Genomic DNA, 110011 nt, shown 5'->3' on the forward strand with positions numbered 1-110011 from the left:
ATGCGCGTGCTTCCCGGCTTCTGGCAGATAGAGCCGCTCGCTCTCCATCTGCCAGCGCGCATCGGCGATAACGGCATCGGAGAAGACCGGCAGGACCTGGGTCGTGATGCGGGAATGGACGCGGCCGAACTTGGCCGCCCAGTCGCTCGCCGGGAGGCTCGGTCGCTGCTCTTCGACGAACGCGAGGAAGGCGAGGATCGCGGGAAGCTTGCGCGCGGTGATGACGGCGTTGGGGCAATCGAGGCAGCCCCAGAAGGGCTGCGCGCAGGGTGAGCCGGCCTCGGAGAAGGGGCTGCTATGGAAGCCCGAGCAGGCGGCGAGCCAGACATCCTGTTCGCCGTCGAGCAACGGCCCCACCGTATCGGCCGACATCAACGGCGCCGCCTGCTCGGGCGCTTCGCGCAGCGCCTGCTCGGCCGTGGGCGCGAGGACGGTCGGCATCGCGGCGGCGACCGCCTCGCGAAAGGCATCGGCGACGGCCGCCTCGTGCAGGGGCCGGAGCGACGGCAGGTCGGCATAATGGCGCGCCGCGACCTCGCGCGTGTGACCGACCGCGAAGCGGGCCATGTGCCCCTCGGTCTTGGTGTACCACAGCGCCTTGTGGGTCTTGCGCAGCCGGGAAAGCAGCAGATGCAGCGGCTTGCCGTTATCGTCGACAATGCCACAGCGGCGAGCCCAGGCGGGGAGCGGATACTTGAGGTCGACTATGCCGGCGCGAAGGCCGCCGACGTTGTGATAGGCCCACAGGCAATCGCCGGGCAGGTGCTCGCGGGCAGCCGCCGTGGCGTCGATCAGGCGGCGGATCAGCCCGCCCGGCGTGCCGCCACCGCCGTCGCGGATGCGCATGCTCTTGTGCTCGGCGCCGCGAGCCCGGCGCTTCAGATAGCGCAGCTCCACCGTGCCGGCATGGGCATTGGCGAGACAGTCCACGGTCAGCGTCTTCAGGCACTCGGGCTCAAGGCCCGTCTCAAGCGTGAGCAGCACGAGCAGCGCCGGCAGGTCGCGCGCGAGCAGATGATGCCGGCCATGCAGGTCGTCGATGAGCGTCGCGGTTGGCAGGTTGCGGCGCATGCGCATGAAATAAAGGCTCTTCAGCTCGGGCTGGTCTGCGACGATAAAGCCCTGCCGCGCGATGATCGCTTCGACATCGGCGCGGGCGGCGGTGATGGCCGGATCACCCTCGTCGGTCCGATCGTCGGCGCCGAGACGGCGGAACATCGCTTCGACATCGGCTCGCGCCGCGTCGCGCAGCGCGCGGGCGACGAAGGGGCTGTAGGCATCGCGCGGGGTCGAGCGGCCCGCCGAAGTGGCCAGCGTGTAGCGCAGCCGCTCATGCAGCTCGGGTGCGATCCGATCGGGCCGGTCTGCTTCGATCGCGCGCAGTGTGTTGATGATCTTGCTGACCGTCATGTGACGGTGGATCGCGCCCATCCCACGCCGTTCGAGCGCGGATGCGAAACCATCGATATGGACCGCGCGCAGGTCGCTGACGCCAACCACCTTCAGTCCTTCGTCGGCAAGCCAGGCGAAGAAGTGACGATAGACCTGGACATACTGCTTGATGACGCTGGCCGCACCGATCGGTCCCCCGAGCGCGGCCGACCGACGCAGCGCACCGGCAAAGGCGATGGCGAGCGGGCGAGGATCGAGCGCGGTCATATCGACCAGGACCGTCCCGCCATGCCGCGCCTCGATGGTGAACTTGAGGCCGAACACCGGATCGGGCTGCGGTCGCTCCGGCGTGATGGGCGCGAAGGCGACAGGCCGGCCCTTGCGGGGACGCTCGCTCATGCGCCCTGCGGTCCCGGCAACAGCGCCAGCAGCTCCTCGACGGCCGCATCCACCGTATCGGCGCGGGTCGCGATATGGTCGAGATAGACATAGGTGGTGGCGAGGCTCGCGTGGCCGAGCAGGCGTTGCACCTGTTGCAGCGGGTCGCCCAGGATCAGCCGATAGGTCTCCACCGGCCCCACCGGCAGTGCGGCCTCGCGCAGTCGCTGCTGGATCAGCAGAGCGAGCATATGGACTGCGAAGGTGTGGCGAAGCTGGTGCGGGCTGATCGACAGCGGGAAGCCGTTCTCCTCGCACCGCTTGCAGGCCCGGGTGAAGATCACCTCCCACGAGTTGGGGCGGACAGGCTGCCCGACCTCGGTCAGCCATAGCGCCACCGGCTCGCGGGGCGTTCCATCCTCGTCGCACAGGATCAGGCGGCATCGTTCCTCCGGGGTGCAGACATCGCGCATGCGGTCGAGACCGGCGCGGGTGACGTGGATCGGTCGCTCGAACCTGGCCGCACCGTCGCGCGCGGCGAACTTGGTCACGCCCGCGGCGCGCTCGACGGCGACATAGGCGGTGATCTGACGAAGGAGCCGGCGCGGGACCAGGACGCTGCGTCCGCGGTCGCCCTTGGTGAGCGGCGGCGGCAGGCGCAGCCAAAGCTGCTGAGCCTGATCGTGGTCGTGATCGATGGCCGCAAGCTCATCGGCGAGCAGGCCCGACGCCTCTTCGAGACGCAGGCCGGTTGTGACGAGAAGATCGGCGAACAGCGCGTTGCGCAGCCCGTTGCGATCGCGAGCGCCGGGGCGTTCCGTACCGTCAAGGGCGAGGCCGCGCAGACCGACGTCGCGGAAAATGCGGTAGTCGTCCATCGTGACGAACCGCACATCCGATCGCTTGGCAGTGCGTTCATAGGCGTCGTTGCGCGCGGCGATCATGCCCCGACGCCCCCCATGCGCCGGTCGCCATATAGCGCGCCGACTGAACGGCGCTTCGGCAATCAGCCCTTGGCTCTTACCCCAGCGGTAGAGGCGATCGAGGCTGGCGACTGCCCGGTTCCAGCTTGCCGCGCTGATCCGCTGGGCGGCGTCGCCGCGCCGCCGCGCGCGGTGATAGGCGGTCACATCGTCGCGGGCCGCGTCCCATATCGTCGTGCCGCAGGCATCGAGGAAGCGAAGCCACACCGCAACGTCATAGGCGTAGGCGCGCAGCGAATGGCGCGAGCGGATCCCCGCTAGCGGCAGGTCGACAAAGAAGCGGTCGAGATCGGGATCATAGAGAGCGTCTCCCCGCAGGATCAGCGGCACATGCGCGTCGAGCCCCCTGGCGTCGCGGCGCTCGCAAACGGTAATGATCGACACCGGCACGAAACCCTCCCCCCCGGACCCCCCACCCGGAAGCTGACCTCACACCGATGCGCCCTATGGCCCGGCAGTTATCAGGCTGGCCTCCGCCAGCTCTTGGGTCAGCGCTACGGCCAGCCTGATAACTGCCTACCGTGGGCGTCCATCGCCGACCTTACTGCAATGTTGCGGGCGGCGCAGACTGTCCAGATAAGGCCACCATTTCTTCCATCGCGTAGGCATCGTCGCCAAAGCGTTCGCCGAACTGACGGTTGAGACGGGCCTCGTGACCGCTCCAGTGAGTCAGCTCATGGAGGAGAATTGCATACCATCCTTGGGTTGCCGTGCTGGTGTCAGTGCCGATGAAACGGCTCTTGTCGGGCATAGCGATATAGTCGGCCTTTGGGGCGAAATAGGCTTCCTCGCCGCCGATGCGGATATTCGCACCCGTGGCAGCGATCAGCTTCTCGGCAGAATCCACAGGATCAATCTGCTCGACCGGAGTGGCGATTTCGGGAGCAACATAGCCATCCACCTGCGCGACGTTGAACACATAGGATGCTCGCGCCATGAAGCGACGCTGATTTTCGTCGGAAGCATTGCCCTCGCTGGTAGTATCGTCGCTCTCGAATTCCTTGTAGAAGATGATGAGCGAGGATTTTTCGCCCTTGCGGACCTGTGCGCCACGGTCTTGCCATTGGCGATAGGTTCCCCAGATGCCGTGTTGATAGCCAAGAGCATCGGCTGCGGCCCAGAGGGCGACGGTATTGACGCCGCGATACGCATTGCCGCTGGCGATATTGGTGGGACGCATGATCGACGCGCCTTGCCGATGCCAGGGAAGTTGGACCTTGCCTGCGCCCGCTTCGATAGCTGCAACGATCTGGTTGGTGATGGCTTCGTAAACGTCGAAGCGTGAAGTGGATTTGGAAGTCATGTCCTGTCTCCTTTCGCTGTATCCTGAGGACGCGAAGGAGAAGGCTCGGGGGGATAGACGGCTGGTCAGCCGCTAAAGGAACGACGCGGCGAAACGGGGGAACACGGGAGCGGAAATGCAATTGTAGCGAATGGAGCGGGCCACCCGTTGACCGGACGGCGCACCGAGACACATTCGCGGGATTATCTCAGGAGATAGCGGAAGGGATCATGACGGTATCGCCACTACACGAAATCGTGAACGTCAGGCGTTCCGGCCTTCCAGTTCGTTGATCCAGTCTTCGCGGGCGTGACGGATACCAAGGATCAAAACACCCTGATCGTCGAAAACATATACGATGAGATGAGATTTGTAAGGATGCGCTCTTACAGGCGGATTGATTTCAGTCCGCTCGCGGGCCATCATGGGAAACTCAGCCAGAAACTCGAAAGTGCGGATGAGGCCATCGCGGTATATAACGGCCTGTTCGACACCGAACTGGTTGATGGTGTATTCCGCAATCGAAGCAATATCGTTCCGCGCTTCAACAGTGAGCCGATAAGATGGCATCAGTTGCCCTTGTGACGCAGAATGGCTTCATCGAAGATTTCTTCGACGCTTTGGGTGCTGATGCCGCTTGCTAGAGATGCGTCCACCACCCTCTGCATGGCTGAAATTTTGTCGGCCCGATCCTGATCACGCCGGATCAGGTCGCGCACATAGTCGCTTGCATTGCTGTAACGCCCTGTCTGGGCTTGCCCTTCGACCCAATCCTTCATCGCATCGGGCAGGGAAACGTTCATCGTTGCCATAGATCACCTCTGATTCAAATCATGGCATTTTTGGCAAAGATTGTCAATTTTGGATGATGCGTTGCAGAAAGTTTCGAAAAATCAGTCATGTTGCCATACCCTTTGGCCGCTGTGGGCGTTTTCCAAGGCTAAGGGATATTCGATTGAGAACATTAGGCAAACATTCTATCCTCCCCCGCGTATGAATCTTATTAAGTCCAAAAAGCGTGTCGCTGATCACGGCGAGGTTTTCACACCTCCTTGGTTAGTGGAGAAAATGCTCGACCTCGTGCAGGGCGAGACAGAACGAATTGATGCGCGCTTTATGGAGCCAGCGTGCGGTAGTGGCAATTTCCTTGTGCCGATCTTGCAGCGCAAGCTCGCCGCAGTGGAGGTCAAATTCGGCAAGTCCGATTTCGAGAAGCAGCACTATGCCCTCCTCGCAGTCATGTGTGCCTATGGCATTGAGCTACTAGACGATAACATTGCCGAGTGTCGGGCCAACATGCTTGAAGTCTTTTCTGACTATCTCGGTCTGTCCGAAACGGACGAGCTATATCGCGCCGCCTTTTATGTATTGTCGCTTAACCTCGTGCATGGGGACGCTATGAAGATGTGTGACATAGATGGCGCACCGATCAATGTCGTCGAATGGGGCTACATCGGCAAAGGTAAATTCCAACGCCGAGATTTCCGGCTCGATGTGCTGACAGGCATGGCTGGTTTGACAGCGGAGGGTTCGCTTTTTGCCGGGCATAAAGCGCATGATATTTTTACAGCGACCAGATCATACGAGCCGATGACAGTGCGCGACTTGGCGGGCTTCGCGAGCGACAAAACGGAGGAGTCCGCATGATCGAGAAGGCCGTATTCACGTTACGGGGACGCAATCCTGATGTTTTGACCTGTATCGCGAACCTATCGAACGACGAAGTCTTCACGCCTCCGGAATTCTCGAACCGAATGCTCGACACGTTGGCTAACGCTTGGGCAGCGAGCAACTATGGAGCCAACATCTGGGCTGACAAGACTGTCAGATTCCTCGACCCCTTCACTAAATCCGGGGTTTTCCTCCGTGAGATTACGACCCGACTGATCGCTGGTCTGGCGGATGAGATTCCTGATCTTCAAAGCCGCGTTGACCATATTTTGACACAGCAGGTATTTGGCATTGGCATCACAACGCTCACTTCGCTTTTGGCGAGGCGAAGCCTGTATTGCTCAAAGCACGCAAATGGCGAACACTCGGTAGCAGCAAGTTTCGACACTGACAGCGGAAATGTTTGGTTCGAGCGCATCGAGCATTCGTGGCAGGGTGCAAAATGCGAATTCTGTGGCGCACCTCGTGCGCTATTTGAACGCGGCCCGGAGCTTGAAAACCACGCTTATGCTTTCATTCACACTAACAATATCAAAGCTCGACTAAGCGAGCTGTTTGGAGCCGACATGCAATTCGACGTCATCATTGGAAATCCCCCCTACCAAATGACTGGGGGAGCTGGTGGCACGAGCGACTCTTCCATTTATCATTTGTTTGTGGAGCAGGCGATCAAGCTCGAACCGCACTTTGTCAGCATGGTCGTCCCATCGCGCTGGATGGCGGGTGGGCGAGGCATGGATGAGTTCCGTGCAGATATGCTGTCATCTGAAAAACTTGCGGAGATTGTCGATTTTCCGGTGTCAAAGGACGTATTCCCTGGCGTCGAAGTGAAAGGGGGTATTTGCTATTTCCTATGGGAAAACGGTCATACCGGGCGGACGAATGTTACTACCATTCGCGGTGATGAGGTGATCGGCCCTGTTGCCCGCGATCTTGGAGAATTCGATGTTTTTGTCCGCGATCCTCGCGCTGTTGACATTCTTCATAAGGTCCAAGCGAAAGCCGAGCCTACAATGATCGACATACTTACCGGCGATACACCTTTTGGCATCGCCACAAATTTCGATGGATACAGCGAAAAGGAAAGGAAGGACAATGTAGCGCTGCATCTCGTGCGGAAAGGAAGACGGCAGGTCGGCTACATGCCGCGAGAAGACATCAAGAAAAATACTCACCTCATCGATTCTTGGAAGGTTTTGACTCCGAAGGCCGGTTCAGATGGAGGGCAAAAGATTCCAGATGTTGTATTAGGTAAGACGCTGATCGTCGCTCCGGGTTCGGTTTGCACGCAAACATTCATAGCGTTTTGGGTATCTAGCGAAGCAGAAGCGAAAAGTCTTCAATCATATTATTGCACCAAGTTTTTTCGATTGCTCGTTTCTTTACGGAAGATTACGCAGGATGCACTTCGAGGAACATACACTTGGGTTCCACAGCAGGAATGGAATCGGACTTGGACCGATGCCTTGCTCTATGAAAAGTATGGATTAACTCAATCAGAAATTGACTATGTTGAAAGCGTCATAAAGCCGATGAGGGTGGGCAATGAATAAGCCTACCATTGAGCAAATTCTCACCCCAAAGCCGGAAGCTCGCCCGCGCATATATGCTTACGCTATTGCGGACGATGCTCACGCTGGAATGCTCAAGGTCGGACAGACCACGCGCGACGTCAAGCAGCGCATTGCCGAGCAGCTCAAGACCGCTGCCATCACAAACTACACCATTGAGCTGGACGAATGCGCAGAACGTGATGACGGGAGTATCATCACCGATCATGCTGTGCGTGACGCGCTAAAGCGCAAAGGGTTTGCAAATCCTCAGCTCGAATGGATGCAATGCACGGTTGCAAACGTGAAAACCGTGCTCGCAGAGCTTCGCACCGGGCAGATTTTCAGCGGCACGCACCACGAGGATTTCCCTCCGCGTGACGAACAGGCGCGTGCCGTTCAGCAGACCTACGACTATTATCAATCCCGCTGGCAGGAAGACGATAAGGCTGTTCCGCGCTTTCTGTGGAACGCTAAAATGCGCTTCGGGAAGACCTTCACCAGCTACCAACTTGCAAAGAAGCTGGATGCAAAGCGGGTCTTGGTCCTGACCTTCAAGCCCGCTGTTGAAGATGCGTGGCAGACCGACCTTGAAAGCCACGTCGATTTTGACGGCTGGCGCTACCTGTCGCGGAACGCTGGGGGCGACCCACGCGACGTTTCCGCCGATACGCCGCTGGTGTATTTCGGTTCATTCCAAGACCTTTTAGGCCGCGACAAGGCTGGCAATATCAAGCCGCGCAATGAGTGGATTCACACGATCAACTGGGATTTGGTTGTGTTTGACGAATACCATTTCGGCGCATGGCGCGACACGGCGAAGGAGCTTTTTGAGGGGGAAGATGCGGCAGTCGCCAAAAAGGAAGAAAGCCTCGAATATGCTTCCGATCTTGAGGATGTGAACGAGGATTTGGGGGTTCTTTCGGAGAACGAAACCGAGTTTCTCCCGATCACGACGCAAGCCTATCTTTACCTCTCAGGCACACCTTTCAAGGCTCTCGCCACGGGCGAGTTCATTGAAGAGCAGATTTTCAACTGGACTTACACTGACGAGCAGAAGGCGAAGGCCGACTTCGCATCAAAACACCCGAACAAGCGCAACCCCTATGGTGCGCTACCACAAATGCGCCTGCTTACTTACCAGATGCCTGATGAGCTTCTGGCAATCGCCAGCGCGGGGGAATTTGATGAGTTCGATCTCAACGCGTTTTTTGCGGCGACTGGCACCGAAGATATGGCAGAGTTCAAGCACAAGACTGATGTGCAAAAATGGCTCGACATTATCCGAGGCGGATATGCACCGCAGGCCGTTGAAAGCCTTAAAACCGGCACGCGCCCGCCGTTCCCTTATTCCGATGTGCGGTTACTACCCTATCTCCAACACTCGTTTTGGTTCTTGCCGAATGTCGCGGCCTGCCACGCGATGGCGAACCTGCTTGCTGAAAAGCACAATGTTTTTTGGCATGACTACAAGTTAATTGTCTCGGCTGGTGCCACGGCAGGTATCGGTTTGGATGCCTTGCCGCCCGTTCGCAAGGCGGTTGGCAGCGGGTTTGATACAAAGTCCATCACCCTGTCTTGCGGCAAACTGACCACGGGCGTCACGGTGGCGCAGTGGTCGTCTATTCTGATGCTACGCAACCTGAAATCCCCCGAAACATACTTTCAGGCGGCGTTCCGGGTGCAATCGCCGTGGTCGATTAAAAATCCGAACGGCGACAATCCCAATGAGGAAGAAATCCTCAAGCCCGTGTGTTTCGTATTCGATTTTGCACCGACGCGGGCGCTCCGCCAGTTGTCGGAATATGGGATTGGCCTCTCACCCGGAGAACCGAACCCTGAAAATGCGGTGAGCGAGCTAGTCTCGTTCCTCCCCGTTCTCGCTTACGACGGCGCGAACATGACGCAGATCGACGCTGGCGGCATTCTCGACATTGCGATGGCGGGAACGTCCGCGACGCTCCTCGCCCGCAAATGGGAGTCCGCATTGCTCGTCAATGTAGACAACGACACGTTGCGTCGCGTCCTTGATAATGAGGAAGCAATGGCGGCAGTCGAGCGCATTGAGGGATGGCGTTCTCTCGGTGACAACGTAATTGAAACGATCATCAACAAGAGTGAGACGGTCAAAGACCTTAAAAACAAGGCCAAGGAGAAAGGCGGGGAGCTGACTGCAAAGGAAAAGAAGGAGCTAACTGAGGAGGAGAAGGAATACAAATCCAAGCGGAAGCTCGTTCAGGAAAAGCTGATAAAGTTTGCCACCCGCATCCCCGCCTTCATGTATCTGACCGATTTCCGCGAGAATACCTTGCAGGACGTGATCACGAAATTGGAGCCGGACCTTTTCCATACCGTGACGGGTCTGACCGTAGCTGACTTCCACCTTCTCGTGCGGCTCAAGGTTTTCAACACGGAGCGGATGAACGAGGCGGTATTTGCTTTCCGCCGCTACGAGGACGCATCGCTTCGATATACCGGCATAGAAAGCCATGATGGCCTAACCCATTACGGCCTCTACGATACAGTTGTGGCGAAGGAATAAAAATTTAAAAGCGAAAGCCTAAAAGACTGCCTGAAGGGTCGGTATCTGTCAGAACAAGGCGCACAAGGGCGTTATGATCAAAGCCCTGCGTGAAATCAGCGGTCGGAAGCATGTCCGTATTCAGCGTCAGAATGTATTGAAAACCGTGCTTTTGAGCCATTTGCTCGGCAAGCTCGATCGCGTGTGCGCGCTGGCGAGGGTCAACCCCGTCGAACATGGTGCTATCGTGGATCAGAAAGTCGATACCTAGCCCGCGTATCCGCGCAAAGCAAATCGCCATGAGGTCATAACAGAAGATTTTCATCTTGCTGATGCCCTCGCTCTGATTGCCATCGATCTCTACATCAAACCGATAGCCAGTTTCATCTATATCAATGACAAGGCGGCCCGGCGATTTATAGAGATGCTCGGAAAAATCGGAAAAAAGAGTGAGTGCCTGCGTCCATATCTCTCTGCGATCTTCGTAATCTAGCTCCGTTGACCGCTTTAACTCGACAGTTTCGACCTTTATCTGATCCACCTTCGTGGTCATTTGCCGAACTTGGTTGATCCGGGTTGTCAGGCTGTCCACGCGCAGGCGCGTTGCCGCATGAAGGTCTTGCAGGCGGGTAAATTCCTCGAGCGCGCCATGTCCTTGCAGGGTCATCAAGAGTCCCGCGCGGCGATTGGTAAGGTCCTCGATCCGCCCTTCGTTTTTCGCGGTTATGGCAGTCAGTTCTGCGATCTCTTTTGCGATGAACTGCTGTCGGTTTTTGATGATGGCCTGGTTGAACTCGCGCGCTTCGTCGAGGGTCCGCTTAACAGCGTTCGGGAGCGCCACACCGGCTTCTTGATATAGAGCTTCCAGCTTGTCGCCAGCGGGCGCGGCCTCTTCCGCAGTCAGCGCACGATAGCGGTCGGCACGGCGCTGGTCGGTGATGTTGGCATTGACGAGCTGGTGGATTTCCTCGGTGAGCTTGTTCGCCTCGCGTTCGATCTCTCTGTATTGTGGAAGAACCTGAAAGGTTTTGAGAGCTTCGGCCTCTTTTACGAGTTGGCCTTCCAACCGCACGCGCTGCGCTTCCAGCTCGCCGAGCGAGCTAAGCTCCCCATCAATCGCGCCGGTCTTGATTGCTTTTTTCAGCGCATCTAGGGCGTTCTTCTGATCTTTGAGCTGCTGCCAACGCGCTGCTTTTTCCCAGTTCAGTCCCAGTAAGAAAGCATTGTGGACCTGTATGTCCCAAACTTTCTGATTGCCGAAATGGGTGAACGGCGAGTCATATGCGCCGTGCACGTTCCGGGTGAAATACGACAAAAGCGAGCGAGCGGATGGATGATAATTCTCGCTGTTGGCTGCGCTGGGTAAGCCAAAAAGCGCCCAGGCGAGTACGGATCTCCATTTTTTGAGATCAAGAACAGGTACGTCGTCCTTGTTCTTTTCCGGCACGATGAGCCAGCCGGTAGTGTCCCCGGTGATCTCGAAGGTGCCGGGAACGGCGGTCGAGCGCGTGACCGAAACCTCTTTTCCCTTGAGGGTAAGGTCCAGCGTGAACGACCATTCTGCGAGGGATTCGACGCGAAGGCCCTTGTCGGGGCTGGTGTTTGATCCGAGGCAGAAATCAATGATCTCAAGGAGGGTCGATTTCCCGAGACCGTTCGTGGTGTCCTTATCGCCTGCGGCTTTCGAGCGATCTGCAAGGATCAGGTTGACCCCTGCCTCGAAGGTAACGGTGCGGAAGCCACGCTTATTGGCTCTAACGGCGCGGATCATGGGTTCGCTCGCACGAGAAGGCCGTCACGAAGGTCGATTGCGCCAATCAGAAACAAGAGATTGGATGCCAATGCGAAGCGCTCGAACGTGCCGACATTGGGCTCGTTCCGCACGCGATCCCATAGGTTGGAAACGGTCGTTGGCTGACCGAGAAAGCGCAAGAGTGTAGCGCCCACGCCGATCAGCGCATTGTCTTCGGGAATATGTTTGGTCGGCAATATCATTTTTCGAACACGTCGCAAATTTCGAACAGATAAACCAGCACAGCGAGTCCCGCCGTGCGGTCGCCCTGCTTCTTGAGGCCCCGGACAGCGAATGCGCACATCAGCTCAAACAGCTCATCGCCCTTATGACCCTTGTGTTTGAGGGCATAATACTCAGCGAGAAAACCCGATTTCAGCTTGTCTGGAAAATCGGAATCAAGCTGTGTCTCCGCTTCGACATAACCCGCCACTGTCGCTTGCGAAACAAGACCGGCAGCTATGATGTGCCTAGAAGCATTCGTTAGATCGTTTTTCCTAATCTTTTCATCGGGCGGAACAACCTCGAATGACGTAGCCCCACCAGATGGCGGCTGTGTGGCTACCCAAGCGACGGCAGATGCCAACTCGGGGAACGCAACATCCGCAAACGCTTCGATCATCGTTTCGCGGACTTTAGTTTCGTGCTCGGTCTTGATCTTGACCAATCTCTCCACCGGCCAATCCGCTTCCACTTTGTCAATGATGGTGTGATCGTGGGTGCAAAAGTAGATCAGATTGGCGATTCCGTTCCGATCCACGTCGGACATTGACGCGTCGTAACGTGGAGCGATGGATTTCTCGCCTTTGATATGGGCAGCCTCAGCCACATAGGTATCGGTCCCGACCGTTGCGTCGTAAGTCAGATGCTTCCCACAGCCGGGCATTGCGCATATGCCGCCGCTGCGCATGGCAAGTAAAATTTTAGTCGCCGAACTTACACTCACACTCACGTCTTGGCTGGCCAGCCCCTCCCATTAGGTTTTGCGGACAACCGGACGCATCGAACCGAACTCTTACCCAAGTCTCGGGTATAACTCGTCAAATGAATGCACGAGTTGCTTGCCCCTCAGTCGATGCGCCGCGCTTATCACGCGATTCATGGATCATATCAGGACAACAGGGCGGGCGGTAGGCCCTTTGGAGAGGCTTGACTCCAAGCGGCAGGCACGCCCCTTTGATCGTCTCGATGGGCGAAACCATTGTGCGGGTCCAAGGGCGGCATACGCCTTGGTCTCGATGAAATCGTCATGGGGTCAAGGGGAGCAGGAACGCTCCCCTGCCGCGCTGGAAGCAGCTGGGTTCAAAGGGGTCAGGCACGCCCCTTGTCGATGGGGTTTGGGGAGCGCCGAAGGCTCCCCATCGGTGCGGGATAGGCTCGATGCCGATTTCCGCGCCACGGCGAGAGGGATGCAACGGGAGAGTGCTGCGAAGCTCAGCGTCTCCCTTGCCAAGATATGCGACAGGGGCACTTCCGTGACACGTCGCACATCTTGCGGTCAGCGTAAGCGACGTTTTTTTAGATACCTGAGCCTGTATCATATAGATATAGAGTGACGGGAACTGGCGCTCCCATGGCCCACAAAATGGCATCGTTGAGCGAAATGCCACTTTTCTCGTCATAGACCAGTTCATCGTCTCCGGGAGGCTGCGTATCAGAATCAGCGACGTTGTTATCGTGCCAAGTAGCTTCGATAACGGCGTTGATTTTCTTCCATCGGAATGGTCGGGTTCTGCTGTCGATAATATTATATATCATTCTCGATATTACCCCTGATGTTTGTCGTTCACAATATTGGCGTCGAGACTGAGGCTCAGGCTCTTCCGCTGAATTAGCTCTATCCCCCCGCCGTTGAAACTGGCGTCGCTAGTCAGGCTCCATCCGCAATTTCACGAGATGGAGATTTACCATGAACCAGCCCGAACTTCCCAGCCTTCCCCCGATGCCGTCTGCTACGCCTTCACAGCAGGCGGAGATGCCACAGCCGCTTTCCGGCAATGCGCGTTCTCAGTCCAATACCGTAGCCCCGATGGGAGGGAAGCGGTTGCGGCAAATGCTGACGGTGTTCGCCACCGGCAGCATCGGTCTGGTGGCACTTCTGGGCGTAGGTCAGCTTGTGCTGCGCCCCGGTCTGCGCCCGACCGATCTCATCGCAATATTCGAGGCGCAGACGGAGATTTCCATCTTCAACCAGCGGCTCGGTGTCGAACCCGGCAAGGTCGAGTTCACCGAGGACCAGTACCGCGCGAAGATCGCGGAAGCAGAACGTGCCGGACAGGCCAAAGCCGAGGTCGCATTCCAGAAGGAGCTTGCCGTGGTGCAGGCCGACAAGGAGCGTGTGGTTGGCGCATATCAGACGCTTTATCAGCGCACCAATATCATTGCGCAGGCCGCCGTGCAGATGGAGAGCATCGCGCTACAATTTCGTCAACGTCTGATCGAGCAGACGAACGGCGGTCGGGTCATAACCATCACCGTTTACGATGCGGCCTGCGGCTTCGGTTTTCCGGACGCGTGCGAGAAGGCACGGCAAATCCGCGAGGGAATGATTGCAGAATCGTCCGCACTGACGGAGGGCAATGTCGCCCGTAAGGTCAACAGCTTGATGGCGGACATTCCCGATCCGGCATCATTTGTGGTGCAGGAAGATCGCCGCCGTCACGGCGCACCGCATATCGAGCGGTAACAAGACGTATTCCCCCGATCCTGACCCGCCGCGTCTTTATGATGCGGCGGGTCTTTCCTTGTCTGGAATCTGCCTATGTCCCTGTTCGATGATTTTCCGCGTGGTCGTCCGAACTATCCTTCGCGCCATGACCAGCTCGGCACCGCAAGCTGGCGCACCGATCTCCCCGTATGGCGCGAGGGCGCGATATGGCTCGGCCATGACGATGGCGGACGCGATATCGGCTATGCCGATGACAGGCATATTGTCACGATAGCAGGAAGCCGGGCCGGGAAAGGCAGGTCGGTTCTTATACCCAATGCCCTGCGCTGGCCGGGCAGCGCCTTCTTCCTCGATCCCAAGGGCGAGAATGCGACACTCACCGCAACCAAACGCGCAGAGCGTAGGGGGCATATCGTTGCCGTGCTTGACCCCAAGCGAGTTGCGAATGTTCCTGATGAATGTCGCGTCTCGTTCAACCCGCTCACCCTCATTGACGGCGATGATGACGATGCGCTCGATTATGCTGCCGCCATCGGTGATGCTCTGATGATTTCCGGTAGCGACAAGGATGTCCACTGGACCGAAAGCGCACGGGGCATCATCGAAGCCCTGATCCTTCATGTCGCCACAACAGAAATCGGCACGGCACGCTCCCTTGTCAGAGTGCGCCAGCTCCTCACTATCGGCGATCCTGATTATGCCGATATGCTGAATGCGGAAGAAGCGACGAAAGGCGACAAAGCCAGAAAGTTCAGTCCGTTCGATGCGCTGTGGCGGTCGATGTCGTCCAGCATCGCAAGGAACGATGCCGTGCGCGATGTAATCCGGGGTGCGGCTCACTCGATCCTCGACATGGGCGAGAATGAGCGCGGCAGCGTTTTGTCCACCGCGCGGCGCAATACAGCTTTCCTGTCATCATCATGGATGCGGCGCTGCCTCGAAGGTGACGGCGATAACGTGCTTGACATCGATCTCCTCAAAACCGCGCCAAAGGGTATGTCGCTTTATGTCTGCCTGCCTGCGCGGTTCCTGCCGACCCATGCGCGGCTGCTTCGTCTGATGCTTGGATTGTCTCTGTATAAAATGGAGGAGCAGGGATTGGAAAAGCCCGCCTGTGGGCATCCGGTGTTGTTCTTCCTCGATGAGTTCGCGGCATTGGGCCGCATGGAGAGTATCGAGAAGGCTGCGGGCCTGATGGCGGGGTTCGGCGTGAAGCTCTGGGCCGTGCTTCAGGATTTGGGCCAGTTGCAGCAGCACTTCCGCTTTTCATGGCAGACGTTCCTCGCCAACGCTGGTATTCTGCAATTCTTCGCCAATTCGGACATGACGACGCTGGAATGGATTTCCAAGCGGCTGGGGCAGATTGAGCTTATCCGCGAGACGAAGGGGCAATCATCCTCGTCATCGACGCAGGTAAGCAAGAGCCAGGGCAAAACGGAAACTTCCGGCTGGTCGCGCTCGACAGGCAAGAGCGAAGGCTATTCCGAAATGCCGGACCTGTCGCAGATCGCCGCGAGGGACGCAGGGAGCGGCCTGATTCCGTACATGGCACGCTCGAACGCCAGCGGCACGGGGCAGAATGTTTCGGCATCAATTCAGGATGGGCAATCCGGCGGCGAGAGCATCCAGCGTGGCGATAGCGCATCATCCGGCAACAGTGAAAGCCAGACGAAAACAGAATCCATCCACCGCACGCCGCTGCTGAACCCCGATGAAATCGCGCGTCTGCTGGACAGATCAACCTCCCGTCAACTCGTCTTCCTCGACAATCAGGCTGCAATCCTCAAGCGAGTGAATTGGGATGAGATGGATTAAAATGGTCGGCGCCTACGGAAGCGATTAGGCGCGATCTCTTGGGGCTGATTCATTCCAATCATGAGTGCTTTTCCTTGGCAATACGATTGTAATTTTACGGGATGATTTTCAGCCAGCCATAGCAGAGACCCGCGAATAAATTGTATGCTAGACCTATTTACAGATAGTTCCGACTGATTTGATTTTTTCTTTAGCCAACGGTTTGGCTTGCCCCATAGAGAATTCTGCGAGCGAACTTTCAGCCCGCCAAATCCGCCCCTGCGCAAACTTGAATCAATTTCTTTAACAAGATCGTCACGACTCATTCCTGAATCTCGTGCTATGGCGTTGACTACATTTAGCAAATCTCGAACATAAGCCTTATTACCAATAATAACATCCGAATCTCTGGAAATTTTTAAATCTCTATTGTTCTTTTCGTTAGATTTTAATTTAGATATTTCGTTGCTTATTTTTACTTTTTTTGCAAATTGCCTAGCGCCATTTCTCTCCAACTGTTCCAGCTTTCGCTCTCTGGCTCGCTCCCCCGGATTACCGACATATGCCCGATAATCGGCAATCAGAGTATCTGCTAATCCACACTCTTTATAAAAAGCAGCCGCTTCATTTGAATGATATACAGACAACCAAGCCAAAAAAGGAGCTATTGGCCATTTTGTGTCTTTGTGCTGCAAATCTCTGATGATCTCTGAAAGCAGCTCATTCCCTTTTTTGTATGGGTCACGATCATGATTGATGTAAAAGTCATCAATGAATGGTTCAATTTCAGAGAAAGCCCTTTCTCTTTTCCGCCCACGGCCCGCTAGGGCTCGCATCTTGTCGGCGAGAAGTTTGCGCCTGCTTTCGTCTTCAAACACGAAATTCGCGTCATCCAAAAAATGGTCGTTTTCGTCATAGTCCAAATCGGCCATGCTCCGCGCATAGTCACAAATGGTCCGCTGTGGAAGAGGTTGCTATTCAAGCGCCGCCAAGGGTCAGCGGCCGTTGACGTGTCGCCGGTTGTCCTAACTCAAAGAATTGCGCCATGACAATTTTCCCTGTATCATGATCTCTCGTTATAATGGCGGGACCTGTGTATCTATGACGCTTGCCGTCTTTGAAATATTCCTCTTGTATAGGACGATTAGTAATAGGATGGAAAATAGTTACCGCTGGCCCATGTTGGCGATGGATTATCCCATTTAGCCGCCAAGTTTCTCTGACATAGCTTCCTCTTCCATATTTATCTTCAAACCGTAGATTTGGATCGGCTTCCACCGTTACGACATACTCATTTATCATGTGTGCTCTTATGTTTTGTTTATTTGGCAATGAGATGTTGTATCATAACTATTTTTGATTATGCAAACTTTTTGCAGCCTCACAGGACTCACAGTCCGCCTCCACCAAACCTCACAGAAATAATTGATACTTCGAAAAGGCTGGCCCCGGAGGAGACCAGTCGGTCAATGGGCCTAATCTGACCGTTCTGCTGCGTAGCTTTCCTTCATCGCAAAGGTTAATGCGATGGACGATATTATACTGTTGCCTGCGTCGGTGTTGCTTTCTCCGGCGTTCAAGCAGGCTCTTGCCAAGCGTTTCGTTGAGGATTGCATGACCCGGATGGGCGGGTTCATTTTTCAGGACAGTCGCATTCAGAATTTCAAGGATGATGGTGGAAGGATACTGAATGAAAAGCGAGTGGCGATCTACATTCATGACGATGTCGTCGAGGAGGCCTATGGCTATGAACTGAGCTTCTCATGGACGACAGACATCCGGGTCTTTGCTGATCGGATGCCGGAACGTAATAGTCCTGGGTCGCACTTGCTGCGTTTGCAGCTCTGGGACGCCGCCTACAAGATTGATGACAGGCCCATCATTGTTGGGTGACCGCGATTAAAGTTAGTCAAGTGAGCCGCCGGAGAATTCCGGCGGCTCATTATATCTGCGAACGTTGCTTCATCTATTCTTTGAAATATAGCGCGCCGTTTTGACGACCATCACAGCTTTATGCTGTGCATAGATGCGCCCGAAATTGCGGCGGGCGGCATGGCTGGGTATGCATGCCATTAGCTCCGTAAATGCCCGCCGCAACTCGACGCGCTGCACAGCCCATTCCTCCGGGGCTCCGCGCTTGATGTAGGCGATGAGAGTGCGCTGTATGCGCGGTTGGTGCATGGCCATAATAATACTCCTTTCGGAGCATTCATGCGGTCACCGCTTGGGGCATCAGGGGGGATAGGCCTTTCTATTGATCCATTGGCGTTTCCGCTGCCGATTTCAGCCGCCATACATGGGTATGTTCGATAGCATAAACCGCGCAATTTCGCCATTTTCAGCTCTTATTAACCATAATCTTGGATAATAGGGGCATGACGGGTCCAGAGGACGACATCAACACTACAATCGACTTGCGACGAGACACCAAACCTGACGCCGAGGCGCAAGTCGATCCGAGCGTGCATACGCTCGGCGCCATTTTCGGACATGCTTCTTTTCCACCTGATATGCCGGAAGAAGTGAAGGCTGCGATCCTTGAGCGCGCCGAACAGGAGCGCCTGCTTGCGGGCGATATGATCCTCGCGCCTGCTGTCAATGCAATGTCACCACAGGCGCGATCCGAAAAAGACGAGAAAGAGCGCGAAGAATTTATCGCCGACATAAGGCAGGCAATGGCTCAACAGGAGCTTGAACGCCAGCATGAAGCGGAATGGCTGGCATCCTCTCATACCTACGCAGGGCAGACGCTTTCCGGTGAAGACTGGAAGAAGATGATGCACTGGTTCGCCGACGATGCGAATATCGCGGCGTGGGAAGAGGCGATGATGGCCGAAACAGGCCAGAGCCGCGAGGAAGTGCGGCGCACGGGCGGCAAGATGCAACGCTTCTATGAACTGATGGATAGGCAAGCCAAAGGCACATTGACCAAAGAAGAGCGAGCCGAGTTCGACCGTCTGAACAACGACCGCGAAGTGAAACGCGGGACTGAAGTTCAGGCAGAGATTCAGGGGTTGCGACACTCGCAATCCGCCGAGCTGTCTGGTCGGAATGACGCAACTTGGGATGGCGGGCAGCGTGAGAACGCCACATCCTTTGCATCCACACTCGCTGACGATCCGAGTGTTGGTATTGCTCCGCCAATGTCCGATTCCTATCGCTTAGCCGCTAACGGCGTACCGAAACCGGCCCCACAGCCTTCGGTATCGCCATCTCTCCCGCCAGCCCAGGTCGTGCAGGTCAGTGCCGATAATATGTTCGGCTAATTCGGTGACATTATGAATTGCGCGGCAAACTGCGTGTAGTGCACATCTTCCAGACCACCAACGCTTTCGCTTGCACCGACACTGTTTGTGGCGGTGATGTCGGCAATTTTCCGAACGGGTTTGGTCAATATGGTGAGCCAGCGTCCAAGCCGCATAGAGCCATCCGGCTGCGCGATTTCTGATCGCGCCATCAGCATGACGCGCATTCCGCCCGCTGTTGCGCGCTTCACATAGTCGTCATAACTCTCGCACAGACCAGCGTGCGTTGCCTTGCAATTATCATTCGCTGCCTTGGTATCGTTGCCGATCAATGCCCATGCAGGCACTTGCGCTGAATTGATGTCGTTCAATCTCAAACCGGAATAGCGCGCCTTGACGCATACGGTTGTTGATTTCTGGCCCTGTGGCGCATCGCCTTCGAGGCTATAGCCAATGCCGCTGCTGTTCGCGGTAAAGATGTTGACGGGACGATCCTTGCGCGTCGTTACACGGTTGCCGATCACAACCGGAACCTGACCTTCGGCCTTGAGTGCCGCCTGTATTGCGGCGGCTGGGCCGCAGTGCCCCGGCTCAAGTGCGAAAGCTGACAGAGGGAATAAAATCAGCGCAGAAACAGCAAGACCGACAAACCGCAGAACCATGTATTCGTGTCCCGTTAACGGTCGTCATCGGGACTCTCGTCAGCTTCCGTTCATCGTGGTTCGGTGATAGGGTGTTTCTCAACTATCCGGCCTTTTTCGTGCGTCTCGTCGCGTGGATAGGGTTCGGTCCCTTAAACCACCGATTTTGATACAGCCGCCGAAAGTCGCATCGGTGGCGGAATGGAAACCGTGCGTATCGGCTATGCGCGTGTGTCAACCGATGACCAGTCATTGAACCTACAACTCGATGCGCTCCGTCATGCCGGATGCGCGAAAATCTTTACCGACAAGCTCAGTGGAAAGTCACGCAGGCGCGCGGGGCTTGACGATGCGCTTGCCTCACTGAACGCAAACGATCAACTCGTCGTCTGGCGACTGGATCGCTTGGGCCGCAACTTCCGGCATCTGGTCGATATTGCCGATGAGCTGCGCGAGCGCGGCGTCAATCTGATTTCCATCAGCGAAGGCATCGACACATCATCGAACGTGGGTGAAATCATCTTCCGCCTCATGTCCGTGTTCTCGGATTTTGAGCGCAATGTGATTGTAGAACGCACCCGCGCAGGGCTAGCGGCAGCAAAAGCGCGCGGTGTGAAGCTCGGGCGAAAGCCGGGCTTGTCCGCATCGCAAGTGGCGCAAGCACGTCAACTTCTACAATCCGATATGAAGATGAACGCCATCGCGCGGCAACTCGCTGTCGGCAGATCGACGCTTTACCGCTACCTCCACCGTGAGACGTAACCACATGAATTTGCACAACCATCACGTGTAATGCTAGACTTAAGATAGTGGGCCGTGCCGTACGCGGCAGGCAAAAAATAAAATGAACGGGATGCAGCGGGGCGTGCTCAATCCCCCCGTGGATCGATGACGATCCGGTTAGGTCAAAATCCTATCGCGCAATTTCGTGCACCGCTTGAGGCGGTGGGGATGGATTTTGATGACAGGCTTGCCACCTGACTTGGTAGAAAAATATCGTGCGGCTGTGCCGCATATCCAGCTCTCGGAAGAAACCCTCGCGGTTATCTGCAAGATCATGCGGGCGGGCGTCGCCATCGCCTGGGGGCTGGATTCTACCCAGCTTGCCCTGAAACAGCAGTTTTCAAATGCTTCCCTTTCGGATTCTGATTGTGCTAGTCTCGGTTTTCACGAAAAAATCGAGACTGTTGACCCCGTTGACGGGGGCGCGAAGAATAAGATTGGACCCAAGGATTATGCGCCATGACCCGCCATACGCACACAAAAGCCGTCATCTATTGCCGAGTATCTGACCCCAAGCAAAAAGTCCGTGGTGACGGGCTTGGCAGTCAGGAAACTCGCTGCCGTGAATATGCGAAATACCGCCAGCTTGATGTCGTTACGGTCATAAAGGAAGACTATACCGGAGCTACTTCGCAGCGGCCCGGCTTCAAGTCCCTGCTTGCTTTCCTGCGCAAAAATCGCTCGGACCCGCATATCGTCATCATCGACGATCTGTCTCGGCTTGCCCGTGATGTTGTAGCCTTCCGCAAGTGCCGTAGCGAAATTTCCGCTGCAAGCGGAATTTTAGAATCTCCATCCATTGTGTTCGGCGAGAACTCGGACAGCTATTTCGTCGAGAATGTTCTGGCGAGTGCGGCCCAGCATCAACGCGAGAAGAACGCCGAGCAGACCAAGAACCGTATGCACGCTCGCGCCCAGAACGGATTTTGGATATATGGCGAGCCTAAGGGCTATCGCTACGACAAGGCTCCTGCTGGCGGCAAGATGATGTATCGCCATGAGCCGGTCGCCACTATCGTTGCAGAGGCTCTTGAAGGGTTCGCCAGCGGTCGCTTTGAATCGCAGGCGGAAGTGAAACGCTTTCTCGAAGCGCAACCCCTGTTCCCCAAAAACAAGAAAGGGCAGCTCACTATCGAACGGATCAGGATCATGCTGACCCAGCCACTCTATGCGGGCTATCTTGAAGTTCCAAAATGGGGTATCTCCTTGCGGAAAGCTCAGCATGAACCACTTATCAGTTTCGAGACATACACGCGCATTCAGGAGCGCCTGTACGGAAAGCCTCGTGCGCCCACGCGCGTCGATATAAACGAAGCCTTTGCGCTGCGTGGTTTCCTGTGCTGTTCGGACTGCTCCCATCCCTATACCGCGAATTACTCGCGCGGATCGAAGGGGAAACTCTATCCCTATTATCTGTGCAGGCAGCCAGGCTGTCCGAGCAATTCCAAGTCGATTGCCCGCGATAAGGTAGAAACGGCTTTTGAGGAGTTGCTGAAATCTCTCGCCCCCGCGCAGGAACTGTTCGATATTGCAGCCTTCGTTTTCCGTGAAATGTGGGACGAGCAGGCCAGCAACGCCAAGGCGCGCAAGAAAGAGATGGCAAAGGAAATCGCCGAGATCGAGCGCAAGATCAGTCAGGTTGTCGATCGCATCGTCGATGCCGAAAACAAGACTGTCATGAAGGCGCTGGAACAGCGGCTTGATGAACTCGAACGGCGCAAGCTCCTGCTGGGGGAAAATGTCGCAAAATGCGGCACGCCCATTCGAGGCTATGACGAGAGTTTTCGAACCTCAATGGAATTTCTCGCAAGCCCTTGGATTCTCTGGAATTCTGATCGTCTGGAAGACAAGCGCGCAGCGGTCAGATTAGCGTTCAACGACAATCTGAAATATGACCGCAATGAAGGCTTTCGAACCCCTGAAATATCCATGCCATTCAAGGCATTACAGGGCATTTCGGAGGAGAAAGAACTAATGGCGCGCCCGGCAGGATTCGAACCTGCGACCACCCGCTTAGAAGGCGGGTGCTCTATCCAGCTGAGCTACGGGCGCGGATGAGACAGGCGCATAGCGTGGTTTGACGGCGGCGCAAAGGGCGATATGCAGATGCCATGAGCGAGACATCCCTTCCCCACGTCGCGGCGAACAGCCTGCACGGCAGGCCGCTGCGCTATTATGATTTCGCCCTGGCGGCGTTCGTCACGATATTGCTGTTGTCCAACCTCATCGGCGCGGCAAAGCTGAGCGTGGTGGATGGGTTCGTCTTCGGCTCGGGCATATTGTTCTTCCCGATCGGCTATGTGTTGGGCGACGTGCTGACCGAAGTCTATGGCTATGCGCGGGCGCGGCGGTGCGTGTGGGTGGGCTTCTGCGCCATGCTGTTCATGGCGGTGATGAGCGCGATCGTGGTGGCGATGCCGCCCTTTGCGGGCTGGAGCTGCGCGGCGAGCGACAATGAGTTGTTTGCCGATGTGTTCAAGGCCAGCGATGCAGGCACCATCTGTCAGGCGACCTATGACTCGGTGTTCGGCAGCACATGGCGCATTGTCGCGGCGTCCATCATCGCCTTCTGGGCCGGGGAGTTCGTCAACAGCTATGTGCTCGCAAAGATGAAGGTGTGGACCAAGGGCAAGCATCTCTGGACGCGTACCATCGGCTCGACGATCTTCGGGCAGGGGGTGGACAGCCTGATATTCTATCCGCTCGCCTTTCTCGGCGTGTGGCCAGCGGAGCAGGTGGGCGCGGTGCTCGTCACCAACTGGGCGCTGAAAGTGGGCTGGGAAGTGGTGCTCACGCCCGTCACCTATGCGGTGGTGGGCTTCATCAAGCGCCGCGAGGGGCTGGATATCTATGATGAAGGGACGGACTTCACGCCGTTCAAAGCGGGGGTATAGGCCGGACGATCAGGCGCTCGCCATCATCCCCTCGACCAGCCCGGCGAACAGACGCGCGCCGTCTGTATTGCCGTGCGCGCTCTCGCAGGCGCGCTCCGGGTGGGGCATCATCCCCAGCACATTGCCGCCTTCGTTGAGGATGCCCGCGATATTGCGCGCGGAACCATTGACGCTCTCCGCATAGCGGAAGGCGACGCGACCTTCGCCCTCGAGCCTGTCCAGCGTGGCGGCGTCGGCGAAATAATTGCCGTCATGATGCGCGACCGGAATACTGATCTGCTCGCCCGCCTGATAGCGCGATGTGAAGGCGCTCTGGCTGTTGTCGACCGTGAGCGCGACATCGCGGCAGACGAAATGAATGCCCGCGTTGCGCATCAGCGCGCCCGGCAGCAGACCCGATTCGGTCAGAACCTGGAAGCCGTTGCACACGCCCAGCACCATCACGCCCCTGTCCGCCGCCGCCTTTACCGCCGCCATGACCGGCGAGCGCGAGGCCATCGCGCCGGAGCGCAGATAGTCGCCATAGGAAAAGCCCCCCGGCACGGCGATCAGGTCCACGCCCGCCGGGATTTCCGTTTCGCGGTGCCAGAGCATGACCGGCTTGACGCCACTGGCCTGTTCGATGGCAACGGCCATGTCGCGGTCGCAGTTGGAACCGGGAAAGACGATGACGGCGCTTTTCATGGGCTTACCCCAGCTTTTCGATGCGGTAGTTCTCGATAACGGTGTTGGCGAGCAGCTTGGCGCACATTGCATCGATATCGGCGTCAGACGTGCCATCCGCCAGATCCAGCTCGATCATTTTCCCTGCGCGCACATCGTTGACGCCGCCAAAGCCCAGCCCTTCGAGCGCGTGGTGGATCGCCTTGCCCTGCGGATCGAGCACGCCGTTCTTGAGGGTGACGAAAACGCGGGCTTTCATGGGGCAAGACTCCGTAGCTGTGGCGCGATGATATGCGACAAGCCCCTATGCCCGCGCGCGCGGAAGGGCAAGCCCGCAACGCCCAAAAATCAGCTGCCCTTCTTCTTCCGGTGCTTGTCGAGATCGAGCACTGTCGTCACCTCAGCGCCTTCTTCCATTAGCAGGCCGAGGCGGCGCGCGACTTCCTGATAGGCCTCCACCTCGCCGCCGAGGTCGCGGCGGAAGCGATCTTTGTCCAGCTTCTCGCCGGTCACCATGTCCCACAGGCGGCAGCCGTCCGGGCTGATTTCGTCGGCAAGGATGATGCGGCTATAGTCGCCATCCCACAGGCGGCCGAACTCGAGCTTGAAATCGACGAGGCGGATGCCGATGCCGGCGAACAGGCCGCTCATGAAATCGTTCACGCGGATCGCCATGTCGGCAATGTCGTGCATCTCTTCCTGGCTCGCCCAGCCGAAGCAGGCGATATGCTCCTCAGTGATCATCGGATCGCCGAGCGCGTCATCCTTGTAATAATATTCGATAAGTGTGCGCGGAAGCTGGGTGCCTTCCTCGATCCCAAGGCGCTGAGAGAGCGAGCCGGCCGCGACATTACGCACCACCACCTCGATCGGCACGATCTCCACCTGCCGCACCAGCTGTTCGCGCATGTTCAGGCGGCGGATGAAGTGCGTAGGCACGCCGATGTTGGAGAGCAAAGTGAAAACATGCTCCGAAATGCGGTTGTTGAGCACGCCCTTGCCATTGATCGTGCCCTTTTTCTGGGCGTTGAAGGCGGTGGCGTCATCCTTGAAATACTGGATGATCGTGCCCGGCTCCGGGCCTTCGTACAGGATTTTGGCCTTGCCTTCGTAGATCTGGCGGCGACGAACCATCTTTGGGGTGCCTACTCGTATTAAGTGATTTCGAGGCAGATGTCTCATCTGTCGACTCGGAAATCACGGAAAAACTAACCAATGAATGCGCCCCGGAAACGCGAATCGTGGGTAAGATCGGCGGCTCCGGGGCTGGTGCATCGGCCCATAGCGCAAAGGGGGGCGGGGTGCAAATATTGCCCGCCCCCCTCGCCAAGGCGCTCAGGCATTGCTAATCCCGCACGCCATGACCACAGATTTCCGCGATCCGTTCGACAGCATCGTCAACCACCCGTTCGATGAAGCCCTCTCCCAGCGGTATCTTGTCTATGCGCTCTCGACGATCACGGCGCGATCGCTGCCTGACCTGCGCGACGGGCTGAAGCCGGTGCACCGCCGCCTGCTGTGGGCGATGCGGCTGTTGCGGATGGAACCTGCGGGCGCCGCGCCCGATGTGCTGATCGCCAATCCTGCCCGCAACACCACGCCCTACAAGAAATGCGCGCGCGTGGTGGGCGATGTGATCGGCAAATATCACCCGCATGGCGATGCATCCGTTTACGATGCGATGGTGCGGTTGGCGCAGGATTTCTCGCTCCGCACGCCGCTCGTCGATGGACAGGGGAATTTCGGCAATATCGATGGCGATAACGCGGCGGCAATGCGCTATACTGAGGCGCGGCTGACGCAGGCTGCGGCCGATCTGATGGCCGGGCTCGATGAGGGCACGGTCGAGTTCCGCCCGACCTACAATGGCGAGGAGGAAGAGCCGGAGGTGTTCCCCGGCCTGTTTCCCAACCTGCTCGCAAACGGCGCGAGCGGCATCGCGGTCGGTATGGCGACGAGCATTCCACCACATAACGTGACCGAGATTATCGACGCCGCCAGCCTGCTCATCGACGAGCCTCAGGCCGAGCATGCGCGGCTGATGGAGATCGTGCGAGGGCCGGACATGCCGACCGGCGGCGTGCTGGTGGACAGTGCGGCCGTCATCTCGGAAGCATATGCCACCGGGCGCGGCAGCATGCGGGTACGTGCGAAATGGCATCAGGAGGACGAGGGGCGCGGCCAGTGGGCCGCCGTGATCACCGAGATCCCCTATCAGGTGCAGAAATCGAAGCTGATTGAGCAGATCGCCGCACTGATCACTGACAAGAAGCTGCCCATTCTCGCCGACGTAAGGGACGAGAGCGACGAGGCGATCCGCATCGTGCTGGAGCCGCGTGCCCGGACGGTCGAGGTCGATGTGTTGATGGACAGCCTGTTCCGCCTCACCGATCTTGAAACGCGCTTTCCGCTCAATATGAACGTGCTCGACTCCAGCCGCACCCCGCGCGTGCTCGGCCTGCGCGATGTGCTGACCCAGTGGCTGGCGCATCAGATCGACGTGCTCGTGCGCCGGGCAAAGCATCGGCTGGACAAGATCGCCGCCCGGGTCGAGCTGCTGGACGGCTATATCATCGCCTACCTCAACCTCGACCGCGTGATCGAAATCATCCGCACCGAGGATGAACCGAAAGAGGTGATGATGGCCGAGTTCAGCCTCACCGATCGACAGGCCGAAGCGATCCTCAACATGCGGCTGCGTAGCTTGCGCAAGCTGGAGGAGATGGAGCTGCGGCGCGAGCATACGGAGCTGCTTAAGGAGCGGGAGGAGCTGGAAAAGCTGGTCGAAAGCCCTGCGCGCCAGCGCACCCGCCTGAAGTGCGACCTCGCCGAGCTGCGCAAGCGCTATGGGCCAGAGACGCCTTTGGGCCGCCGCAGGACGCAGGTGGAGGAGGCCGCTCCCGCGCGCGAAATCCCGCTGGAAGCCATGATCGAGCGCGAACCGATCACCGTCATTCTTTCACAGCGCGGCTGGATAAGGGCGATGAAGGGGCATGTCGATCTTGCCTCGGCAGAAACCGCTAAGTTCAAGGAAGGCGATGGCCCGGCGTTCGCTTTCCACGCGCAGACGACCGACAAGCTGCTGCTCGCCTGTGCCAATGGGCGGTTCTACACATTGGGGGCGGACAAGCTGCCCGGCGGGCGCGGCTTTGGCGAGCCGGTGCGGCTGATGGTCGACCTCGATGGCGATACGGAGATTGTCGCGCTGCTGCCCGCAAAGGCGGGGGCAAAGATGCTGCTAGCGGCGTCAGACGGGCGCGGATTCGTGGCGGTGATGGACGAGCTGATCGCCGAAACCCGCAAGGGCAAGCAGGTGGTGAACCTGAAAACCGGCGCGCGGGTCGCGGTGGTTCACGTTATCCCGCCAGAGGCCGACACCGTTGCCGTGATCGGTGAGAACCGCAAGCTACTGGTGTTCCCCTTGTCCGAATTGCCGGAAATGACGCGGGGGCAGGGGGTCCAGCTCCAGCGCTATCGCGATGGCGGCCTGTCGGATGCGGTTGCTTTCCGGCTGGCTGATGGCCTCAGCTGGCAGATGGGGGGCGACACGGGGCGTACCCGCACCGAGACGGACCTCGCGATGTGGCGCGTGGCGCGCGGGGCCGCCGGGCGGATGCCGCCAACAGGCTTTCCGAGAAATAATCGTTTCAGCTGAGATAGTAATGCAAGAATATTGCGCATGGTTAGCGCACTCTTAACCGCATGAAAAGAATTGCCGTTATAGAATACCGGATAGGGCATGTGTTTGGCGCGTTCCCTGTGCCGGGAAAAATTCGTGCCGCAGACGCAAGCAGGCACGGGATAGGTCGTTTAAGTCGTTATGGAAGGTTTGTCGCCACGAGTCTGGAAGGGTGCAGGTTTTGCTCAGCCCTCGCGCCTTGCACCTGCCGAGCACGGCGTGGGCGGCGTGGACCCGAACATCGCCTTCCTGAAGGCATTGCCCCATGGCGCAGCCCTCATCGCCTGCCATGAAGGTGCCCCCCATTTCGAGCAGTGGAACGAGGAATTTGAACGAAAATTCCCGGCGCTGATCGAGCCTGGGAAAGCCTCTGCCCAAGATGATCAGGCATGGATACTCAATCTGCATGCGGAAATCATGGACTTTGCGGTGTCCGGCCGGGCACTGCGCCGCTTCGAAGTCGAGCGGCTCTGCCCGATAGGCGTAGAGGCGTTTTACTGCTCGCTCGGCTGGGTAGAGGGCGACGGGGCGGACGAACCGCGCATGCTGCTCAATATGGTCGACCGCACAGCCGATCGCAGGGTAGAGGAAAGTCTCCGGCGCGAGCTGGTATCCGACAGCCTCACCGCCCTGCCCAATCGCATCGGCTTTGGCGAACTGATCGAGGAGATGATCGAAACCGGCGCGTCCTCCGATGCGCAGGCGCAACTCGGTGTGCTCATCATCGATCTCGTGCGCTTCGGCCGGGTGAACCAGGCACTCGGCTCGATGGCGGGAGATGAACTGATCCTGTCCGTTGCCGCGCGCCTCAAATCATGTGTTGCGGACGACGCAGCGATAGCGCGCATCGGCGGCAATGACTTCGGCCTCTGCCTTGTGGCGCAGAACGGCATCTCTGATGTGATCGCGTTGGCAGAGCGGGTGAATGCGGCGCTGTCTGGGCCGATCCGCCTCTCCAACCTGACGATCTCGGTAAACTGTGCAATCGGTTGCTCGCTGGCACCCATCGGCCACGCCGACCCCGACGAGCTCGTGCGTCAGGCGCAAGCCGCCTCGCGCACCGCCAAGAAAAGCGGGCGCCTCGAAGTCTATCGCGCAGGCGAGTTGGGCGCGGCGCGGCAGCGCTTCTTCCTGGAAAGCCGCTTGCGTGACGCGCTGACACGTGACGGCCTCACCCTCAATTATCAGCCGATGGTCGATCTCGCGAGCGGGAGCGTTGTCGGCTTTGAGGCACTGGCGCGCTGGAACGATCCCGATCTTGGGCCGGTCTCCCCCAACGACTTCATTCCGGTGGCGGAGGAATCCGGGCTTATTGTCCAGCTTGGCCGCTGGGCGGTGAACGAAGCGCTGAGGCAGCTTGCGGACTGGGATTTCATGGCGGGCGAAATCGTGCCGCTGAAGGTGAGCGTCAACCTCTCCTCGATCCAGATTGCGCGGGACGACATTGCGGCGATGATTGCCGACGCGCTGGCGCTGAACGGAATCGAAGGGAACCGCCTGACCATCGAGCTTACCGAAAGCGCGCTGGTCGACGATCCGGTCAAAAGTCGGGAACTGCTGGAGACCCTGAAGCGCGCCAATATTGCGGTGGCGATGGACGACTTCGGCACCGGCTTCTCGAACCTCGCCAGCCTCCAGAGCCTGCCGATCGACGTGCTGAAAATGGACCGCAGCTTTGTCACCGACATGTTGATGGACAAGGACAAGCTCGCGATCGTTCGCACGATCCTCTCGCTATCGCAGACGCTGGGGATGAAGACGACGGCGGAGGGGATCGAGGATTCAGCCGCCGCGAAGACGTTGCGGGATCTGGGGTGCACTTACGGGCAGGGCTATTATTTCGCGCGGCCTCTGGGTGCCGAGGAGGCCTATGAATTCTGGCGCGAGCGCAGGAACTCCGCCACCTGAGCCTGCGCGATGGCGCGGGCGCGGTTCGCATCCGGGAATCCCTCTGCAATCCATTGCTCTTTCGACGTGGAAAGCAGTTTTGCGACATCGGGGCCGGCGGAGATGCCGAGTGCGATAATGTCTCTCCCCGAGAGAGGAAAAACCGGGGGATTCCAGTGTGATAGTGGGCCTATATTCCTTGATGCCTCAGCGCGATCCAACAGCATGAGGTCCAGCGCCGCCTCTGTGCCGACGCGATAGACCAGCTCTTGCGCGCTGGCATGGGCGGGCGGGGGCGTGAGGGCGGTGACGATGCGCTTCCTCGCCTTGTTGGAGAGCTTCAGCCGTGCGGCGATCTGCTCGCCCACATCAGCATCAGGGGGAAGCAGTGCGCAGAGCCGGAGCACTGCCGCCGGGGGCATATCCAGCCCCGCCTGCTGCTGTCGCGCGATCAATGCTTCCAGCCGCGCCAGACCGGCCGCCTCGATCTCCGGCAACACAGGCAAGAGCACCCCGCCCTCTATCATCAGGCGCAGCACAGCCGATGGATCGGGCAGTGCGAGCAGCTTCAGCAGCTCGTCGGCAATCCGCTCTCGCGAGAGCGCCATCAGGCTGTTGGCATTATCCCGGCAGGCAGCATAAGCCGCCGCATCGGGGGGCAGCGCGCCGAACCGGGCGAGAAAGCGGAAATAGCGCAATATGCGGAGATGATCCTCAGCAATGCGCTGGGCGGGATCGCCGATGAAGCGTACGCGCCGCGCCTCCAGATCCTTCAGCCCGCCGAAATAGTCACTGACATCGCCGGTGGCGGGATCGGCGTAGAGCGCATTGATCGTGAAATCCCGCCGCGCCGCGTCTTCCTGCCAATCGTCGGTATAGACGATGGTCGCGCGGCGGCCGTCTGTGCTCACGTCCGAGCGCAGCGTGGTGATCTCGACCGGGCGATGATCGAGCACCGCCGTCACCGTGCCGTGGGTGATGCCGGTGGGCACGACCTTGATGCCTGCCCCGGTAAGGCGCTGCGTCACCTCGTCTGGCCGCAGGCGTGTAGCGAGGTCGATGTCCGCGACGTCCAGCCCCAGCAACCCGTCACGCACCGCGCCGCCGACCAGCCGGGTCTCCCCCTCCGCCGCGCCCAGCCGCGCGCAGAGGTCATCGAAGCCGGGGCGGTGACGCCAGGGCGCGTCAGGCAGCCGTGCCGTCGTCATAGCCCAGCCGTATTGCCAGATTGGCGACAATGGCTGCGGTCACGCCCCATATGCGATGCTCCCCCCAGAAAATTTCGTAATAATGATGTGCTGCTCCCTGAAACTCTATCTCCTTTCGCACGCGATTGGCAGGGGCGAGCAAAAAATCGAGCGGCACCTCGAACAGCGCCTCTACCTCGCCCGCATGCGGGGCGAACGGAAGATCCGGCGGGATGACGCCGAGCACCGGGTGAATATCGAACCCGGTGAACGTGTGATAGCGGTCTGACACGCCGACAATCTCGACGTGAGCGGGGTCGAGCGCGATTTCTTCCTGCGCCTCGCGCAGTGCGGCGGCAATGGCGTCCGCGTCTCCTTCATCGAGCCGCCCGCCGGGAAACGCGACCTGCCCGGCATGTTTGCGCAGGTGTGAGGCGCGGCGGGTGAGGATGACGCCCGGGTCCGGCCGGTCGGTGATGGCGATGAGCACGGCGGCGGGGGCGAGCGAGACGGGCTGCGTTATGCGCGCATCGGCAGTGGGCAGCGTTATTTCGCGCGCATGGCCCAGCTCAAGATCGGCTTTCAACCGGTGTGCCAGCCTCATGCAGGCTCCAGCGGGAAAAAAGCGCCTCCGCTCCACAGGCCGATGGGGGAGTCTGCGCTGGCCTGCTCATCAAGCGCGATGGCGGCGAGTTCATAGAAGACCGGGCGCGCGACCAGCGCCTCCAGCCCGCTCCGCACCTGGAGATAGGGGCGGGGTTCTTCGGCCGTGCCGCGAATTTCCAGACGATGCTCTCCGTCTGCCACCACAAGATCACCGGTGCTGAGGCGGAAGGCCAGACGGCGCGCTTCCCCCGCACCTTCGCTCGAAAGCTCCACCGCGATGAAGGGCGCATCCTCGACCTCGATCGAGAGTTTTTCGACCGGAGTGACGAGCACATAGCTGCCATCCGCCTCGCGCCGTAGAATCGTGGAGAACAGGCGCACCATCTCCTTGCGACCGATGGGCGAGCCCTGGTGAAACCATGTGCCGTCGCTGGCGATGCGCATCTCGCTGTCGCCGCAATGATCGGGGTTCCAGCGTTCGACCGGGGGCAGTTTGCGCTCCGCCACGAGGCGCGCGACTTCGGCGAGCGAGAGGGAGGAAAGGTCGGGCGGTGGGTCCATGGGCATGGAGGGTGAGATAGGGACGTGGGAGGAGAATGGCAAATGGTCGATTAGGATCGAGGCGTTTGACCGTCACCTGCAGGGTGCAGTAAGCAAGCGGGATCCCGGATCAAGCATTGCCGCGAAAAGCCTGTCAGCTTTTCGGCCAACGCTAGAGCGCGCTGCGTTAAATCTGGATCGGTCAGCGCGCTCTAAGTTTTTGTTTTACCGCATCGTTTTGGCGCAAAACCCGTTCCCACCCTTCGACAAGCTCAGGACAGGCTTTTGCGCACGATGCTCTATGTCCGGGATGACGGGGAAGGCTAATGCTATCGCTTCAGTCTCAGCTCGTTCCAGTAGGCGATACGTTCGGCGATGCGCTTTTCGAGGCCGCGATTGGTGGGGGTGTAGAAGGTCGCAGGTTGCATCTCCTCCGGCCAGTAATTGTCGCCCGAGAAGCCCTCTGGCGCGTCATGATCATAAGCGTAGTTGGCGCCATAACCGATGTCCTTCATCAGCCTGGTCGGCGCGTTGAGGATATTGGCGGGGGGCATCAGCGAGCCGGTGTTTTTCGCGGATTTCCATGCCGCTTTCTGCGCCTTGTAGGCGGCGTTGGATTTGGGGGCGGTGGCGAGATAGAGGCATGCCTGCACGATCGCCAGCTCACCCTCGGGCGACCCGAGAAAATCATAGGCATCCTTGGCGGCGAGGCACTGGACCAGCGCCTGCGGATCGGCAAGGCCGACATCCTCGCTTGCGAAGCGCACCAGCCGCCGCAGGACATAGAGCGGTTCCTCGCCCGCCACGAGCATCCGCGCGAGATAATAGAGCGCGGCCTGCGGGTCTGACCCGCGCAGGGATTTGTGCAGGGCTGAGATGAGATTGTAATGCCCCTCGCGGTCCTTGTCATAGACGGCGACACGCCGATGCAGCAGGGCGGAGAGGGCGGGGGGATCGAGCGGCTCAGCCAGTTCCACCGCGAACAATGTCTCCGCCTGATTGAGCAGGAAGCGGCCATCGCCATCCGCCGACGCGATCAACGCCTCGCGCGCATCGGACGTGAGCGGGAGGGCGCGCTCCATCAGGGCTTCGGCGCGGCCGAGCAGCTTTTCCAGCGCCGCGCTGTCCAGCCGCCGCAGGATCAGCACCTGCGCGCGGGAAAGGAGGGCGGCGTTCAGTTCGAAGCTCGGGTTCTCGGTCGTCGCGCCGACGAGCGTGATCGTCCCGTCCTCGACATAGGGCAGGAAGCCATCCTGCTGGCTGCGGTTGAAGCGGTGAATCTCGTCCACGAACAGCAATGTGCGTTGGCCGATCTTCGCGTGGTCGCGCGCGGCGGCGAAGATTTTCTTGAGGTCCGCAACGCCGGTGAACACGGCCGAGACCGGCTCGAACCGCATGCCGACCGCGTCGGCGAGCAGGCGCGAGATGGTGGTCTTGCCGGTGCCGGGCGGCCCCCAGAAGATGATGGACGACAGCCTGCCCGCCGCCACCATCCGCCCGATCGCGCCCTCGGGGCCGGTCAGATGCTCCTGCCCGACGACATCCTCCAGCCGGGCGGGGCGCAGCCTGTCCGCCAGCGGGCCGGTATCCGAAGGAGCGGGGACGCGGCCGGTTTCGGTTTCAGGGAACAGATCAGGCATCGGCGTGCCTGAGACCATGCGGGAGTTCACGATAATAATATGTCATCCCGGAAGCCGATTTTCTCCAAATCCGTCAGGATTTGGGCAGGAAATCGCGCTATCCGGGATCCAGAAGGCCGGGCGCAGAAAGTGGAAGCGGGATCCCGGATCAAGCATTGCCACGCAAAAGCTCTCGCTTTTCCGGGCAAAGCTAAGTCCGGGATGACGGGGGAAATCCTGTATGATGGGAGAAACACGAATGCCTAAAACTCCCGCATTAAAGTTCTTACTCGCCAAAGCCTCGCGGGGCGGCGTCGATCACGGAAAAGCCGGACGCGTCCACCTGTTGCACCTCCAGCGCGCGCTGGGCCACGCCATCGGAGCCGAAGCGAAAGGCGCCGTCGATCCCGGCGAACCCGCCCTTGTCCGTCAGGCGCGAGATGGGAAAGGCGCTGCCCGGCCGCCAATCCTGAGCGATGCGGACGGTGAGCAGCACCGCGTCATAACCCATGGCCGCCAGCCGGTATGGCGCGGCGTTGAAGCGCGCGCGATATTTGGTGGCGAGCTGGCGGTAATAGGCGTCTGACACTGAGGCGAACCATGCGCCGCGCAGGGCCGGGCTGGTGGCGAGCGCGTTTTCCGTGTTCCACAGCTCCGTGCCGAGGATGCGCGCGGTGGCAGCGCCGCTCTTGCGCAGGATCGGCGCGGCCTGCATCGCGACGCGGCCGCCATCGGCGATCAGCACCGCCTCATAGTTTGCCGGTGGGCCGAGCTTCCTGATCGCGGCGGTGATGGCGCCGGGCGATCGGTCATAGTTTTGCATCGCGACGACGGTGCCGCCGCCCTGACGCACGGTGGCGAGCAGCGCGTTGCCGGTGCGCTCGCCATAAGCGCCGCCAGGCACCAGCGCCGCGAACTTGGTGATGCCTTTGCCGCGCGCATAATCGACGACCCGCTCGACCGACTGCGCCGGGGTATAGCCCATGATGAAAACGCCGTTGCCGGCAACGCCCGTGTCGTTGGAGAAGCTGACGATCGGCACGCCCGCACGGCGCGCAGGGGCGGCGGCGGCGTTCGCGTCTTCGGCGGTCAGCGGCCCGAGGATCAGCTTGTTGCCGTCGTTGATCGCGCTCGTCACCGCATTGGCGATGCCGCGCCCGGTGTCATAGGTGGTGATGCGCACGTTGGTCGCGTTCGTATCCAGCAACGCCAGCGTGGTGGCATTGGCGATCGACTGGCCGACGCCGGAGTTTGACCCGGTGAGCGGCACGAGCAAGGCGACGCGATGGCGTTCGCTGTCGGACGGCAGGCCGGGCTGCACCACCGGAGGCCTGGCCGGGCCGGTCACTTCCGGCCCCTTGCCGCGCGGGATCATCGTCTGGCACGCCGAGAGCAGAACCGCGCCCGCCACCACCATGAGTCGGGCCATGCCCCGCGCCCCGTTCCACAACTTCGCTTGCCGAAGGGCACCCGTCTCTGCCATTGCACATCCTTATATGGTCGAACCACTTTCTCCGGGCCTTTATATCGTGGCGGGGCCAATCGGCAACTTGTCTGATCTGACGCCCAGGGCGGCTCATATCCTCTGCAACGCCGATGTGGTGGCGGTGGAGGACAGCCGGGTGAGCGCGCGCCTGCTGCGCCATGCCGGGTCCGACCGGCCGATGCTGCCCTATCATGACCATAGCGACGAGGCGGTGCGGGCGAAGCTGGTGGCGCGGATGGGGCAGGAAGCGGTGGCGCTGTTGTCTGACGCGGGCACGCCGCTGATCTCCGACCCCGGCTATAAGCTGGTGCGCGATGCGCGCGCGGCGGGGCGCAGCGTGACGACCATTCCCGGCCCTTGCGCGGCGATAGCGGCGTTGACTTTATCCGGCCTGCCGACGGACCGTTTCCTGTTCATGGGCTTCCTGCCAGCCAAGGCGAAGGCGCGGGCCGATGCTCTCTCTGAGGTGGCGGGGCTGAGGGCGAGTCTGGTCTTCTATGAGAGCGGGCCGCGCCTTGCTGCTGCGCTGTCCGACATGGCGCTGGCTTTGGGGGAGGGGCGCGAGGCGTGTGTCGCGCGCGAGATCACAAAGCTGCATGAGGAAGCGCGCACCGGCACGCTGGCCGAGCTGGCGCGCGCTTATGCCGCCGCCGATGCGCCGCCCAAGGGCGAGATCGTGGTGGTGGTCGGCCCGCCGGGGGAGGCTCCGGCGGCCAGTGCGGATGATGCGGATGCGTTGTTGCGGGAGGCGCTGGAGCGCTTGCCCGTGGGCAGGGCGGCGAGCGAGGTGGCGAAGGCGACCGGGCTGGATCGGCGGGCGCTGTATGCCCGCGCGCTCGATCTGAAGGCGGAATGAAGTCTCCCGCCCGCCTCGCCGCCGAAAAGCGCGGGCGGCAGGGCGAGCGCATCGCCGCCTGGTGGCTGCGGCTCAAGGGCTGGCAGATATTGGCGCGGCGGGTGAAAACGCGGGCAGGGGAGATCGACATCATCGCCCGGCGCGGCGGCCTCGTCATCTTCGTCGAGGTGAAGGCGCGCGCTACCCCGGCGGAGCTGGACCTCGCGATCGACGAGCGGCGTCTGTCGCGCGTGGCCGCGGCGGCGGAAAGCGTGGCGCATGAGTATATGAAGGCGGGGGATGATATGCAGATCGACGTGATCCTGCTTGCGCCCGGCCATAGGCCGCGCCATGTGACGAACGCTTATTTTGGAGGTTAGCCCGATGCCCTTGAATGTCGCCGTGCAGATGGACCCGATGGAAGGGATCAAGATCGGCGGGGATTCGACCTTCGCCATCATGCTCAGCGCGCAGGCGCGCGGGCACAGGCTGTGGCATTATGAGGCACCGGCGCTGACGCTGCGCGACGGGCGGCTGATCGCGAAGGCGCGCCCTGTAACGGTGCGCCCGCAAGAGGGCGACCATTTCAGCTTTGGCGACTGGCAGAGCCTTGATCTTGGCCGCGATGTCGATGTGGTGCTGATGCGGCAGGACCCGCCGTTCGACTTGAGCTATATTACCGCGACGCATTTGCTGGAGCGGATCGAGGGCGAGACTTTGGTGGTGAACAACCCGGCGTCCGTCCGCAATGCGCCGGAAAAGCTGTTCGTGCTCGATTATGCGCGCTTCATGCCGCCGACGATGATCACGCGGGATTTGGCCGAAGTGAAAAGCTTCCTCGCCGAGCATGGAGAGATCGTCGTCAAGCCGCTCTATGGCAATGCGGGCAATGCGGTGTTTCGCGTCGGGGCGGATGGCGCGAACCTTTCCGCGCTGGTCGAGCTGTTCAATGCGAGCTGGGTCGAGCCGTTCATGGTGCAGGCGTTCATCCCGGCTGTAGCCAAGGGCGACAAGCGCATCGTGCTGGTCGATGGCGAGGTGGCGGGCGCGATCAACCGAATACCGGGGCAGGGCGAAATCCGCTCCAACCTCGCGGTCGGCGGGTCAGCCGCCAAGACCGAGCTGACCGAGCGGGAGCGCGAAATCTGCGCGGCGCTAGGCCCGGAGCTGAAAAAGCGCGGGCTGCTGTTCGTCGGCATCGACGTGATCGGCGGCGAGTGGCTGACGGAGATCAACGTCACGTCTCCTACGGGGATCGTCTCCATCGACGCGTTCAACGGCACCGACACCGGCGCGATGATATGGGACGCGATCGAGGCGAAGATCGTTTGAGGGCTACGGCTCCAAAAGGCCGCATGTGCGTTGTGTGATGCATGAAAATCTTCCTCGAAGCCTGGCTGGACTATTATTTTGCCGAGCCGACCGAAATTCTCCTGCAAATCGAAGCCGCCGCAATCCCTGAGCAGATGCTGACGAACAACTTCCTCGCCACTTCGGAAACGCCGCATTTCGCCCGCGTGCCCGCGCACAATGCGATCGGCGAGCGTATATGGCTGCGGCATCAGGGCCAGCTCACAGTCGATTATCGTGCCACGGTGGATATCCGTCGCATCGTCGCCGACATCGCCACGCTCGACAAGGTCGAGGTGCACCGACTTCCCGGCGAGACGGTGGAGTATATGCTGCCCTCGCTCTATTGCCCCGCGCTCAAATTCAGCAATTTCGTAGAAGCGGAGTTCGCCGGTCTCGATGGTGGGCACAAGGTCGCCGCCATGCGGGACTGGATATATCGCCATATCCGGTATGAGCCGGGGGCGAGCGACAGCGAAACCACCGCGCTCGATACGTTCGTCACCCGACAGGGCATTTGCCGCGACTTTGCCCATCTGATGATAACGCTGGTGCGTGCGGCGGGTATTCCCGCGCGTATCGCCAGCGTTTATGCGCTGGGCGTAACGCCGCAGGACTTCCACGCCGTGGCGGAGGTTTTTCTCGGTGGGGAGTGGCACCTTGTCGACCCTACCGGGATGGCAGATGAGGGCGCGATGGCGAAAATCGGCGTGGGGCGCGACGCGGCGGACGTCGCATTTCTCACGGCTTACGGTTTCGCGCAGATGAACCAGCAGCGCGTACAGGTGACGGCGGCCTGACCTTATGGCATCCATGACCGACTGGGTAATCCATCTGATCGACGGCGGCGGCTATTGGGGCATCGCGCTGCTGATGGTGCTGGAAAATGTCTTTCCGCCGATCCCGTCCGAACTCATCATGGGTATTGGCGGCATCCGCGTGGGGCAGGGGCGGATGGAGATGATCCCGCTGTTGATCGCGGGGACGGTGGGCACCACGATCGGCAATATTCCGTGGTACCTGCTGGGCTACACCCTTGGAATGGAACGGCTGCGTCCCTTTGTGAAACGGTTCGGCCGTTTCATGACGCTTGATTGGCACACGATCACGCATCTCAACCGGCTGTTCGCCAGCCATGGCGAGAAAATCGTGTTCGTAATCCGCTTTATGCCCGCCTTCCGCACGATCGTTTCGCTGCCCGCAGGGATATTTCGCATGCACCCGATGCGCTTCCTGATCTGGACGGCGGCGGGCTCGACGATCTGGAACATCATTCTCGCGAGCGCGGGCTATTTTATGGGCGCGCACTTCAAGCGGATCGACGATTATCTCGGGCCGCTGGCGACGGCGACGCTGGCGTTCGGGTTGCTGTGGTTCGTGTGGCGGCTGATCCGCTGGAAGCCGAAGGAGGAGTGAGCGGGGAGCTAAGCCCTCATCTTAAACAGCTATTAGCCGGTGATGATTTTTTCGCTGGCGCTTTTTCTGCGACGCCAGTTGCATCGTTCTAAGCAATGGATAAGTGCTTGGAACGGCACTTTTATCAGGTGATAAAAGGCTCAAGCGATCCATAATATCGGAAACAAGATCACACACCCATATCAGTCTTCCGCCCCCGATTTCAGACTTCTGTCCCCCACCGAACTGGAGCAACACGATTTGATCAAGTTCTGCGTCTGAATGTAGTCCATAGAAAAGTTCCGGAACGTATTTTCTGCCCTGTTCCAGTTTTCGTGTGAACCGCGCTTCACGCTTTTCCCAAGTGAGGGCATCAAGCGAGCATTCTATATGTATGAGGTGGTTGCGGTTGGGATGAAAGCCAACCACGTCGAGTTCACCGTCATACCCTCCGTTGGAACGGCGACCAACGAGAACGGACTTTCTGACGAAATATCCATTATATTCAAGCCATTCCGCAACTAGATCTTCCAAATGATTGCTCATAGTTCCCCCGTTTACGCCCTTGGATGGGCGTTGCGATAGACGTCTAGCAGGTGGGCGGCGTCGACATGGGTGTAGATTTGTGTGGAGCTGAGGCTCGCGTGGCCGAGCAGTTCCTGTAGCGCGCGCAGGTCCGCGCCGCGCCCGAGGAGATGCGTGGCGAAGCTGTGGCGCAGGGCGTGGGGGCTGGTGCGCTCCGGCAGTTGCAGCCGCCGCCGCGCCTCCCGCACTGCCTTGCGGATGATCGCGGGGTCGAGCGGCCCGCCGCGCGCGCCACGGAACAGCGGCTCGGCCTTGCCGGTGCCATAAGGGCAGAGCGCGGCATATTCGGCCAAGGCTTCGCGCACTTGAGGGAGCAGCGGCACGATCCGCGTCTTGCCGCGCTTGCCGGTGATGCGGATGGTCTCGCCCGCCGGAACATCGCCCCCGGTGAGCGAAAGCGCCTCTGAGATGCGCAGGCCCGCGCCATAGAGCAGCAGCAGCACCGCCCAGTTGCGCGCGGCAATCCACGGCTCGGCGGCATTTTCGGCCACATCCTCGCCGAGCGCGATGACATCGTCCGGGCTGACCGGGCGGGGCACGCCTTTCTTGACGCGCGGGCCGCGTATCGGCGGCACGGCGGCGTCCTCTCCGCCTGCGAAGGCGAGGAAGGCGCGGATGGCGGACAATTCCCGCGCGGTCGAGGCATTGCCGAGGCCTTCAGCGCGCCGCTGGGCGAGGAAAGCGCGCAGGTCTGTTGCGGGCAGGGCGGCGAGGGTTTTGGAGGAAGGAACTGCGCCCTGATGGCGGGCGAGAAAGCCCAGCAGCCGCTCCGCACTCGCGATATAGGCGCGCACCGTGTGGGCGGAGCGGCGACGCTCTGTCGAGAGATGCCGGTGCCATGCGGCGAGCAGGGGGTTAAGGCCGTTCATGACCCAAGTTATACCACAATCTGCGGCAGGATGGCATCGAGTAGCAACATGCCTGCAGGCGTGACAGCGAGGCGGGGGCCGTCGGCGTGCAGCAGGCCGTGACCGGTCAGGCGCGCCACTGCCGCGTTATCGATCATCGCGTTGGCATCGAGGCCGAGGCGGGCGGAGAGGGCGGCGATGTCTATCCCCTCCGCCAGCCGCAGCCCCATCATCAGCGCCTCGCGCGCCTGATCCTCAGGCGCGAGTGGCGTTTCGGCTTGCGCGCCGTGCCCGTTGCGCGCGACAGCGGCGAGCCAGTTTTCCGGCTTTTTGTGGCGCTGGGTCGCGCTGGTTCTGGTTGGTGATCGGTTCCAGCCCGCTCCCCCTCCCAACCCCCCGATATGGTATCCTATGGGAGGTTGGAAGGGGGAGTGGGCTGGTGAGGCATCCAGACGAAAAGGCCGCCGCCCGTGCGCGCCGGGGCCGATGCCGACATAATCCTGATAGCGCCAATAGGCGAGGTTATGGCGGCTCTCCTCACCCGCGCGGGCGTGGTTGCTCACCTCATAGGCGGGGATGCCCGCCTGCGCCGCCAGTTCCTGCGTTGCTTCATAGAGATCGGCGGCATGATCGGCGTCCAGCGGCGTGAAATCGCCTTGACGGACCAGGGTTTCGAAGCGGGTGCCCGGCTCTATCGTGAGCTGATAGAGCGAGAGGTGCGAGGTCTGGCGGGCGAGCGCGGCCTTGAGCTGTGCCTGCCATTGCGTGAGGCTCTGACCGGGCAGGGCGTAGATCAGGTCGAAGCTAACCCTTGCGAACGTGCTTTGCGCGACATCGAGCGCGGTATGCGCCTCGCTTGCATCATGGGCGCGACCGAGGAAGCGCAAGGCATCCGCCTCGAACGACTGGATGCCCAATGACACGCGGTTGACGCCAGCCGCCGCGAGGTCGGCAAAGCGGGCGACCTCTACGCTGTTGGGGTTCGCCTCCAGCGTGATCTCTATATCGTCCGCGAACGTCCAGTGCCGCCCCGCCGCCGCGATGAGATCCGCGACGAGAGCGGGCGGCATCAGGCTGGGCGTGCCGCCGCCGAAGAAGATCGAGCCGAGGACGCGCGGGCCGGTCTGCGCTGCTTCATAGGCCATGTCCGCCAGCAGCGCCGCGCGCCATGCGCCCACGTCCACGCTCTCACGCACATGGCTGTTGAAATCGCAATAGGGGCATTTGGAAGCGCAGAACGGCCAGTGGATGTAGAGGGCCAGGGGAGCTGGGCGCATTTTATGGGTCATTCTTACAGAATGACCATTCGCGGTTCCAGCCCTCTCCCCCTCCCAACCTCCCGATATGGTATCCTATGGGAGGTTGGGAGGGGGAGAGGGCTGGTGCGGTAATCCATGAAAACTCTCAGAAAACCGCCTCCACCAATTGCCGGAAGGCGTCGGCGCGGTGGCTCATCGCGTGCTTGGCGGCGGGGTCCATCTCCGCGAAGGTGATGGCGTGGCCTTGCGGAACGAAGATCGGGTCGTAGCCGAAGCCTTTCTCCCCGCGCGGCGGCCAGACGAGGCTGCCATCCACGCGGCCCTCGAAGCTTTCCACATGACCGTCCGGCCAGGCGAGGCTCAATGCGCAGATGAAATGCGCGTCACGCGGGGCGTCCGGGCCTACTGCTTCGAGCGCTTGGTGGATCTTGGCCATGGCGAGCGAGAAGTCTTTGGTCTCCCCCGCCCAGCGCGCGGAATAGATGCCGGGGTCGCCGCCCAGGGCCGAAACGCAGAGGCCGCTGTCGTCCGCCAGAGCGGGCAGGCCGGATGCTGTCGCCGAGGCCAGAGCCTTGAGCTCGGCATTCGCGATGAAGGTGGTGCCTGTTTCCTCCGGCTCGGGCAGGCCGAGCGCGCCTGCGGACACCGGCTCCATGCCGTGCGGGCCGAGCAGCTCTGCAATCTCGCGCACCTTGCCCGCATTGTGGCTGGCGATCACCAGCCTGCCGGGGGAGAGCTTTCTGCTCAACGGCCGGTCGCCTTTCTCTGCGCCGCGAAAATCTCTGCGCAGCCGATGCGCGCGAGGCGCAGCAGGCGCAACAGCTCCTCCTCGTCGAACGTCGCGCCTTCGGCGGTTGCCTGCACCTCGGCGAGCTTGCCGTCACCGGTCAGCACGAAATTGGCGTCGGCTTCTGCCGAGCTGTCCTCGACATAATCGAGATCGAGCACGGGCGTGCCGCCATGGATGCCGCAGCTCACCGCCGCGACCTGCGTGATGATGGGGTCGCTCTTGAGCGCGCCGGACGCCAGCAGCTTGTCTACCGCGATGCGCAGCGCCACCCATGCGCCGGAGATGGAGGCGGTGCGCGTGCCGCCGTCGGCCTGAATCACGTCGCAGTCGAGCGTGATCTGCCGCTCGCCCAGTGCTTTCAAGTCCACGATCGAGCGGAGCGACCGGCCGATGAGGCGCTGGATTTCCTGCGTCCGGCCAGACTGTTTGCCCTTCGCGGCCTCGCGGCTGCCGCGCGTGTGCGTGGCGCGGGGGAGCATGCCATATTCGGCCGTGATCCACCCCTCGCCCTTGCCGCGCATGAAGGGGGGAACCTTCTCCTCGATGCTGGCGGTGCAGAGCACGCGGGTGTCGCCGAAGCTGACCAGGCAGCTGCCCTCGGCATGGCGGGTGAACCCCGGCTCGATGGCTATGCCACGCATTTGATCGGGGGAGCGGCCTGAAGGGCGCATGCTGGAACCTTTCTCTCAAGTGCTATTGGTCGGGCTGTCGCTTATGCAGCAAGCGCGGCGGGCACAAGCGGATTCAGCCCAACGCGCGCCAGCTTCAGCTCAACCAAACGCGTTTCGGCTCACCGATCTGGCGTTTCTGTCCGTCGCGCCACGACAGGCCGGGCATGAACAATTCCGGATTTGCGCGTGTTAACTCCATCATGAAACAGCATTTTTCCCCCGCTCGCCCCGCCATAGCAGCGATTGCCGCTGTTATCGCGATCCCTTCCACCGCCGCGCTGGCTCAGACGGTTGATGCCGCGCCGCCGGTCATCATTGCGCCGACAGCCGAGCCTGCCGCGCCAGCGCCTGCGCAAACGGCGCCTGCTCCTGCAGCCACGCCTCAGGTCATATTCCAGCCCAGCTCGCCTGTCGTTCAGCCGACGCCGCCTGCGCCGACGGTGGCAGCGGACACGGCTGAGGAAGCAGCGCCAGCCGAGCGCCCGGCTGCACGGAGTGCGACCAAGGTAGCGCCCGCACGCGTGACCCCTGCCGAGCGACAGGCAGCCACCCCGCCTGCACCGTCGACAGCCCGGTCGGTAACGGAAGCTCCGGTTTCGCCGGTTCAATCGTCGCCACCTCCTATTCAGACCACGGCTCCGCAGCCTGAACCGGCTGCGTCCTCCACCCCGACGCCCGCCCTCCCGGAGGACGGCAGTTCGGATACGGCGCTGTGGCTATTGGGCCTGGGCGCTCTGGGTGTGGTGGCTGCGGGTTCAGCGCTGGCGGCCCGTCGCAATCGTCGTGACGTCGTCGAGCCGGTGCGCAGTGGCGACACGGTGAACGCCAGAGAGGAGTTCGTCGAGGTCGATCCGGCGCAGCGGTTTGCGATGCCGGGCGAGGCGATTGCCGAAGAGCGTCTGGCGCCCGCGCCCTATGTTGAGCCGGTCATATCGTCGAGGCCGACCCCAGAGCCTACGCGGGCCGGTATGCCTGCCCGGGCACTTGCGCGGGAGGTGGACGGCAGTGCTGCCTCGAGAGACCAGCGCGAGGCGATGGCGGCAGCTGCCCCGTCGGCGGAGAACCCCTTCCTCACCCGGAAGAACCGACTGCGCCGGGCGGATTTTCTGCTCAGTCGCAGCAATATGGACCGGCCGCAGGCTGATGCCGCCATCGAGGCAAATGCAGAGGCGTGGGACGACGAGCGTCAAAAGGGTGAGGTCGCGAGCCCGCAGCAGGTCAGCTACAGCTTTGGCAATAGCGGGGCGCTGAAGCCGCCGGTGCTGAAGCCCCGATATAATTAAGGTCGCGAAAGCGACAAGGGCGGCGGAATTGGTTTCCGCCGCCCTCTATATGTATGAGTGATTGAGCCTGCTGGCGAGCGATCATACATAGGAGGCATGCGAGTCACCCCGATCTCAGAATTGAACGATCGCGCGCGCGACATTTTCCGCCTGGTGGTCGAGAATTATCTGGGCAATGGCGCACCCGTTGGCTCGCGCACCATCAGCCAGTTGCCGGGCCTGAACCTCTCCTCCGCCTCCATTCGCAACGTGATGCAGGATCTGGAGGAAATGGGGCTTCTGGCTGCCCCCCACGTCTCCGCCGGACGCGTGCCTACCGAGAGCGGGCTGCGCCTGTTTGTCGACGGCATGATGCAGATGGCCGAGCCGTCACCTGAAGAGCGCCGCGTTATCGAGCAGGGGCTGGGCGAAGGCGGCGGGCCGATCGAAAACGCGCTGGCCTCGGCGAGCGCGGTGCTCTCCGGCCTGTCTGCCTGCGCGGGAATGGTGTTGGTGCCACGGCGTGAGACAGTGCTGCGCCAGTTCAGCTTCGTGCCGTTGGAGCAGGGTGGGCCGGGCAGGGGCGAGCAGGCGCTGGCGGTGCTGGTAGGCGCGGACGGCAGTGTCGAAAACCGGATCGTCGATCTGCCGCCGGGCACCAATAGTTCCGCGCTGATCGAAGCGGGAAATTTTATCTCAGCGCGCCTTTCCGGCCTCACGCTGGCGCAGGCACGCGAGAAGCTGGGCGAGGAACTGGCGCAGGACCGGGCTGCGCTCGATGAAGCCGCGCGTGGGCTGGTCGAGCGCGGGCTGGCGAGCTGGAGCAGCGATGCGGCGGAGCGCCCGGTGCTGATCGTTCGCGGGCAGGCGAACCTGATCGACGAACATGCCTCCGCCGACCTTGAGCGCGTGCGGCAGCTGCTGGAAGAGCTGGAGGGCAAGCAGGAGATTTCGCGGCTGATGGAGGGCGCGATGCAGGCCGCCGCCACCAAAATCTTCATCGGATCGGAGAACAAACTCTTTTCCTTGTCCGGTTCTTCGGTCATAGCCGCGCCCTACCGCGATGGGGAAGGGCGGGTCGTCGGCGTGGTCGGCGTGATCGGCCCAACCCGCTTGAACTATGCGCGCGTGATCCCCATGGTGGATTTCACCGCACAGACATTATCGAGATTGATGAGATGAACGACGAGAATATGGAACTGGACCAGAACGAAAAGGCCGAGGCGCAGGCTGCCGTGGAAGATGGCGCAAGCGAGGCACTGGATGATCTCGACGCCAAGCTCGCCGCGCTGGAGCAGGAGTTGGAAACGACCAAGCAGGACGTGCTCTATGCCCATGCCGAGACGCAGAATGTGCGCCGCCGCATGGAGAAGGAGCTGGCCGATGCCCGCGCCTATGCCGCAACCGCCTTTGCGCGCGACATCCTCTCTGTAGCGGACAATCTGGGCCGCGCGCTTGACTCCATACCGGCGGAGCTGCGCGAGGACGACAAGTTCAAGGCACTGGTCGTGGGGCTTGAAGCCACGGGCCGCGAGGTCGAAAGCGTGTTCGCGCGCCACGGCATCGAGAAGGTGAAGGCGCTCGGCGAAGCGCTCGATCCCAATCTGCATCAGGCAATGGTAGAGCTGCCGAGCGATGAGGCCCCCGGCACGATCATTCAGGAGATGCAGGCGGGGTACAAAATCAAGGATCGCCTGTTGCGCCCGGCGCTGGTGGGCGTGGCCAAAAAGCCGGACTGACCTCTGTGATTTTTCCGTAAGATATATCTTTTGTTCTTGCATATTCCAAAATAAGATATATCTTAAGTGCATCTGGAATAGTTTTGAAGGTAATGGAATATGCAGATCATGCATTCTTGCGGCCGCTCCGGCGGCCATCATCACAGGTCGCGGGTGCCAATTGCGGGCGCTGATTTGCACGCCTCGGGCCGGGGTTACGGCAGGGGAGCAGGTGGTGGACCCGGCCCTTATGGCGGCTTCGGCGATGAGTTTGACGGCGACGGCTTCCGTGGCCGCGGACACGGCGGCATGCGCAGGCGGCTGTTCGATAATGCGGAGCTGCGCCTGCTCATGCTGCACCTGATCGCGATCGAGCCGCGCCATGGTTATGACCTGATCCGCGAGATCGAGACGCTGTCCGGCGGTGCCTATGCGCCGAGTCCGGGCGTGGTCTATCCGGCGCTGACGATGATGACCGAGATGGAACAGATCAGCGAGCAACCGACGGCCGGAACGCGCAAGCAATTCGCCATTACTCCGGCAGGAGAGGCGCATCTGGCTGAACATCGCAAGCAGTGCGACGAGGTGCTCATGCGGATCGGCCGGCTTTCGGAGCAGGCGGCGCCTTCGCCGGATATCGCGCCGGTTCGGCGGGCGATGGGTAATCTGAAGGCCGCGCTCGCCATACGGCTGCGCAAGGAAGGGGCCGACAACGATACCATCCTGGATGTGGCGGCGCTGATCGATGAGACCGCCGCGAAGATCGAAAGGTTGAAATGATGGCTGACACATCAGGAAGAGCGACGGCGACGGTCGCGACGGCCCATGCCAGCCGCTATCTTCAGCAGCTGTGCAAGCACTGGTCCCACAAGTTCAAAGTCGAGTGTGATGCCGAGCAGGGCATGGTTGAGCTTGGCGCGGGGGTTCTTCGCATGAGGGCCAAGCCGGATATGCTTGAAGTGGACCTGGAGGTGACGGATGCCGAGGCATTGCCTCGCGTGAAGCAGGTGGTGGCCGAGCATCTAGACCGCTTCGCCTTTCGCGAGGCGCCGCTGCCCTTCGTCTGGAGCTGATCAGCGGCGCTGGAACGGCACCAGCGCCTCCAGCTCCGCCTGCGGCGGCGCGCCCTTAGGGCATATGCTGCGCCGATAGAGGAAGAGATGGCGGACGATCTCCGCCTGCTGCTCTATGCCATAGCGGTCGAACGGCTTGCCTGGCTCCAGTGCATAATCATAGCGACACCACGGATGGCGCATGAGGAGGAGATACCAGCGCCCTCTGGTCTGCGCCTGCCATACATGCGTCATCTCGTGGATGAAATGGCCCTGCATCGAGAGGCTTTCGCAGCCGAAATCGGCGCAATACAGATCGCCATGCGGATGGAACCACAAGTGCCCATCCGGCGCCATCGTGTATGTGCGCGGCTGGAACGGCCAGAATTTGCGAATGTGGACGCACACACGATCATAATCGATCGCCGGCCCGAAGATCGATGCCGCGAGCGCACGTTCGCCGTTCGTCAGTGCGCGGCTCGTCACGTGCGGAACTGGCTCAGTGTGCGTGGTCCATTGCGTTCATCGGCGCGGCGTCGCCTCCCGCCGTCTTGATCGTGGCGTCCACCGGCAGGCGATCCCCGTTGGAGAAGAGGAACATCAGGCTGATCGTGCCTTCCTTCACCACTGCCGGGTTGATGCCGAAAATCATCAGATGCTTGCCGCCTGGCGCGAACGCGACCTTGGTTTGCGCGGGGACATCGACCGCAGCGAGCGGCGTCATCGTCATCTTGCCGTCTTTCATCGCATTGTCGTGCATCTCGATCCGGAGCGCGCCCTCGGTCCGCACATCGCGCAGCTGCACCGCCTCCGGCCCGCCGTGGATCGTGAAATATCCGGAAGACGGCGCTTGCGGGTTGGCGTTCAGCTGTACCCAGGCCTGATCGACATAGAGCGGCGCGGGGTCCGCGCAGGAGGAGAGGGCCAAAGGTACGGCGATCAGGGCGGCAAGGCGGGCGAGACGCATCATGATAATCCCTCGGAACTGTCCCAAAATTCGACTCGTCGGCAGTGCTAGGCGTTCGTGTGTCTTGTGCCAAGAAAAAGCGCCCCTATATCGCATCTCGAACGGGTGGCGGCACCGGCTCCTCTGTGGCGATGCCGCTCCCTCAACCGCTGAAACTTTGGGGTTAAAGAGGACATAGATGGCAAAAGTTATCGGTATCGATCTGGGCACGACCAACAGCTGCGTCGCGGTGATGGACGGGGGTAAGCCCAAGGTTATTGAAAATGCGGAAGGCGCGCGCACCACGCCCTCGATCGTCGCGTTCACCAAGGATGGCGAGCGCCTGATCGGCCAGCCGGCGAAGCGCCAGGCCGTGACCAACCCGGAGAACACGATCTTCGCGGTGAAGCGCCTGATCGGCCGCCGCTTCGACGATCCCATGACCTCGAAGGACATGGAGCTGGTGCCGTACACCATTGCCAAGGGCGGCAACGGCGACGCATGGGTGAAGGCGGGCGGCGAGGATTATTCCCCGTCGCAGATTTCGGCCTTCACGCTGCAGAAGATGAAGGAGACCGCCGAGAGCTATCTGGGCGAGACCGTGACGCAGGCCGTCATCACCGTGCCCGCCTACTTCAACGACGCCCAGCGCCAGGCGACCAAGGATGCCGGCAAGATCGCGGGGCTTGAGGTGCTGCGCATCATCAACGAGCCGACGGCGGCCGCGCTCGCCTATGGCCTCGAAAAGCAGGACGGCAAGACCATCGCGGTCTATGACCTTGGCGGCGGCACCTTCGACATCTCGATCCTCGAGATCGGCGATGGCGTGTTCGAGGTGAAGTCCACCAACGGCGATACCTTCCTCGGCGGCGAGGACTTCGACTCCAAGGTGGTCGAATATCTGGCCGAGAGCTTCAAGAAGGACGAGGGCATCGACCTCACCAAGGACAAGCTGGCTCTCCAGCGCCTGAAGGAAGCCGCCGAAAAGGCGAAGATCGAGCTGTCTTCCGCGCAGACCACCGAAGTCAACCTGCCGTTCATCACGGCGGATCAGAACGGGCCGAAGCACCTCGTCAAGACGATCACCCGCGCCGATCTTGAGCGTCTGGTGGCGGACCTGATCAAGCGCACGATGGAGCCGTGCCGCAAGGCGCTGGCCGATGCGGACGTCTCGGCAAACGAGATCAGCGAAGTGGTGCTGGTCGGCGGCATGACCCGCATGCCCAAGGTGCGCGAGGCGGTGAAGGACTTCTTCGGCAAGGAGCCGCACACCGGCGTGAACCCGGATGAGGTCGTCGCGATGGGTGCGGCCATTCAGGCGGGCGTGCTGCAAGGCGACGTCAAGGATGTGCTGCTGCTCGACGTGACCCCGCTGTCGCTCGGCATCGAGACGCTGGGTGGCGTGTTCACCCGCATGATCGACCGCAACACCACGATCCCGGCCAAGAAATCCCAGGTCTATTCGACCGCGGACGACAACCAGCAGGCGGTGACGATCCGCGTGTTCCAGGGCGAGCGCGAAATGGCGGCGGACAACAAGCTGCTCGGCCAGTTCGACCTGGTGGGCATCCCGCCCGCGCCGCGCGGCGTGCCCCAGATCGAGGTGACGTTCGACATCGACGCCAACGGCATCGTCAACGTTTCCGCCAAGGACAAGGGCACCGGCAAGGAGCAGCAGATCAAGATCCAGGCATCTGGCGGTCTGTCTGACGCCGACATCGACAAGATGGTCAAGGAAGCGGAGCAGTTTGCCGACGAGGACAAGAAGCGCCGCGAGGCCGCCGAGGCGAAGAACAACGCCGAGAGCCTCATCCACACCACCGAGCGTCAGCTGGAAGAGCATGGCGACAAGGTCGACGCATCGCTGAAGGCCGAGATCGAAACCGCGATTGCCGCCGCCAAGACCGCGGTGGAAGGCAATGAGCCGGAAGCGATGAAGGAAAAGGCGCAGGAGCTTGCCACCGTGGCGATGAAGCTCGGCCAGGCGATCTACGAGAAGGAGCAGGCCGCCGCTGCCTCTCCCGATGCCGACGCCGGCGCGAAGAAGGACGACGACGTCGTCGACGCCGAATTCTCCGAAGTGGACGACAACGGCAAGGCGTAACGGCCAGTGATCTCCGGCTGCCTCGATCTGGGGAGAGGCAGCCGGACGTTCTCCCGGGGGAATGAATGAGCGCGCAAGTTGATTTCTATGAGCTGTTGGGTGTGGAGCGCACCGCCGATGGCGCGACGCTCAAGTCCGCCTATCGCAAGCTCGCCATGCAATATCACCCGGATCGCAACCCCGGCTGCAAGGACAGCGAGGCGAAGTTCAAGGCGATCAATCAGGCCTATGACTGCCTGAAGGACGACCAGAAACGCGCGGCCTATGACCGCTATGGCCATGCCGCGTTCGAGAATGGCGGGCCGGGCGGCTTTAACGGCGGCGGCGCGGGCTTCTCTGACCTTGGCGACATCTTCGAGACGATTTTCGGCGGCAGTGGCTTTGGTGGCGGGCGCGGGCGGCAGCAACAGCGGCGCGGCGCGGACCTGCGCTATGACCTTGAGGTCAGCCTCGAAGAAGCCTTCACCGGCAAGACGCAGGAAATCTCGATCGAGGTCTCCGCCTCATGCGGCGAATGCGACGGATCGGGCGCGACACCGGGCACCGGCACCCGCGCCTGCACCACCTGCGGCGGGCATGGTCAGGTGCGCGCGCAGCAGGGCTTTTTCGTGGTCGAGCGCACATGCCCGGCCTGCCACGGCGCGGGCAAGGTGATCGAAAGCCCCTGCCGCGCCTGCCGAGGCGAGGGGCGGGTGGACAAGCCGAAGACGCTTTCCGTCAACATTCCGGCGGGCGTGGATGAGGGCACCCGCATCCGCCTGACCGGCGAGGGCGAGGCGGGCGCGCGCGGTGCGCCTCCGGGTGATCTCTATATTTTCGTGCACCTAAAGCGCCACCGCGTGTTCGAGCGCGACGGCACGACCCTGTTCTGCCGCGCGCCGGTGAGCTTCACCACGGCGGCGCTGGGCGGCGAGATCGAGGTGCCGGGGCTGGACCGCGAGGCGGTTAAGATCAGGATCCCGGCGGGCATCCAGTCCGGCAAGCAGTTGCGCCAGCGCGGCGCGGGCATGCCGGCGCTCAACTCACGCGGCGCGCGCGGCGACATGGTGGTGCAGATCGACGTCGAGACGCCGACGCGGCTGAGCGCCAAACAGAAGGAACTGCTGGAGCAATTCCGCGCGACGGAGACGGGCGACGAATGCCCGGCATCCAGCGGCTTTTTCAGCAAGCTGAAAGAGATGTGGGACGATTTGGGGTAGGGATTGGCGGTCCCTCCTGATGTCGTCACCCCGGGCTTGACCCGGGGTCCCGCTTTTATAATTCTCGGGACATGCGCGGTGGGAGACAGGGCGGCTGGGTCTACATCATGGCGGACCGCTATCGCGGGACCATGTATGTGGGTGTTACAGCTGATTTGGCTGCTCGCATCCTTCAGCACAGATCAGGATCAGGCTCCGACTTTTGCGCGAGATATCGGCTTGATCGGCTCGTATGGGCCGAAGCTGGGGAGAGCATGACCGGTTGTATCGAGCAGGAGAAGCGCATCAAACGCTGGCGGCGCCAGTGGAAATTCGATCTGATAGAATACGGCAATCCGGAGTGGCAGGACTTATACGAGATGCTCGTCTGAAAGAGCAGCGGGACCCCGGGTCAAGCCCGGGGTGACGAGCAACAACAGAGGAATTCCCTTCAGGGCCTATTTTCCTTCGTTGTTCGCCCCCACAACCCCCTTCAGCTCAGCGATCAAATCCGCGACGTGGCGTAAATGCGGTTCCTCCTCCGCCAAAATCGCCGTGAAGGCCTTGAACTTGGCGGTGCGGGCAAGTTCCGCCGCGCCTGCCAGATCGCCTTCCTTCACCGTCGATAGCAATATGTCGATCATCCGCTCCGCGCCGTGGAGGCGGCCCCAGAGATAGTCGTTCTCGCGATAGACGCGGCTGAAGAACGCGCCGAAATTGTTGAACTCTATGCCTTTCAGCATCGCCGCAGCGCCGCCTGCGCGCAGCGAGGAGCAGTCGTCGGGAGAGATGCGGTCGACCTTGATCGGGTCGAACTCGTCCAGCCCCTCGCCCTGAAGCAGCGGCAGCGTCGCGATGTCGTAGAACGGGAAGCCGAGATAGGTGAGCAGCATCGCCCGCCGCTCCGCCTTGGGCAGGCCGGAGAGCGCGCCGGCCAGCATCTCCTCCACCGCCACGTCCTTCGCCTTCAGATTGCGCGCCTCGGCCAGTTCGGACAGCGCATGGGCAGGGTCGATCGCGGTCGCCTCGGCGGACTGGATCATCACCTCGGAATAGGAGTCGCTCGCCTCGCTCTCCTGATAGATGGCGAGCGCGGAATAGATCGAGTTGCGCATGATGCCGACCGCCTCGACCAGCTCCGGTGCCGGGCTGTCTGCCACATCCGTCAGGCGCCGGGCCATGAAGCGCAGGCGGCGGATGCGGAAGCCGAGGTCATGATCGCGGAAGAAGGCGATGATCTCCGGCCGCGCGCCGCCCTTGCGCTCCTCGCGCATCTGGTCCAGCCCGTGCTCGCGGATGTGCGCCCAGACCGACTGGCGGAACGTCTCGCGCAGGGCGGGGCTGCCGTCTCCGCCTAGGCGAAACAGCATCGCCACCACTTCCTCTACAATGGAGGAGAGTTTCACCAGCGCATAAGCGGGGTAGGCAAAGCCTGAGTTGATGGCGGCGCGCGTCTGCGCCTTGGCGCGCCAGTTGGCGAGCCGCTCTGGCGTTGGCTGATCCAGGAACCAGGTGTGGCCGAAGGTGTCCTCGATCTCGCGCTCAATCTCCTCACGCAGCGACTCGGTGATGCGGCGCATCCGCCGGATGGTGCGGGAACGGGTTTCGATCGCCTCCAGATTGTCGCGGATCGGCTGTTCGCGCGGGATGTCGCTCAAGGAGCCGAAGATGGTACGCAGAAAGCCGGGCAGGGGCTTCTCGTCCGGTTCCTCCCCGCCATTATTCGCCTTCCTGTTCCGGTTGAAGGCGAAGGCGCGTCCCGATGTCGGCTTGGGGTCGATATAGACGAAGCGGCGGTCGATCTCGCGCCGCGCCGGGCGGTCTTTCAGTGCGCTGATGGCGGGGGCGAAGGGGGCGTTGGTCAGCACCGATCCGTCGATCAGCACGGCATTCTCCGCCTGGCCCAGCGCGCTGTGCTGGGGCAGCACGCGGTTGAGGAAGCGTTCGCGCCCCGGCCAGTGGCGCTTTGCCTTGTCCAGCACCTTGTCCAGCTCTCGCACGGTGAAGGGCGGGAAGGCGCCGGGAAAGCTGGCGGTGGCGCGGGCGGCGAACACCAGCTCCGCTGCATCGGCGAGCGCGCCCTGCCGCAGCTTGGTGCGGAAGTTGATGGTGAGACGGTGCTCCATCTCCTGCACCTCCGGCGGGCTGTTCAGTCGCAGCATTTCGGGATAGCCCTCGAAATCCGTCACCGTCACCATCAGGTCGAGCGGGTAGGAAAAGGGCAGCAGTGGGCGCTCCTTGTGTGAGCGCGCCATGCTGTCAAACGCGTTCAGTAACAGGCGCGTGAACGTCTGGCCGCCGAAGGGGGGCTGGAACCAGCGCGAGCGCACGAAGCTGGAGAGCTTGCGACGCACCTCCTCGCGCGTGTCGGGCGAGACCGTGCGCTCGACCGTGTCCCCCCGGCGGCGCGCGGCAAGCCAGACCAGCGGCTGTGCCCAGAATTTTGTGAAGCGCGCGGCGGGCCGGGCGTCTGGGTCAAGCAGTTGCTCGACATCGGCATTGTCTAGCCAAAGGTCGGTCAGCGGCTCAAGCGACTGGCCGGTCTCGATCGCCTGCGCGAGAAAGATGCCGTTGATGCCGCCCGCCGACGCGCCTGCGATGATATCTATCACCACGCGGACCCGGAGCTTCGCCTGCTTGTCTATGCTGCGCAGCAAATCCCGATAGATGCCGAGCACGCCTTCCTGCCCCGCGTCCTTGCCCTCATGGAAATCCCGGCTCGCGCGCGCGAAATTCCATATTTCCTTGGTGATGCCGTGCATATAGACGGCCAGGCTGATGCCGCCGTAGCAGACGAGCGCCAGCCTCAGTTCCTTCTCCCGCATCGGGCAAGACTGTCATGTTCGTCGGCGGTTGTCGAGGGTGATGCGCGCGGTCAGAAAAGACCTTCGAGCACCTGGTCGCGCGGGCGGTGGCCATCGACCCAGGTGCGGATATTGGCGATCACCTTGTCGCCGGTGGCGTCGCGCCCCTCGATGGTGGCCGACCCCATATGGGGTTTGAGGACCACGTTGGTAAGGGTGAGCAGGCGCGGATCGACCGCAGGCTCATGCGCAAAAACGTCTAGCCCCGCGCCCCCGATGCGCCCGGATTCCAGCGCGCCGATCAACGCTTCCTCATCATATACCTCGGCGCGCGAGGCGTTGATCAGATAGGCGTCGGGCTTCATCAGGCCGATGCGGCGCGCGTCGATCATGCCGCGGCTGTCGTCATTGAGCGGGCAGTTGATCGACACGAAATCGCTGGTGGAGAGCAGCTCGTCGAGCGACTCTATCCATGTCGCGCGGGTGGCGCGCTCTACGCTTTCGGGCAGGCGGTGGCGGTTGTGATAGACGACCGAGAGACCGAAAGGCGCGGCGCGCAGGGCCACTGCCTGCCCGATGCGGCCCATGCCGATGATCCCCAGCGTCTTGCCGCCGATGCGATGCCCGAGCAGACCCGAGGGGCTCCACCCCGCCCATTGCCCGGCGCGCAAAATCTGCTCCCCCTCCGCGAGGCGGCGCGGCACAGCGATGATGAGCGCCATCACCATATCGGCGGTGTCGTCTGTCAGCACGCCCGGCGTGTTGGTGACGATGATGCCCCTGCGACGCGCGGCGCCGAGATCGATATGATCAACGCCATTGCCGAAGTTGGCGATCATGCGCAGCCGCTCGGGCGCGGCTTCGATCAATGCTGCGTCGATATGGTCCGTCACCGTCGGCACCAGCACGTCGCAATCCGCCATGGCGGCGGCAAGCTCGTCACGCGTCATCGCGGCGTCATTGGGACTGAGCACGGTATCGAACAGCTCGACCATGCGCTGCTCCACGCTGGGCGTCAGGCGGCGGGTGACGATCACTCTCGGGCGGGCGGGGCGCGGCATTTTCGGCATGGCATGACCGCTATCGCCTTGCGGTAGGCGAGGTCAAGCACAGATGGCGGTATCGCGCGGCCGTGATGCGCAAGGGCCTTGTCTTCGCGCACAGCTTGCCGCTATCTGGTGCGGGTGAGGAAGAACAGCAAAATGGGATATGCGCGGGTGCGGGGCGTGGTATGCGTGGTGTTGTTGGCGGCGGCGGCTCTTGGCGCGCGCCCTGCCTATGCTGGACCGAAAACGCCGCCTTATTGGGCGTCGATAGCGGCGGACGAGGCGCGGATGCGCGTGGGGCCGAGCCTCGACTACCCTTCCAACTGGATTTACCAGCGGCGCGACATGCCGGTGAAGGTTGTGCAGGTGCTGGGCAACTGGCGCAAGATCCAGGACCCTGACGGTACGCAGGGCTGGATGCATGTGCGCCTGCTGAGCGACACCGCGACCGCGATGGTGCGGGATGTCGCTGCGGATATGCGGCAGGACCGCAGTGACGCCACGCCGCTGCTGTACCGGGCAGAGCAGGGCGTCGTCGGCCGGGTCAGCGATTGCGGCGAGGGCTGGTGCCGGTTCGACGTCAGCGGCAAGCGCGGCTATGTGCGCGCGTCCTCGCTTTGGGGCGCGGTGAAATAGCCGCCTGATGCCTGACTTCCGCACCGATGCCCTGGTCGTGGGTGCGGGCGCCGTCGGCCTCGCCTGCGCGCGTGCGCTGGCACTGCGCCGGCAGCAGGTGGTGGTGCTGGAGGCCGCAGACGCCATCGGTCAGGGCGTTTCAAGCCGCAATTCCGAAGTGCTGCATGCGGGGATTTATTACCCCACCGGATCGCTCAAGGCGCGGCTGTGCGTGGCGGGCAATGCGCTGATCCGCGAGTATCTGACCGGGCGCGGTATCGCCCTGAACCCGTGCGGGAAGCTGGTGGTGGCGACGAGCGTGGATGAAGTGCCCAAGCTGGAGGCGCTGCACGCGCAGGCGAAGGCCAATGATGTGCCGCAGGTGGAATGGATAACCGGCGCGCAGGCCCGTGTGCTCGAGCCTGCGCTGCGCGCGGAGGCGGCCATGCTGTGCGGCACTTCGGCGGTGTTCGACAGCCATGGCTATATGCTGGGCATGCGGGGCGACATCGAGGATGCGGGCGGCAGCATTGCGCTGCGCACGCCGTTCGAGCGCGCCAGCCGGGATCCGGATGGCTTCGTCGTTCAGTGCGGCGGGGCCGAGCCGGTGAGCATTGGTTGCCGGTTGCTGGTGCTGGCGGCAGGGCTGGGCGCGCAGGCCGTGGCGAGTGGCGTAGAGGGTTTTCCCGCCGCGCTGATACCGCAACGCCACCTCGCGAAGGGCAGCTATTTCGCGTTGCAGGGCAAGGCGCCGTTCGCGCGGCTGATCTATCCTTTGCCGGTGCACGGGTCGCTCGGCACGCATTACCGGCGGGACATTGGCGGCGTTGCGCGCTTTGGGCCGGACATCGAATGGGTGGAGGGCGAGGACTACGGCGTCGACCCGGCGCGAAAGCCGCAGTTCGTGGAAGCGATCCGGCGTTTCTGGCCGGACGTGAACGAGGACGCGCTGGTGCCGGATTATGCGGGCATCCGGCCCAAGATCCACGGCCCGGGTGAACCGCAGCCCGATTTTTCGATCCAGTTCGAGGGCAGCCACGGCCTGGGCGGACTGGCGGCGCTGTTCGGCATCGAAAGCCCCGGCCTCACGTCCTCGATGGCGATCGGGGCGTATGTTGCGGACGGCCTGCTGGGGACGAAGGGATGATGGAGCCGCCGGTGCTGCTGGACGTCAGCCGCCTGATCTGGCGCGCGTGGCTGGGCCTGCTGCCCACCGGGATCGACCGCGCCTGTATCGCCTATATCCGCCATTATCGCGGGCGGGCGCTGGCGGTGGTGCAGCGCGGCGGGATTACACGGGTGCTGAAGCCGGCGCTGTCTGAGCGGCTGTTTGACCTTGTGGTCGATCCTCCGGTGGACGTCAGGTTAAAACTGATGCTGCTGATCCTGCCGGGGCTGATCTGCGGCGCGGCGCGGAGCGGGATGCGCGGTGCGCTCTATCTCAATGTCGGGCATACGGGGCTGGACCGGGCGGGACATGCGCGCTGGGTGCGGCGCAGCGGCGTGCGCGCGGTCTATTATGTGCATGACCTCATCCCCATCACCCATCCGCAATTCGCGCGGGCGGGCGTGCCGGAGCGGCACGCCATGCGGATGCGCAGTGTGTTGCGCCAAGGCGCGGCGGTGATCGCCAACAGCGCGGACAGCGTGCAGGCGCTCGGCGCGTTTGCGCGTGAGGAGGGCTTGCCGATGCCGCCCACCCTGATCGCGCCGCTGGGCGTGGAGGCGCATGAGAGCGCACCGGGGCATACCCCACAGGAGCCGCCCAGCTTCGTGATGCTGGGGACGATTGAGGGGCGCAAGAACCATGCGCTTATATTGCGCGTGTGGCAGCGTCTGATCGCGCGGCTGGGGGAGCAGACGCCGCGCCTCGTCATCATCGGCCAGCGCGGGTGGCAGGCGGACGATGTTTTTCGCCAGCTGGATGAAGACGCGACGTTGCGGCCTTATGTGAAGGAGCTGGGCCGGTGCGACGATGCGGCGTTGCAGCTCTGGCTCGGGTCGGCGCGGGCGCTGTTGTTCCCCAGCTTTGTCGAGGGGCAGGGGCTGCCGCTGATCGAGGCGCTGGCCGCAGGCGTGCCGGTGATCGCCAGCGACCTTGCCGTGTTCCGCGAGACGGCAGGGGAGATTCCCGACTATCTCGATCCGCAGGATGAGGCCGCGTGGGAGGCGGCGGTGCTCGAATATGCTGCGCAGCATGGCAATGCGCGGGAGCGTCAGCTGGAGCGTATGCGGGACTTTACGCCGCCGTCTTGGGAAGCGCATTTCAGGACGGTGGAGAGATGGCTGGAGCGGCTGGCCTGAAAGCCTTCATGCCACCGATGCGTGCGCTTCCTCGATGAGCCTGGCGATGGCCGGGCGGCACGAGCCGCAGTTGGTGCCCGCGTTCAGCGCCTTGCCCACCGCCTCGACGCTGGTGAGCGCCTGATCGCGGATTGCGCGCGTGATGCTGTATGCGCCGATATCGAAACATACGCACACCACCGGCCCGGCGTCCGGCGCGGGCGTGGCGGCGCGCCCGGCGAGCAGCTCCGCGCCCTTCGGTTGTTCCTCTGGCCGCAGTTGCGCCAAAATCCATTCGCGCGGTGGGAGCGAGCCGGAGCGGGTGAGGAACAGTGCCGCCTGCAGGCACCCGGTATCATCGCGCACGGCAACGCGCAGGCTCCCGCGCGCGCCATCGCGCGCCTCGATGCGCTCTCCCTTGGGGAGCAGTGCTTCTATGTCAATCGCGCCCTGGCCCGCCAGTTCGGTGAGCCAGCCATGCTCGCCTCGCACCCGCGTCCAGTAGCAATCTGCCGTTATGTCTGGCCGCTCGACGCTGACGAGGAAGGCGCGCCAGTCCGCGCCATAGGGAGCGATGACCGCTGGGGTATTCTTGAATGCGGGCTGGCCGGAAATGGGATCGACCTTTTGGCCGGGTAGCCTGCCCGTGCGCCCGCCGGACGAGATCTGGTCCGTCCAGTGCATCGGCACGAACAGTTCGCCCCGGCGCTGCCCTTCTGAGACGCTCACGCGATAGAGGCTGCTGCCCGTAGGTGTGGAGATGCTGGCGATGCTGTGGTTGGCGATGCCGAGTGTGGCGGCGTCATCGGGGTGAATCTCTACCCATGGCTCGCGCCGGTGTTGCGAGAGTTTGGGGCTGAGCGCGGTGCGTGTCATCGTGTGCCAATGGTCGCGCGTGCGCCCGGTGTTGAGCCGCAAGGGGAAGGCGGGGTCGGTGTCTTGCGCGGGCGGGGTTACCGGAACCAGCCGCGCCTTGCCGTCGGGCGTGGAGTAATGCGCATCGGCATAGGGCGCTGCGCCGCCCCATTGCCACGGTGCCCATGCAGCGTAGTCAGCGTCTGAAATCCTGGCCCATTGCGACAGATCGAGCACGCGGCGGCCACCATTGCGAAAGCCCGTCTGCGCCGCATATTCCCGGAAGACCGCTGCGGCGGAGGGGTAGGCGAAGGCGTCTGCCCACCCCATGCGGCGGGCGACATCGGCTACGATGTCCCAGTCCGCGCGTGCTTCGCCGGGCGGCGGGAAAATGGGGCGCTGGCGGGAAATGACGCGCTCGCTGTTGGTGACAGTGCCGTCCTTCTCGCCCCATGCCAGCGCGGGCAGCTTTACATGGGCATAGGCGGTCGTGTCCGTCTCGGCCATGCAGTCCGACACGACGACGAAATCGCACCGCTCCATCGCCGCGCGCACGAAACCGGCGTCGGGCATCGAGACGGCGGGGTTGGTGGCCATGATCCACAGCGCCTTTATGCGCCCGTCATGCACGGCGCGGAACATGTCGACGGCCTTCAACCCCGGCGCGCGCGCGATCATGGGGCTGGCCCAGAAATCCTGAGCGGCGGCGCATTCTTCAGCGCTGAACCCCATATGCGCGGCGAGCATCGAGGCAAGCCCGCCGACCTCGCGGCCGCCCATCGCATTGGGCTGGCCGGTGATCGAGAACGGCCCCATGCCCGGCTGGCCGATGCGCCCCGTTGCCAGATGCAGGTTGATGATCGCGTTGCCTTTGTCCGTACCGCTGGCGGACTGGTTCGCGCCCTGGCTGAACAGGGTGATGGTTTTGGGGTGCTGGCTAAGCAAATCGAAGAAGGCGGCGCGCGTGGTGTCATCCAGCCCGTCTTCCCCTGCGCAGAGCCGATCCCAGAAGCCATCGGGCGCGTTGACATGGTTGGCGAGATAGGCGTCATCGAGCAATCCGCGCGCCTTCATGTCGAGCAGCGCCGCGTTGAAGAGCGCGACATCGCCATCGGGGCGGATCGGCAGGTGCAGGTCTGCGCGCTCGGCGGTTTCGGTACGGCGCGGGTCGATGACGACCAGTTTGGTGCCGCGCGCCTCCCGCGCCGCCTCGATCCGCTGCCACACGACCGGGTGGCACCAGGCGGTGTTGGAGCCGACCAGCACGATCAGCTCCGCCGCCTCCAGATCCGAGTAGGAGCAAGGCACCACATCTTCGCCGAAGGCGCGGACATGCGCCGCCACCGCGCTCGCCATGCACAGGCGGGAATTGGTGTCGATGTTGGCGGAGCCGATGAAGCCTTTCATCAGCTTGTTGGCGACGTAATAATCCTCCGTAAGCAACTGGCCGGAGACGTAGAAGGCGACGCTGTCCGGCCCGTGCTGGGCGATCGTATCTGAGAAGCGCTGTGCCACCAGATCGAGCGCCGAGTCCCAGCTTGCGCGTGCGCCGTTGACCTCGGGGTAGAGCAGCCGACCCTCGAGGCTCACCGTCTCGCCCAGATGCGTGCCCTTGGAGCACAGCCTACCGTTGTTCGCGGGGTGCGTGGCATCGCCCTTGATCAGCACCGAGCGCTCGCCGGTGCGCGTCGCCGCGATGCCGCAACCCACGCCGCAATAGGGGCAGGCGGTGCGGACCATGTGCGCTCCCTCTGTCGTGGGGGAGGATTGGGGAATACCGGACGGCCCCACCCCCGGCCCCTCCCCTGGAGGGGAGGGGAGTTTCATCCATCAACTCCCTGCAAGGCTTCCTTGCGCGCTATGAGGATGCGACCGCCGTCAATCTTGACCGGGATGGTCGGCACACAGCCCACGTCGTCGCCCAGCGCTTCGCCGGTGACGAGGCTGATCCGCCAGTTGTGTAGCGGGCAGGTGACCGTGGTGTCATGCACGATGCCCTGGGAGAGCGGCCCCTGTTTGTGCGGGCATTTGTTGAGCAGGGCATAGACGCTGCCGTTGGCGGTGCGGAAGATCGCGATTTCCTCGCCGCCCTGCACGGGGAGGGTGCGCGCGCCCAGGGCCGGGAGCTGATCCACCGGGCCGATGTCGAGCCAGTCTGCAGTGACCATCAGTGTGCTCCCACAACGGCGAAGGGACGGATCTCGGCAATATGCTGGTGCAGATGCGCCTCCTTTCCTGCCGCGCGCTCGGCCCAGGGGTCTTTTTGCAGATATTTCTGCGCGTGGAGGAAGCGGCCATAGAGCGCCTTGCGGCCTTCATGATCGTCCACCACCCTGGCTTTCACATGGTCCAGGCCGACCCGCTCGATCCACGGCGCGGTGCGATCGAGATAACGCGCCTCCTCGCGGTAAAGCTGGATGAAGGCGCCGCAATATTCGAGCGCCTCTTCCTCGGTCGCCACCTTACAGAGCAGGTCCGTGCCGCGCAGGTGGATGCCGCCATTGCCGCCGACGAGCAGTTCGTAGCCGCTGTCTACACAGATCACGCCGAAGTCCTTGATCGTCGCTTCGGCGCAATTGCGCGGGCAGCCGGAGACCGCAATCTTGAACTTGTGCGGCATCCAGCTGCCCCAGGTCATCTGTTCGAGCAGGATGCCGAGGCCGGTCGAATCCTGTGTGCCGAAACGGCACCATTCGGAGCCGACGCAAGTCTTCACAGTGCGCAGCGCCTTGCCATAGGCGTGGCCGGAGACCATGCCGGCGGCGTTCAGGTCCGCCCAGATGTGGGGCAGGTCTTCCTTCTTGATGCCGAACAGGTCGAGCCGCTGCCCGCCGGTCACCTTCACCATGCGCGCGCCATATTTTTCGGCGGCGTCGGCAATGGCGCGCAGCTCCTTGGGCGTGGTGACGCCGCCCCACATGCGCGGCACCACGGAATAGGTGCCGTCCTTCTGGATGTTGGCGTGCATCCGCTCATTGACGAAGCGGCTTTGCGGATCCTCCTTGTGCTCGGCGGGCCAGGCGCAGAGCAGGTAGTAGTTAAGCGCGGGGCGGCAGGAGGAGCAGCCGTCCGGCGTGCTCCACGAAAGCGCCTGCATCACCGCCGGGATTTCCTTGAGGTTTTTCTCAAGGATCGCGGCGCGCACATCCTCATGGGTGAAGCTGGTGCACTTGCACATCGGCTTGTTGTCGCGCTCGCCAGCGAATTCGTCTCCCAGCGCCAAGGCCAGCAGGTTTTCGACAAGGCCGGTGCAGCTGCCGCAGCTTGCGGACGCCTTGCAGCCGGAGCGCACCCCATCGAGCGACTGCGCGCCGCCCGCGATACAGGCCATTACCTGCCCCTTGGATACGCCGTTGCAGCCGCAAATTTCCGCGTCATCGGAAAGGGCGGCAACGGCATCAATAGGGTTTGCGGTGGCGCCCCCGCCAGATGCAAACGCCTGCCCGAAGATCAGCGCGTCGCGAATGTCCGCAATGTCTTCGCCCTTCTTGAGCAGATCGAAATACCAGTTGCCGTCTGCCGTATCGCCATAGAGCACCGCGCCGACGATCTTGTCCTGCTTGACGATCACGCGCTTGTAGACGCCGCGCGTCGCATCGCGCAGGACGATGTCCTCGCAGCCCTCGCCGCCTGAAAAGTCGCCCGCCGAAAACAGGTCTATGCCCGATACCTTGAGCTTTGTGGAGGTGACCGAGCCTTTATAGGGGTTTTCGCTGCCCACCAGCCCATCGGCGAGGCTGCGACACATGTCCCACAGCGGCGCGACGAGGCCGTAGACCTGTCCGTCATGCTCGACGCATTCGCCTACCGCGAGCACATCGGCATCGGACGTGACCATATGATCGTCGACCTGAATGCCGCGCCCCACGGCGAGGCCTGCTTCCTTCGCGAGGGCAGTGCTCGGGCGGATGCCGACTGCCATCACGACAATGTCGGCCCTGATCTCCGTGCCGTCCTTGAGGCGCACGCCCTCCACCTTGTCCGTGCCGATGATCTCGGCGGTGTCGGCCTGCGTCAGAATCGTCTGGCCGCGCCGCTCCAGCTCGGTTTTCAGCAGCCAGGCGGCGGCCTCATCGAGCTGGCGCTCCATCAGGGTCGGCATCAGGTGCAATACGGTGACCTGCATGCCCCGGAGCGACAATCCGTGCGCCGCCTCCAGGCCAAGCAGGCCACCGCCGATGACCACCGCATTCCCCCCCAGGTCTGCGGCGGCCAGCATCTTGTCGACATCATCGAGATCGCGGAAGGTGACCACGCCGGGCAGATCCTTGCCCGGCACGGGGATGATGAATGGATCGGAGCCGGTGGCGATCAGCAGCTTGTCGTAGCTGACCGACATGCCCGACTTCGCGGTTACGGTCTTGGCCGCGCGGTCGATACCGACCACCGGGTCGCCGGAGATCAGTTCGATACCGCTGTCCGCATACCAATCCGCCCCGTTGATGATGATGTCTTCGAACGTCTTTTCCCCGGCGAGGACGGGAGAGAGCATGATCCGGTTGTAGTTGACGCGCGGCTCGGCTCCGAAAATGGTGATGCGGAACTTGCCGGGGTCGCGCGCCAGTATTTCCTCCACCGCGCGGCAGCCGGCCATGCCGTTGCCGATGACGACGAGGTGCGGGCGGGGATCTGGGGGGGATGCGACCATGTCTCTCTTGTCCTTGGTGGGTTACAGCGCGTATTCGAGTTGCAACCAGAACTTGCTGGTATCGACGTCACCGGGGAATTTGAGGAAGCCCTTGGCGTCGTAGTCTGCGTATTTCGCAAGGAGCGTGAGGCTCTTCGTCGGCTTGAAGCCGATTTGCGCATCCCATTCCTGACCATATTTGAAGTTGCCGACATCGCTCTTGAAGCTGTGCCACACGACCGCGGCGTTGAGGCCCGCGAGGCTCTTGACCTTGGGCTTCACCGCCACGCCCGCGTAGATGTCTTCCAGTCCGGTGCCGGTCGCGCTGGTGGGGGTGTTGAGGAACAGGTCCGCCCAGCCGTTGAACTTGTGCAGCGTCGCCATCGGCGTCTGGAAGGCGACGCGGCCCTTGGGCGTGATGTCTCCACCCAGCAGCTCGTAACCGGCGGTCAGCGTCCAGATGTCATAGCTCAGCCCCGCCTCGGCCGCGATATAATCGACCGAATAATCACCGGGGTTGAGCTCGTAGTCATATTGCCTGGCATAGCTCGCCATCAGGTTGAGGCTGGCCTTGGGCGAGAGCTTGAAGGTTGAGGTCGCCCGCGCGCCATAAGTCTGGGTGGAGGTGGCCTTGACCGGCTCCTTGGCGTCGAAATCGAGCAGGTAGGAGAACGCCTTGAGCTTCACCGGCCCGAGCGACGCGCCCGCACCGAGGAACACGAAACCGCCGGAATAGGCCTGACGCGAACCTGCGTCGACGCCGAAGATGGTGCGCTGGGACCAGCTGTAGGTGCCGTCGAGGCTGATCGGGCCGAGGGTCGCCTCGGCGCGCACCGCGTCGAACGTCTGCTCGTTCTGCCGCCAGCCGACCGAGCCGACGAAACGCTGATCATCGAGGTTGATGCGCTGGCGGCCGCCGGTGAGGGTGAAGGTCTTGGTCTTGTACTGGATCTGCGCGCGATTGAGCTCGATATTCTCGGGGTCGGACACCACGGAATAACCGGCGCGGCGCTGGTGGCTGAAGCCAATGGATGCCGGCGTGAAGGTTCCCGGAAATGCGGTGTAGCCATCGTCGATCGCCAGCGTCGCTTCCGCCTCGACCAGTGCGGAAAAGCCGCTCTTGGTGCTGAGTGTGATGCCGGGCCGCATGCGCATGGTGACGGCGTCTGCATCCGTTGTCGGCTGGTCGACATTTTCATAGCGCAGGCGCGCGTCGATGCTCGGCTTCAAACTGAAGGTTTCGGCCTGGGCAGACTGCGCCGTGAAGGCGGCCGCGATGGCGGTGGTGGTCAAGGCTATCATACTGGTTTTGTTGTGCATAACTTCCCCCTTTGTCCTGTTGGCGTTTTCCCCAGGACATCCCCTCTCTCTTGAAATCTGTGATCGTGCCGCCCCGCGCGGCTGCGGTTCAGGCCGCCTGCAAGGTCGCGGGGTTGCGATACCGTTCGTGCAGGAAGTGGACGACGGCGTGGCGCGCGTCGGCATATTCGGGCAGGTCCATCGCCGCGAGGCGTGCGCGCGGGCGCGGGATGTGGACCTTGAGGTCTTCCCCGATCCGCGCGGCCGGGCCGTTGGTCATCATGATGACGCGGTCGGACAGCAGCACGGCCTCGTCGACATCGTGCGTGATCATCAGCACGGTGTTGTTGAGCCGGGCCTGAAGATCCATCACCACATCCTGCAAGGCAGCGCGGGTGAGGGCGTCTAGCGCGCCGAACGGCTCGTCCATGAGCAGCACGCGCGGCTGCATCGCGATGGCGCGGGCGATGCCGACGCGCTGCTTCATGCCGCCGGAAAGCTCGCCGGGGCGCTTGTTCGCCGCGTGGGCCATCTGCACCAGTTCAAGGTTGTGCAGCGCCCATTCCTTGCGCTCGGCCTTGCTTTTTCCCTTCGCAGTCTTGTCTACGGCGAGGCAGACATTCTCCTCCACCGTCAGCCAGGGCAGCAGCGAGTGATCCTGGAACACGACGGCGCGGTCCACGCCCGGCGCATCCACTACCTGATCGCCGAGGAATACCACGCCCCGGCTGGGTTTTACGAGGCCAGCGACGACATTGAGCAGAGTCGATTTGCCACAGCCGGAGTGCCCGATCAGCGAGACGAACTCACCCTTCTCGATGCTGAGGCTGATCTTGTCGAGCGCGCAGAATGTGCCCTTCTTGGTCGGGAACTCCACGCAGATGTCTTCGAGTGCGAGATAGCTTCTCTGTTTCATGAGCGTTTCTCCTTAAGCCGTCCGGGCGACCTTGCGGCCGATGAAGGCGACGATGCGGTCCAGCGCGAAGCCGACCAGACCGATCCAGATCAGCGCAACGATGGTATCGGTCAGCAGCGAGCTGTTGTAGCTGTCCCAGATGAAGAAGCCGATGCCGGTGCCGCCCTGCACCATCTCTGCCGCGACGATGGCGAGCCAGCTCATGCCGACGCCGATGCGAAGCCCGGTGAACATGTGCGGCACGGTGGCGGGCAGCATGATCTTGGTGAAATATTCGAGCGGATTGAGGTTCAGCACCTTGCCGACGTTGACATAGGCGGCTGGCATGGACTGAACCCCGGCGGCGGTGTTCAAAATCACCGGCCAGATTGCGGTGATGAAGATAAGGAAGATTGTGGAGGGTTGCGCCTGCTGGAAGATCGCAAGGCTGATCGGCAACCACGCGAGCGGCGGGACGGTACGCAGCACCTGGAACAGCGGATCGAGCGCGCGATAGGCGAACACGCTCTGCCCGACGAGAATGCCGAGCGCGATGCCGAGGATCGCGGCGAGGCTGTAGCCCATCATTACGCGCTTGAGGCTGGTGACGATATGGCCGGCGATGCCGACGACGCCTTCCTCGCTGACATGCACGCCGGAGAAGTCGACGGTCACGCCCTCGAACGGGTTGACGATCAGCTCGTGGCTATCCTGCCAGACCTTGAGCGGCGAGGGGAAGGTTGCGTCCGGGCTGCCGCACGCCACCTGCCACAGGCCGAACAGGACGACGAGCATCAGCAGCGTGGGCAGGGTCTGCGCGGCAATGGACCGCAGCTTCTCCTCCCACGCCTGCATCGGGGCAGGCATGGGCGGCAGTTGGCGACGCTTTATGGCGTCTTCGGGATAGGGCACGACGGTTGCTCCGGCGGCCGGGGACAGCGCGGGCGCGCCCTCGCTCTGGCCTGTGTTTGCTAGGGGGGATGAGGCAGACATGGATATGCTCCGTCAGACGCGCTTGATGCCGAGGCTGGAGAGATAGGCCTTGGGGTTGGCGGGGTTGAAGACCTTGCCGTCGAAGAACTTCTCCGGCCCGCGGCTGTCGCTTGCGGGGCCTTTGCCGCCGATCGCCGCCGCCGCTTTGCGCCAGATGTCGCTGCGGTTGACCTTGGCGATGATGCCGTTGGTGTTGAGGCTCATCGGCAGCTTGCCCCAGCGCTGATTCTCGGTGAGGAACCAGAGATCGTGGCTCTTGTAGGGGAAAGACGCAAAGCCGTTGAAGAACTTCATCTTGAAGGCGGCATTGGGGAATTTGCGCCCGTCACCCATGGTAAAGTTGCCCTGCAGACGGTCGGCAATATCGCCCACCGGCACCTTCAAATAGGCGGGGCCGCCGATCATCATCGCGAGGCGGGCGATGTTGGCGGGGTTGTCTGCCCAGCGCTGTGCCTCGATGATCGCGGCGGTGAGAGCAATGGCCGCGCGCGGGTTCTGATCCACCCAGTCCGAGCGCATGGCGAAGCTCTTTTCAGGATGGTTCATCCACATCTGGCCGGTGGAAACGGCGGTGTAGCCGAGCTGTTGGGCGACGAGCTGGTCGTTCCAGGGCTCGCCGACGCAGAAGGCGTCCATCGTGTCGGCGCGCATGTTGGCAACCATCTGTGGCGGCGGAATGGTGATAAGCGAAACGTCGCTGTCAGGATCGATGCCGCCAGCCGCCAGCCAGTAGCGGATCCACAGGTCGTGCGTCCCGCCGGGGAAGGTCATCGCCATGGTGATCTTCTTGCCAGCCGCCTTGCGCTGGGCGATCACGCCTTTCATCGCGGCAGAGTTAAGACCAGCCTTGGCGCCGAGATATTCCTTCGACACCGAGATCGCCTGGCCGTTGACGTTGAGGCGGGCGAGGATGCTCATCGGCGTCTGCTTGGCCTGATAGCCCATCGACAGAAAATAGGGCATGGGGGTGAGGATATGCGCGCCGTCTATGCCGCCGCCGTCAGACCCCAGGACGAGGTTGTCGCGCGTTGCGCCCCAGCTCGCCTGCTTGGCGACGATGACGTTAGGCATGCCATATTTGGCGAACAGGCCGAGTTCCTTGGCGACGATGACCGGCGCTGCATCGGTAAGGGCGATAAAACCCAGCTTCGCGCCCTGAACCTCGGGCCCCGGCCCGGCAGCGAATGCGCCGGAAGGAAACGCCTGTTGCACTGCACCCAGAAGAGCCACCGTGCCGCTGGTTTTCAATATGCCTCTGCGGCTGATGCCCTGCTGATCGTCCTGTTCCGCCATCGAATATGCTCCTTCCCGAACCCGTTGCGCGAGGCGAAGTCAGCAGACCGCGCCATTCCCCCAGTGTGCAACCGCCGAAGCGCGAAACCCGCGATAGACGCAAAAAAAACCGCCTCGAATCACAGCGATGAGCTGGTTCGGGCGGCTGCGTTGCCTCAGGTGCCGTGTGCGGCGGTATCAAGCCAGACCCGCCATTGGGTGAGGCCGATAAATCATGCCGAGACATCCTTGTCTCGTCGGGGCCAAGATTGGCATCGATTCGCCGTTTGGGCAAGAGGGAAAATTTTGCGTTGCACAAAATGCAATCGTATAGCTCGGACGGCTCAATCCTGCGCGAGATAGGCGTCGAGCTGATCGGGGTCAAACGCGCGGCCGTCGAAGAACCGGTCCGGCCCCAGCAGCAGCCGCCCCTGCACCGTGCCGACGCCCGTGGTTTCGCTGATCCCGCCTTCCAGCTTCGCGCTCGCGCCCGGGAGCGGCACCTGTGTTCCGGCAAAGGCCGCGCGATAGATGTCTGGCCGGAAAACCCGCTGGGCGGCGGCATAGCCCACGTCTGACTTCACGACATGGCCAGCCCGCACCATCTGCGCATAAAGCCACGCCGCCTGGCTGACCCAGGGGAAGTTTGCCGCCTCGCGATGCTGGAACATGAAATCGGGGATGTGCAGCGGTTCCTGCCCGGCGGCGAGGGTGATTCGATCTGCGATCGCCCGCTCGATCAGATGGGCCGAGCCGTCGAGATACTCAGCGCGCGCGAGGATGGCCGCATTTGCGGAATGGCGGGCAGGATCGATGAACACTTCCCCCGCCTTGTAGAGCGCGCGAATCAGGCGGTGGACGATCTCCGGCTCCGCCTCTGCCCGCGCCGCCTGCATCGCAAGCACCTTCTCCACCCCGCGCAACCAGATGTGCGAGGTGACGTTGACGATCACGCCGACGCCGCGCTCCACCGCGACGCTGTTCCACGGTTCGCCCACGCAGATGCCGTCGATCTCGCGCAGGCTGAGCGCCTCGGCGGCGAAGGGCGGGGCGATGGTGACGATCTCGACATCGCGCGCGACATCGACGCCGCTGCCGCGCAGCCAATATTGCAGCATATAGTTGTGGCTGGAATAACGATGCACCACGCCGAAACGCAGCCGCGTCCCTTCACGCGCGCGAAGCGCGATGAGCGCGGCCAGCCTTTGCCCCAATGTGACCGAATCGAGCAGCGCGCCATGCGCGCCGATTGCCTCGGCCAGCGGCGGCGCGATCGTAACGGCATTGCCGTTGAGGCCGAGCACGAACGGCACCGCCATCGGCACGGCCGGGCGGTCCAGCCCCAATGTGGTGGCGAGCGCGAGCGGGGCGACGAGATGGGCGGCGTCCGTTCCGCCATAGATGAGCCTGTCGCGCACCGTGGCCCAGCTCATATCGCGCACCAGTTCCAGGTCTATGCCCTGCTCCTCGGCCAGCCCGAGCTCTTGTGCCAGGATGGGGAGGGCGGCGTCCACCAGCGGGAGGAAACCGATACGAAACGGATCGAGGCTCACAAGGCACCCCCTAACAGATTTTCCGCGGTGACGATGGCCTGCGCGATGTCGGCGATGCGGCGGTTGCTTTGCATCGCGTGGGTGCGCAGCAGCTTGTAGGCGTCCGGCTCGGACAGGCCGCGCTTCTTCATCAGGATCAGCTTCGCCTCGTCCACCACCTTGCGCTCCGCCAGTTGCGAGCGCGCCTCGGCCAGCTCGGTCTGGAGGCGGTTGAAAGCCTGGAAGCGGCGCACGGCAAGATCGAGAACCGGCTTGATTCGTTCCTTGCGCAGGCCATCGACCACATAAGCGGAGATGCCGGCGTCGACCGCCTCTGCGATCGCGCTCTCGTCAGACTGATCGACGAACATCGCGATCGGGCGGGCGAGCGCACGCGAGAGGGCGAAGGTTTCCTCCAGCATGTCGCGGCTGGGGTTTTCGAGGTTCATCAGCACGACGTCGGGCGAGCACGCCTCAAGCTTTGCCGCGAGGCCGTGACGGTCGAGAAAGATGTGCAGGTCGGATAGGCCTGCGTCGCGCAGGCCTTCCTCGATGACGGCCGCGCGCGCCGCGCTGTCATCGATCACCGCTATTCGCATTGTTGCCCACCTTGCTGCATTGCAGCATCAATGGGACGAGTTTTGCCCGCGAGTCAACGGTTCATCGTGGTTAGCGGCAATGCCTCAGCGAACGCGCGGTCCGCCGAAGGGCATCGGTGGCGGCGGGCGGCGGGTGCCGCGCGGCAATTGCGCCTGATAGGCCCGGCCGCAATGCTCGACGCAATAGGGGAAGCCGGGATTTACCTTCTCGCCGCAGAAATGGAAATCCGGCTCGCCGGGGTGACCCATCGGCCATTTGCAGATCTTCTCGGTCAGATCGAGCAGGCTCGTCTTGTCCGCGATCTCCGGGCTGGGCTTGGCGGGCACGAGGCGGCGCGGCGGGGCAGGGGGGATCGGCGCCTGCTGATCACCCGGTCCCTGGCGCATGAAGCCGCCGGGGCCAATCGACACAATACGCTGCTGCGGACGCGGCGCGGGTGCGGCTTCCTGCGGCTGGGGGGCGGTGTCATCCATGTCGAACGGCGGAACATCCGCGTCATTGCGAGCGGGAGAGGGGTTGGCAGAAAGCGTTGGGGCGGCGGCGCGAGGTTCTGTGCCCGGCGTGTCAGGCTTGCGGATTATTGGCTTTTTGCGCGGCGTTTCATTGGCCTTGACGGGCGACGGGCGCGACTGAAGACCGAGGCGATGCGCCTTGCCGATAACCGCATTGCGGCTCACTCCGCCCAGCTCGTCGGCGATCTGGCTGGCGGTCATGCCCTTTTCCCACATGGACTTGAGCTGATCTATGCGTTCGTCGGTCCAGGACAAGACTCACTCCATCACTTGATGCTGTTTTGGCGGCTGAGGAGCGCATATGGCGTTTGCCGACTCGTATATCAACCGCTTTACGCGAATCGCGCCGGTTTTGCCTTGCCCCCCCACGAGCCAGCCGATAATCGGGCTCGCTATGACAGATCAGACCCAGCCCGCGCACCCCGTTCGGTTTTCCGAGCCGGGCGTGCCGCGCATTCGCCGCATCAACTGGTCCGGCACGCGTGCACTCTATATCAAGGAAGTGCGGCGCTTCATGAAGGTGCAGCTCCAGACGATCTGGGCGCCGTCGATCACGACCTTGCTCTATCTCATCATCTTCACGGTGGCGCTGGGTGGGCAGCGGCGCACAGTGCTGGGCGCGCCGTTCGCGGATTTCATCGCGCCCGGCCTCATCATGATGGGGATGATCCAGAACGCATTCGCCAATTCGAGCTTCGGCATGCTGGTCGGCAAGATTCAGGGTACGATCGTCGATTATCTGATGCCGCCCATTTCCACGGCGGAGCTGCTGTTCGCGCAGGTGGCGGCGGCGATGACGCGGGCCGCGTTCGTGGGTGTCGCCATCGGCATCGCGATTGCGCTGTGGCCGGGTGTACACATCGCGCCGCGCCACATCTGGGCGATCCTGGTTTTCTGGGCGCTGGGGACGATGTTCGTCAGCTTTCTCGGTGTGCTGACCTCGATCTGGGCGGAGAAGTTCGATCATGCGGCGGCGATCACCAACTTCGTGGTCGCGCCCTTGTCGCTGCTTTCGGGCACATTCTATTCGGTGGACAGGCTCTCGCCCGTTTTTCAGGCGATCAGCCATGCCAACCCGTTTTTCTATGCCATCTCCGGCTTTCGCTATGGCTTTCTGTCAGTCGCGGATACCGAGGTGGTGCGCGGCATGGTGGTGCTGGGTGGGTTGAACGTGGTGCTCGGCTTCCTGTGCTACGCCCTGCTGAAAAGCGGGTGGAAAATCCGGCCTTAAGCTTGCCGCCGACCGGCGAGCCTGCGCCCCGGCTTCTCGACGCCGTGATAGAGGATGACGGACGCCGCGAGGGTTAGCAGCATGAACAGCGCGACCCGATGTGGCGGGATGTTCGCGGCGTTGTCGACGAACGCGATCTTGAACCAGATGAACAACATGAAGTGCGACAGATAGGTCGCGTAGCTGATCTCGCCCAGATAGACGAGCGGCCGCGCGATCCGTCCGCCGCGCTGCGAATGGTCCGCGATCAGATAGATGAGCGCGGCGGTGACGAGCGGGAAGGCCACCAACTCATTGGTGAAGCCGCTCGCCCAGCCGAGGCTGCCTGCGAGAACTGCAAGCACTGCCATGATACGCGAACGCCGATCCACGCCCTGTTGCCACAAGGCGCAGAGCAGGCAGCCGATGCTGAACTCTGCGATGCACCGCGCGAGGCCGCTCCGCACGATATGGCCGCCGAGGTTGGTATAGCCCATAGCAAGCATGCCGGCCGCCAGCGCGGCGATGAGGCAGGCGATGGCCCCCCAGATCACCCAGCGCGGCGCGCGCGCTAAGGGCTTGAACAGCAGCACGAGCAGCGGAAACAGCAGGTAGGCCGCGAACTCGGTACTGATTGACCAGGCGGGGTGGTTCCAGCTCAAATCCGGGGTAAAGCCCCAGTTCTGGAGCATCAGGACATGCAGCGGCAGCTCTGCCCACGGATAGCCCGCCGTGCTGCGCCCGGTCGCCTCGAGCAGCAGGGCGAACCCCACGGTCAGCGTGAGCATCACAGCGTAGAGAGGGTAAATGCGCGCGAGCCGCCGCCGCAGGAAGGCAGGTGTCGCAGCCAGCCCACGCGCTGTGAACTCGCCGCTGGCCGAGAGCCAGATGACGAAGCCCGACAGGATGAAGAAGAAATCGACCGCGAGGTATCCTTTATGGATTACCTGCAGCACATCGGCGGGCAGCCAGGGCATGCCGCTGCGGATATGGAACAGCACGACGAACCACGCAGCGATGCCGCGGGCGGCGGTGAGGCCGTCAAGCTGGGGTCTTGGTGAGGTGCTCATGCGGGGCGGGCGCTCGCCCTGCCGACAAAGATCGGCACCGCACCCTCTGCCTTGCGCAGCCGGGCGAGATAGGTCGAGAGGCCGATCTGCAACGCCAGCAACATGAACACGAACGGCTGATATGCGATGCCGACGAAGGCCGCGCCGAGCAGATAGATGAGGTGCCCCTGCTGCAATGCCAGCGCCAGGGGCGCGACCCACGCCTCATCCTCGCGCCCGCGCTGAGTATAGAGCCGATAGACACGGTGCGTCGAAACCAACGACAGCAGATGGATCAACGCCCACAGCAGAAAGCCGGGATAGCCCTGTTCGCCTAGCATCTCGAAATAGGCGCTGTGGTAGGCGCGGCCTTCCTCGATGATATGCTCCTTGACGATGCGCTTGTCGTTTCCGATCCCCTCGGTGCGGAGCGCATCATATTCGAACCTGTTGGCGCGATAGGCATCGAACCCACCGCCCATGGGATGGGTCTTCACATAATCAAGCGTCCATTTCCACACCTCGACACGGGTGGAGGCGCTCTGGTCGCCCTGATAGTTCTTGATCGTGCCCATGCGCTCCGTGAAGCTGGTTGGCAGGAAGGGGATGGCGACCAAGAGCAGCGCGGCGATGCCGAGGCCATATTGCAGGCGCTTCTTGCTGCGCCACAGGAACAACGCGCCCAGCAGGATGATGCAGAGCAGGCCGGTGCGCGTTACCGTGCCGATGGGAATTAACAGGCACGCGCCGCAGAGCGCGACGATATAAAAAGTGACAAGGCGGCTGGGGCGAAAAATCGTGCCGTGTTTCGACAGCCACAGGATCAGCGGAATTATCGCGATAGCCACCATCGAAATGGTGGAGCCTTCATACAGGCCGCTATTGTCCTCCACCATGAGGTTGAGTTCGCCATAGCCTCCGCCGGACATGATGGTCTTGATGCCGCCGGTGACGATAATCGTGCTGGCGCACAGCACCATCACCAGCGCCAGCGCTTCGATGCGCAGGCGCGTGCGCAAAGTGAGCGGGAGAAAGATCGCGAAGACCAGGCTCTTCCACACCCATGCCCATTTGGCCTGCGCGTCGATAGGGAAATCGGCGTGGGTGGTGGTGTATACGCACCAGACGAGCAGCGCCACCATGAGGATCTGTCGCCAGGAAAAGCGGCTGTCGCGTTTGTTGTCGATCAAGAGCCATCCGCCGAACGCGCCCGCGAAGGCGATCAGCGATATGGGGATGGAATTGAGCAGGAAATAGCTGAGCCGCTGGGGCGAGACGATGTCGATGTAAGCGTAGGTCAGCACGAAAAGGAACGGGCGCTTGAGCGCGATGAGGAACATCGCGCCGAGAAAGATCAGGAAGAAGATGTCACGCATCGCGCGACTTTCCGTGCTCCTCGGTGTCCAGGTCTGCGCGGCGCAGCAGCCTCCAGCAGGCAAGGAACACCAGCGCGTGGCTCAGTAGCAGGGAGAATGTGTCGATCATCGCGCGCTTTTTCCGAGCCAGTCCTTAGCCGATCATGGTTGACGCGGCGTTAAATATTTGCGCGCTAAGGAGGCCGAATATGACGCGCGTTCTGCACATCCTCGATCACAGCCTGCCGCTGCATAGCGGCTATACCTTCCGCACGCGCGCCATCCTGCGCACGCAGATCGCGCAGGGGCTGGAGGTGCGGGGGCTGACCGGACAGCGACACAGCGCGAGTGGACCGGCGGTCGAAACCATCGACGGCATCACCTTTTTCCGCACGACTGCGCCGCGCCGGGGTGGTCTGCCGCTGGTGCGGGAACTGCGCGAAGTTGCCGATCTGGAACATGCGCTGGAAGGCGTGATCCGCAGCTGGCGGCCGGATATCATCCACGCCCATTCCCCTGTTTTGAACGCACTCTCCGCGCAGCGGGTCGCGCGACGGCACGGCATCCCCATGCTCTATGAGATCCGCGCCTTCTGGGAAGATGCGGCCGTCAGCAACGGCACGGCGACGGAAGGTGGCCTGCAATATCGCCTGACCCGCTGGCTCGAAACGCGCGCGGTGAAACGCGCCGATGCGGTGGCGGTGATCTGCGAAGGGCTGAAGGGCGATCTTGTGGCGCGAGGGATAGACCCTGCCAAAACCATCGTCTCCCCCAATGGCGTGGACATGGAGATGTTCGGCGACCCTGTGTCGCCTGATGCCGCCTTGCGGACGACGCTGGGGCTGGAGGATGCCGAGGTGATAGGCTTTATCGGCAGCTTCTATGACTATGAGGGGTTGGACGACCTCATCGCGGCGATGCCGATGCTGGTTGCGGCGCGCCCGAAGGCGAAGCTGCTGCTCGTTGGCGGCGGGCCGATGGAGGTTGCCCTGCGCGCTCAGGCAGACGGATCGAGCGCGCGTGAGGCGATCCGTTTTGTCGGCCGCGTGCCGCATGACGAGGTGGAGAATTATTACGCGCTCACCGACATCCTCGCCTATCCGCGCAAGGCCCAGCGGCTGACCGAACTGGTGACGCCGCTGAAACCCCTGGAGGCGATGGCGCAGGGGCGGTTGGTAGCGGCGTCGTCCGTCGGCGGGCACAGGGAGCTGATCGAGGACGGCGTGACCGGGACCTTGTTTGAGCCCGACAATCCCGCTTCGATTGCCGATGCGCTCGGGCGCCTGCTTACCGATCGCGCTGGATGGGAGGCGCGCCGCGCCACTGCCAGAGCCTTCGTGGAGCGTGAGCGCAACTGGGCCGTCAACGTCAGCCGTTATCAACCTGTTTACCATATTCTGGTTGAAAAGGCCGGGAAACGCCTTCGAGCAGGCTGAAGGACCACCGTGAAACGCCGTGACGCCCATATCATCCTCGTCGCACTCGCCGGATTGGGCGGGGCGGGGGCGGGCGCGCTCATTCCTGTGGACATGCTGGAACTGGCAAGCCGCGCCAGCGGTCTCGCACAGGCCCTGCCCGCCGCAGCACCGCCGCTTGGCGATACGGCGCGGGGATTGTTTATCGGCATCGCAGGGCTCGGAACCGCCGGGCTTGCGGCGCTGATTTCACCGTGGCGTGGACGCATACCCCATAAAAATACAAGGGATCGCGATATGACATTCATGGAAACTGCATTGGGCGGGTTGTTTCGCCGCAGGGCCAAGCGCGTCGAGCATGTGGAAGCCGCGCCTGCCGAACAGCAGGAAATAGAGTTGCCACCCTCGGTCCGCCGCGCCGACGCCCACCCTGATGCACCACCGCGCGCGCCGTTGATGGTCAGCCGCGATCTGGCCGGTGGACTGTCATCGCTGATCGAAGAAGAGCCGCGAGGCCCGATCGTGGAGGACATCACCGGACTGGCGCTGCCGCGTGCGCCCGAGCCGCTGCCCTGGGAGGCGATAGAAACCGAGATGAGCCGCCTGCTGGATCATGTGCGCTTTCGCGCGGTGGAAACCGCGCCCTATATGCCGCAACCGGTTAATGCGGCGCCTGCCCCCACCGAGCCTACGATCAGGGATCTGACCGAACGGTTGGAGCGGGGCATTGCCCGCCGTAGAAGCGACCCGGTTGTTGCCCAGGCATTCCAACCCGCAGATGCGATCGATCCTGATGCCATGCAGGAGGCGGAAGGGGAACCGGCAAGCCGGTCCCCCGACCTTGACGCCGCGCTGGCGGCTTTGCGTGGCCTCAGCGCTCGCGTGGGGTGATCCTTACCAGTCTTCGACGGTCAGCACCGTAACGCGCAATACGGGCAAGCCTGCCGAGTCCTGAAGCGCTTGGTTGGCGGTGGCTCCCCCGCTTTCGGCGGCATGCCCCCATTCGTCGACGCAGGCGTCTGCCACGATATGCCCGGCAATGGTGAACTCGGCTTCCGGCAGTGCGTCGGCAAAGCGGGCAGCGCGTTCTGCGGCATCGTCACCGGCAAAGCGCAGGATAACCCGATGCTGTGCGCCGATGAACGTTGCGCTCGCCCATGGGCGCGAGGAACTGGCGACCACGGCTATGTTCGGCCCGGCAAACTCTGACAGGCATGCTATTACCCGTACATGAGGGTCTCGTCTTGGCGGGCGCGGCCAATCACGGCTGCGTAGCCGCTTCAGCTCGCGCGTTGGAGGAACGGAATGGCGGGCGGCAGGCTGGGGGCGGCTCATTGGCTGATGGCTCCATTTCGGAATATGTTCATGAAATGTTCTATCTTTCGGATCATTCTGGGACTAGGTTCTCGCCCATTTCTCATGTCGAACACGAGTCGCGGGTCGCGCACGGCGTCCCGCCCGAAACGAGTAGGAGCCATCCCCGTGTCGCGCAGAAAACTCTCGATCTTTCGCAATATGACCATTACTTTTTCTCCTTTTTACAATGGCTTGATAGCCCCGATTCGACAAATAGGAATAATCCTATATTTCGGTCAAAATCCAACTTGTCTAGGAAATTTCTTAAACACATGGGGCCAATATGGATGAGAATGCGCCGCGCGAGTTTCTTGCCAAGCTCATCGCCGATCGGGGCGAGAACTATGGTTCGCTTTCACGCCTTCTCGGGCGTAATGCTGCGTATATTCAACAGTTTATAAAACGCGGTACTCCCCGTAAGCTGGACGAGGAGGACCGGCGCCTGCTTGCGCGCTATTTCGGTGTTGATGAGATGATGCTGGGCGCGCCAGGGCCGGGCGCACCGCCGCATATGCTGTCCGATCAGCGCCAAGAATCTAAGATATTTCCTAAGCTTGAGAGTGTCGTTGCCATCCCGCGACTGTTGGTCGAGGCATCCGCGGGGCACGGCGCGCTCGCCGACGACGAAGAAAAAGTCGCAACCATCGGGTTCGACAGGCACTGGCTGAAACAGCTCGGTCTATCGCCTGAAACTGTCTCCATTATCGATGTAAAAGGCGAATCCATGTCTCCTACTCTCGTCGATGGCGACACGATCATGGTCGATCGCGCAGACGGTGCAGAGCGCTTGCGCGATGGCATATATGTATTGCGGCTCGATGATGCGCTGATGGTGAAGCGTGTTGCCCTGTCTCCGCAACGCGGTGTGGCCGCGTTGACGGTGTCGAGTGACAATCGGCATTATCCTACATGGCAGGATGTCGACCCTGCGCTCGTCGATATCGTCGGACGTGTGGTCTGGAGCTGCCGCAGGCTGATATGATGAACAAGTGGTTGCAAGGGGCGCGATCCTCGCCCACATCGCAGTCATGACCGACACTGCCGCTCAAGCCGGCCCGCCGTTGCGCGCCGCGATCATCCCTGTCACCCCGCTTCAGCAGAATTGCACTCTGCTGTGGTGCACCGCCACCATGCGCGGCGCATTCGTTGACCCCGGCGGCGACCTCGACCGGCTCAAAGCCGCCGCTCGTGAGCAGGGTATCACGATCGAAAAGATACTCGTAACGCATGGCCATATCGACCATTGCGGACAGGCAGGTATTCTCGCCGCAGAGCTGGGCGTGCCGATCGAAGGCCCGCATGAGGACGACCGCTTCTGGATCGCGCGACTGGATGAGGACGGCAGCAGATTCGGCGTGGAAGGCCGGGTGTTTGAACCGGATCGTTGGCTGGAGGGCGGAGACACCGTGCAGGTAGGCGATCTCACGCTCGATGTCATTCATTGCCCGGGTCACACGCCGGGGCATGTCATTTTCTATCACGCCCCATCGCGTCTGGCGATTGTGGGCGATGTATTGTTTCAGGGCTCGATCGGGCGGACGGACTTTCCGCTCGGCAACCATCAGCAGTTGATCGACGCGATCACTCAGCGGCTCTGGCCGTTGGGCGACGATGTGGCCTTTGTGCCCGGACATGGACCGATGAGCAATTTCGGGCATGAGCGCGCGACGAACCCATTTGTGGGTGACCGCGCGCTGGCAAGGTAAGACAAGGAGTGACGGTCGAGGAATATATCGCTTCCAGTGCAGAGATCGCCCGGCCTGCGCTGCGCGAAATCCGCCGGATGGCACGGGCCCTGTGCCCTGACGCGCAGGAGGCAATGAGCTACAGGATGCCAGCGTTCCGGCAGGGCAGGGTGTTCCTCTATTTCGGGGCATTCCGGCATCATATCGGTATCTATCCGCCGGTGACGGCGCCTGTTGATCTGGTGGAGACGCTGGCCCCCTACCGCGGGCCGAAGGGCAATCTCCAGTTCCGCTTCGCAGACGGCATCCCCTATGATGTCATAGAGCAGGTGATCCTATCCCTGCATGCCTCCTACGCGGTGATGAGCGAGGCGCGCGGGAGACAATAACTCTTGCCCTGACGCAAAAACCCGCTATAGGCCCATGACTTCGCGACAGCCGGGGTGCGCTTTGCGCAGTCGGTTCCGCGTCGGCCCAGCCGATGCAGAGCCTTCCCTGAACGTCGCATCAACTGATTGTAGATACGGATACAGGTGCCGACATGGCTGTCCCGAAGCGGAAAACATCTCCATCCAAGCGCGGCATGCGCCGCAGCCATGACTCGCTCAAGGTAGAGGCATTCCAGGAATGCACGAACTGTGGCGAGCTGAAGCGTCCGCATCATCTGTGCACCGCTTGTGGCCACTATAACGGCCGCGAAGTCATCGCCGTCGGGGCCTGATTCGGGACCGCTGACATTCAGGGGGGACATGTGACCGGCAAGCCGCATATCGCCATAGACGCGATGGGCGGTGACGAAGGCGTGCGCGTCATGATGGCGGGCGTAGCCGAAGCCCGCCGTCGGCATGACGGCCTGCGCTTTACCCTGTTCGGCGACGAGACGCGCATCAAGGCCGCGCTCGATAACCATCCCAATCTGCGCGCTGCATCAGAAATCGTCCATACCGATGGCGTGGTGGATGCGAGCGAAAAGCCTGCAGCAGCGATCCGCCGCGCCAAGAGCACATCGATGGGCCTCGCGATTGACGCGGTGAAGCGCGGCGAGGCCGGCGCTGCGGTTTCGGCCGGCAACACGGGTGCGCTGATGGCCATGGCCAAGCTCGCGCTGCGCACCATGGCGGGGATCGATCGCCCGGCGCTCGCTGCGTTGCTGCCCACATTGGGCGACAATGACGTGGTGATGCTGGATCTGGGCGCCAATACCGAATGTGACGCGCGCAATCTCGTTCAGTTCGCCGTGATGGGCGCTGCCTATGCCCGCGCGGCAATGGAGCTGGAGCGTCCGCGCGTCCGCCTGCTCAACATCGGCACCGAAGACCTCAAAGGCACGGACGAGATTCGCGATGCCGCCGCCATCTTGCGGGGCAGCCCCCAGCTTGCGATGCAATTCGACGGTTTTACCGAAGGCGACAAGCTGGCGCGCGGCGAGGCCGATGTGATCGTGAGCGATGGTTTTTCCGGCAACATCGCGCTCAAGACAGCGGAGGGAACCGCTCGTTTCGTCACGGACCTGCTGCGTCGGGCCTTTACCAGCTCGACCCGCTCGAAGATCGGGTTCCTGATTTCCAAGCCCGCCATGCACCTGTTGAAACATCATCTTGATCCCAATCAGCATAATGGCGCTGTGTTCCTGGGCCTCAATGGCGTGGTGGTGAAAAGCCATGGCAGCGCGAACGCGACCGGGGTAGCCAACGCCGTTCATGTCGCCGCGCGCCTGCTGGAGGCCGACATTACCCAACGCATCACCAGCGACCTCGCCCGCATCGACGTCCTCGGCAAAATGGAGCTTGCCTCCTGATGATTCGCCGATCGGTACTCCTGGGCACCGGCTCGGCCCTGCCCGCGCGATCCGTCAGCAATGCCGAAATGGCCGAGCGTGTCGATACCAGCGACGAATGGATTCGCGAACGCACCGGCATCACCAATCGCTATATCGCTGGCGAAGGGGAGACGACCGCGACCTTGGGTACCGCCGCTGCGCGCGCGGCACTCGATGCAGCGGGGCTCGACGCCACGCAGATTGACCTCATCATCCTGGCGACGGCGACCCCCGATCAGACCTTTCCGGCGAGTGCAACCAAGGTGCAGGCGGCGCTCGGCATCAACGACTGCGTTTCATTCGATGTCGCGGCGGTGTGCTCCGGCTTCCTTTATGCGTTGAGCGTGGCGGACAGCATGATTCGGTCGGGCGCGGCGAACAAGGCGCTGGTGATCGGGTCGGAAACCTTTTCCCGCATCCTCGATTGGGAAGACCGCACAACCTGCGTGCTGTTCGGCGATGGAGCGGGTGCGGTTGTGCTCGGCGCCGAGGAAAGCGCCGATGGCGCGCGCGGAATCCTCGCCACCAAGCTGCACGCGGACGGGCGGCATAACGAACTGCTCTATGTCGACGGGGGGCCATCCACCACCGGCACCGTCGGTAAGCTGCGGATGAAGGGGCAGGAGGTATTCCGCCATGCCGTCACCAACCTTGCTGCGGTCCTGCGCGAAGTGTTGGAAATCGCAGGCGAGAGCGCGGATCATATAGACTGGGTAGTTCCGCATCAGGCCAACGCCCGCATTCTCGATGCTACAGCGCGCAAGCTCGGCCTCGCGCCCGAAAAGGTGATTGTTACCGTAGACCAGCATGCCAACACATCGGCGGCGTCGGTTCCGCTCGCGTTCGATCTTGCGGTGCGCGACGGGAGGATCAAACCAGGCGATCTGGTTGTGATGGAGGCGATGGGCGGCGGGTTTACCTGGGGCGCCTGCCTGATCCGCCTGTAATAATTGTAAATTCCCGCCAATTTTGCTCCGTTCTGGCGCAAATTAGAACGGATTCCGTTTAGCGCACTTGCAAACCCACATTTCCCAAGTAAGGCGCTGATTTCGCTGTCCTGACCATTATATTTCCTATATAAAACATGGTGTTGAAGGCTGCGAGGGGCGCGTTTCATGGATCACCCAGAGGGTGCGGGCTTGCAACGGGCAGATCGGGTGGATTTCGACCCTCGCGTGCGGCTGGAATTTCGCGGCACGCAGCTCAGTTCCGACGGCGGCCTTCTGGTGATGCGCGAGCTTGATGACGCGCTCGGGTTGTCCGATTTGGCGTCAGCGGCGCTGCGCGATACTCGCTCTGGCAAGAACACGGTCCATCGGCTCGACGGCCTGTTCCGGCAATCAGTCTTTGGGCGGCTGGCCGGATACGAGGATGTCAACGACGCCAACCGTCTCGCCTGCGATCCGGTCATGCGCCAAGTTGTCGGCGGCAGAGCGGTCGATGCACAAGCGGCCTCGGCATCGCAGATGGGACGGTTCGAGACCGAGACGCTGGCTCTGGCCGGGAACCGTGCCGCGCTGGCCGACCTGAACGGGCAATGGATCGACCGGTTCCATGACCGTAACGGGCTGAAGTACATCGTTCTGGACATGGACAGCTCGGTCAGCCCGACCCATGGCGACCAGGAAGGGTCCGCCTGGAATGGCCATTTCGACTGTAGCTGCTATCACCCCAACTTTCTGTTCAACCAGTTCGGGATGCTGGAACGCTGCGCCCTGCGCCATGGCAACGTCCACAGCGCCGATGGCTGGCGTGATGTTCTCGACCCCGTCATTGCGCGCTACGCGGAGCGCGACCTTGGTGGCAGGTTCTTCCGGGCCGATGCTGCCTACGCGATCCCGGCGATCTATGAGCGATTGGAAGAAGCGCGGTTCTTCTACGCCATCCGGCTGCCCGCAAACGCGGTCCTCAAGGACAAGATCGCGCATCGGCTAACGCGCCCTGTCGGGCGGCCGTCACTGACCAAGGTCAAGCGGTTCTTCGAGGAATTCGAGTATCAGGCGGCGTCCTGGGACAAGGAACGCCGGGTGATCGCCAAGATCGAATGGCATCCGGGCGAACTGTTCCCGCGTGTCGGCTTCATCGTCACCAACCTGCCGATGGAGCCGGACTGGGTGGTGCGGTTCTACAACCAGCGCGGCACCGCCGAGCAGCACATCAAAGAGGGCAAATACGCCTTTCGCTGGACGCGGCTGTCGTGCCGGAAGTTCCGCGACAATGAGGTGCGGCTGCAACTGCACGCCCTGGCGTACAACCTGGCCACCTTCTTGCGCTGCATCGAGCTGCCCGAGGCCATGGCCGACTGGTCGTTGACCAGCCTGCAACTGAAGCTGATCAAGATCGGGGCACGTGTGGTCCGTCACGCCCGCACCATCACCTTCCAGCTGGCCGAGGTCGCTGTCACCGGCACGATGGTACGCGCCATCCTCGCCGCTATCCGCCGATTGCGAGCGCCACCGCTATGCGCATGATCGCGATCCACGCTCAAACTGAACGAAAGCGGCTGGACAGATCTGTCCGCTGCGCTGAAAAACGCCGCCCCTGGGCAAGGAAACAGCGGCTTCGCGGTCTGATCCGTCCAGATCCAGCAGTCTGCGCGACCGCAGGTGCCGCTTGCGGCAGAAAATCCTTGTCTAGCGCTCGGATACAGGCGATCTTCACCTCAAACGCCACGCCACTTGGGGAATGCAGGGCAAAAGGCATCCGCTTGGGGAATCAAGTGCGCAATTCTAGGTGGGAAGAAGAGAAAGAACCATATCATGGGGGGTAGAGAAACGCTGACGCGCGCTGATCTGGCGGAAAGCCTGAACGGCAGAGTGGGGCTGTCCCGCGCGGAGTCTGCGAGGATTGTCGAGTCCATACTTGACATGATGTGCGAGGCGCTCGCGCGCGGCGAGAACGTCAAGATTTCTGGGTTCGGCACCTTTGTGCTGCGTGACAAGTCTGCGCGGGTCGGCCGTAATCCAAAAACCGGAATAGAGGTGCCGATCACGCCACGCCGGGTGCTGACCTTCCGGCCGAGCCAGATCATGCGCGAGCACGTTGCCAAGGCCTGATATAGGCGGCAGCGCGCGCTGACCGATTGACGAGATCGGCCTGCCCGGTAAAGTGGGGGCATGACCAAGCAATCCGGTGCCTTTCTCACGATCGGCGAACTTTCCGCTGAACTGAATGTTCCGCAGCACGTCTTGCGCTATTGGGAAACGCGCTTTCCGGCGCTGCGCCCACTCCAGCGCGCGGGCAATCGCCGCTATTACCGGCCTCACGACGTCGAGCTGGCCCGGCGCATCCACCGCCTGCTCAGCGTGGAAGGCTACACCGTGCGCGGCGCGCAGCAGGCGCTGGCGGGTGTGGCGTCGGCTGGAGAGAAAGCGCCGAACCGCGAGCCTGCACCGGCCAAGGTTGCGGAAGACAGCCCGAGGCCTGTCTCGCTCGGCGATAGCGACATTCTCGCGCGCCTCTCCGCCGTTCGCGCCAAGCTGGTCGCGGCGCTGGACTGAAGGCTTCAGTCGGCGTCCGGCCCCAAAGAGGGATCGAGATCGCGCGGGCGGGTGAGAGCGCTGAGGCGGGCGCCGCCCTTGCTGTCCAGCCCGGCCCAATCGCTGCCATCCCAGGTCAGCACGGCGAGCGACGCCGTCGGAAACTTCACCTCCACCTCAGCGCGGAGCGGGGAGGATCCGTCATCTGCCACCAGATCGAGAATCAGATCCTCCAGCCCCGGATTGTGGCCGGCCATCATCAGAGTGCCTATGTCCGGCGTCGTCTCCCGAATGATGTCGAGGAGGGTGGCGGACGACGCCAGATAGATGCGCCGATCCCACTCCGTATCGGGCAGTGTGCCCGCGCCTTCGCGAAACCCCTCCAGCGTCTGGGTTACACGCACGGCCGGCGAGGCAATCAGTCGCTCAGGCGCCAAGCCATCTGACGCCGCCTTCTTGCCCATCATTACGGCCGCGCGCACTCCCTTGGCATTGAGCGGCCGATCGAAATCGCGCAACTCCGGATCGTCCCAGCCCGATTTGGCGTGGCGCAGCAGGATCAGGGTCTTCATTGTTGCGGCATCCTCGATTTCACGTCTGATCCGAAATGCGCCTGCTTTGCAGTATTTCGGATGTTCGGCACCAACCCACTCCCCCTCCCAACCTCCCGATATCGTATCCTATGGGAGGTTGACCGGGGGGCGGGCTGGTGCCGCTGTCACACTACGCCCTGATGCACCAAAGGCGTTGCAAATCCAAGTCGTTCGCTCACTGTAATAACCGCTTCATCAAGGGTGGTGCGCCGGATCGGGACACCAGGCGGAAAGGCGCTCAGCAAGCGGCTGGGCATCGCGGCAGAGAGGATGACGAACACGCCCTTGTCGTCCGCCCGGCGGATAAGGCGGCCAAAGGCCTGCGCAAGCCGCGCACGGATGATTGCGTCGTCATAAGCATTGCCGCCACCATCCTCGGTCTTGGCGGCAAGCTTGCGGGCGGCGTGGAGCACGGTGGGCTTGGACCAGGGCACCCCCTCCATGATGAGGAGACGCAGCGAATGGCCGGGCACATCCACTCCGTCACGCAGCGCATCGGTGCCGAGCAGTGAGGCCCGCATGTCGTCACGGAAAATGTCCACCAGGGTCCCGGTGTCGATCGGGTCGACATGCTGGGCGTAGAGCGGCAGGCTGGCGCGTGCCAACCGGTCGGCGATGCGGGCGTGCACGGCGCGCAGACGGCGGATGGCGGTGAACAGGCCGAGCGCGCCGCCGTTCGACGCCTCGATCAGCCGCGCATAGGCGGCAGAGAGGGCAGCAATGTCTCCGCGCTTCACATCGGTAACGATCAGCACTTCTGCCTGTTCGGCATAATCGAACGGGCTGGCCGCCTCGAATCGCTGGACCGGCCCATCGATATGCACTGCGCCTGTGCGCGCCTCGGCCCGCGCCCAGCCTTCCCCGAGGCTGCCGCGCAGTGTGGCGGAGGTGAGCAACGCGCCGTGCGCGCCTTTCAGCACCGCCTCGGCAAAAGGGCGGGTAGGATCGAGCCAGTGGCGGTGGAGGCCCATGTCATATTCGCGCCCCTCGAACCGATCGACCGCCAGCCAGTCGACGAAATCCGGGTTGCCCGGGCCGCCGACGCGGGCGAGCAGTGCGATCCACGCCGAGAGCAGATCCGTGCGCCATTGCAGCGAGCCGATCGCTCCCTCGATCCGCGCGCGGGCGGGGCCATCCATCCAGTCCGGCGCGTCGGTGAGGAGGGCTTCGAGGCGCTTGGCGAGATGGTTGAGGGGGCGGAGCAGGCTGTCCAGCGCGACTGCGGCGTCGGTCGCGGCCTCCACGAGCGCGCCGTCCGGCTCGGCCAGTTCTGCCTCCAACCCGTAACCTGCGTCGGCGTCCGATGCCTTGCCGTCCTCCGCGCGGGCGAACACATGGGCGCGCACCGCGCACAGCAGGCGCTCGACCGGACCGAACGGCTCGCCCTGAACGACGCGCTTCAGCCATTCGTCGGCAGGGAGCAGGTTGGCAGCGTCGCGCGCATGGGCAATCGCGGCGGCGCCTTCAGCGTCATAACTCGCGACATCGGCGAGGCGGGCGGAGAGGCCACGCCGACGACCGCGCGCCGTGCCTTCCGGGCCGATCACCCAGCGACGCAGCTCGATCGTCTCCTGACCCGTCAGCGCGACGGCGAAGGTCGAGTCTGCGGCGTCGAAAATGTGGTGCGCCTCGTCCAGGATCAGGCGGGTGGGCGCGCCGCCCTCGTCACGCCCGCGCGCCGCGTTGATCATCACCAGCGCATGATTGGCGATGACGATATCGGCCCGTGCCGCGCCGCGCACGCTGTGCTCGATGAAGCATTTGCGGTAATGCGGGCAGCCCGCATAGACGCATTCTCCCCGGCGGTCGGTCAGCGCGGTCGAGCCGTTGCGGCGGAACAAGGTGGGCAGCCAGCCGGGGAGGTCGCCGCCGACCATATCTCCATCTTTGGTATAGGCAGCCCAGCGCGCGACCAGCTGAGCCAGAATCGCCGCGCGTCCCGAAAAGCCGCCTTGCAGCGCATCTTCGAGATTGAGCAGGCAGAGGTAGTTCTCGCGCCCCTTCCGCACCACCACATGCGGGGCTGCCCGCGTGCCGGGAACGGTGGGGATGCGCCGCGTCTCGGCGTCAAGCTGGCGTTGCAGCGCCTTGGTGTAGGTCGAGACCCACACGGCGCCGCCGGCGCGCTCCGCCCATAAGGATGCCGGCGCGAGATAGCCCAGCGTTTTGCCGATGCCGGTGCCTGCCTCGGCCAGCAGCATGTTCGGCCGGTCTCGCTCCCTGCGCGGGGCGAAGGCGGTGGCGGCCGAGAGTGCATAGGCCTTCTGGCCGGGCCGTGGTTCCGCGGCATTGCCCGTCAGGGACGCCAGCCGTGTCTCGATTTCCTCAGGGGCGGGTGTGTAGATGCGCGGGGCGGGGCGAGGGGCGGCTTCCTCCCACTCCGGCAGGCGGCTGAACAGCCAGCGATCATTGTCTTTCGGGCGCTCGAGGCGCGGGAGAACCAGCGGCGCCCACGGCCAGCGCAGCCTTTGAAGCGATTGCGCGGACATCCAGGCGCCTTCCCGCTCGGGCCAATCCGGCATGACCAACTGCGCCAGCAACGCGCTTGCGGCCGCGATCAGCAGGGCTGGGATGTCCTGTTCCCTCTGCGGCCCGTTCAGCCCCAGCGCACGCGCCAGCCCGGCGGGCGTGGGGACGAGAAAGTGCGCTGGATGGACGAACGCCCACAGCTCCAGCAAATCGAGGCCGGACAGCGCGTCATAGCCCAGCCGCTGGCCAGTCAGTGGCGCGTTGAGGAGCAGGACCGGCGTTTCCGCCGCAATCGAGACGGCCTCTCCCCGCGTGACGACGCGGGCCTCGCCGCCCGCCTCGCACAGCCAAAGTCCGGCATGGCTGGCGTGGAGCGCTGGCAGAGGTGGAATGGCGGGAGGAGAGCCGGTGGTCACTTCGCCCATGTAGCGAAGCGAGGAGACGCTTACAAACCCCGGCGACCAAATCCGGCAACGGGCCGCCGCATCGGGTTGAGCGGCGTGCGTGCGGGCAGATGTGCGGTAGGCATCGGAGCGATGAGATTGTTCGCGGCCCCGCTTTTCTGCCGCACCTCATGATCGAGCACGGCCTGCTGCAACCGGGTGTAGAGCGGGCCATCCTCCAGAGCGAACGGGAAGCGCGCGCCGATCCGGTCATCCTCCGCCCATGCGACGATGCCGAACAGGATCTGCCCCTCATATTCGATTTGAAAATGCGCGCCCGGCGCAAGGCTGATGCCGTCGATCAGCGCGCCATGCTCGGTGAGGTTGCGCAGCACGGCGTCAGACGTCACCAGTACGCTCGATATCCGCACCGGAATATCCACCGGAATGCGCATCTCGCGCTTGTACTGAATCTGGTCGTTCTGGCGTTCCATCATTGCCCAAAGATAGCAGTACAGGCTTAATCTGCGGTAAACCGTGAAATGGGAGCAACCGAGAAAGAGCTTAAATTTCTGTACGGAGGCGGCTAAGGGGCGCGCATGACCGACATGACGACATTGCGCGAAGCCGCCCTTATTTCCAAAGCCTGGCCGCATGAGGAGGCGCGCAAGGTGTTGAAGCGCCTTGGCAATGCCGCGCCTGCCAAAGGCTATGCGCTGTTCGAGACCGGATATGGGCCGTCTGGCTTGCCGCATATCGGCACCTTCAACGAGGTGTTGCGCACGACGATGGTCCGCCGCGCCTTCGAGGAAATGTCCGATATCCCCACGCGCCTGATCGCCTTTTCGGACGATATGGATGGCTTGCGCAAAGTACCGGACAATGTGCCGAATCAGGGGATGCTGAAAGAGCATCTGGGAAAGCCGCTCACCGCGATTCCTGACCCGTTCGGCAAGTTCGACAGCTTCGCCGCGCATAACAATGCGATGTTGCGGGAGTTTCTGGATCGGTTTGGTTTCGACTATGATTTCCGCAGTTCGACCGAGCAATATCGTAGCGGCGCGTTTGATGAAGCGCTGCGCAATGTTCTGCGCAACTACCAGAAGATCATGGACATCATGCTCCCCACGCTGAGGGCGGAGCGCGCGGCGACATATTCACCTGTGCTCCCCGTCAGCCCCCGGTCCGGCGTGGTGTTGCAGGTTCCGCTGGAGGTGGTGGATGCGGAAGGCGGCGTCGTGCGGTTCGAGGACGAAGGGGAGGTCATCGAGCATTGCATCCTCTCCGGCGGGGCGAAGCTGCAATGGAAGGTCGACTGGGCGATGCGCTGGGTCGCGCTGGATGTCGACTATGAGATGTATGGCAAGGATTTGACCGACAGCGGCGTGCAATCCGGCAAGATCGCGCAAGTGCTGGGCGGGCGGAAGCCCGAGGGGCTGATCTACGAGATGTTCCTCGATGAAAAGGGCGAAAAGATCAGCAAGTCCAAGGGCAACGGCCTGTCCCTGGAGGAATGGCTGACCTATGGCAGCGAGGAAAGCCTTGCCTTCTATGCCTATCGCGAGCCGAAGAGCGCCAAGCAGCTCCATATCGGCGTAATCCCGCGCGCAGTCGATGAATATGAGCAGTTTCGCGGCAATTACGCATCCCAGCCGCTCGACAAGCAGCTCGGTAACCCGGTGCATCATATCCACGCGGCGCGGGGAGAATCCGTGCCCGAACAGGCGCTGCCCGTCAGCTATGGGTTGCTGCTGAATCTCGTTGGCGTGATGGGAGCTGAGGCGACAGCGGAGCGGGTGTGGGCCTATCTGTCAAACTATGTCGAGGGCGCGTCGCCTGACAATTATCCGCAACTCGCCGGACTCGTCGGCAACGCGCTCGCCTATAACCGCGATTTCGTGGCGCCGACATTGAAGCGGCGCAAGCCGGAAGAGCACGAGGCCCGCGCGCTGGCCGAGCTCGATGCACAGCTCGGCGCGCTTCCCGAGGATGCCTCGGCTGAAGACATCCAGAATATCGTCTACGCAATCGGCAAGGATCCACATTATGGGTTTGAGCAGCTGCGGGACTGGTTCAAGGCGCTGTATCAGACGCTGCTCGGCGCCGATCAAGGCCCGCGCATGGGCAGCTTCATCGCGCTCTATAGCATAGAGAACAGCCGGCGGCTGATCGCGGAAGCGCTGGGGGCATAAGAAAAAGGCGCCCGTTTGATGCAGGCGCCTTTCCCATTCGGATATCGCTGTCCGCTGATCTTTCTCTCGTCATTCCCGCTTTCGCGGGAATGACCGAGAGGCGTGCCGACTCTGATAGGGTCGCCGGTTACCAGAAGAAGCTGTAGTACACGTCGATCACCCGGCCGCTGCGCAGGTCGATCAGCAGCACGTCGTCATAGTTGCGGACCCAACGGGCATAGCCCGGAGCGGGCGGCAGACGATAGCGCCACGGATCGTTCACATAATAGCGCGGGGCATAGTATATCCGGCTGACGCGCGCGCCACGATCCCAGCGGTGGTAGCGATCCGGCCCGCGCCAGTTTCCGCGCGAGTAGATGCGCGGGTTGTCGCGGCGATAGTCGCGCAGCTCGCGGGAATAGCGATTTTCCGCACGATGCACGTCGCGCCGTTCCTCGCGGATGTCGCGGCGGTCGCCGTCCCGATAGGCCTCGCGCAGCTCGCGGCGCTCCTGATTGAGGTCGCGGCGGGCATCGCGCACATCGCCACGGTCCTCGCGCCGTTCCTCGCGATGATCACGGCGCCAGTCCTGCGCGTTGGCGGTCAGGGGCAGGGTCACGCCGGTCAGCGCGGTGGCGGCCATCGCGGCGGAGAGTATCAGTTTACGCATAGTCGTTCTCCTCATTCCTTTCGGCGGGCTGTGCCTTGCCGACAGGATGCTTATCGCTGATTCGTTCTGAACGATGCGGGAATGGCAGGTTCAGCAAAACGAAAGGGTGATGAGCAGCTGAGGTTAACGCCCGGAACCGCTTTTAGAGCCATGCGCGTTCGCGGAACCACAGGGTCAGCACATATTTGACGCCTGCTTCCACCGGCCGCGCATAATGCGCGCTGTCTGTGTTGGGCGCACCATCCTTGCCCATGTTGTTCCATAAGAGGAGCGCACCTTCGGTGGGGGTGACGGACAGGGCATTGCTGACGAACTGCGTCTCGCCGCCAGCCTCGACATCGGAGCAATAGAGCATCGCCGTCCATGTCCGCTGGCCGCCCATCTCGCGCATGTCGGGCCAGTATGTGTCGTTCAGCGGGAAATAGTCCCAGTGCGGTTTATACTCCTGCCCCGGCGTGTAGCGCTGACCCTGCAATGTTTCGGTGAAGCGCGGTTCGACGCCCATCAGCGCGCAGATGCGCTCTGTTATGGTGGAAACGAGCGGGTCTGCCCGGTCCATGTGGCAGCTGTGGCTGGTGCGATATTCCGGCCCCTGTGTGCCCGAGAACAGGATGGAGGGCTGCGCGCCTGCGTCGATCATCGCGCGCAGTGTGGCGCACTCGGCAGGCGTCGCGAAATGCGGGCGCAGGAAGAGGTCGAGTCGCGCATCGCCCAGCCGCTCGATCATCGGGTTGCGACCCAGCTTGGCGGTGACCTTTTGCCCGATGGCCGCGCGCGCGGCAGAGGGTTGGTCGGCGTCGTCAGGATACGGGCCGCCCTGCGGGATGGCAGCCTCGCCCGCCTGTTTGCGTGAGCCGAACAAGGGCAGACGCGAGAGCAGGCTCATTCCGCAGGCTCGGCTGAACCAGCCGCTTCCTGCTGCTCAATGGGACTTGGCGCGGCCGTCGCCGGACTGCTCATCATCCCCGCCGCCCGGCGGATCGCGGCACGGATGCGCGGATAGGTGCCGCAGCGGCAGATATTGGTAATGGCTGCGTCTATATCAGCGTCAGACGGCGCGCGGTTCTTCTTCAGCAAAACGGCGGCTGCCATGATCATGCCGGGCTGGCAATAGCCGCATTGCGGAAGGTTAGCCTCGATCCATGCCTGCTGAACCGGGTGGCTGCGGTCGGTCGAGAGCGCCTCGATCGTGGTGACAAAGCGCCCCTCGCACGCCGCGATGGAAATGCGGCAGGAGCGCACAGCCTCGCCATCGACATCGACCGTGCATGCGCCGCAGTCCCCGGTGCCGCAGCCATATTTCGCACCGGTAAGGTTCGACGCATCGCGCAGCGCCCACAGCAGCGGCGTCTCTGGGTCCATCAGATAACGCACGGGGCGGTCGTTCACCGTAAAGCTCGTCATGATCGGGCTTATGGCTTTGAGCGTGGTCAGCCCGCAACAGTTATATGCATGATCGGAAACAGGTAGCTGTGTCGCGTTTCGGACGCACGGCTCCAACCCACTCCCCCACCCGACCTCCCATAGAATACGCTGCTGGGAGGTCGGCTGGGGGAGAGGGCCGGTACGGCATATCCGCGTGAGCGGATCAAACACTCGTCCAAAAGACAGGAATCAACTTGATGTTAAGCGCTTTCGCTGATAGGGCGCGCCGATCACGACGCAGCTCATAGCTTGCGGCGCTAATTTTTTGTTGTTTTTCGGCTGTGTGCTTGGTGAATGACTCGCCCTCCAGCCATGCTAGATTGGAGCAAGACGGCCTTATGCAAATCATCGTCCGCGACAATAATGTCGATCAGGCACTCCGCGCGCTCAAGAAGAAGCTGCAGCGCGAGGGCGTGTATCGGGAGATGAAACTGCGCCGTCATTACGAAAAGCCGTCCGAGAAGCGCGCCCGCGAAAAGGCCGCCGCTGTGCGCCGCGCCCGCAAGCTGGAGCGCAAGCGCGTGGAGCGTGACGGCAGCCGGTAAGGCTCTGGCAATGCGCGTTGGGGCAGGCCCGGCGCGCATTTTTTCTGATTTCTTGTGAAATATTGGGGCTGATTCCATGTCCGTCACCGCCGTTCCGCTTCGTCCGATCGCCAAAGGCTCGCTGGGCCGCTTGTTGATTGGGGTGGCGGCAGTAGCGCTGGCGGCGGCAGGCCTCGCCTATGCCGGGCAGCGCAACCTGGAGCCGTCAGGCACTGCGTTCCTTGCCAACAACGCCAAGCAGGCGGGCGTGATCACCACCGACAGCGGCCTGCAATATCAGGTCATCCGCGAGGGTCAGGGGCCCAGCCCGACGGCAGGCGACATCGCGCTGGTGGGCTATACCGGCACGCTGGTTGACGGCAAGGTGTTTGACCAGAACGAGCAGGCGGCGATGCCGGTTGACGGCGTTGTGCCCGGGTTCAGCGAGGCGCTGCAGCTGATGAAGCGCGGCGGCGAGTACAAGATCTTCATTCCGCCCGCACTCGGCTATGGCGACAAGGAGTCCGGCCCGATCCCGGCCAACTCGGTGCTGATCTTCAATGTGAAGCTGCTCGATTTCAAGTCCCGCGCCGAGATCATGGCGATGCAGCAGCAGATGCGCCAGCTCCAGGGCGAGGGCATGCATCCCTGATTTGGGGCTGGGGCAAGTTTCGACTTATTCCACCACCGTCTTGCTGGACTTATTTCAGCATCCGTTGTGCGGCAGGATCGACGCCAAGATCGAGCAGTACCCGCGCATCTCGAACCCTGCGAAATAACAGTATCGGGCCAAGCTCGGGACCTCAGTCGACGGAAGACCTTGAGGCTTGATGGATGCTGAAACAAGTTCAGCATGACGTTATGGTACGTCAGTTAGTCTTCGTCAGTCGCGCTGCGCATGTAAACTCGCGCCTGCACGGCCTCCGCGCAGGGAGGTCCACCAGCTGAGCGGATTCCAAAGGCTCGTCGTGCCGTCTACCGAGAAGGTGATGAACTCGGCGCGGCCGCCAATGCTTTCAAACGGCACCGGACCACCCAAGCCCCGTTCGGCCAAGGTCGCCCGGCTGTCCGCGCTGTTGTCGCGGTTGTCGCCCATGAGGAAGAGGTGCCCTGCGGGTATTTTTTCCGGGCCGTACCAGTCGAGCGCGCTGGGGCCGACGTCGATGACCTGATAGCGGCGGCCATTGGGTAGCGTTTCCTGGGCAACGGGCAGGCGGCAATAGCGTTTCCCGTCCTGCCCCGCGACCAAAGCGCCCGGGAACTGCCCGGCCGGGCAGGGGGCGTTGGCATCGACCGGCAGCATCAGCGGCGGCAGAGTCCGTTGCGGCACCGGCACGCCATTCAGGATAACGGTGCCCCCGCGCACTTCGATCGTGTCGCCGGGAAGCCCGATCACGCGCTTGATGTAGTCCTCGCGACTATGGCGGGGCGTGACGATGACGACGTCACCGCGCTCCGGCAGGCGGCCCAGCACGCGCCCCGGCATAAAGCACAGCGGGTGAAAGCTCAGCGAGGCATAGGACCAGCCATAGGGATATTTGCTCACCACCAGCCGGTCGCCCTTCAGCAGCACCGGCATCATCGACTCGCTGGGGATATAGAAAGGCTTGGCGATGAAGCTGTGAAAGCCCAAGACGCAGAACAGGAGCACGGCAAGGCTCTTGAATTCGCCCCACCAGTCGACGCCGCGCGTGGCGGGCCGTGCGGGAGTGCTCTCGGCGATGTCTGTCATATGCCCATCATTTTCGTTCACGCGGCGGCATCCGGCACCGCCTCCAGGATCACAAACGCCTGCGCGAATGGATGATCGTCGGTGAGCGTAAGATGAACGCGCATCTTGTGGCCGGGCGGGGTCATAGCCGCGAGGCGCGCGGCGGCGCCGTTGGTCAGCTCCAGCGTCGGCGCGCCCGAGGGAGCGTTCACCACGCCGATGTCGCGCATATAGACGCCGTGGTTGAACCCGGTGCCTATCGCCTTGGAGAAGGCCTCCTTGGCGGCGAAGCGTTTAGCGAGCGTGCCAGCCTTGGTGAAGGGGCGTTTGGCCGCCTTGGCCCGTTCAGTCGCGGTAAAGACCCGCAGTTCAAACCGCTCGCCATGCCGCTCCAGTACCTTGGCGAGGCGGTCTATGTTGCAGAGGTCGGAGCCGAGGCCGATGATCATTTCAGTACCAATAAAACATAAATAATCCAGATTATTACTGGAGAAAACGCTATGACTGGTGCTGATAAGACGATGATGGATCTAGAGACCATTTCACTACGCCAAAGTGATCGTCCTATAGCAATAAGTGCAACTTCAAAGATCGGGCTAAATATGGCTAATGGCCGCCAGATACGAGCAACCTCAGGATTCCATAGCCCGTAAAGCGCATAAACACATAGATATAGACATATTAATAGTACGACTAGGTTTGCAATCAGGAGCAAAGGATGGGCTTTCCGCGCAATCCACTGCTTGGTGATACTCATCGCGCGGCGCCCATATGTGCGCGCATCGTTCGGATTGCATCTGCGAAGCCGGTGAAGATCGCCTCGCCCACGAGGAAGTGGCCGATGTTGAGCTCGCGGATCTGCGGTATGGCCGCAACCGGTCCGACATTGTCGAAAGTCAGGCCGTGGCCCGCATGCGGCTCGATCCCGTTGCGCGCGGCGAGGGCTGCGGCTTCGGAGATGCGGCGCAGTTCATCAGCGCGGGGCTGGCCATCGAGATGGGCGTAGCGCCCGGTGTGAAACTCCACCACCGGCGCGCCGAGGCGGATCGCGGCGTCAATCTGCGCCACGTCAGGCTCGATGAACAGCGAGACGCGCACGCCCGCCTGCCCAAGCGCCTGCACCATCGGCGCGAGCGCATCGAACTGACGCGCGGCGTCCAGCCCGCCCTCGGTCGTGCGCTCTTCGCGCTTTTCCGGGACGATGCAAGCGGCATGCGGCTTGTGACGCAGGGCGATTTCCAGCATCTCTTCCGTCGCCGCCATTTCGAGATTGAGCGGTACGGTGAGCGCGGCCATCAGGCTGGCGATATCCTCGTCTCGGATATGGCGGCGGTCTTCACGCAGGTGCGCCGTGATGCCGTCCGCGCCTGCCTCCACCGCCATCAGGGCGGCGCGGACCGGATCCGGATGGTCGCCGCCGCGCGCGTTGCGGATCGTCGCCACATGGTCGATGTTGACGCCGAGGCGCAGAGGGAGCGGCGTGGCCACTAGGCGGCGTTTTTCCGGCTGCCGGGCTTGGTCGCAGGGGTGGCGGCCAGCTCCGGCGGGAGCGCGGCGGCGTCATAAACCGGGAAGTTGAGGGATACGAGCGGGTAGAAGGGCACACCCAGCTCCGCCTCGCCTGCCGAACGATCGACCAGCGCAGCTTCGGCCAGCACAATGCCTCCCTCGGCGCGCACCGCATTCATCGCCTCACGCGAGGACAGGCCTGTCGTGACCACATCCTCAACCAGCAGCACCTTCTGCCCCGGCTCAATCGCAAAGCCGCGCCGCAGCGTGAACGTGCCTTCCGGCCGCTCAAGGAAAATCGCGTCGACGCCCAGCGCGCGGCCCATCTCGTGGCCGATGATCAGGCCGCCCATGGCAGGAGACACGACCAGATCGATCTCGGCCTTGAGGTCACGCGGGAGCTTTTGCGCCAGCGCGAGTGCCAGGCGGCCCGCACGCTCCGCGCTCATCAACACGCGCGCGCATTGCAGATAAAAGGCGCTGTGCTTGCCCGACGAGAGTATGAAATGCCCCTCCAGCAGCGCGTCGGCCGCGCGAAATTCCGCCAGTATCGCGTCGTCAGTCATTACCCAAGAATCCGTTTCCTTTTCCGCGGTGCAGATAGGGGGGTTGGGCGGCTCTTGCAACCTTGAACAAAAAGCCGTTTTGCGGCTTGAGCCTACCGGAAACCATGCCTATAAGCCCGCCAGTTACGTCCCTGCGACGATGCGTTGCGGTAGAGGGGGCAAGGCCTAAGGGGAACGGGGTATTATACGCCTATGAATATCGTGAAATCATTGCTTGCGGCGGGATTGCTGGCATTGGTGCCGGCGGTGGCCATAACACAGCAGGCCATTGCCCAGGATGCCGCCGCGCCGGTCGCGGCCCCGGCCGAATCGGCTGCCGTCCCCGCGGACAGTGCCGCCAACGCCGCTGCCCCAGCCGCTGAAACGGTTGCCGCGCCCGAGCGCATGAAGCCGACACCGGGAATCGGCATGCCCCAGCCGGGCGAATATAAGATTCAGGAGCAGTTCAGCCCCACAGGGCGCCAGGCGCTGTGGATGCATAATAATCTTCTGCTGCCTGTCATCACGGTGATTTCGCTGTTCGTGCTGGGCCTGATGCTTTTCATCATGGTCCGCTTCCGCCGCGCGGCAAACCCCAATCCTTCCAAGACCTCGCACAACACGCTGATCGAGATCATCTGGACCGTTGTGCCGGTCTTGATCCTTGTCGTGATCGCGGTGCCGTCGATCAGCCTGATCGCCGAACAGTACAAGCCCGCGCCAAAGGATGCGCTGACAGTCAAGATCACAGGCTACCAGTGGTACTGGGGTTACGAATTCCCCGATCAGGGCATTCCGGAATATGTTTCCAACATTCTGCCGCCCGAAAAGGCGCTCGAGAATGGCGAACCAAATCTGCTGGCTGTCGACAACCGCCTGGTGCTTCCTGTCGGGCGCCCGATCAAGCTCATCATCACCGGCGCGGATGTGATCCACAGCTTCGCGGTGCCCGCGCTCTGGTTCAAGCTGGACGCCGTACCCGGGCGGCTCAACGAGCGCGCGATCATGATCGAGAAGCCGGGCGTCTATTACGGCCAGTGCTCGGAACTGTGCGGCATCAAGCATGGCTTCATGCCGATCGCTATCGAGGCGCGCCCTGAGGCGGAGTGGGAGCAGTGGGTCCGCTCGCAGGGCGGCGACCCCAAGGGCAAGGCTGGCGCTGCCGCCGCCACGACTGCCGCCGCACCGGCGCCTGCCGCGCCCGCCAAGATTTGATATAAGGGTCTCTCATCATGACGACGATTGCAGCAGACGCACATGGTCACGCACATGACCATCACGACGCGGACCACAAGCCGGCGTTTTTTGCCCGCTGGTTCATGTCCACCAACCACAAGGACATCGGCACGCTGTACCTGATCTTCGCGATCATCGCGGGGATCATCGGCGGCGGCATCTCGGGCCTGATGCGCGCCGAGCTCGCGCAGCCCGGTATTCAGTATCTCCAGACCTGGGCGCAGATGATGGAAGGCCCAGACGCCGACATTACCAAGGCCTATCATCTGTGGAACGTGCTTATCACCGCGCACGGCCTCATCATGGTGTTCTTCATGGTGATGCCCGCAATCATCGGCGGTTTCGGCAACTGGTTCGTGCCGATCATGATCGGCGCGCCGGACATGGCGTTTCCGCGCATGAACAATATCAGCTTCTGGCTGCTGATCCCCGCATTCCTGCTGCTCCTCGGCTCGACGTTCGTGCCCGGCGGCGCGGGCAATGGCGCTGGCACAGGCTGGACGGTCTACGCCCCGCTCTCGACCAGCGGCTCGCCCGGACCGGCTGTGGATATGGCGATCCTCTCGCTCCACCTTGCGGGCGCCAGCTCGATTCTGGGTGCGATCAACTTCATCACCACCATCTTCAACATGCGCGCGCCAGGCATGACCCTGCACAAAATGCCGCTGTTCGTCTGGTCGGTGCTCGTCACCGCCTTCCTGCTGCTGCTCGCGCTCCCCGTGCTCGCCGCGGCGATCACGATGCTGCTGACCGATCGCAACTTCGGCACGGTGTTCTACGACGGCCTGAAGGGTGGCGATCCGGAGCTGTATCAGCATCTGTTCTGGTTCTTTGGCCACCCCGAAGTATACATCATGATTCTGCCGGGCTTCGGCATCGTCAGCCAGATCGTCTCGACTTTCAGCCGCAAGCCGGTGTTCGGTTATCTCGGCATGGCCTATGCGATGGTGGCGATCGGCGTGGTTGGCTTCGTCGTGTGGGCGCACCACATGTACACCACCGGCATGAGCGTGAACGTGAAGATGTATTTCACCGCTGCGACGATGGTGATCGCGGTGCCGACCGGCGTGAAGATCTTCTCATGGATCGCGACAATGTGGGGCGGCTCGCTCAGCTTCAAGACGCCGATGGTTTGGGCGCTTGGCTTCATCTTCATGTTCACCGTGGGCGGCGTCACCGGCGTGGTGCTCGCAAACGGCGGCGTGGATGACGTGATGCACGACACCTATTATGTCGTCGCGCACTTCCACTATGTGCTCTCGCTCGGCGCGGTGTTCTCGCTCTTCGCGGGGTTCTATTACTGGTTCCCGAAGATGACCGGCCGCATGTATAGCGAGGTGCTGGGCCAGCTGCACTTCTGGATCTTCTTCATCGGCGTGAACGTGCTGTTCTTCCCGATGCACTTCCTCGGCCTGTCGGGCATGCCGCGTCGCTATCCCGATTATCCGGAGGCATTCGCCTATTGGAACAAGATCGCCAGCCATGGATATGAGATCATGTCGGTCGGCGTGCTGATCTGGTTCGTGAACATCATCTGGTCGTTGACGGCTGGACGTAAGGCGGAAGGCAACCCCTGGGGTGATGGTGCGACGACGCTGGAATGGACGCTATCCAGCCCGCCGCCCTACCACCAGTTTGAAACCCTGCCCGTGATAGAGGATAGCGCGCACCACTAAGCGCGCGCAGCAGGGACAGTTGAGTGCGGGGGCGGGCTTGGAACAGCTCGCCCTCTGCCGTACTTCTCTTTGCCCCCGGAGTGGCGCAATGACCATGACGACCATGACCGCGACGACGAACCCAGCCATTCTCACCGCCGACTGGCGCGATTTCGTCGCGCTGACCAAGCCGCGCGTGATGACGCTGGTCGTGTTCACCGGCCTGTGCGGTCTGCTGGCCGCGCCTGGGAAAATCCACCCGATACTGGCCTTCACTGCGATCCTCTGCATCACGTTAGGGGCCGGCGCTGCCGCAGCGCTCAACCAGTGGGTGGAGGCAGACAGCGACGGCCTGATGAAGCGCACCGCTGCCCGCCCCCTTCCTGCCGGACGGATGGAGCGACAGTCCGCGCTGCATTTCGGCGTAGGCCTTTCCTTCTTCTCGGTGATCCTGATGGGCCTCGCGCTCAACTGGTTCGCGGCGACGATCCTCGCCGTCTCGATCCTCTTTTATGTTTTTGTCTATACGATCTGGCTCAAGCCGCGCACTGCGCAGAACATCGTGATCGGTGGCGCGGCGGGCGCTTTTCCGCCGGTGATCGGCTGGGCGGCGGTGACGGGTGACGTTTCGGCGCTGCCGATCGCGCTCTTCTGCCTGATCTTTTTCTGGACGCCGCCGCATTTCTGGGCGCTCGCGCTCTATGTGCGGCCCGATTACGCCGCCGCCGGGATTCCGATGTTGCCCGTGGTCGCGGGGGAGCGCGAAACGCGCCGTCAGATCTGGGGTTATACGGCAATCATGGCGGTGGCTGCATTTGCGCCGGTCCTGCTGCGGCTGACCGGCGCGCTCTATGGTACCGTTGCGCTGGCGGCGACTTTGGTGTTCGCCGTGCTGGCGTTTCGCGTATTCAGCTCGCTGGAGCTGGAGCCCGCGAAGATGAGGGCGGAGCGCGCGCTGTTCCGCTATTCCATCCTTTATCTTTTTATTCTGTTCGGCGCGATCGTGGTAGACTGCTGGATTGTCGTATGAGCGCGGATGACAGCAAGCCGCAGCTCGATGAGCCGCAGATCCGCGCCCGCCAGCAGGCTCGCGCCAAGGTGATGGCGCTGGCACTGGCGGCGTTTGTGATCCTTGTCTTCGCAATTTCCATCGTAAAGATGACGGGTAAGGGCTAGTCTCTCATGGCACAGTCAGCGGTCGCAGCATTTGATAGCCCTGTTCAGGCGAAGATCCGCCGCACCGCGATCATGGCGCTTTCCATCGCGCTGGGCGCGTTCGGCCTCGGTTTCGCATCGGTACCGCTCTACCGGTATTTCTGCCAGGTTACCGGCTTTGGCGGGACTACTCAGCGGGCCGAGGCGGACACAGGCGTGAAGCCAGTGCCGGGCAAAACCATGTCGGTACGCTTCGATTCGAACGTGGCATCCGGCATGCCATGGCAGTTCCGGCCGGAACACACCACGCAGACGGTGCAGATCGGGGCACGCTCGTTCACCACTTTCATAGCGAAGAACATGAGCGACAAGCCGATTACGGGTTCGGCAGTTTTCAACGTAACGCCGACCCAGTCAGGCGCTTATTTCACCAAGATTCAGTGCTTCTGCTTCACGGAGCAGACGCTTCAGCCGGGGCAGGAAGTGCGGATGCCGGTGATCTATTATGTAGACCCGAAGATCCTCGATGATCCGGACAACAAGGATACGCAGCAGATTACCTTGAGCTACACATTCAATCCTGTTGAGCCGAGCGAAAAGCGGAGCTAAGGACGTTTCAACCCATTATCTGGTGAACAGGGAAGAGAGCATATGGCAGGCGCCAAGAACCACGATTATCATATTCTCCCGCCGAGCATCTGGCCGCTCATGGGCTCTATGTCGGCGCTCGCTTTGGCGATGGGCGGCATCATGTGGATGCACCCGGAGCAGATGGGCAATGCCGGCGCCGCCGTGTTCTACCTGGGCCTCGCGGGCGTGCTCGCCACCATGTTCTTCTGGTGGACGGACGTCGTGAAGGAGGCCCATGCGGGCGATCATACGCCGGTGGTTTCGCTCCACCTGCGATACGGGATGATCCTGTTCATCGCCTCGGAGGTGATGTTCTTTGTCGGCTGGTTCTGGGCATTTTTTGATTTCTCGCTCTTCCCCTCCGCGCTCGAACCGATCGAGGGGCTGTTCCCATCCAAGGATATCGAGGTTCTCAACGCATTCGAGCTGCCGCTGCTCAATACGCTGATCCTGCTGTGCTCGGGCACGACGGTGACATGGGCGCACCACTCGCTGATCCATGGCGACCGGGAGGGCCTCAAAAAGGGCCTGCTTGCGACCATCCTGCTCGGCATGCTGTTCACCAGCATCCAGGCCTATGAATATGTCCACGCCCCGTTCGCCTTTGGTGAGACGCCTTATGGCTCTGCCTTTTATATGGCGACCGGTTTTCATGGCTTCCACGTGCTGGTCGGCACGATCTTTCTGATCGTCTGCCTTGTGCGCGCCAACAAGGGTCATTTCACGCCCCGTCAGCATTTCGGCTTCGAAGCCGCTGCGTGGTATTGGCACTTCGTCGACGTGGTGTGGCTGTTCCTCTTCGCTGCCATCTATGTGTGGGGCGGATGGGGCGCGCCGGTTCACGGCGGCTGATAGCTATGGGACCGGGCGCGCGATGACCGATCAGGCGACGCCGCCCGCCCCGCTGCTCCTGGCATCTGCAAAGGGTCTGTGCCCGCGATGCGGCGCTCAGACCCTTTTTGTTTCGCCGGTACGCTTTGCCGACGGCTGCCGCATGTGCGGCCTCGACTATCGCCAGTTTAATGTCGGCGACGGCCCGGCCGCGTTTTTGACGCTGATCGTCGGCGGGCTGATCCTGGGCCTTGCGCTGGCGCTGGAGTTTAGCGTGCACCCGCCGCTGGTCGTCCATCTGCTGCTGTGGCCGGTGCTGACCGTTGCCTGCGTGGTTGGCTCGCTAAGGGTGGCGAAGGCGATGCTGCTCACACTCGAATACAAGAACAAGGCGGCGGAAGGCGTGCTGGCGAAACCCGCCGACCCGCGCGACGGCGGGGACGCATGACGCGCTGGCTGCCCCGCGCATGGCCGCTGCTCCCGACGCTGCTGGTCCTCGCTGCCGTCGCAGCGATGATCATGCTGGGTGTTTGGCAGCTGAAACGCGCCGGACAGAAAGAGGCGCTGATCGCCGAGGTGCGTCATAACCCCGCGTTGGCGCCGCGCTCCTTTCCCGCCGTTGGCCCTGTCACGCCGGAGGTGACCTTCCGCCGGTCTTCGCTGCATTGTCTGCGCGTGGTCGGGTGGCAGGTGGAGGCCGGCCGCGCGGCGGATGGCTCGGCAGGCTTCCGCTACATCGCCCGGTGCACCACCGGGGCGGAAGGGCAGGGGGCGCTGGTGGCGCTCGGTATCGGGGGCAGGCCGGATATGAAGCCCGGCTGGGCTGGCGGCAACATCGAAGGCTGGATCAGCAAGGAGCCGGATCACCGCTCTCTCATCCAGCAGCTTACAGGGCCGGAGGTGGTGCTGCGCCCAATGCTGGTGGCCGCGGCCTCGCCAGTAGCGGAGCTGAAGCCCACCGCATTGCCGAGCCCCGACGACATTCCCAACAACCACCGCAGCTATGCCGTTCAGTGGTTCCTGTTTGCCGCCGTCGCGTTCGTCATATACGTGCTGGCTCTCAAGCGCCGCGAAACCAGAGCCGGGGCGGACTCTTAATTCTTGCCCGATCAGGCGCGCCACGCTAGGCCGCTGCCCCATGAAATATATCAGCACACGCGGTAGCGCACCGGCGCTGGACTTCGAGAATGTGACGCTCGCCGGTCTCGCAACCGATGGTGGTCTTTATGTGCCGGAGAGCTGGCCGACCTTCTCCGCCGACGAGATCCGCGCGATGGCCGGCCTGTCTTATGTCGAGACGGCAGTGCGCGTGATGCTGCCGTTCGTGGCCGGATCGCTGACCGAGGACGAACTGCGCGAGCTGTGCACCGCCGCCTATGGCCGCTTCGCCCACAAGGCAGTCACGCCGCTGGTGCAGCTCGACCATCGCCAGTGGCTGCTGGAACTGTTCCATGGCCCGACGCTCGCCTTCAAGGACGTGGCGCTGCAGCTGCTGGGTCTGTTGTTCGAGACGTTTCTCGCCCGGCGCGAGGACCGTATCACGATTGTCGGTGCGACATCGGGCGACACAGGCTCCGCAGCGATCGACGCGGTGGCGGGGCGCGACAAGATCGACATCTTCATGCTGCACCCGCATGGGCGAGTATCGGACGTGCAGCGCCGCCAGATGACGACCGTGCTGGCGCCCAATGTCCATAACATTGCGATAGACGGCAGCTTTGACGATGCGCAGGCGCTGGTAAAGGCGATGTTCAACGATGCGGACTTCCGCGCGAAGCACAATCTTTCCGCCGTCAACAGCATCAACTGGGCACGGTTGATGGCGCAGGTCGTCTATTATTTCTACGCCGCCGTGCGGCTGGGCGCGCCGGAACGCGAGGTGGCTTTCTCGGTGCCGACCGGCAATTTCGGCGACGTGTTCGCCGGCCATGTCGCGGCACGCATGGGTCTGCCTGTGGCGCGCCTCATCGTCGCCACCAATGTGAATGACATTCTCCACCGCGCGCTGGCCGACGGCGACTACAGCCAGGGGCAGGTGGTGCCGACCGCGACGCCGAGCATGGACATTCAGGTGAGCAGCAACTTCGAGCGGCTGCTGTTCGATGTCGGCGGGCGGGACGGGCTGGCGCTGGCCGAGCAGATGTGCGGGTTCGAGACGAGCAAGGCGATGCGCCTCACCAATGCGCAGCGGGAAGGGGCCTCGAAGCTCTTCACCTCGCATCGTGTCGATTCGGATGGCATGAACCTCGCGTTGCGCTGGGCCTATGAGGCCGCCTGCCAGGTGATCGACCCGCACAGCGCGATAGGTCTGGCGGCGGCGCTGGCGGCGGATGACCTCCCGGCCGATGTGCCGGTAGTGACACTCGCGACTGCCCATGCCGCGAAGTTCCGCGATGCGGTGGAGCGCGCTACGAGCGTGCGGCCTTCGATGCCGGCACGAGTCGGTACGCTGTTCGACCGCGAGGAGGCATATACGCGCCTTCCCGCGACCTATGAGGCCGTCACCGCCCACATCGCGGGCCTCGCCACCGCACGGCAGTGAACCTCTCCACGCTCATCGGCGAACCGTGGGCCGACTATGGCCTGATAGACAGCGGTCATGGGCGCAAGCTGGAGCGCTATGGCCCCTATCGCTTTATCCGGCCCGAGCCGCAGGCGCTGTGGGCGCCCGCCTCGCCGGACTGGAAGGCCCATGCAGAGTTCGTGCCCGGTTCGGATGAGGAGGGCGGCGGCCGCTGGTACTGGGAGGATCGCAGCCTACCGCAAAGCTGGCCGCTCGCGTGGAGGGAGGTAAGCTTTGCCGCCTCGTGCACGCCGTTCCGCCATCTCGGTTTCTTCCCGGATATGGCGCCGGTGTGGGACTGGATGCGTGGGCGCCTTGAAGGCATGGAAAGCCCCGCCGCGATGAACCTGTTCGGCTATACCGGCGTCGGCACGCTTGCGCTCGCGGCGAGCGGCGCGCAGATGGTGCATGTCGACGCGTCCAAAAAGTCCGTGGCGGCAGCCCGCGAGAATGCGGCGCTCTCCGGGTTGGCGGACGCCCCCGTGCGCTGGATCACGGACGATGCGCAAAAGTTTGTTGCACGCGAAGTACGGCGCGGGCGGCGCTATGACGGTATCATCCTCGACCCGCCCAAATATGGCCGCGGGCCGGATGGCGAAGTATGGCGGCTGGAGGAGCATCTCGCGCCGCTGGTGGCCGATTGCCGCAGGCTGCTGGATGCCGACAGCCGCTTTCTATTCCTCACTGTCTATGCGGTGCGCATGTCCGCGCTCGCCATCGGTGAGCTGCTGAACCAGATCTTCGCGGACCTGCCCGGCACCATTGAATGTGGAGAGCTGGCCGTGCGCGAGGAAGCGCGCGGGCTGTTGCTCCCCACTGCAATCTGGGCGCGGTGGAGCGGGCGCTAAGCGCGACTACCTCCACAGACAGCCGAAAATACGGCCGATACGCTTATCTTCACTCCGTTCGTCGCACCTTCGGGTCAAACCGTCACCGCACGGTTTATCGCGGCTGGAGCGTTCATTTACGGGAAAGGTTAACGCGAACAGTCGGGGGAGGTCTACAGGAATGGAAGGAGTGTCTCAGATGCATGTACGTTCGAAAAGGTCCCACCTCTTATTACCCCTCGCCGCGCTTGCGCTGCCGGCGTGGGGAGGTCTCTCTGCCCAGCAGCAGGAGCCGGTGGTCGATCCCAACATCATCGTGAACGGCGCGCAGGCGCAAGATCCGGCGCCCGTGATGACCCAGGGGCCGGAGGTCAAAGGCACCATCACCGCGCGCAGCGGTGACAAGATGAAGGTGACTACCGCCGATGGAAACAGCTCTGTCATCACCCTCAACGATGCCACCAAGGTCAAGGCCGCGAGCGGCCTGTTCGGCAGCAGCAAGAAGCTCGGCGCGGAATCGCTGCTCAACGGCATCCCGGTTACCGTGAAGACGATGCAGGCGGCGGACGGGAGCCTCTACGCGAGCCAGATCAGCTTCAAGAATAACGACCTCAAGACCGCCACGATGATCCGCAACGGCACCAATCAGCGCTTTGAGGAACAGGCAGCGGCGACCGAGGCGCTGCGTGGCCGCATGGGTGACATTGACAAGTACAATATCAAGAACACCACGAACGTCTATTTCGACACCGGCAAGGCCGCGCTGTCTCCGCAAGCCAAGGCAGAGCTGTGCGCCGCCGCCACGCAGGCCGAGGGCACCAACAATGCGCTGATGCTGGTCGTCGGTTATACCGACTCGGTCGGAAGCGAGGAATATAATCAGGTGCTGAGCGAGCGGCGCGCTAGCAGCGTCATCAACTACCTTCAGCAGGCATGCCGGTGGAAGCCCTATCGCATGCTGACCCCGACCGGCATGGCCGAGGCCGATCCGCTCGCAAGCAACGATACCGATGAAGGCAAAGCCCAGAATCGCCGGGTGGCGGTGAATATTCTCGTCAGCAAGGGGCTTGACGGGCTGTAATAAAGTCCAAGGGGAGGGCGGGGATCTTCTCCGCCCGGCCCAGCGTCTACTCCCGCCCTGCGCGCATGGCTGCCCCTGCTGCAATCGGCGTGATCGCTACCAGCAGCAGCGATATCGCCGCGAGAAATTTGAGTGCCGCGCCAGACCCCTCGTGCAGAGCGCCGGCGCCGAAGATCAGCAGCGGCACGGCGAGGGGCAGCGCCAGCAGGCCCGATAGCGCGCCCGCGCTGCGCAGGCCCGCCGTGAGGGCGGCCACCAGCACGCCCAGTGCGGCCAGGGCGGGCGTGCCGATCGCCAATCCCGCCTCGAGCCGCATCACTGTGCCCGCATCGAGCTTAAGCAGTGCGGCGGCCGGCAACGCCGCGATCATCAGCGGGGGTCCGAACCCGATCCAGTGAGCCAACATTTTGGCAAGCGCGATACTCTCGTCGGAAATGCCGCGCACGAGATACTGGTCGAACTGGCCGTTTTGCGCATCGGGTGTGATCAATCGATCGATGGGGAGCAGGGCGGCCAGCAACGCTGCGATCCACAGTACGCCGCCGCCGGTAGCGTTCAGCAATCGCGCATCCGGGCCGACCGCGAACGGATAGAGGCTGGCGACCAGCACGAGGAAGATGACCGGCAGCCACAGCCCCCCGCCACCCCAAGCCGCCGCTACGTCCCTTCGAATCATGGGCCACAGCGCGTGCGTCACCTGGTGTGCTCCGCCAGATCAAGCGTGTGGGTGAAGCGGTGGGGCAGGGCAAAGTGCGAAGCGGCAATGATCGCGCCGCCTTGCGCGACATGCGCGTCCATGGCTTGCCCGAGTGCATCGAGCGAGGCGTCGTCCAGCCCGTTACCCGGTTCATCCAGCAACCAGAGCCGAGCGGGCGAAGCGATGGCGCGTGCCAGCACCGCGCGCTTGCGTTGGCCGGTAGATAGCATCCGCACAGGCAGTTTCGCCAGCGCTCCGAGGGCCATGAGCGCGATCGCCTCATCCACCCGCTCTGGCCCGGCGCCATCCAGCCTGGCCCAGAACATGAGGGCATCGCGTAGCGGGCGCTCCTGGTCCAGCGCGGGGCGCTCATCCGCCAGAGCGACACCGCGCTCGTCGTCAAGACATATGCTCCCATAGCGGCAGGGAAGCAGACCACATATCTGCCGGAGCAGGCTGGACTTGCCCACGCCGTTCGGCCCACTCACGCGCAGGCTCTCTCCACCCGCCAATGCGAAGGAGACGCCGGAATAGAGATTCCTTCCGCCCCGGATGCACGCCAGGCCGGACACGTCGACGATCATCAGAGCGTCGCGCCGTTATAATGATGCCAGGCGAGAATCGCTGCCGCGCCGCGGTGCGGCCGCCAGGCTTCCGCGATCGCGCGCAACTCCTTTTCGCTCGGGCGGGCTTCCAAGCCCACCAGCTCGCCAATCGCGATCTGCACGGCCAGATCGCCAGCGGGCCAGATGTCTGCACGCCCCTCTGCGAACAGCAGGTATATCTCGGCCGACCATCTGCCTATGCCTTTTATCCTTACCAGCTCTGCGATCGCTGCTTCATCGTCTTCGGGCAAATTGTGCAGGTCGATCCCTCCCGAGACCACCAGCTCTGCCAGACTGCGGGCATAGCCCTGCTTCTGCCGCGAAAGACCGCAGGCGCGCAGGCCATCATAGTCTTGCGCCAGCAATGTCTCGGGCGGGCACCCTTCGCCCAGCAATGCTTCCAGCCTGTTCCACACCGCCGCCGCCGCCGCCACGCTCACCTGCTGGCCGACAATGGTGCGCAAAAGCGTGTCATAGCCCGTCGCCCGCACGCGCGGCTCCGGATAGCCCAGCCGCTCGATCGCGCGCGCCAGTCCCGGCTCGATCATGCACAGCGCATCTATGCTGCGGTTAAGGGCGGCGGACGTGTGAACCATGGCCAGACTGTTAGCGGCACAAACCGAGCGCCGCCAGCTTGAAATCCTGCCAGAACAGGCTAAGGGGGCTGTGAATGAGAGCCAAGGCTGGAGCAGAGTGAATGGTTAAGCTTGTTGTTGTGAATCGTGCTGGCGAGCAAAGCGAGATCGAGGCCACCGAAGGCACGAGCGTGATGGAGGCTTTGCGCGACAACGGGATGGATGAGCTGCTCGCACTGTGCGGCGGATGCTGCTCCTGCGCCACCTGCCACGTCTATATCGATCCTGCCTTTGCCGGCGCGCTGCCGCCCCGCAGCGAAGACGAAAATGATCTGCTCGACAGCTCTGACCACAAGACGGAACAGAGCCGCCTCTCCTGCCAGGTGCCTGTCACCAGCGCATTGGAAGGCCTGCGCGTCACGATCGCACCGGAAGACTGAGGACTCGGCGGGCAGCTCAGACGCCTTCCCGGCGGGAGAGGTGCTCATCGAACCTTGGATTGGAAGCTGGAGCGGGTGAGGGGAATCGAACCCCCGTCGTAAGCTTGGGAAGCTTCTGCTCTGCCATTGAGCTACACCCGCAATGCAGCGGATTTCCTAGGTTTGCGGCTCGCTGTCAAGCTTCAACGTAAGTTACCGATACCTCGCTGTATTTTGCGGAATTCCCTAAACGCGCAATTTTAGGGAATTCTTCAAAAAAGCGGCTGGTTCAGCTGTTATAATGCCCAGCCATGCTGCTGATTTTGAGCTCGAATTTCGGAGAAATTCCCTGTCGCGTGTTTAGGGAATTTGAACAGGCCTTTAGGGAAGCTGGGGCAGGCTTTAGGGAGAGTTGAACCGGCTTTTAGGCAAGAGGTGCTTTGGTTCGCAGGGAGGGGGGATTGCTTTTCTTGGGGATGGCCAATTAGGCTTGCCGCCAACAGGGAGACTCATCATGTCCGATCCACTTTCCGATACCCCACGTCGCGGTAAGGGCCACCCACCATCGCCGTACCAGTTGGAACGGCTTGCCGTGGCGACAACCCTCGTCAATCAAGGCTGGAGCTTCACTGATGCTGCCGAAGCGGGCGTGACATTCTTGAAGCTGGATCTGGCGACGAAATCCTATGTACTGGACGAAGAAGCCAATGCGCTTATGCCCCAGAAGAAGGCGCGCCGCCGTGTGGCGCTCTATGAGATAAAGCGGAGGTATGCCGAAGAGGCCAAACAGCTTGGCGTGCCTATGCCTTTGGCGTTCAGATCAGAAACGCAGCTCAAATCCGGTCGTCCGAAGAAAAAACGCAGCTCCTGACGATTTTCCTTTAAACATACAAATTTGCTGTACCATTGGTCTGTTCCCATTGATTCTAAGGGGAACAGACATGAGTTTGAAAACAGGTGAACTGAATATATTTCCGAGGCTCGGAGGCAATCTATCGGCGCTGGTGGAGCGCCCGGTTGATGCGCTGAGAGCCCTTTCTGGACATCCCCATAAGTACAGCAACGCGGATGTCGAGCGTGCGAAGGGTGTGGTTGCAAGATTTGGTAACCGCGGGCTGCCGGTGATGATCAATGACGGAGACGGTATTCTGTCGGGTGCCGTTTTCGTCGAAGCGGCACGTGCACTGGGGCGCAAGACGATCCGGGTGATTGTCCAGTCGGGGCTCACCGACACTGAAGCATTGCTGTTTGGTACCGCCATCTCCAAGATCCAGACGCTGGGCAGCTTGGATGGCGAGGCGATGGAGGCTGCGCTTCTCACCTTCGAGCGTGACATCGAGGACTTCTCTGCCGGTGTTATCGGCTTTGCGCCCGGCGAGCTCGATCGCCTGATCGGTGCCAGCACATTCGCAGGGGAAGCCGACAAGATACCCAAATTGCAGACAAAGCCGGTGTCCTGGCCAAGAGCCTTGTGGCAATGCGGGGATCATCTAGTGCTCTGTGGTGATGCGACGTCAGAGAAGGATCTTTATCGTGTCCTCGGCGACGAGAGGATCTCGGTTGCACTCAATGACCCGCCTTTCGGCTGCAAGGTTGACGGCTTTGTCGCGAAGAAAGGCGCGCATCGCGAGTTCGTGCAGGGCTCGGGCGAGATGTCGGACGAGGAGTTACGCGACTTCTTTGCGCGCTTTTGCCAGACCCTCGCCACGGCACTGAAGCCGGGAGCGCTTGTCTATCTGTTCATTGACTGGCGGAGCCTCTTCCTGCTGCAACACGCAGCAG

At 62.4% G+C, this 110011-nt stretch carries 113 protein-coding genes, 2 tRNA genes and 1 pseudogene (1 of these 116 cut by a window edge); 58 read left to right on the forward strand and 58 right to left on the reverse strand.

Translation table 11 applies throughout. The annotated features are described in order from the left end of the window. From OOT33_RS00005 to OOT33_RS00025, 5 genes are all read right to left on the reverse strand, one after another. The coding region (locus OOT33_RS00005; RefSeq protein WP_307747913.1) for a hypothetical protein at positions 1-1791 on the reverse strand (1791 nt) is incomplete at its 3' end. Next, positions 1788-3137: a site-specific integrase gene (locus OOT33_RS00010; protein ID WP_039577820.1), complete on the reverse strand. Its 1350-nt coding sequence runs from the start codon at positions 3135-3137 to the stop codon at positions 1788-1790. The genes OOT33_RS00005 and OOT33_RS00010, both read right to left, overlap by 4 nt. 157 nt (positions 3138-3294) lie before the next feature. Then, positions 3295-4056, reverse strand: coding sequence for an ArdC-like ssDNA-binding domain-containing protein (locus OOT33_RS00015; RefSeq protein ID WP_307747914.1), 762 nt, complete (start codon positions 4054-4056; stop codon positions 3295-3297). Positions 4057-4299: 243 nt separating this feature from the next. After that, positions 4300-4605: a type II toxin-antitoxin system RelE/ParE family toxin gene (locus OOT33_RS00020; RefSeq protein ID WP_307747915.1), complete on the reverse strand. Its 306-nt coding sequence runs from the start codon at positions 4603-4605 to the stop codon at positions 4300-4302. After that, a complete protein-coding gene (locus tag OOT33_RS00025; protein WP_307747916.1) occupies positions 4605-4847 on the reverse strand; it encodes a type II toxin-antitoxin system ParD family antitoxin in 243 nt (80 codons plus the stop codon). The genes OOT33_RS00020 and OOT33_RS00025 overlap by 1 nt, the downstream gene beginning before the upstream one ends. Before the next feature lie 49 nt (positions 4848-4896). On the opposite strand from OOT33_RS00025, the gene OOT33_RS00030 reads away from it, so the two are divergent. The 3 genes from OOT33_RS00030 to OOT33_RS00040 are packed head-to-tail and all read left to right on the forward strand — an operon-like array spanning position 4897 to position 9798. Beyond that, positions 4897-5682, forward strand: a complete 786-nt coding sequence (locus tag OOT33_RS00030; RefSeq protein WP_307747917.1) for an N-6 DNA methylase — start codon at positions 4897-4899, stop codon at positions 5680-5682. Continuing rightward, on the forward strand, positions 5679-7259 hold the full coding sequence (locus OOT33_RS00035) for an Eco57I restriction-modification methylase domain-containing protein (protein ID WP_307747918.1): 1581 nt from the start codon (positions 5679-5681) through the stop codon (positions 7257-7259). The genes OOT33_RS00030 and OOT33_RS00035 overlap by 4 nt, the downstream gene beginning before the upstream one ends. Further along, on the forward strand, positions 7252-9798 hold the full coding sequence (locus tag OOT33_RS00040; protein ID WP_307747919.1) for a DEAD/DEAH box helicase family protein: 2547 nt from the start codon (positions 7252-7254) through the stop codon (positions 9796-9798). Before OOT33_RS00035 ends, OOT33_RS00040 begins: the two co-directional genes overlap by 8 nt. Positions 9799-9802: 4 nt before the next feature. Here the strand turns inward: OOT33_RS00040 and OOT33_RS00045 are convergent, their stop codons facing one another. Genes OOT33_RS00045 through OOT33_RS00055 form a run of 3 tightly spaced genes read right to left on the reverse strand, consistent with a single transcriptional unit; the run spans position 9803 to position 12515 of the window. Continuing rightward, a complete protein-coding gene (locus OOT33_RS00045) occupies positions 9803-11548 on the reverse strand; it encodes a DUF2326 domain-containing protein (protein WP_307747920.1) in 1746 nt (581 codons plus the stop codon). Continuing rightward, positions 11545-11772 carry an ABC-three component system middle component 6 gene (locus OOT33_RS00050; RefSeq protein ID WP_307747922.1) on the reverse strand — a complete coding sequence of 76 codons (228 nt, stop codon included), beginning with the start codon at positions 11770-11772 and terminating at the stop codon, positions 11545-11547. Before OOT33_RS00050 ends, OOT33_RS00045 begins: the two co-directional genes overlap by 4 nt. After that, positions 11769-12515 carry an ABC-three component system protein gene (locus OOT33_RS00055; RefSeq protein ID WP_307747923.1) on the reverse strand — a complete coding sequence of 249 codons (747 nt, stop codon included), beginning with the start codon at positions 12513-12515 and terminating at the stop codon, positions 11769-11771. The genes OOT33_RS00050 and OOT33_RS00055 overlap by 4 nt, the downstream gene beginning before the upstream one ends. A gap of 963 nt (positions 12516-13478) precedes the next feature. Between OOT33_RS00055 and OOT33_RS00060 the strand changes: the two genes are divergently transcribed. Together OOT33_RS00060 and OOT33_RS00065 are read left to right on the forward strand one after the other, a co-directional pair. Further along, positions 13479-14255, forward strand: coding sequence for a hypothetical protein (locus OOT33_RS00060; protein WP_307747924.1), 777 nt, complete (start codon positions 13479-13481; stop codon positions 14253-14255). Between the two features lie 75 nt (positions 14256-14330). Next, entirely contained in the window at positions 14331-16052 is a 1722-nt protein-coding gene (locus OOT33_RS00065; protein ID WP_307747925.1) for a type IV secretory system conjugative DNA transfer family protein, read from the forward strand. Here OOT33_RS00065 and OOT33_RS00070 read toward each other — a convergent pair. Further along, positions 16049-16963 carry a hypothetical protein gene (locus OOT33_RS00070; protein ID WP_307747926.1) on the reverse strand — a complete coding sequence of 305 codons (915 nt, stop codon included), beginning with the start codon at positions 16961-16963 and terminating at the stop codon, positions 16049-16051. The two genes, OOT33_RS00065 and OOT33_RS00070, sit on opposite strands and share 4 nt — an antisense overlap. Before the next feature lie 46 nt (positions 16964-17009). After that, positions 17010-17333: a hypothetical protein gene (locus OOT33_RS00075; protein ID WP_307747927.1), complete on the reverse strand. Its 324-nt coding sequence runs from the start codon at positions 17331-17333 to the stop codon at positions 17010-17012. Positions 17334-17558: 225 nt separating this feature from the next. Between OOT33_RS00075 and OOT33_RS00080 the strand changes: the two genes are divergently transcribed. Next, entirely contained in the window at positions 17559-17924 is a 366-nt protein-coding gene (locus OOT33_RS00080; protein WP_307747928.1) for a hypothetical protein, read from the forward strand. A gap of 69 nt (positions 17925-17993) precedes the next feature. Here OOT33_RS00080 and OOT33_RS00085 read toward each other — a convergent pair whose 3' ends face one another. Next, positions 17994-18218, reverse strand: coding sequence for a hypothetical protein (locus OOT33_RS00085; protein WP_307747929.1), 225 nt, complete (start codon positions 18216-18218; stop codon positions 17994-17996). A gap of 188 nt (positions 18219-18406) precedes the next feature. On the opposite strand from OOT33_RS00085, the gene OOT33_RS00090 reads away from it, so the two are divergent. Next, positions 18407-19297, forward strand: coding sequence for a hypothetical protein (locus OOT33_RS00090; RefSeq protein WP_307747930.1), 891 nt, complete (start codon positions 18407-18409; stop codon positions 19295-19297). Here OOT33_RS00090 and OOT33_RS00095 read toward each other — a convergent pair. Then, positions 19294-19938: a hypothetical protein gene (locus tag OOT33_RS00095; protein WP_307747931.1), complete on the reverse strand. Its 645-nt coding sequence runs from the start codon at positions 19936-19938 to the stop codon at positions 19294-19296. The two genes, OOT33_RS00090 and OOT33_RS00095, sit on opposite strands and share 4 nt — an antisense overlap. A gap of 180 nt (positions 19939-20118) precedes the next feature. Between OOT33_RS00095 and OOT33_RS00100 the strand changes: the two genes are divergently transcribed. The 3 genes and pseudogenes from OOT33_RS00100 to OOT33_RS17825 all read left to right on the forward strand — a co-directional run. Next, complete coding sequence (locus OOT33_RS00100) at positions 20119-20679, forward strand: recombinase family protein (protein WP_307747932.1); 561 nt, start codon at positions 20119-20121, stop codon at positions 20677-20679. A gap of 199 nt (positions 20680-20878) precedes the next feature. Further along, the gene (locus OOT33_RS00105) at positions 20879-21163 is read left to right on the forward strand and encodes a hypothetical protein (RefSeq protein WP_307747933.1); all 285 of its coding nucleotides are present in this window, start codon (positions 20879-20881) and stop codon (positions 21161-21163) included. Beyond that, positions 21160-22134: pseudogene (locus tag OOT33_RS17825) on the forward strand (recombinase family protein); the annotation flags it as partial. The gene OOT33_RS00105 and the pseudogene OOT33_RS17825, both read left to right, overlap by 4 nt. A 541-nt stretch (positions 22135-22675) precedes the next feature. On the opposite strand, the gene OOT33_RS00115 reads toward OOT33_RS17825, so the two are convergent. Continuing rightward, positions 22676-22752, reverse strand: a tRNA-Arg gene (locus tag OOT33_RS00115). A gap of 59 nt (positions 22753-22811) precedes the next feature. On the opposite strand from OOT33_RS00115, the gene OOT33_RS00120 reads away from it, so the two are divergent. Continuing rightward, on the forward strand, positions 22812-23594 hold the full coding sequence (locus OOT33_RS00120) for a queuosine precursor transporter (protein WP_307747935.1): 783 nt from the start codon (positions 22812-22814) through the stop codon (positions 23592-23594). A gap of 9 nt (positions 23595-23603) precedes the next feature. On the opposite strand, the gene purQ is transcribed toward OOT33_RS00120, so the two are convergent. The 3 genes from purQ to purC all read right to left on the reverse strand — a co-directional run bounded on the left by purQ (position 23604) and on the right by purC (position 25391). Then, positions 23604-24278, reverse strand: coding sequence for a phosphoribosylformylglycinamidine synthase subunit PurQ (gene purQ / locus OOT33_RS00125; protein ID WP_307747936.1), 675 nt, complete (start codon positions 24276-24278; stop codon positions 23604-23606). A gap of 4 nt (positions 24279-24282) precedes the next feature. After that, positions 24283-24516 carry a phosphoribosylformylglycinamidine synthase subunit PurS gene (gene purS / locus OOT33_RS00130; RefSeq protein WP_307747937.1) on the reverse strand — a complete coding sequence of 78 codons (234 nt, stop codon included), beginning with the start codon at positions 24514-24516 and terminating at the stop codon, positions 24283-24285. A gap of 89 nt (positions 24517-24605) precedes the next feature. Beyond that, positions 24606-25391 (reverse strand): phosphoribosylaminoimidazolesuccinocarboxamide synthase, encoded by a 786-nt coding sequence (gene purC / locus OOT33_RS00135; protein WP_307747938.1) that lies wholly within the window; start codon positions 25389-25391, stop codon positions 24606-24608. 226 nt (positions 25392-25617) lie between these two features. On the opposite strand from purC, the gene parC reads away from it, so the two are divergent. Together parC and OOT33_RS00145 are read left to right on the forward strand one after the other, a co-directional pair. Next, entirely contained in the window at positions 25618-27912 is a 2295-nt protein-coding gene (gene parC, locus OOT33_RS00140) for a DNA topoisomerase IV subunit A (RefSeq protein WP_307747939.1), read from the forward strand. A gap of 165 nt (positions 27913-28077) precedes the next feature. Continuing rightward, complete coding sequence (locus OOT33_RS00145; protein ID WP_373690467.1) at positions 28078-29844, forward strand: putative bifunctional diguanylate cyclase/phosphodiesterase; 1767 nt, start codon at positions 28078-28080, stop codon at positions 29842-29844. On the opposite strand, the gene OOT33_RS00150 is transcribed toward OOT33_RS00145, so the two are convergent. The 5 genes from OOT33_RS00150 to OOT33_RS00170 all read right to left on the reverse strand — a co-directional run bounded on the left by OOT33_RS00150 (position 29805) and on the right by OOT33_RS00170 (position 35204). Then, positions 29805-31031: a CCA tRNA nucleotidyltransferase gene (locus OOT33_RS00150; RefSeq protein WP_307747941.1), complete on the reverse strand. Its 1227-nt coding sequence runs from the start codon at positions 31029-31031 to the stop codon at positions 29805-29807. The two genes, OOT33_RS00145 and OOT33_RS00150, sit on opposite strands and share 40 nt — an antisense overlap. Next, positions 31009-31614 (reverse strand): CoA pyrophosphatase, encoded by a 606-nt coding sequence (locus OOT33_RS00155; protein ID WP_307747942.1) that lies wholly within the window; start codon positions 31612-31614, stop codon positions 31009-31011. Before OOT33_RS00155 ends, OOT33_RS00150 begins: the two co-directional genes overlap by 23 nt. After that, entirely contained in the window at positions 31611-32183 is a 573-nt protein-coding gene (locus OOT33_RS00160) for a DUF1285 domain-containing protein (protein WP_307747943.1), read from the reverse strand. The genes OOT33_RS00155 and OOT33_RS00160 overlap by 4 nt, the downstream gene beginning before the upstream one ends. Before the next feature lie 302 nt (positions 32184-32485). Then, entirely contained in the window at positions 32486-33796 is a 1311-nt protein-coding gene (locus OOT33_RS00165; RefSeq protein WP_307747944.1) for an AAA family ATPase, read from the reverse strand. 265 nt (positions 33797-34061) lie between these two features. Next, on the reverse strand, positions 34062-35204 hold the full coding sequence (locus tag OOT33_RS00170; RefSeq protein WP_307747945.1) for a penicillin-binding protein activator: 1143 nt from the start codon (positions 35202-35204) through the stop codon (positions 34062-34064). A gap of 67 nt (positions 35205-35271) precedes the next feature. On the opposite strand from OOT33_RS00170, the gene rsmI reads away from it, so the two are divergent. The 5 genes from rsmI to OOT33_RS00195 are packed head-to-tail and all read left to right on the forward strand — an operon-like array spanning position 35272 to position 38862. Continuing rightward, positions 35272-36117 (forward strand): 16S rRNA (cytidine(1402)-2'-O)-methyltransferase, encoded by an 846-nt coding sequence (rsmI, locus tag OOT33_RS00175; protein ID WP_307747946.1) that lies wholly within the window; start codon positions 35272-35274, stop codon positions 36115-36117. After that, complete coding sequence (locus OOT33_RS00180) at positions 36114-36476, forward strand: YraN family protein (RefSeq protein WP_307747947.1); 363 nt, start codon at positions 36114-36116, stop codon at positions 36474-36476. Before rsmI ends, OOT33_RS00180 begins: the two co-directional genes overlap by 4 nt. A gap of 4 nt (positions 36477-36480) precedes the next feature. Continuing rightward, positions 36481-37428: a glutathione synthase gene (gene gshB / locus OOT33_RS00185; RefSeq protein WP_307747948.1), complete on the forward strand. Its 948-nt coding sequence runs from the start codon at positions 36481-36483 to the stop codon at positions 37426-37428. Between the two features lie 41 nt (positions 37429-37469). After that, entirely contained in the window at positions 37470-38246 is a 777-nt protein-coding gene (locus tag OOT33_RS00190; protein ID WP_307747949.1) for a transglutaminase domain-containing protein, read from the forward strand. 13 nt (positions 38247-38259) lie between these two features. Continuing rightward, complete coding sequence (locus OOT33_RS00195) at positions 38260-38862, forward strand: VTT domain-containing protein (RefSeq protein ID WP_307747950.1); 603 nt, start codon at positions 38260-38262, stop codon at positions 38860-38862. A gap of 21 nt (positions 38863-38883) precedes the next feature. Here the strand turns inward: OOT33_RS00195 and OOT33_RS00200 are convergent, their stop codons facing one another. The 5 genes from OOT33_RS00200 to rph all read right to left on the reverse strand — a co-directional run bounded on the left by OOT33_RS00200 (position 38884) and on the right by rph (position 42994). Continuing rightward, positions 38884-39387, reverse strand: a complete 504-nt coding sequence (locus OOT33_RS00200) for a hypothetical protein (RefSeq protein WP_307747951.1) — start codon at positions 39385-39387, stop codon at positions 38884-38886. Positions 39388-39398: 11 nt separating this feature from the next. Next, positions 39399-40295: a tyrosine-type recombinase/integrase gene (locus tag OOT33_RS00205; RefSeq protein WP_307747952.1), complete on the reverse strand. Its 897-nt coding sequence runs from the start codon at positions 40293-40295 to the stop codon at positions 39399-39401. An 8-nt stretch (positions 40296-40303) separates the two neighbouring features. Next, positions 40304-41551: a radical SAM family heme chaperone HemW gene (hemW, locus tag OOT33_RS00210; RefSeq protein WP_307747953.1), complete on the reverse strand. Its 1248-nt coding sequence runs from the start codon at positions 41549-41551 to the stop codon at positions 40304-40306. Positions 41552-41678: 127 nt separating this feature from the next. Further along, positions 41679-42281: an RdgB/HAM1 family non-canonical purine NTP pyrophosphatase gene (rdgB, locus tag OOT33_RS00215; RefSeq protein WP_307747954.1), complete on the reverse strand. Its 603-nt coding sequence runs from the start codon at positions 42279-42281 to the stop codon at positions 41679-41681. Beyond that, positions 42278-42994 carry a ribonuclease PH gene (gene rph / locus OOT33_RS00220; protein ID WP_307747955.1) on the reverse strand — a complete coding sequence of 239 codons (717 nt, stop codon included), beginning with the start codon at positions 42992-42994 and terminating at the stop codon, positions 42278-42280. Before rph ends, rdgB begins: the two co-directional genes overlap by 4 nt. Before the next feature lie 164 nt (positions 42995-43158). Between rph and OOT33_RS00225 the strand changes: the two genes are divergently transcribed. The 5 genes from OOT33_RS00225 to OOT33_RS00245 all read left to right on the forward strand — a co-directional run bounded on the left by OOT33_RS00225 (position 43159) and on the right by OOT33_RS00245 (position 47047). After that, positions 43159-44277 carry a hypothetical protein gene (locus OOT33_RS00225; RefSeq protein WP_307747956.1) on the forward strand — a complete coding sequence of 373 codons (1119 nt, stop codon included), beginning with the start codon at positions 43159-43161 and terminating at the stop codon, positions 44275-44277. 96 nt (positions 44278-44373) lie between these two features. Continuing rightward, positions 44374-45438 (forward strand): heat-inducible transcriptional repressor HrcA, encoded by a 1065-nt coding sequence (hrcA, locus tag OOT33_RS00230; RefSeq protein ID WP_307747957.1) that lies wholly within the window; start codon positions 44374-44376, stop codon positions 45436-45438. Then, entirely contained in the window at positions 45435-45995 is a 561-nt protein-coding gene (gene grpE, locus OOT33_RS00235) for a nucleotide exchange factor GrpE (RefSeq protein WP_307747958.1), read from the forward strand. Before hrcA ends, grpE begins: the two co-directional genes overlap by 4 nt. 330 nt (positions 45996-46325) lie before the next feature. After that, positions 46326-46754, forward strand: coding sequence for a helix-turn-helix transcriptional regulator (locus OOT33_RS00240; RefSeq protein ID WP_307747959.1), 429 nt, complete (start codon positions 46326-46328; stop codon positions 46752-46754). Further along, positions 46754-47047 (forward strand): DUF2218 domain-containing protein, encoded by a 294-nt coding sequence (locus OOT33_RS00245; protein ID WP_307747960.1) that lies wholly within the window; start codon positions 46754-46756, stop codon positions 47045-47047. The genes OOT33_RS00240 and OOT33_RS00245 overlap by 1 nt, the downstream gene beginning before the upstream one ends. Here OOT33_RS00245 and OOT33_RS00250 read toward each other — a convergent pair whose 3' ends face one another. Together OOT33_RS00250 and OOT33_RS00255 are read right to left on the reverse strand one after the other, a co-directional pair. Further along, positions 47048-47512 carry a vgr related protein gene (locus tag OOT33_RS00250; RefSeq protein WP_307747961.1) on the reverse strand — a complete coding sequence of 155 codons (465 nt, stop codon included), beginning with the start codon at positions 47510-47512 and terminating at the stop codon, positions 47048-47050. A gap of 13 nt (positions 47513-47525) precedes the next feature. Beyond that, positions 47526-47996, reverse strand: a complete 471-nt coding sequence (locus OOT33_RS00255; RefSeq protein WP_307747962.1) for a copper chaperone PCu(A)C — start codon at positions 47994-47996, stop codon at positions 47526-47528. A 175-nt stretch (positions 47997-48171) separates the two neighbouring features. Between OOT33_RS00255 and dnaK the strand changes: the two genes are divergently transcribed. From dnaK to OOT33_RS00270, 3 genes are all read left to right on the forward strand, one after another. Beyond that, on the forward strand, positions 48172-50076 hold the full coding sequence (gene dnaK / locus OOT33_RS00260) for a molecular chaperone DnaK (protein ID WP_307747963.1): 1905 nt from the start codon (positions 48172-48174) through the stop codon (positions 50074-50076). A 65-nt stretch (positions 50077-50141) separates the two neighbouring features. Further along, complete coding sequence (dnaJ, locus tag OOT33_RS00265) at positions 50142-51275, forward strand: molecular chaperone DnaJ (RefSeq protein ID WP_307747965.1); 1134 nt, start codon at positions 50142-50144, stop codon at positions 51273-51275. 71 nt (positions 51276-51346) lie between these two features. Beyond that, positions 51347-51646: a GIY-YIG nuclease family protein gene (locus OOT33_RS00270; protein ID WP_307747966.1), complete on the forward strand. Its 300-nt coding sequence runs from the start codon at positions 51347-51349 to the stop codon at positions 51644-51646. 66 nt (positions 51647-51712) lie between these two features. Here OOT33_RS00270 and OOT33_RS00275 read toward each other — a convergent pair whose 3' ends face one another. Both OOT33_RS00275 and OOT33_RS00280 read right to left on the reverse strand, forming a co-directional pair. Continuing rightward, positions 51713-54079, reverse strand: a complete 2367-nt coding sequence (locus OOT33_RS00275; protein ID WP_307747967.1) for a patatin-like protein — start codon at positions 54077-54079, stop codon at positions 51713-51715. Between the two features lie 50 nt (positions 54080-54129). Beyond that, positions 54130-55128 carry an NAD(P)-dependent oxidoreductase gene (locus tag OOT33_RS00280; RefSeq protein WP_307747969.1) on the reverse strand — a complete coding sequence of 333 codons (999 nt, stop codon included), beginning with the start codon at positions 55126-55128 and terminating at the stop codon, positions 54130-54132. Between the two features lie 132 nt (positions 55129-55260). On the opposite strand from OOT33_RS00280, the gene OOT33_RS00285 reads away from it, so the two are divergent. Genes OOT33_RS00285 through OOT33_RS00295 form a run of 3 tightly spaced genes read left to right on the forward strand, consistent with a single transcriptional unit; the run spans position 55261 to position 58023 of the window. Beyond that, complete coding sequence (locus OOT33_RS00285) at positions 55261-55740, forward strand: SH3 domain-containing protein (RefSeq protein ID WP_373690510.1); 480 nt, start codon at positions 55261-55263, stop codon at positions 55738-55740. Positions 55741-55747: 7 nt separating this feature from the next. After that, entirely contained in the window at positions 55748-56866 is a 1119-nt protein-coding gene (locus OOT33_RS00290) for an FAD-dependent oxidoreductase (protein ID WP_307747971.1), read from the forward strand. Continuing rightward, on the forward strand, positions 56863-58023 hold the full coding sequence (locus tag OOT33_RS00295) for a glycosyltransferase (protein WP_307747972.1): 1161 nt from the start codon (positions 56863-56865) through the stop codon (positions 58021-58023). The genes OOT33_RS00290 and OOT33_RS00295 overlap by 4 nt, the downstream gene beginning before the upstream one ends. Positions 58024-58029: 6 nt before the next feature. On the opposite strand, the gene OOT33_RS00300 is transcribed toward OOT33_RS00295, so the two are convergent. From OOT33_RS00300 to OOT33_RS00345, 10 genes are all read right to left on the reverse strand, one after another. Next, positions 58030-60597: a molybdopterin-dependent oxidoreductase gene (locus OOT33_RS00300; protein ID WP_307747973.1), complete on the reverse strand. Its 2568-nt coding sequence runs from the start codon at positions 60595-60597 to the stop codon at positions 58030-58032. An 83-nt stretch (positions 60598-60680) separates the two neighbouring features. Continuing rightward, the gene (nirD, locus tag OOT33_RS00305) at positions 60681-61025 is read right to left on the reverse strand and encodes a nitrite reductase small subunit NirD (protein ID WP_307747974.1); all 345 of its coding nucleotides are present in this window, start codon (positions 61023-61025) and stop codon (positions 60681-60683) included. Continuing rightward, positions 61025-63505 carry a nitrite reductase large subunit NirB gene (gene nirB / locus OOT33_RS00310; RefSeq protein ID WP_307747975.1) on the reverse strand — a complete coding sequence of 827 codons (2481 nt, stop codon included), beginning with the start codon at positions 63503-63505 and terminating at the stop codon, positions 61025-61027. The genes nirD and nirB overlap by 1 nt, the downstream gene beginning before the upstream one ends. A gap of 21 nt (positions 63506-63526) precedes the next feature. Beyond that, positions 63527-64804 carry an alginate export family protein gene (locus tag OOT33_RS00315; RefSeq protein ID WP_307747976.1) on the reverse strand — a complete coding sequence of 426 codons (1278 nt, stop codon included), beginning with the start codon at positions 64802-64804 and terminating at the stop codon, positions 63527-63529. 88 nt (positions 64805-64892) lie between these two features. Beyond that, on the reverse strand, positions 64893-65699 hold the full coding sequence (locus OOT33_RS00320; RefSeq protein ID WP_307747977.1) for a nitrate ABC transporter ATP-binding protein: 807 nt from the start codon (positions 65697-65699) through the stop codon (positions 64893-64895). Between the two features lie 12 nt (positions 65700-65711). Further along, entirely contained in the window at positions 65712-66671 is a 960-nt protein-coding gene (gene ntrB, locus OOT33_RS00325; RefSeq protein WP_307747978.1) for a nitrate ABC transporter permease, read from the reverse strand. A gap of 12 nt (positions 66672-66683) precedes the next feature. Beyond that, on the reverse strand, positions 66684-67964 hold the full coding sequence (locus OOT33_RS00330; RefSeq protein ID WP_307747979.1) for an ABC transporter substrate-binding protein: 1281 nt from the start codon (positions 67962-67964) through the stop codon (positions 66684-66686). Between the two features lie 323 nt (positions 67965-68287). Next, a complete protein-coding gene (locus OOT33_RS00335) occupies positions 68288-69496 on the reverse strand; it encodes an ABC transporter substrate-binding protein (protein ID WP_307747980.1) in 1209 nt (402 codons plus the stop codon). Continuing rightward, the gene (locus OOT33_RS00340) at positions 69493-70074 is read right to left on the reverse strand and encodes an ANTAR domain-containing protein (protein WP_307747981.1); all 582 of its coding nucleotides are present in this window, start codon (positions 70072-70074) and stop codon (positions 69493-69495) included. Before OOT33_RS00340 ends, OOT33_RS00335 begins: the two co-directional genes overlap by 4 nt. Positions 70075-70158: 84 nt before the next feature. After that, positions 70159-70842 (reverse strand): GcrA family cell cycle regulator, encoded by a 684-nt coding sequence (locus OOT33_RS00345; protein WP_307747982.1) that lies wholly within the window; start codon positions 70840-70842, stop codon positions 70159-70161. Positions 70843-70981: 139 nt separating this feature from the next. Between OOT33_RS00345 and OOT33_RS00350 the strand changes: the two genes are divergently transcribed. Next, complete coding sequence (locus tag OOT33_RS00350) at positions 70982-71818, forward strand: ABC transporter permease (protein WP_307747983.1); 837 nt, start codon at positions 70982-70984, stop codon at positions 71816-71818. On the opposite strand, the gene OOT33_RS00355 is transcribed toward OOT33_RS00350, so the two are convergent. Further along, complete coding sequence (locus OOT33_RS00355) at positions 71815-72867, reverse strand: acyltransferase family protein (RefSeq protein WP_307747984.1); 1053 nt, start codon at positions 72865-72867, stop codon at positions 71815-71817. The genes OOT33_RS00350 and OOT33_RS00355 overlap by 4 nt on opposite strands. After that, entirely contained in the window at positions 72864-74222 is a 1359-nt protein-coding gene (locus OOT33_RS00360; RefSeq protein ID WP_307747986.1) for a putative O-glycosylation ligase, exosortase A system-associated, read from the reverse strand. The genes OOT33_RS00355 and OOT33_RS00360 overlap by 4 nt, the downstream gene beginning before the upstream one ends. A 188-nt stretch (positions 74223-74410) precedes the next feature. Between OOT33_RS00360 and OOT33_RS00365 the strand changes: the two genes are divergently transcribed. Beyond that, complete coding sequence (locus OOT33_RS00365; RefSeq protein WP_307747987.1) at positions 74411-75637, forward strand: TIGR04063 family PEP-CTERM/XrtA system glycosyltransferase; 1227 nt, start codon at positions 74411-74413, stop codon at positions 75635-75637. Between the two features lie 9 nt (positions 75638-75646). Beyond that, entirely contained in the window at positions 75647-76507 is an 861-nt protein-coding gene (locus OOT33_RS00370; RefSeq protein ID WP_307747988.1) for a hypothetical protein, read from the forward strand. Between the two features lie 3 nt (positions 76508-76510). Here the strand turns inward: OOT33_RS00370 and OOT33_RS00375 are convergent, their stop codons facing one another. Further along, entirely contained in the window at positions 76511-76951 is a 441-nt protein-coding gene (locus OOT33_RS00375; RefSeq protein ID WP_307747989.1) for a hypothetical protein, read from the reverse strand. Then, on the reverse strand, positions 76948-77139 hold the full coding sequence (locus OOT33_RS00380; RefSeq protein WP_307747990.1) for a hypothetical protein: 192 nt from the start codon (positions 77137-77139) through the stop codon (positions 76948-76950). Before OOT33_RS00380 ends, OOT33_RS00375 begins: the two co-directional genes overlap by 4 nt. A 116-nt stretch (positions 77140-77255) precedes the next feature. Here OOT33_RS00380 and OOT33_RS00385 point away from each other — a divergent pair, with 116 nt between their 5' ends. The 9 genes from OOT33_RS00385 (at position 77256) to OOT33_RS00425 (ending at position 83976) form a co-directional block, all read left to right on the forward strand. Beyond that, the gene (locus OOT33_RS00385) at positions 77256-77954 is read left to right on the forward strand and encodes a S24 family peptidase (protein WP_307747991.1); all 699 of its coding nucleotides are present in this window, start codon (positions 77256-77258) and stop codon (positions 77952-77954) included. A gap of 46 nt (positions 77955-78000) precedes the next feature. Further along, the gene (locus tag OOT33_RS00390) at positions 78001-78678 is read left to right on the forward strand and encodes an MBL fold metallo-hydrolase (protein ID WP_307749254.1); all 678 of its coding nucleotides are present in this window, start codon (positions 78001-78003) and stop codon (positions 78676-78678) included. Between the two features lie 8 nt (positions 78679-78686). Beyond that, on the forward strand, positions 78687-79046 hold the full coding sequence (locus OOT33_RS00395) for a DUF1801 domain-containing protein (RefSeq protein ID WP_307747992.1): 360 nt from the start codon (positions 78687-78689) through the stop codon (positions 79044-79046). Between the two features lie 152 nt (positions 79047-79198). Beyond that, a complete protein-coding gene (gene rpmF, locus OOT33_RS00400; RefSeq protein ID WP_307747993.1) occupies positions 79199-79378 on the forward strand; it encodes a 50S ribosomal protein L32 in 180 nt (59 codons plus the stop codon). A gap of 30 nt (positions 79379-79408) precedes the next feature. Continuing rightward, on the forward strand, positions 79409-80455 hold the full coding sequence (gene plsX / locus OOT33_RS00405; protein ID WP_307747994.1) for a phosphate acyltransferase PlsX: 1047 nt from the start codon (positions 79409-79411) through the stop codon (positions 80453-80455). After that, a complete protein-coding gene (locus OOT33_RS00410; protein WP_307747995.1) occupies positions 80455-81423 on the forward strand; it encodes a beta-ketoacyl-ACP synthase 3 in 969 nt (322 codons plus the stop codon). The genes plsX and OOT33_RS00410 overlap by 1 nt, the downstream gene beginning before the upstream one ends. 168 nt (positions 81424-81591) lie before the next feature. After that, complete coding sequence (locus tag OOT33_RS00415; RefSeq protein ID WP_006473457.1) at positions 81592-82947, forward strand: IS1380-like element IS1247 family transposase; 1356 nt, start codon at positions 81592-81594, stop codon at positions 82945-82947. 288 nt (positions 82948-83235) lie between these two features. Then, positions 83236-83532, forward strand: a complete 297-nt coding sequence (locus tag OOT33_RS00420; protein ID WP_307747996.1) for an integration host factor subunit alpha — start codon at positions 83236-83238, stop codon at positions 83530-83532. Positions 83533-83592: 60 nt separating this feature from the next. After that, positions 83593-83976 (forward strand): MerR family transcriptional regulator, encoded by a 384-nt coding sequence (locus OOT33_RS00425; protein WP_307747997.1) that lies wholly within the window; start codon positions 83593-83595, stop codon positions 83974-83976. 5 nt (positions 83977-83981) lie between these two features. Here OOT33_RS00425 and OOT33_RS00430 read toward each other — a convergent pair whose 3' ends face one another. The 3 genes from OOT33_RS00430 to OOT33_RS00440 all read right to left on the reverse strand — a co-directional run bounded on the left by OOT33_RS00430 (position 83982) and on the right by OOT33_RS00440 (position 87894). Next, positions 83982-84527 (reverse strand): histidine phosphatase family protein, encoded by a 546-nt coding sequence (locus OOT33_RS00430; protein WP_307747998.1) that lies wholly within the window; start codon positions 84525-84527, stop codon positions 83982-83984. Between the two features lie 146 nt (positions 84528-84673). Then, positions 84674-87442, reverse strand: coding sequence for a helicase C-terminal domain-containing protein (locus OOT33_RS00435; RefSeq protein ID WP_307747999.1), 2769 nt, complete (start codon positions 87440-87442; stop codon positions 84674-84676). Between the two features lie 20 nt (positions 87443-87462). Next, positions 87463-87894 (reverse strand): hypothetical protein, encoded by a 432-nt coding sequence (locus tag OOT33_RS00440; RefSeq protein ID WP_307748000.1) that lies wholly within the window; start codon positions 87892-87894, stop codon positions 87463-87465. A gap of 105 nt (positions 87895-87999) precedes the next feature. Between OOT33_RS00440 and OOT33_RS00445 the strand changes: the two genes are divergently transcribed. Continuing rightward, complete coding sequence (locus OOT33_RS00445) at positions 88000-89592, forward strand: lysine--tRNA ligase (protein ID WP_307748001.1); 1593 nt, start codon at positions 88000-88002, stop codon at positions 89590-89592. Positions 89593-89719: 127 nt separating this feature from the next. Here OOT33_RS00445 and OOT33_RS00450 read toward each other — a convergent pair whose 3' ends face one another. The 3 genes from OOT33_RS00450 to OOT33_RS00460 form a co-directional block, all read right to left on the reverse strand. Then, positions 89720-90241, reverse strand: coding sequence for an RcnB family protein (locus OOT33_RS00450; protein ID WP_307748002.1), 522 nt, complete (start codon positions 90239-90241; stop codon positions 89720-89722). A 142-nt stretch (positions 90242-90383) separates the two neighbouring features. After that, on the reverse strand, positions 90384-91127 hold the full coding sequence (locus tag OOT33_RS00455) for a 2OG-Fe(II) oxygenase (RefSeq protein ID WP_307748003.1): 744 nt from the start codon (positions 91125-91127) through the stop codon (positions 90384-90386). Beyond that, on the reverse strand, positions 91124-91645 hold the full coding sequence (locus OOT33_RS00460) for a 2Fe-2S iron-sulfur cluster-binding protein (protein WP_307748004.1): 522 nt from the start codon (positions 91643-91645) through the stop codon (positions 91124-91126). The genes OOT33_RS00455 and OOT33_RS00460 overlap by 4 nt, the downstream gene beginning before the upstream one ends. Before the next feature lie 359 nt (positions 91646-92004). Between OOT33_RS00460 and rpsU the strand changes: the two genes are divergently transcribed. Together rpsU and OOT33_RS00470 are read left to right on the forward strand one after the other, a co-directional pair. After that, a complete protein-coding gene (gene rpsU / locus OOT33_RS00465) occupies positions 92005-92211 on the forward strand; it encodes a 30S ribosomal protein S21 (protein WP_129403936.1) in 207 nt (68 codons plus the stop codon). Positions 92212-92287: 76 nt separating this feature from the next. Further along, positions 92288-92842 (forward strand): FKBP-type peptidyl-prolyl cis-trans isomerase, encoded by a 555-nt coding sequence (locus tag OOT33_RS00470; protein WP_307748005.1) that lies wholly within the window; start codon positions 92288-92290, stop codon positions 92840-92842. A gap of 231 nt (positions 92843-93073) precedes the next feature. On the opposite strand, the gene lepB is transcribed toward OOT33_RS00470, so the two are convergent. From lepB to pyrE, 4 genes are all read right to left on the reverse strand, one after another. Continuing rightward, positions 93074-93922: a signal peptidase I gene (gene lepB, locus OOT33_RS00475; RefSeq protein ID WP_307748006.1), complete on the reverse strand. Its 849-nt coding sequence runs from the start codon at positions 93920-93922 to the stop codon at positions 93074-93076. Between the two features lie 17 nt (positions 93923-93939). Further along, positions 93940-94350, reverse strand: a complete 411-nt coding sequence (gene acpS, locus OOT33_RS00480; protein WP_307748007.1) for a holo-ACP synthase — start codon at positions 94348-94350, stop codon at positions 93940-93942. Between the two features lie 304 nt (positions 94351-94654). Beyond that, positions 94655-95389 (reverse strand): pyridoxine 5'-phosphate synthase, encoded by a 735-nt coding sequence (locus OOT33_RS00485; protein ID WP_307748008.1) that lies wholly within the window; start codon positions 95387-95389, stop codon positions 94655-94657. Further along, positions 95389-95976: an orotate phosphoribosyltransferase gene (gene pyrE, locus OOT33_RS00490; RefSeq protein ID WP_307748009.1), complete on the reverse strand. Its 588-nt coding sequence runs from the start codon at positions 95974-95976 to the stop codon at positions 95389-95391. The genes OOT33_RS00485 and pyrE overlap by 1 nt, the downstream gene beginning before the upstream one ends. A gap of 192 nt (positions 95977-96168) precedes the next feature. Between pyrE and coxB the strand changes: the two genes are divergently transcribed. The 11 genes from coxB (at position 96169) to OOT33_RS00545 (ending at position 105933) form a co-directional block, all read left to right on the forward strand. Next, complete coding sequence (gene coxB, locus OOT33_RS00495; RefSeq protein ID WP_307748010.1) at positions 96169-97170, forward strand: cytochrome c oxidase subunit II; 1002 nt, start codon at positions 96169-96171, stop codon at positions 97168-97170. A gap of 17 nt (positions 97171-97187) precedes the next feature. Continuing rightward, on the forward strand, positions 97188-98867 hold the full coding sequence (ctaD, locus tag OOT33_RS00500; protein ID WP_307748011.1) for a cytochrome c oxidase subunit I: 1680 nt from the start codon (positions 97188-97190) through the stop codon (positions 98865-98867). A 94-nt stretch (positions 98868-98961) separates the two neighbouring features. Next, positions 98962-99876, forward strand: a complete 915-nt coding sequence (locus OOT33_RS00505) for a heme o synthase (RefSeq protein ID WP_307749255.1) — start codon at positions 98962-98964, stop codon at positions 99874-99876. Next, positions 99873-100022 (forward strand): hypothetical protein, encoded by a 150-nt coding sequence (locus OOT33_RS00510; protein ID WP_307748012.1) that lies wholly within the window; start codon positions 99873-99875, stop codon positions 100020-100022. Before OOT33_RS00505 ends, OOT33_RS00510 begins: the two co-directional genes overlap by 4 nt. Positions 100023-100028: 6 nt before the next feature. Then, on the forward strand, positions 100029-100610 hold the full coding sequence (locus tag OOT33_RS00515; protein WP_307748013.1) for a cytochrome c oxidase assembly protein: 582 nt from the start codon (positions 100029-100031) through the stop codon (positions 100608-100610). A gap of 42 nt (positions 100611-100652) precedes the next feature. Further along, positions 100653-101483, forward strand: a complete 831-nt coding sequence (locus OOT33_RS00520; RefSeq protein ID WP_307748014.1) for a cytochrome c oxidase subunit 3 — start codon at positions 100653-100655, stop codon at positions 101481-101483. Positions 101484-101505: 22 nt separating this feature from the next. Next, positions 101506-101910: a DUF983 domain-containing protein gene (locus OOT33_RS00525; RefSeq protein WP_307748015.1), complete on the forward strand. Its 405-nt coding sequence runs from the start codon at positions 101506-101508 to the stop codon at positions 101908-101910. Continuing rightward, entirely contained in the window at positions 101907-102560 is a 654-nt protein-coding gene (locus OOT33_RS00530; protein WP_307748016.1) for an SURF1 family cytochrome oxidase biogenesis protein, read from the forward strand. Before OOT33_RS00525 ends, OOT33_RS00530 begins: the two co-directional genes overlap by 4 nt. Positions 102561-102600: 40 nt before the next feature. Then, a complete protein-coding gene (gene thrC / locus OOT33_RS00535; protein ID WP_307748017.1) occupies positions 102601-104004 on the forward strand; it encodes a threonine synthase in 1404 nt (467 codons plus the stop codon). Next, positions 104001-104873, forward strand: coding sequence for a class I SAM-dependent methyltransferase (locus OOT33_RS00540; protein WP_307748018.1), 873 nt, complete (start codon positions 104001-104003; stop codon positions 104871-104873). Before thrC ends, OOT33_RS00540 begins: the two co-directional genes overlap by 4 nt. A 178-nt stretch (positions 104874-105051) precedes the next feature. After that, a complete protein-coding gene (locus tag OOT33_RS00545) occupies positions 105052-105933 on the forward strand; it encodes an OmpA family protein (RefSeq protein ID WP_307748019.1) in 882 nt (293 codons plus the stop codon). A 46-nt stretch (positions 105934-105979) separates the two neighbouring features. On the opposite strand, the gene OOT33_RS00550 is transcribed toward OOT33_RS00545, so the two are convergent. From OOT33_RS00550 to OOT33_RS00560, 3 genes are read right to left on the reverse strand one after another with little or no spacing between them, the layout of a single operon-like run. Further along, positions 105980-106609: a heme exporter protein CcmB gene (locus tag OOT33_RS00550; protein WP_307748021.1), complete on the reverse strand. Its 630-nt coding sequence runs from the start codon at positions 106607-106609 to the stop codon at positions 105980-105982. A gap of 17 nt (positions 106610-106626) precedes the next feature. Beyond that, the gene (gene ccmA, locus OOT33_RS00555) at positions 106627-107214 is read right to left on the reverse strand and encodes a heme ABC exporter ATP-binding protein CcmA (RefSeq protein ID WP_307748022.1); all 588 of its coding nucleotides are present in this window, start codon (positions 107212-107214) and stop codon (positions 106627-106629) included. After that, positions 107214-107831: a DNA-3-methyladenine glycosylase 2 family protein gene (locus OOT33_RS00560; protein ID WP_307748023.1), complete on the reverse strand. Its 618-nt coding sequence runs from the start codon at positions 107829-107831 to the stop codon at positions 107214-107216. The genes ccmA and OOT33_RS00560 overlap by 1 nt, the downstream gene beginning before the upstream one ends. Positions 107832-107932: 101 nt before the next feature. Here OOT33_RS00560 and OOT33_RS00565 point away from each other — a divergent pair, with 101 nt between their 5' ends. After that, positions 107933-108250, forward strand: coding sequence for a 2Fe-2S iron-sulfur cluster-binding protein (locus OOT33_RS00565; protein WP_307748024.1), 318 nt, complete (start codon positions 107933-107935; stop codon positions 108248-108250). A 67-nt stretch (positions 108251-108317) separates the two neighbouring features. Here the strand turns inward: OOT33_RS00565 and OOT33_RS00570 are convergent. After that, positions 108318-108391: transfer RNA gene (locus OOT33_RS00570), tRNA-Gly, on the reverse strand. Between the two features lie 352 nt (positions 108392-108743). On the opposite strand from OOT33_RS00570, the gene OOT33_RS00575 reads away from it, so the two are divergent. Beyond that, a complete protein-coding gene (locus OOT33_RS00575) occupies positions 108744-109100 on the forward strand; it encodes a hypothetical protein (protein WP_307748025.1) in 357 nt (118 codons plus the stop codon). Then, positions 109000-110011, forward strand: the 5' portion of a protein-coding gene (locus OOT33_RS00580; protein WP_307748026.1) for a DNA methyltransferase. It continues 500 nt past the right edge of the window; the window shows 1012 of its 1512 coding nt (coding positions 1-1012); its start codon is at positions 109000-109002; its stop codon lies off the right edge, out of view. The genes OOT33_RS00575 and OOT33_RS00580 overlap by 101 nt, the downstream gene beginning before the upstream one ends.

Origin of the sequence: Sphingobium sp. DEHP117, assembly GCF_030867385.1 — a bacterium.
Taxonomy (GTDB): domain Bacteria; phylum Pseudomonadota; class Alphaproteobacteria; order Sphingomonadales; family Sphingomonadaceae; genus Sphingobium.

Bases quoted from the DNA above. Each gene is read 5' to 3' on its own strand.
- OOT33_RS00015 (WP_307747914.1), bottom strand. From the start codon at position 4,056: ATGACTTCCAAATCCACTTCACGCTTCGACGTTTACGAAGCCATCACC.
- OOT33_RS00020 (WP_307747915.1), bottom strand. From the start codon at position 4,605: ATGCCATCTTATCGGCTCACTGTTGAAGCGCGGAACGATATTGCTTCG.
- OOT33_RS00025 (WP_307747916.1), bottom strand. From the start codon at position 4,847: ATGGCAACGATGAACGTTTCCCTGCCCGATGCGATGAAGGATTGGGTC.
- OOT33_RS00035 (WP_307747918.1), top strand. From the start codon at position 5,679: ATGATCGAGAAGGCCGTATTCACGTTACGGGGACGCAATCCTGATGTT.
- OOT33_RS00040 (WP_307747919.1), top strand. From the start codon at position 7,252: ATGAATAAGCCTACCATTGAGCAAATTCTCACCCCAAAGCCGGAAGCT.
- OOT33_RS00045 (WP_307747920.1), bottom strand. From the start codon at position 11,548: ATGATCCGCGCCGTTAGAGCCAATAAGCGTGGCTTCCGCACCGTTACC.
- OOT33_RS00050 (WP_307747922.1), bottom strand. From the start codon at position 11,772: ATGATATTGCCGACCAAACATATTCCCGAAGACAATGCGCTGATCGGC.
- OOT33_RS00060 (WP_307747924.1), top strand. From the start codon at position 13,479: ATGAACCAGCCCGAACTTCCCAGCCTTCCCCCGATGCCGTCTGCTACG.
- OOT33_RS00065 (WP_307747925.1), top strand. From the start codon at position 14,331: ATGTCCCTGTTCGATGATTTTCCGCGTGGTCGTCCGAACTATCCTTCG.
- OOT33_RS00070 (WP_307747926.1), bottom strand. From the start codon at position 16,963: ATGGCCGATTTGGACTATGACGAAAACGACCATTTTTTGGATGACGCG.
- OOT33_RS00075 (WP_307747927.1), bottom strand. From the start codon at position 17,333: ATGATAAATGAGTATGTCGTAACGGTGGAAGCCGATCCAAATCTACGG.
- OOT33_RS00080 (WP_307747928.1), top strand. From the start codon at position 17,559: ATGGACGATATTATACTGTTGCCTGCGTCGGTGTTGCTTTCTCCGGCG.
- OOT33_RS00085 (WP_307747929.1), bottom strand. From the start codon at position 18,218: ATGGCCATGCACCAACCGCGCATACAGCGCACTCTCATCGCCTACATC.
- OOT33_RS00090 (WP_307747930.1), top strand. From the start codon at position 18,407: ATGACGGGTCCAGAGGACGACATCAACACTACAATCGACTTGCGACGA.
- OOT33_RS00095 (WP_307747931.1), bottom strand. From the start codon at position 19,938: ATGGTTCTGCGGTTTGTCGGTCTTGCTGTTTCTGCGCTGATTTTATTC.
- OOT33_RS00100 (WP_307747932.1), top strand. From the start codon at position 20,119: ATGGAAACCGTGCGTATCGGCTATGCGCGTGTGTCAACCGATGACCAG.
- OOT33_RS00105 (WP_307747933.1), top strand. From the start codon at position 20,879: ATGACAGGCTTGCCACCTGACTTGGTAGAAAAATATCGTGCGGCTGTG.
- OOT33_RS00120 (WP_307747935.1), top strand. From the start codon at position 22,812: ATGAGCGAGACATCCCTTCCCCACGTCGCGGCGAACAGCCTGCACGGC.
- purQ (WP_307747936.1), bottom strand. From the start codon at position 24,278: ATGAAAAGCGCCGTCATCGTCTTTCCCGGTTCCAACTGCGACCGCGAC.
- purS (WP_307747937.1), bottom strand. From the start codon at position 24,516: ATGAAAGCCCGCGTTTTCGTCACCCTCAAGAACGGCGTGCTCGATCCG.
- purC (WP_307747938.1), bottom strand. From the start codon at position 25,391: ATGGTTCGTCGCCGCCAGATCTACGAAGGCAAGGCCAAAATCCTGTAC.
- parC (WP_307747939.1), top strand. From the start codon at position 25,618: ATGACCACAGATTTCCGCGATCCGTTCGACAGCATCGTCAACCACCCG.
- OOT33_RS00145 (WP_373690467.1), top strand. From the start codon at position 28,078: ATGGAAGGTTTGTCGCCACGAGTCTGGAAGGGTGCAGGTTTTGCTCAG.
- OOT33_RS00150 (WP_307747941.1), bottom strand. From the start codon at position 31,031: ATGACGACGGCACGGCTGCCTGACGCGCCCTGGCGTCACCGCCCCGGC.
- OOT33_RS00155 (WP_307747942.1), bottom strand. From the start codon at position 31,614: ATGAGGCTGGCACACCGGTTGAAAGCCGATCTTGAGCTGGGCCATGCG.
- OOT33_RS00160 (WP_307747943.1), bottom strand. From the start codon at position 32,183: ATGCCCATGGACCCACCGCCCGACCTTTCCTCCCTCTCGCTCGCCGAA.
- OOT33_RS00165 (WP_307747944.1), bottom strand. From the start codon at position 33,796: ATGCCTGATCTGTTCCCTGAAACCGAAACCGGCCGCGTCCCCGCTCCT.
- OOT33_RS00170 (WP_307747945.1), bottom strand. From the start codon at position 35,204: ATGGCCCGACTCATGGTGGTGGCGGGCGCGGTTCTGCTCTCGGCGTGC.
- rsmI (WP_307747946.1), top strand. From the start codon at position 35,272: ATGGTCGAACCACTTTCTCCGGGCCTTTATATCGTGGCGGGGCCAATC.
- OOT33_RS00180 (WP_307747947.1), top strand. From the start codon at position 36,114: ATGAAGTCTCCCGCCCGCCTCGCCGCCGAAAAGCGCGGGCGGCAGGGC.
- gshB (WP_307747948.1), top strand. From the start codon at position 36,481: ATGCCCTTGAATGTCGCCGTGCAGATGGACCCGATGGAAGGGATCAAG.
- OOT33_RS00190 (WP_307747949.1), top strand. From the start codon at position 37,470: ATGAAAATCTTCCTCGAAGCCTGGCTGGACTATTATTTTGCCGAGCCG.
- OOT33_RS00195 (WP_307747950.1), top strand. From the start codon at position 38,260: ATGACCGACTGGGTAATCCATCTGATCGACGGCGGCGGCTATTGGGGC.
- OOT33_RS00200 (WP_307747951.1), bottom strand. From the start codon at position 39,387: ATGAGCAATCATTTGGAAGATCTAGTTGCGGAATGGCTTGAATATAAT.
- OOT33_RS00205 (WP_307747952.1), bottom strand. From the start codon at position 40,295: ATGAACGGCCTTAACCCCCTGCTCGCCGCATGGCACCGGCATCTCTCG.
- hemW (WP_307747953.1), bottom strand. From the start codon at position 41,551: ATGCGCCCAGCTCCCCTGGCCCTCTACATCCACTGGCCGTTCTGCGCT.
- rph (WP_307747955.1), bottom strand. From the start codon at position 42,994: ATGCGCCCTTCAGGCCGCTCCCCCGATCAAATGCGTGGCATAGCCATC.
- OOT33_RS00225 (WP_307747956.1), top strand. From the start codon at position 43,159: ATGAACAATTCCGGATTTGCGCGTGTTAACTCCATCATGAAACAGCAT.
- hrcA (WP_307747957.1), top strand. From the start codon at position 44,374: ATGCGAGTCACCCCGATCTCAGAATTGAACGATCGCGCGCGCGACATT.
- grpE (WP_307747958.1), top strand. From the start codon at position 45,435: ATGAACGACGAGAATATGGAACTGGACCAGAACGAAAAGGCCGAGGCG.
- OOT33_RS00240 (WP_307747959.1), top strand. From the start codon at position 46,326: ATGCTGCACCTGATCGCGATCGAGCCGCGCCATGGTTATGACCTGATC.
- OOT33_RS00245 (WP_307747960.1), top strand. From the start codon at position 46,754: ATGGCTGACACATCAGGAAGAGCGACGGCGACGGTCGCGACGGCCCAT.
- OOT33_RS00255 (WP_307747962.1), bottom strand. From the start codon at position 47,996: ATGATGCGTCTCGCCCGCCTTGCCGCCCTGATCGCCGTACCTTTGGCC.
- dnaK (WP_307747963.1), top strand. From the start codon at position 48,172: ATGGCAAAAGTTATCGGTATCGATCTGGGCACGACCAACAGCTGCGTC.
- dnaJ (WP_307747965.1), top strand. From the start codon at position 50,142: ATGAGCGCGCAAGTTGATTTCTATGAGCTGTTGGGTGTGGAGCGCACC.
- OOT33_RS00270 (WP_307747966.1), top strand. From the start codon at position 51,347: ATGCGCGGTGGGAGACAGGGCGGCTGGGTCTACATCATGGCGGACCGC.
- OOT33_RS00275 (WP_307747967.1), bottom strand. From the start codon at position 54,079: ATGCGGGAGAAGGAACTGAGGCTGGCGCTCGTCTGCTACGGCGGCATC.
- OOT33_RS00280 (WP_307747969.1), bottom strand. From the start codon at position 55,128: ATGCCGAAAATGCCGCGCCCCGCCCGCCCGAGAGTGATCGTCACCCGC.
- OOT33_RS00285 (WP_373690510.1), top strand. From the start codon at position 55,261: ATGGGATATGCGCGGGTGCGGGGCGTGGTATGCGTGGTGTTGTTGGCG.
- OOT33_RS00290 (WP_307747971.1), top strand. From the start codon at position 55,748: ATGCCTGACTTCCGCACCGATGCCCTGGTCGTGGGTGCGGGCGCCGTC.
- OOT33_RS00295 (WP_307747972.1), top strand. From the start codon at position 56,863: ATGATGGAGCCGCCGGTGCTGCTGGACGTCAGCCGCCTGATCTGGCGC.
- OOT33_RS00300 (WP_307747973.1), bottom strand. From the start codon at position 60,597: ATGGTCCGCACCGCCTGCCCCTATTGCGGCGTGGGTTGCGGCATCGCG.
- nirD (WP_307747974.1), bottom strand. From the start codon at position 61,025: ATGGTCACTGCAGACTGGCTCGACATCGGCCCGGTGGATCAGCTCCCG.
- nirB (WP_307747975.1), bottom strand. From the start codon at position 63,505: ATGGTCGCATCCCCCCCAGATCCCCGCCCGCACCTCGTCGTCATCGGC.
- OOT33_RS00315 (WP_307747976.1), bottom strand. From the start codon at position 64,804: ATGCACAACAAAACCAGTATGATAGCCTTGACCACCACCGCCATCGCG.
- OOT33_RS00320 (WP_307747977.1), bottom strand. From the start codon at position 65,699: ATGAAACAGAGAAGCTATCTCGCACTCGAAGACATCTGCGTGGAGTTC.
- ntrB (WP_307747978.1), bottom strand. From the start codon at position 66,671: ATGTCTGCCTCATCCCCCCTAGCAAACACAGGCCAGAGCGAGGGCGCG.
- OOT33_RS00330 (WP_307747979.1), bottom strand. From the start codon at position 67,964: ATGGCGGAACAGGACGATCAGCAGGGCATCAGCCGCAGAGGCATATTG.
- OOT33_RS00340 (WP_307747981.1), bottom strand. From the start codon at position 70,074: ATGCGAATAGCGGTGATCGATGACAGCGCGGCGCGCGCGGCCGTCATC.
- OOT33_RS00350 (WP_307747983.1), top strand. From the start codon at position 70,982: ATGACAGATCAGACCCAGCCCGCGCACCCCGTTCGGTTTTCCGAGCCG.
- OOT33_RS00355 (WP_307747984.1), bottom strand. From the start codon at position 72,867: ATGAGCACCTCACCAAGACCCCAGCTTGACGGCCTCACCGCCGCCCGC.
- OOT33_RS00360 (WP_307747986.1), bottom strand. From the start codon at position 74,222: ATGCGTGACATCTTCTTCCTGATCTTTCTCGGCGCGATGTTCCTCATC.
- OOT33_RS00365 (WP_307747987.1), top strand. From the start codon at position 74,411: ATGACGCGCGTTCTGCACATCCTCGATCACAGCCTGCCGCTGCATAGC.
- OOT33_RS00375 (WP_307747989.1), bottom strand. From the start codon at position 76,951: ATGAGCCGCCCCCAGCCTGCCGCCCGCCATTCCGTTCCTCCAACGCGC.
- OOT33_RS00380 (WP_307747990.1), bottom strand. From the start codon at position 77,139: ATGGTCATATTGCGAAAGATCGAGAGTTTTCTGCGCGACACGGGGATG.
- OOT33_RS00385 (WP_307747991.1), top strand. From the start codon at position 77,256: ATGGATGAGAATGCGCCGCGCGAGTTTCTTGCCAAGCTCATCGCCGAT.
- OOT33_RS00390 (WP_307749254.1), top strand. From the start codon at position 78,001: ATGACCGACACTGCCGCTCAAGCCGGCCCGCCGTTGCGCGCCGCGATC.
- rpmF (WP_307747993.1), top strand. From the start codon at position 79,199: ATGGCTGTCCCGAAGCGGAAAACATCTCCATCCAAGCGCGGCATGCGC.
- OOT33_RS00410 (WP_307747995.1), top strand. From the start codon at position 80,455: ATGATTCGCCGATCGGTACTCCTGGGCACCGGCTCGGCCCTGCCCGCG.
- OOT33_RS00415 (WP_006473457.1), top strand. From the start codon at position 81,592: ATGGATCACCCAGAGGGTGCGGGCTTGCAACGGGCAGATCGGGTGGAT.
- OOT33_RS00420 (WP_307747996.1), top strand. From the start codon at position 83,236: ATGGGGGGTAGAGAAACGCTGACGCGCGCTGATCTGGCGGAAAGCCTG.
- OOT33_RS00425 (WP_307747997.1), top strand. From the start codon at position 83,593: ATGACCAAGCAATCCGGTGCCTTTCTCACGATCGGCGAACTTTCCGCT.
- OOT33_RS00430 (WP_307747998.1), bottom strand. From the start codon at position 84,527: ATGAAGACCCTGATCCTGCTGCGCCACGCCAAATCGGGCTGGGACGAT.
- OOT33_RS00435 (WP_307747999.1), bottom strand. From the start codon at position 87,442: ATGGGCGAAGTGACCACCGGCTCTCCTCCCGCCATTCCACCTCTGCCA.
- OOT33_RS00440 (WP_307748000.1), bottom strand. From the start codon at position 87,894: ATGGAACGCCAGAACGACCAGATTCAGTACAAGCGCGAGATGCGCATT.
- OOT33_RS00445 (WP_307748001.1), top strand. From the start codon at position 88,000: ATGACCGACATGACGACATTGCGCGAAGCCGCCCTTATTTCCAAAGCC.
- OOT33_RS00450 (WP_307748002.1), bottom strand. From the start codon at position 90,241: ATGCGTAAACTGATACTCTCCGCCGCGATGGCCGCCACCGCGCTGACC.
- OOT33_RS00455 (WP_307748003.1), bottom strand. From the start codon at position 91,127: ATGAGCCTGCTCTCGCGTCTGCCCTTGTTCGGCTCACGCAAACAGGCG.
- OOT33_RS00460 (WP_307748004.1), bottom strand. From the start codon at position 91,645: ATGACGAGCTTTACGGTGAACGACCGCCCCGTGCGTTATCTGATGGAC.
- rpsU (WP_129403936.1), top strand. From the start codon at position 92,005: ATGCAAATCATCGTCCGCGACAATAATGTCGATCAGGCACTCCGCGCG.
- OOT33_RS00470 (WP_307748005.1), top strand. From the start codon at position 92,288: ATGTCCGTCACCGCCGTTCCGCTTCGTCCGATCGCCAAAGGCTCGCTG.
- lepB (WP_307748006.1), bottom strand. From the start codon at position 93,922: ATGACAGACATCGCCGAGAGCACTCCCGCACGGCCCGCCACGCGCGGC.
- acpS (WP_307748007.1), bottom strand. From the start codon at position 94,350: ATGATCATCGGCCTCGGCTCCGACCTCTGCAACATAGACCGCCTCGCC.
- pyrE (WP_307748009.1), bottom strand. From the start codon at position 95,976: ATGACTGACGACGCGATACTGGCGGAATTTCGCGCGGCCGACGCGCTG.
- coxB (WP_307748010.1), top strand. From the start codon at position 96,169: ATGAATATCGTGAAATCATTGCTTGCGGCGGGATTGCTGGCATTGGTG.
- ctaD (WP_307748011.1), top strand. From the start codon at position 97,188: ATGACGACGATTGCAGCAGACGCACATGGTCACGCACATGACCATCAC.
- OOT33_RS00505 (WP_307749255.1), top strand. From the start codon at position 98,962: ATGACGACCATGACCGCGACGACGAACCCAGCCATTCTCACCGCCGAC.
- OOT33_RS00510 (WP_307748012.1), top strand. From the start codon at position 99,873: ATGAGCGCGGATGACAGCAAGCCGCAGCTCGATGAGCCGCAGATCCGC.
- OOT33_RS00515 (WP_307748013.1), top strand. From the start codon at position 100,029: ATGGCACAGTCAGCGGTCGCAGCATTTGATAGCCCTGTTCAGGCGAAG.
- OOT33_RS00520 (WP_307748014.1), top strand. From the start codon at position 100,653: ATGGCAGGCGCCAAGAACCACGATTATCATATTCTCCCGCCGAGCATC.
- OOT33_RS00525 (WP_307748015.1), top strand. From the start codon at position 101,506: ATGACCGATCAGGCGACGCCGCCCGCCCCGCTGCTCCTGGCATCTGCA.
- OOT33_RS00530 (WP_307748016.1), top strand. From the start codon at position 101,907: ATGACGCGCTGGCTGCCCCGCGCATGGCCGCTGCTCCCGACGCTGCTG.
- thrC (WP_307748017.1), top strand. From the start codon at position 102,601: ATGAAATATATCAGCACACGCGGTAGCGCACCGGCGCTGGACTTCGAG.
- OOT33_RS00545 (WP_307748019.1), top strand. From the start codon at position 105,052: ATGCATGTACGTTCGAAAAGGTCCCACCTCTTATTACCCCTCGCCGCG.
- OOT33_RS00550 (WP_307748021.1), bottom strand. From the start codon at position 106,609: ATGATTCGAAGGGACGTAGCGGCGGCTTGGGGTGGCGGGGGGCTGTGG.
- ccmA (WP_307748022.1), bottom strand. From the start codon at position 107,214: ATGATCGTCGACGTGTCCGGCCTGGCGTGCATCCGGGGCGGAAGGAAT.
- OOT33_RS00560 (WP_307748023.1), bottom strand. From the start codon at position 107,831: ATGGTTCACACGTCCGCCGCCCTTAACCGCAGCATAGATGCGCTGTGC.
- OOT33_RS00565 (WP_307748024.1), top strand. From the start codon at position 107,933: ATGGTTAAGCTTGTTGTTGTGAATCGTGCTGGCGAGCAAAGCGAGATC.
- OOT33_RS00575 (WP_307748025.1), top strand. From the start codon at position 108,744: ATGTCCGATCCACTTTCCGATACCCCACGTCGCGGTAAGGGCCACCCA.